Origin of the sequence: Mycolicibacterium arenosum (genome assembly GCF_024320865.1) — a bacterium.
Lineage (GTDB): Bacteria > Actinomycetota > Actinomycetes > Mycobacteriales > Mycobacteriaceae > Mycobacterium > Mycobacterium arenosum.
On sequence record NZ_JANDBD010000014.1, the window covers coordinates 1 to 114,431 of the forward strand.

Here is a 114,431-nt window from a genome sequence, read left to right on the forward strand (position 1 = left end):
CCCAGCCGAAACAGCCGACGTCAGCACACATAAACGCTAAGCCTCGTGCCCCAGATTCAATGAGAAAGACACGCACTTACCCCAGATTCAATGAGAATGCCCCAGAATCAATGAGAACGGACATCCGCTCAGCGCGCTCGCTGACCACGCTCTCGCACAACTCCCACCGGGCCTCAATTCGTCACTGTGACGTTTTGAGGTAACCCGGCTGGACCCTGAAAATCCCTTTCCAACAACCGCTCAGCTATGGCCTGCGCCCGGCCGATCGCCGGCAGGCCCTTCCTCGAGGCTGCGATCCGTCGCGGCATCGTTCGCCCCGCGTTCCGTGGTGTGAGGTCCGGCATCGTCGGCAACCTGGTCGGCCAGTTCCAACCCCGCGCCCGCGTAGACGTTGAAGGCGATGTCGACACCGTGCTCCATGGCCCACTGCACCTCGTCGTCGTATCGGGCGACCGCGGCGACCCGTCCACTGAACCCGGACTCGCGCAGGCATTCCAGGGCCGTGACGTTCGCACCGTGACGCGGCGTGGCCAACACGGCGATGCGGATCGACTCCGAGTGCCGCATCTGGTTCCAGAAATCCAGATCGGTGGCATCTCCTTCGATGACGCGATGGCCCTCGGCGGCGAGACGTTGGATCCGGGGTCCGTCGTAGTCGACACCGACCACGCGAAGCCCGTAGTGATCGGTCAACCGCCGGTATGCGGCGAAGCCGACCCGTCCCATGCCGATCACCACGACCTCGGCGTCGCCGGCGTCCGCGGGGCGTTCCTCCGGGTGCAGCGATCGTTCGTCCTGCTCGGGTAGTCGCGCCGCGATCTTCTCCACCATCAGATGTCCTCGCCCGTTGACGAGCGCCGACACGACGAAGCTCAAGGCCACGGCGATCGACATCTCGACCAGCCAGGCCTCCCCCAGCAGGCCGGCCGACACCCCGACGGAGACGACGATCAAGCCGAATTCGGAGTAGTTCATCAGGCCCAGTCCGGCCAGCAGGGCCGTGCGATACCGCAACCTCATGCGGGACAGGAGCAGGACGTACCAGGCCGCCTTGAACGGCAGTAGCACGACCATCAGCAGGGCAACGCCGATGGTGGGCAGATCCGGCAGCCCGGTCAGGCCGATGGACACGAAGAACCCGACGAGCAGCAGTTCCTTGATGTGAAACAGCGACCGTGCGAGTTCGGAGGAGGCCGGATGCGACGCCAGGAGGACACCCATGATCAGGGCGCCGAGGTCTCCCTTGAGCCCGAGCGCCGTGAACAGGGCGTACCCGGGCACCAGCGCCATCACGATGCCGAACAGCGACTGCATCTCGCCGTGGCCCAGCCGGCTCCACACCCTGCGCAGGACGCGCGTCAGCGGCCACAGGCCCACCAGCGCCAGCGCCCACGGGCTGGGCAGGTGACCACTGGTGGCGGTCAGGAACACCACCGCGATGATGTCCTGCATGACCAGGATGCCGACCGCCACCCGGCCGTAGAGCGCGTGCGTCTCGCCCCGCTCCTCGAGGACCTTGACCACGAACACCGTGCTGGAGAACGAGAGCGCGAAGGCCAGCAGGGCGATGGTCTGCACACTCTGCCCCGCCAGCATGGCCGTTCCGGCCACGGCCGCCAGCCACATCGCGACGCTTCCGAGAACGACGGTGACCACCATGTGCGTCGAGGTGGTCAGCCACACTTCGCGCCGCAGCAGGATGCGAACGTTGAGTTTCAGGCCGATCGCGAACAGCAGCAGCGTCACGCCCAGATCCGCCAACACGTCCAGTTGCGGCACATCCCCCACGTCGAGGGCGTTTATGACGAATCCCGCCGCCAGGAAGCCGACGAGCGGGGGTAGTCGGACGGCCATGGCGAGGCCGCCGAGACCGAAGGTGATGACGAGATATACGGCGACAACTGTCACGCGGTCTCCCCTCCTCGTGAGTGCGGACACGGTCGCAGCCATCGCCGAGATCACCGATGGGCTGTGAAGTCATCTAAGTGTCCCTGTAAGCGCCGGATTTCTCTGCGCAGCGCCTTCAGCCCCACACGCGAACCCGATCTCGCGGCGCCACCCCCACCACTCCCCGTGCGGCTCCGGTTACGTCACCGTGACGCAACGGTTATCGGCGATTCTCCCATTTCCTATGCTGCACAACGGTTCTCGAGAATGACCTTGTCGGCTGTGTGGTCTGCAGTGCTACTGCCGAGCGTGCAACAACGCCCGAACATCGCCGGGTAGGTGACCGAGCGTCTTCGCCATCAGCGCCTCGGGCAGGAGGCGACCCACTGCAGCGGTTGTGGCCGCGGCTGCCTTGGCAACGTCCTGCACCGAGATGCTCGCCTCGTGAGCGAAGCGGGCGGCGTACTCCTCGGCGTTGTATTTCAGGGGCACCGCACTCGGATCCCAGTTCTCGTAGAAAACACCCCTGACCAGGTCGGGCAACTGGGCCGCGAAGTGGGCCGCCGCGTCCACGGTCAGCCGGTCGCGCAGCGTGTGCAGCCACGCTCGCAGCACGCCGTAGGCGAAATCCCTGTCGTCAGTATCGAATTCTCTGGCCACCTCATTGACCCAGAGGTGCGTCGCGTGAAACGCGTGCTCCACTGACGAGACCTTCGATTGTGCAACCATGTCCGCCTCCTCGTATCCGTCGTCATCACACCGCAGCCGCCGGTGTCCGGACAGGGCCAGAGGTCACCATTCGGGTCGGACGACACCGATCAGCCGTCTCGGCGTTATCAACGCTCAGAGCGGGTCAGAGCCCCGCTCGCCGCATTCTTCCTCTCGCCGACCCACCCGACCCAGCACAGGTAGGCGCCCACCAGCGCCGTGATGACCATCCCGACTCGCCACCACCCGCCGGAACCCAGCAACGAGGTCGCCACCGTCAGCGACGACAGCGGGACCGCCAGCAGCATCACGCCTTTCAGCACGGTTAGCCAGCCGAGCACCGACACGACGATCTCCGCCGGGCCGTTCCACTCCTGGTGCAGTGCGGTCACCACCAAGCCGACCAACAGCACCACGGCGCCGGTCACCCAGGTGAATGCCGACGATGCATCGAAGTCCGCGACCAGACGTTCCATGTCCCCGGCGCGCACCAGCGCGGTGACGGTGACGATGACGAGATACGGCCCCATCACTCTTGCCAGCGTTCTCGTCCGCTGTCCGGACCCGAGTGAAGAATTCATCACGTTCCTCCGTCCTCTCGTGCCGCCTGTCACCCGCCGCCGGGGAAGTAACGCAATAGCGCTGCAACACCGTCTCTCGGCGACAGGCCGCTGCGGAGCGTGACCACTGTGGCGTCCACGGCGAGCGCCGCCATCGGCAGCACCTCGTCGGCTCGCCCGACGCCCACAACTGCCTGCACCAGCGCGCCGGCGTGAGGCGCGATCGTCCTCGGGCCCTTTCCCATGACGACCATCGCGTCGTCCAGGTCGACGACGATCAGCGTGTCGACGTTGCCTGCGCGCAGCGCGCCGCACACCGCGAACATGCCCTCCACGGCCAGGCCCGACGCGCTCGCCTGCTCCTCGGTATACCTCTCGATCAAGCGAGTGGTCTCGGTGTGCGCGAAGCGATCGAACTCCGCGTCGAGCAGTTCGGTGATCTCCGCCTCGCGGACCCGATGCCCCTCAGCTCCGCCGTGTAACTGCACGACGCGCTCCGCCGCGCGAACCGGTAGTGCCGCCACCACGTCATGGCGCGGACGCACCGCACCGGCCACGAACACGACCTCGGCGTTCGACCCGTCGATTACCGAGGTCAACCGGTCCGCGACCGCGCGAACGTTCATTCGTACCGCTTCTTCAGCCGTGTGCTGAAGATCGCCGTAGCCGTTCCACCCGGCAGTGGCTGGCTTGTGTACGGGAAACCCCTCCCCCTCCACCGATTCCGAGCGTGCGATGCCGTTCTGATGCGTCGTGAGATCTGCACCCCTCTCGTCGACCGCGGCGAACGTGTACGGGGGCCGTGCCACGCCGATGGTTGTGAGCGGCAGGATGTACGGGTAGTCGGAGACGCGCACCTCGGGGGCGGGCGGCACGTTGGGCACGTGCTCGTCGATCAGCACCCCATCGGCCGTGGCGATCACCACCCGGCCCCGACGGCCCACTGCCGGCGGGTTGTTCAGCATGGCGTTCTCGACCTCGGTGACGAGGTCGTCGTTCGCGCCGAGATCAACGAGTCGCGCGCGCACCGCATGCCAAGTCGTCTCGAATCTGAGGACGGCGTCCGATGAATCCCGTGAGTCGTCCAGGTACACCGAAGCGAAGGGCCCCGTTGCCGACGTCAGCTGGCGAAGGTTCTCGACGTTCATGTGTTCATCGTCGAGCCGAAGCCGCCGCGCCAGCAGGGCCGACCGCACTCGGCGTCAAGGACCTGCGGCCCTGTCTTCACTGCCAGCGGGCGTCCGCGGCGTCGTGGTCGGCATCCGCGACGGCGTGTCGAGCGCCGATGGTGACGTGCTCCCAGTAGCCGGGGCTGAACAGGTGGACGTCGGTGGCGCTCGTCACGGCCAACACGCCGCCGGCGTGGATGTCGTAACTGGCGGTGTCGGGAAACTCGACGTCGTCGTCGTGGTCACGCAGCTGCACCCACAGTGCCATCGCCGATCTCCTCTCGCTCCGCACTCGCGCTCGCAATCCTGCCGACCCGGTGTCCGACGGCAAAAGGGCCGCAGGTCCACAACACCATCGACCAAGTGCCGTAGCGGCGTCACCCGCCCGATTCACGGGCCGACACATCTACTCACGTTGCCACACAATGGTTCTCGAGGATCACCTTGCCGACGGTGGCCTTCGATTCCAGGAGTCGATGAGCGCGCGCCGCCTCCGGCATGGGCACGACGGTGTCGACCACCACCCGAACGGCGCCGGTGTCGAACAGCGGCAGTACGTCGCGCGTCACCCCGGCGATGATGGCCGCCTTCTGGTCGGCCGGCCGCGCCCTCAGCATCGTCGCACTGACACTCGCACGCTTCGACATCAGAAGTCCGATATCGAGCGCGGCCGGCGTCGTGGATCCGCCGATGATCACCAGATGGCCGTCTGCAGAAAGACATTCGACGTTGCGCCCGAGGTAGTCCGCGCCGACCACGTCGAGAATCGCGTCGACCCCGCGGCCGTCGGTCGCCGCCAGAGTGGCGGCCACGAAATCCTCCCCGCGGTAGTTGATCGCCGTGTGTGCGCCCAGTTCCAGGCCCGCCCGCACCTTGGCATCACTGCCCGCGGTGGTGATGACGCGCGCTCCGATCGCCACCGCCCACTGGATGGCGAACGTGCCGATGCCGCCGCCAGCACCGTGGATGAGCACCGTGCGGCCCGACGTGAGACCGGCGATCATCGCGAGATTCGAGTACACCGTCGCCGCCACCTCGGGGACGGCGGCGGCCTCGACCATGGTCAAACCAGCGGGGATCGGCATGACCTGAGCGGCGGGGACCACGACCTCGTCGGCGTACCCGCCGCCGTCGAGCAGTGCACACACCCGATCTCCCGGTGACCACTCCGTCACGCCGGCACCGACGGCGGTGATCGTCCCGCTGCATTCCAGGCCCAGCGGACGGGGCGCCCATGCGGGTACCGGGTAGTGCCCACGCCGTTGCAGGAGATCCGCGTTGTTGACGCCCGCGGCCGCCACGGCGATCACCACCTCGTCGGGGCGGGGCTGCACCGGTTCCACCGCGGCCCAGTGCAGCACCTCCGGTGGGCCGGGACTGTCGAACAGCACCGCCGAGGTCATCGCACCGACGCCGGGACGTGTGCCGCAGCCCAGCGGGCGATGCTCTGCGCGTACAGCGGTGTCTCGACGGCGCAGTGCCGCCCCGACGCCTCCCTCCTGCCGAGCCGCCGCCGCCTCCTCGAACGACTGCCCCTGCGCCGCGATGAAGGCGAGGAAGTCCTCGGTGGGATGCGACGTCACCGTGTTGGTGTAGCGGCACCACTCGCCGTCGAGCTGCTCCATGCGCAGCTCCCAGATGACCTGTGTCGTCGTCCATCCCGCCGGGGTCAGGATGTCCGACAGCGACACCATCCTGCAGTAGTGCGCCTCGGCCACCTCGAAGCGGTACTGCTGCACCACGAGTCCCGTGCCGATCATCTCGACGTTGATCGACATCGGCGTGCCGTCGTCGTCAACGGTGTAGCCGGCCGCCTTGTGGTCCCCCGGCGCACAGCGTTGGTATTCATGTGTCGGAAGGGTTTTCAGCCACTCGGCGATGTCGACGTGATCGAACGACATCTCCAGGTCGGCGGTGACGACCGCGTGTGAGAGAACCAGATCCTTGCGAATTGCCGTAGTCATGCCACCAGGATGTCGGTGCCGGGTCGGCCCGCACCATGCCGCTGCCCCGACTCGAGGGGTAGTGCTATCCCCCGGGGTGAACCCGATCAGGACACGGCGAACCGCATCACGGCCTGCCGGTTGCCCTGCTTGATCTTGCCCATCCGGTTGACGACTTCCAGCTTCCAGCCGGGCCCATCGCGAAAGGCCCGTGCGACGACACACGCGTTGTCCTTACCGAGCAGGCTGGGCCAGATGTCGGCGACCTGGTCGACGCTACCGCCGGTGGCGTCGTAGACCTTGAACGAGACGTTGTTGGCCTTATCGAACGAACTGCCCTTCTTGAAGGCCGCCGCGATGAAGACGATGGCGGTGATGCCCGCGGGAACACGAGCGAAGTCCACCGTCACCGTCTCGTCGTCACCCTCCTTCGCCCCGGTCTGCTCGTCGCCGGAGTGGAGAACCGAGCCGTCGCCGAACGGATCGACGCTGTCCAGTCCCGCGAACCGAACCGGGTCGCCGTCCTGCATCAGGATCGCGATCAGGTCGAGGTCCACGCCGCGCTTGCGGCGCGCAATGCCCGCGAATCCGCCCGACGATCCCGAGGTCGGGTCCCACGACACGCCTATCACCAGGTGGGTGATTCCGTTCAGGTCGGCCGGGTCGTCGCTCTTGTTCAGCGTGATCATGTGCTTCCCGCTCCAATCCGTGTACTGCTCGACACTAACCGAACTCGATAGCTGGTTCCGGGTGTTCGCGGCCGCCGCCGGGCTCGCCGAAGCCGTTGCATAGGCTAAGGACCAGTCGACGAAGGAGCCCCGTGACAGACACCGTGAGGACGCCTGCGCGCTCACGCGTCCTCATCGCGGCCCTCGGCCTCGTCGCCCTCACCGTTGCGGTGCTGCAGACCGCCGTCGTGCCCGTGCTCGGTGTCATCGCCGAGCAGTTGCCGGCGAGCCCGGTTGCGGTCAGCTGGGCGGTGACCGCCAACCTGCTCGCCGCGGTCGCCTCGACACCGCTGCTGGGCCGGCTCGCCGACCTGTACAACAAGAAGCGCATCCTCGTCGTCGTCCTCGGCGTCGTGCTGGCCGGATCGCTGCTCGCGGCGACGACGTCCACGTTGCCGCTGCTGATCGTCGCGCGCGTGATGCAGGGTGTGTCGTACGCGCTCTATCCGATCTGCGTGGCGATCCTGCGCGAGGAGCTGCCCGAAGACCGGGTGGGTGGCGCGTTGGCGATGCTGTCCGGTGCGCTCGGCTTCGGCGGCGGCATGGGGCTCGTCGCGACCGGGCTGCTGATGCACGGGTCGGCCGGCTACCACCGGGTCTTCTGGCTGACGACGATCTTCACCGCTCTCGTCATGATCGTGGCAATGGCCATCATCCCGTCGCGCCCCGCGAACGGCGAGGGCACGGTCGACTGGCTCGGCGCTACCGGTCTCGCCGCAGGGTTGTCCGGTCTGCTGCTGGCGATCACGCAGGGCGGCGTCTGGGGATGGGCGGCCCCTCCGACGATCGCGGTCGCGGTGCTCGGTGTGGTGATCCTCGTCGCGTGGTGGTGGTGGGAACGGCGGCTCGAGCACCCGCTGGTGTCCATCGAGATGCTGACGCGCCGAGCGGTCCTACTGACCAACCTGGCAACGATCTTCGTCGGAACGGGCCTCTACTTCGGGTTCCTCGGAATGACGCAGTTCGTCCAAATGGACCGCGCAACAGCCGGATACGGCTTCAGCGCCTCGGTGCTGTACGCCAGTCTGGTGTTCCTGCTGCCCGGTGCGATCGCCGGTGTCGTCACGGCCACGCTGAGCGGTAGGTTCATCGACCGATTCGGAGCCCGGCCCGTCCTGGTCACCGGTGCGCTGACCGGTGTCGTCGGCTTCCTCGCGCTCGCGGTCGCGCACGACCGGACGTGGCAGGTGATCGTCGCGGGCGTCTGCGTCAACGCCTACATCAGCCTCGCCTACGGTGCGCTGCCCGCGCTGGTGGTCAGCGAGGTCGCGGGCCGCGAGACCGGGGTCGCCACCGGCGTCAACGCGATCGCCCGGACGGTCGGCAGTTCGATCGCCGCGGCGGTCGTCGCCGTGCTGCTGAGCCATGTCTCGTCCCGCACGGGGCTTCCCCCCGAGCACTCGTTCGTCGTCATCTTCGTCGCCGGTGCGGTGACGGCGGCTCTGGCGCTGGCGTTGATCGCGATGTCGCGCAGCACGAAACGGACGGCGACCACCACCGTGGATTCCCTTGCAATGAACCACGAGTGGGGCTGAGTTCGTCAGCCGCCTACGTACTTTGCCAGATGCTCACCGGTCAGCGTCGACGCATCGGCGACGAGATCTGCGGGCGTACCCTCGAACACGATCCTGCCGCCGTCGTGGCCCGCGCCCGGGCCCAGGTCGATGATCCAGTCCGCATGCGCCATCACCGCCTGGTGGTGCTCGATCACGATGACGGACTTACCCGCGTCCACCAGCCGATCGAGCAGCGCCAGCAGCTGTTCGACGTCCGCGAGGTGCAGCCCCGACGTGGGCTCGTCGAGCACGTAGATCTCGGCGGCCCTGTCCCCCATGTGCGTTGCCAGCTTGAGCCGTTGGCGCTCGCCACCCGACAGCGTGGTCAGCGGCTGGCCCAGCGTGATGTAGCCGAGCCCGACGTCGGCCAGTCGCGCGAGGATCTCGTGGGCCTTCGGCGTCTTGGCCTCACCGTCGGCGACGTAATCCAGCGCCTCGGCCACCGGCATCGCGAGTACCTCGCTGATGTCGCGCCCGCCGAGGGTGTACTCGAGTACCGACGCGTCGAAGCGCTTACCCTCGCAGACGTCACACGGGTTGGCGACGCCCGCCATGATCGCGAGGTCCATGTAGATCACACCCGCCCCGTTGCAGTTCGGGCACGCGCCCTCCGAATTGGCGCTGAACAGAGCGGGTTTGACGTCGTTGGCCTTCGCGAACGCCTTGCGAATCGGCTCGAGCAACCCGGTGTAGGTCGCCGGGTTACTGCGGCGCGAGCCGCGGATCGGCGCCTGGTCGACGGCGACCACGCCGTCCCGGCCCGCCACCGAGCCGTGGATCAGCGAACTCTTGCCCGAACCCGCCACTCCTGTCACGACGACCAGCACGCCGAGCGGCAGGTCGACGTCGACGTCCTGCAGGTTGTTCGCCCTCGCTCCGCGAATCTGCAACGTGCCCTGACCTTCTCGGGTCGACTCCTTCAACGCCGCTCGGTCGTCGAGGTGCCGACCGGTCAGCGTGCCGCTCTTTCGCAGCTGCGCCACCGTCCCCTCGAACACCACGTCGCCGCCGGCTGACCCCGCGCCGGGGCCGAGGTCCACCGCGTGATCGGCGATGGCGATCGCCTCCGGCTTGTGCTCGACCACCAGCACGGTGTTGCCCTTGTCCCGCAGCCGCACCAGCAGGTCGTTCATCCGCGCGATGTCGTGCGGGTGCAACCCGATGGTCGGCTCGTCGAACACGTAGGTGACGTCGGTGAGCGCCGAGCCCAGGTGGCGGATCATCTTGACGCGCTGCGCTTCCCCGCCCGACAGCGTGCCCGCGGGCCGATTCAGCGAGAGGTAACCGAGACCGATCTCGACGAAGGAGTCCAGGGTGTGACGCAACGACTCGAGCAGCGGGGCGACCGACACGTCGTCGATCCCCCGCACCCACTCCGCGAGATCGCTGATCTGCATCGCGGAGACGTCGGCGATGCTGACGCCCTTGATCGTCGACGACCGCGCCTCGGCCGACAGCCTGGTGCCGCCGCAATCCGGACAGGTGGTGAACGTGACGGCCCGCTCGACGAACGCGCGGATGTGCGGCTGCATCGCCTCGACGTCCTTGGACAGGAACGACTTCTTGATCTGCGGGATGAGCCCGAGATAGGTCAGGTTGACGCCGTCGACCTTGAGCTTCGTCGCGTCCTTGTACAGCAGTGCGTCGAGTTCCTTCTTGGTGAACTTCGCGATGGGCTTGTCGCAGTCGAAGAAGCCGCAGCCGATGAAGATTCGGCCGTACCAGCCCTCCATGCTGAAACCGGGAATCGTCAGCGCACCCTCGTTGATCGACTTGCCGTCGTCGTACAGCGCGGTCAGATCGATGTCGTTGACGGAGCCACGGCCCTCGCAGCGCGGGCACATGCCGCCGGTCAGGCTGAACTCGCGCCGCTCCTTCACGGTCCGGCCACCGCGCTCGACGGTGACCGCACCCGCACCGCTGATCGACGCGACGTTGAACGAGAACGCCTGCGGGGAACCGATATGCGGCGTGCCGAGCCGGCTGAAGAGGATGCGCAACATAGCCCCGGTGTCCGTGGCGGTGCCGACCGTCGAGCGCGGGTCGGCACCCATCCGCTCCTGGTCCACGATGATCGCGGTCGTCAGCCCGTCGAGCACGTCGACGTCGGGGCGGCCCAGCGTGGGCATGAAGCCCTGCACGAACGCGCTGTACGTCTCGTTGATGAGGCGCTGCGATTCGGCGGCGATGGTGCCGAACACCAGTGAGCTCTTGCCGGATCCGGACACCCCGGTGAAGACCGTCAACCGCCGCTTGGGCAACTCGATGTCGATGTTCTTGAGGTTGTTCTCCCGCGCCCCGGTCACGCGGATCGTGTCGTGACTGTCGGCTGGACGCTGGGCCATCAGGGCAGCTCCTGAATTCTGACGGTGTTGCCCGCCGGGTCGCGAAACGCGCAGTCCCGTGATCCCCAGGGCTGGTCGGTGGGCTCCTGCATGACGTCGGCGCCGCTCGCGACCAGCGTCTCGAAGACGGCGTTCAGATCCGTGGTGGCGAGCATGATGCCGGCGTATGTGCCCTTGGCCATCATCTCGGTAACGGTGCGCCGTTCGTCGTCGGTGACGCCGGGATCCGCCGCGGGTGGAGTCAGCACGATGTTCATGTCGGGCCGCGCGGGAGGCCCGACGGTGATCCAGCGCATGTCGTTGTAGCCGACGTCTTTACGGACCTCGAAGCCGAGACCGTCGCGGTAGAACGCCAGGGACGCCTCGGGGTCGTCGTGCGGTAGGAAGCTGGTGTTGATCGTGATGTCCATGACCGTCGACGCTAGCGGTGACGGTCAGACGGACGCTTCTCGATTCCTGATCGGTCTGGTGATCTGCTTGGCGACGCACGACGGCAGTCCGGCGACCTCGGGTGCCGCGTCCCGCCGGTAGACGCTCGGAGAGACCCCGACCAACTCGGTGAAGCGCGTGCTGAACGTGCCCAGCGACTGGCAGCCCACCGCGAAGCAGACCTCGGTGACGGACAGTTCGCCGAGCCGCAGTAGCGCCATCGCGCGCTCGATCCGGCGCGTCATCAGGTACGAGTACGGGGATTCGCCGTAGGCGGCCTTGAACCGCCTCGACAGGTGGCCCGCCGACATGTTCACGTCGCGGGCGAGGGCATCGACGTTGAGCGGCTGCGCGTATTCGCGGTCCATCCGATCGCGCACTCGACGCAGGAGCGTGAGATCGCGCAGACGCGCGTCGTGCCCCGGTGGATCCACCACCCCGGCATGCTATCGCGGATCGGACCCGGCTCGAGAACGACCGCTCAGCTTTGCCGCAGATGAGCGTCCAACAGGCTGGGCCGCAACAGCTTTCCCGCACTGTTCAGCGGCAGTTCGTCGACGTCGTACCAGTGCGCGGGCACCTTGAAGCCGGCGAGCCGCGCTCGCACGAACGCCGCCAGCTCACCGTGGCCGACGGCTGTGGCGGACGGCACGATGAACGCGGCCAGCGTCTCGCCCAGCCGCTGGTCCGGGACACCCACGACACCGGCCGCCAGCACCCCCGGATGCTCGACGAGGGCGTTCTCCACCTCCAGCGGGTAGACGTTCTCACCGCCGCGCACCACCATGTCGTTGCGCCGTCCCGACAGCGTGAGGTAACCCTCGTCGTCGAGTGCGCCGACGTCCCCGGTGTGCAACCAGCCGTCGTCGGCGTGCACTGACAGGTGCGGCGCCGCGGCGTACACCTCGCCGGTGCCCGTCTCGTCCGGCGAGTCGATGCGCAGCGCGAGACCCGGTGCGGCCCTGCCGACGGTGTGCAGCAGATCCGGCCGACCCGCGGCGGCGCGGCGGTGGTCGTCGGCGCTCAGTGTCGCGATGGGGCTGCCCTCGGTCTGGCCGAAGATGCTGACGAGGTTCACGCCGGGCACCGTGTCGAGTACCCGGCGCAGGGTCTCGGGGCTCATCGGCGCCGCTCCGTAGATCAGCGTGTCGAGCGGCACCGCATCCAAAGCGCCTTCGGCCAAGAGCATTTCGACCATCGTCGGCACCAGCAGGCAGTGCGTGGCGCCCGCGGCGCGCAGTCCGCGCCACCACGACGTGGAGAAGCGAGTGGTCGGGATGACCGGTGCGCCGACGGACAGCGCGGTGAGCACGTTGCCGAGGCCGGCGATGTGGTGCAGCGGCGATCCCGTCGCGTACCGGTGTTCCGGCCCGAGCCCGATCACCTCCGCCGACACCGCGACCCGCGGCTCGAGCACGCTCTCGGGGAACGGCACCCGCTTCGGCTCACCGGTGGTCCCCGACGTGTGCAGGTGGAAGGCTGCGGCGCCACGCCGCGCGGGCAGCCCGGCCGACGAGTACCGCGGCTCGGGCATCGGATGCACGACGGCGCCGCAGAGTTCCGCGGCTGCGGCCGCGGTGTCGTACCACTGCGCTTCGGTCACGATGACGCGCGAGTCGCACGCCGTCACCAGCCGGGCCAGCTCCCCGGACGTCAGCCGAGGTCCCAGCGGTGCGATCGGCCGGTCGGCCGCCGCGCCGCCGAGCAGCAGCGCCAGCGCACTCGCGTTCGTCGTCAGCAGCGCGGGCACCGGACCGCCCGCGGGCACGTCCATCTCCGTCAGCACGTCTGCGGAGTACATCGCCCGGCGCGTCAGCTGACGGCCTGTGACCGGTCCCGACGCGTCGAGAACCGCCAGGTCGTCACGGCGCGCGTGCAGCGCCCACAGGTCGTCGAGCCAGGCCACGAACCAGCACGTTAGCCCGCGTGCCAGGATGAGGTCCATGACGGTGGTTCTCGTACACGGCAATCCGGAGACCGACGCCATCTGGGGGCCGCTGCGCGCGGCACTCGGCCGCGACGACGTCATCGCACTGTCCCCGCCGGGGTTCGGCGCCCCGCTGCCCGACGGCTTCCCCGCCACCTATCCGGCCTACCGCGATTGGCTGATCGGCGAATTGGAGACCATCGAAGGACCCATCGACCTGGTCGGCCACGACTGGGGCGGCATCACCGTCGGCATCGCGATGACGCATAGGCCCGAGCTCGTTCGGAGTTGGGCCACCGACGCCCTGGGCATTCTCGACGCCGACTACACCTGGCACGACATGGCGCAGATCTGGCAAACGCCGGGTGCGGGCGAGGAATTCGTCGACCAGATGATGAGCGGCACAGCGGGAGAGAGAGCCGACCGACTCGCGGCGTTGGGAATCCCGCAGGAGATCGCCGCACCGCTGGCCGCAGCCCAGGACTCCGACATGGCACGGGCCATCCTCACGCTCTACCGCTCAGCCGCCCAACCCGCGATGTCCGAGGCGGGGCGCCACCTGGAGGCCGCCGCCACCCGGCCGGGACTGGCGATCCTGGCTACCGCAGACGATTTCATGGGCTCGGAGTCGATTCGCCGTCGTGCCGCCGATCGCGCCGGTGCGCGCACCGCGGTCCTGGAGGGTAGGGGCCACTGGTGGATGATCGAGGATCCCGAGCGCGCTGCCGGTGTTCTCACCGACTTCTGGGCGTCGTTGTAGTTCACCGCTTTTCGACGAGGTCCGCCGTTGCGGCGTGGCGCCGCTGCACGACGACCCCGGCGACCACGATGAACACCGCCGACGCCAGTGACAGGAAGATCGCCGACTGCTGGTCGGAGTCGAACGCCATCAGCACCAGCACCGCGACGATCGCGACCATCACGACGACGGTGAGATACGGGAACAGCCACATCCGCACGGGTGCCCGCTCCCCCTCCTCGCGCATGCGACGCCCGAGGACGAACTGGCTCGCGGCGATGGCGAGGTACACGAACAGCGCGATCGCGCCACTGGTCGCCAGCAGGTAGCCGAAGATCTTGTCCGGCAATACGTAATTGCCGATGACGGCCAGGAAGCCGACGACCATGGACGCCAACACCGCCACCCACGGCACGCCGTTGCCGGTGAGCTTGCGGACGGCTTGCGGCGCATCCCTCCGCACGCCCAACGAGAACAACATGCGAGACGCGGTGTAGAGGGCCGAGTTCAGACACGACGCGACGGCGGTCAGGATGACGATGTCCATGATGATCTTGGATCCGGGGATGCCGATAGCCTGCAGCGTGGACTGGTAGGAGCCGTCGGAGAGTTGGTTGTAGGGCATCAGCGCGACGATGACGAAGATCGAGCCGAAGTAGAACAGCGAGATGCGCCAGATGACCGAGTTCACCGCCTTGGAGATGCCGCGCTCGGGATCGGGCGACTCGGCGGCCGCGATCGTGACGATCTCGGTACCCATGAACGAGAACATCGTGACGAGCATGCCGGCGATCACGGCGCCGAATCCGTTGGGCATGAAGCCATCCGGTTGCCAGAGACTGTCGATTCCGCTGACCTGGGAATCGGGAATGACACCGAAGATGGCGGCGACGCCGATGCCGATGAACGCGACGATGGCGACGACCTTGATCAGCGCGAACCAGAACTCGAACTCCCCGTAGTTGCCGACGCTGACGAGATTGGTGACGGTCAGCAACAGCGTCACCGCGAGCGCCCAGAACCACTGTGCGCCGCCGACGAGATCGGACAGGATCGCCGCCGCCGCGGTGGCCTCGACCGGAATGACCAGCACCCAGAACCACCAGTACAACCACCCGATCGAGAACCCCGCCCAGTGGCCGAGGGCGCGGTCGGAGTACACCGAGAACGACCCGGTGTCGGGGTTGGCCGTGGCCATCTCGCCGAGCATCCGCATGACGAGCACGACCAGCGTGCCCGCGAGGAAGTACGAGATGAGGACCGCGGGGCCCGCCTCCTTGATGGCGTTCGCGGACCCGACGAACAGGCCGGCGCCGATGACGCCCGCGATCGAGATCATCGTGATGTGACGCGGTTTGAGGCTGGTGCCCAGTTGGGCGCTGCCCGGATCGTGCGTGTCTGAGGTGGTAGCGCTCATCGGGAGAAACCCTTCATCCGAGGAATGCCGGGGGGTTCCCTACGCCTCCGCTCGCCAAACTCCTCGTGAAAGGGCTGTGAATCAGCTGCCTACTTCAGTGGCAGGCCCGTGATCGCGCGCGCCATGACGAGCCGCTGAATCTCGCTGGTGCCCTCGAAGATCGTGAAGATCTTGGCGTCGCGGTGCATGCGCTCCACCGGGTAGTCCCTGGTGTAGCCGTTGCCGCCGAGGATCTGGATGGCCTCGTCGGTGACGTACACGGCCGCTTCGCTGGCGACGAGCTTGGCCATGGAGCCCTCGGCGTTGGTGAACGGCTTGTTGTTGCGCGCCATCCAGCCCGCGCGCCAGACCAGCAGACGGGCGGCGTCGATCCGGGTCTTCATGTCGACGAGTTTGAAGGCGATGGCCTGGAAGTCGCCGATCTTGCGGCCGAATTGCTCACGCTGCTGAGCGTATTCGAGGGCGTACTCGTACGCCGCCCGCGCCACTCCGAGTGCCATCGCGCCCACCGACGGCCGGGTGCGTTCGAAGGTCTTCATCGCCGCCTGGCCCGCCGAGCTCTTGCCCTCGCGCGACCGGGCGAGTCGTTCGTCCAGCTTCTCCTTGCCGCCGAGGACCAGGCCACCGGGAATGCGGACGTCGTCGAGGACCACTTCGGCGGTGTGCGAGGCGCGGATTCCGTGCTTGGAGAACTTCTGGCCCTGCGTGAAACCCTTGGTGCCCGGCGGGATGATGAAGGTGGCCTGTCCGCGTGAACCCAGTTCCGGCGCAACGGATGCCACGACGATGTGGACGTTGGCGATTCCGCCGTTGGTCGCCCACGTCTTGGTGCCGTTGATGACCCACTCGTCGGCGGCCTCGTCGTACTTCGCCTTGGTGATGATCGCCGCGACGTCGGAACCCGCACCGGGCTCCGACGAGCAGAACGACGAGAGCTTCGGATCGTCCACGGTGCCGAACATCTGGGGCAGCCACTCGCCGATCTGCTCGGGGGTGCCGTTGCCCGCCAGCGCCGCGGCGGCCAGGCCCGTGCCGAGAATCGACAGCGCGATACCGGCGTCCCCCCAGAACAGCTCCTCGAAGACCGTGAGCATGCCGAGGCCGGTTGGTTCGGCGGTCTGGGCGGCGAAGAGATCCATCGAGTACAGCCCGATCTTGGCCGCCTCCTGGATGATCGGCCAGGGCGTCTCCTCGCGCTCGTCCCACTCCGCGGCAGCGGGCCGCACGACCCGCTCAGCGAAATCGTGGACCCAGTCGCGGACCTCGATGACGTCGTCGGATAGCTCCAGTGAAAACGTCATGCCGTCTTCGCCTTTCGACGTTGGGGACAACTAGCGCGCGCCGGTGAACGAATGTACACCACGACGATCCCGCGAACACATCGGGCGTCCTTTCGGTTTGACAGATATTTCGGTCGACCGTAGTTTCAAGCTCATGACCGCGTCTCTGCTGCTGGTCGCACTCACGACACTGCTGGCCTGCGTGATCCTCGGCGGCGGCCTCTACGAAGTCGCGGTACTCGATCCCGTCTGGCCCGGTAGGCCCGCGATCGTGCAGCCGCAGCACGGCGGTGTCTCGCGTCGCCGATTCTGGATACCCGTGCACGCGGTGTTCGAGATCGTGCTCATCGTCACGCTCGCGGTCACGTGGGATCAGTCTCAGACGCGGACGGCGCTGCTGGTGGCCCTGGTCAGCCACGCCGCCATGCGGGTGTGGTCCCTGGTCGACGTCATCCCCGCCGCCGTCCGCTTCGAGAAGACCGACCCCGCCACCATCGATCGTGCGGAGGCCGTTCGATGGACCCGGCGCAGCCTGTTCCGGCTGCCGCTCGACGTCATCACGTGTGCGGGCGCGCTCACGGCGCTGGCGTTGGTCGCGTGAGCACGCAGCGAACCCGCAGTCGGCTCATCGCCGACCTGCGACGTGTGGGCCGCGAGCACAGCGACGCGACGGTGCTCTTCCACTCCGCACTGGCCGCGGCGGTGGGGCTGCACCCCACCGACTACAAGGCGCTGGGCGTCGTGGATCGGCTCGGCCCGATGAGCGCCGGGGAGCTCGCCAGGCACACCGGGCTGGCTCCGGCTTCGGTGACCAACCTCGTCGACCGGCTGGAGGCCAGGGGGTTCCTGCGCCGCGAAGCCGACCCGAAGGACCGCCGCCGGGTGCTCCTGCGCGCGGATGTCAGCCAGCTGACGGGCAACGAGTTCTTCGCGTCGTGGCAGCGCGCGACGACGCGGATGTGGGAGCGTTACTCCGACACCGAACTCGCCGTCATCCTCGACTTCCTCGGCGACACCGCGGAGCGTCTGCGCGCACGGACCGACGCGATCGCCGGAAGCGGGATGGCCGACGCGAAGACCGACGCCGCGAGACAGGACAGCCGACATGCCGGACATGCCGACTGAGCAGGTCTCGACGCCGCGCTCGTCGGCCGGCCGCATCGCGACCCGCTACGTCATCGCGCTGACCGGCGCCCAACTGCTCACCGCGGCCGAGGTGGCCGCGGTGGTCATCTCGTTGAGCAGCCAGTCGTTCGGTGAGACCCGCAAACTGCTGACCGGCAGCAACCTCGCCGTCCTCGTCGTGTTGATCGTCGCGTCGATGGCCGTGACCGTGGCGGCTGCGCTGTGGAACATCAGGCCGTCGCTGCGCTGGTTCGTCACCGGCGCGGAGCCCGACGAGGCGCAGCGCCGCAACGCCGTCAACATGGTCCGTCGGGAAACCGCGATCCTCCTGGCCACCTGGGCCGTCAGTGGCGGTGTGCTGGTCGTGCTGAACCCCGACGCCGGGTGGGCGTCGACCGCGCTGCTGGTGTTCGGCGTGTTGTTCGGCGCCTCGTCGAGCGTGAGCACCAGCCTGCTGTTCTCCCAGCGGATCTTCCGGCCGATCGTCGCCGCGGCCAACAAGGACTTCACGGCTCGCGTCACCGCCCCCGGCGTGATCCCTCGGCTGGTGCTGATGTGGGTGGTCAACTCCGCGCTGCCGAGCATCTCCGTCGCGCTGCTCATCGTGTGCCACGCCTACGGCTGGCTGATCCCCACGACGGCGTCCATCGTCATTCCGGTGGTCGTGATGACGCTGGTGTCCGTGGCACTCGGATTGCGCGCCCTCATCCTGGTGTCCCGCTCGATCTCCGATCCGATCGGCGACGTCGTCGAGGCGATGGCCGCGGTCGAACGGGGCGACCTCGGGCGCGCCGTCGACGTGTACGAGCAGTCCGAGATCGGGCGGCTGCAGCACGGGTTCAATCGCATGGTCGCCGGGTTGGCCGAGCGCGACCGGTTGCACGACCTCTTCGGCCGCCACGTGGGTCCCGACGTCGTCCGTCAGGCGATCGAGGGCGGCGAGACGCTGGAGGGCGGCGAACGAGACGTCGCCGTCCTGTTCATCGACCTCGCCGCGTCGACTGAGCTGGCCGTGAACCGGCCGCCGCAGGAGGTCGCCGACCTGCTCAACGCGTTCTTCCGCATCGTGGTGGCGGCCGTCGACGACCGCGGTGGATCCATCAACAAGTTCCAGGGCGACGCCGCGCTCGCGGTGTTCGGCGCGCCGCTGCGATCCGATGGCGCCGCGACCGCCGCCCTGCAGACCGCCCGGACGCTGAGCGAGAACATGCGCGGGCTTCCGGCGGTCGACTTCGGTATCGGGGTGTCGGCAGGCCCGGTGTTCGCGGGCAACATCGGCGCCGAGAAGCGCTACGAGTACACCGTCATCGGCGACCCGGTGAACGAGGCGGCGCGGCTGGCCGACGCGGCGAAAGCCGTGCCCTGCCGCACCGTGGCATCCGGGGCCGCGATCGATCGCGCTGAGATCGGCGAGCAGCGGCGCTGGATCGCCCGAGGGTCGACGGTTCTGCGCGGTCGCTCGGAACCCACCCGAATCTCGGTGCCGCGCGGCCAGAATGGCGTGCATGACTGACGCTCCCGAGGTCGTACCGTTCCGCATCGACGTGCCCGACGAGGTTCTGACCGACCTGCGTGATCGGCTGGCCCGCACCCGGTGGCCGGAGGCGGAGTGCGTGCCACCTGAGCGGGCGGACGGTGAGCTCGACTGGGACCAGGGCATCCCACTGGCCTACACGCGCGAACTCGCCGCGTACTGGGCCGAGGATTACGACTGGCGCAGGTGCGAAGCCGCCCTCAACCGGTTCGATCAGTTCACCACCGACATCGACGGCCTGGACGTTCATTTCATCCACCAGCGCTCACCGCACGCGAACGCCATGCCGCTCGTCATCACGCACGGGTGGCCCGGCTCGATCGTCGAGTTCGCCAAGATCATCGACCCGCTGACGAATCCGACCGCCCACGGCGGAACCGCCGACCAGGCCTTCCACGTCGTCTGCCCGTCGTTGCCGGGATACGGCTTCTCGGGGAAGCCGGCCACCCGCGGGTGGGACGTCGGGCGCATCGCCGACGCCTGGGAGACGCTGATGCTGCGGCTCGGATACGACCGCTACGGCGCCCAGGGCGGTGATTGGGGCGGTGCGGTCACCGCGGAGATCGGCCGCCGGGTCGGGCACTGCGCCGCGATCCACACCAACTTCCCCATCGGCTCCCCCACCGAGGAGGCCAAGCGCAATCCGACCGACGAGGACAAGGCGGCGTTCGCGGGACTGAACTACTACCGACAGTGGGACAACGGCTACTTCAAGCAGCAGGCCACCCGGCCGCAGACCGTGGGTTACGGGCTGGTCGACTCGCCGGTGGCGCAGCTCGCGTGGATCGTCGAGAAGTTCCAATCCTGGACCGACTGCGACGGCCATCCCGAGAACGCCCTCACCCGCGACGAGATCCTCGACAACGTCACGCTGTACTGGGTGACGGGAACCGGGGCGTCGTCGGCGCGGCTGTATTGGGAGAGCACGGCCGCCTTCGGTTCTTCCGGCGGGCAGGAGCGCAGCGACCGGGGAAGCGGCTCAGCGCGCATCGAATTGCCCACGGGCGTAGCGTCTTTCCCGAAGGAGATCGGCCCCACCCCGCGGTCGTGGTGCGAAGCCGGCTACAACATCACGCACTGGACCACGATGCCGCGCGGCGGCCACTTCGCCGCGTTCGAGCAGCCGGAGTTGTTCGTCGACGACGTCAGAACGTTCTTCGCAACGGTCCGCTAGTCGTCCTCGTGCTCCTCGGTTTCGCTGGAGCCGACCTTCCCGCTCCTGGCCCGCAGGATGAACGCCGCGATCGCCAGCACCAGCACGACACCACCGAGCACGCCGATCTCCACGATCGCCCGCGAGAACTCCGGGCCCTTCTCCAGCAGCTTGGCCGCTTCGACCGACAGGACCACGATCTCCTTGATGCCCGCCAGGATGCCGACGATGAGGAACGGCTCGGCGACGATCTCGTGCGAGCGCAGACAGGCCCGCACGGCGTAGAGCAGTTCGACGAAGATGAAGAGAAGCAGGAGTCCGTCGAGAACCTCGAGCATGATCGTCGACGTCGGCGTGTTGCGCAGCCGAAGCATGGTGTTGACCTGCGATACCAGGATCGCCGCCGACCCGGCGGTCAGCACCACGGCGATGGCCCAGTAAATCGCGTCCTCGACCCAGCCGATCACCCGGTCGGCGAGCCGCTGCCGCTCGACCTCCTCGCTGTCCGGCTGTTCCTTGGCCACGTCAGGGCCTCAACGGTTCGGCAACGCACCTGATCACCGCGGTAGGGGTGATCGCGGCTCCGCTCCGGGTGGGCGTCGAGGGAAGCATCGGCGCTCCTTTCGTCGGCGTTAGTTACCCTGCCGTATCCGGGGCCAAACGCGACGCTGAGGCCGGATCCGCCCGCGGAATCTGTACCCCAGCAACATTCACAATGAGGAAATCCATTGTTGATTACGACTTTCGTTGCGGAAACGGTTGCGAAGGTACGAAAGATCGGCGAAGGTTTACTCCACACGGGGGGTTGCTGAAGGAGGTCCTCACTCTGGCCGGAACAGATACCACCGCCGTTAGCTTTTCGAAGGCCGAGGATGACGCCGCCCGCGGCGACGCCCGCCCCGTCATCGAGATCGATCACGTCACCAAGCGGTTCGACGACTACGTCGCCGTCGCGGACGCCGACTTCACCATCGGCGCCGGCGAGTTCTTCTCGATGCTCGGCCCGTCCGGCTGTGGCAAGACCACCACTCTGCGCATGATCGCGGGTTTCGAAACCCCGACGTCCGGGGCGATCCGCCTCGAGGGCGTCGACGTGTCGAAGACTCCCCCGCACAAGCGCAACGTCAACACCGTGTTCCAGCACTACGCCCTGTTCCCGCACATGAACGTGTGGGACAACGTCGCGTACGGGCCGCGGAGCATGAAGAAGGAGAAGGCGGAGGTCAAACGCCGGGTCGACGAGATCCTGGAGATCGTCCGGCTCACCGACTTCGCCAAGCGCAAGCCCGCGCAGTTGTCGGGCGGTCAGCAGCAGCGCGTCGCACTGGCGCGCGCGCTGGTGAACTACCCCAGTGCCCTGCTGCTGGACGAGCCGCTCGGCGCCCTCGACCTCAAACTGCGGCATGCGATGCAGTTCGAGCTCAAGCGCATTCAGCGCGAGGTCGGCATCACGTTCATCTACGTGACGCACGACCAGGAGGAGGCGCTCACGATGAGTGACCGCATCGCGGTTATGAACGCCGGCAACGTTGAGCAGATCGGCGGCCCCACCGAGATCTACGACGCCCCGGCGACCGTGTTCGTCGCCAACTTCATCGGCCAGGCCAACCTCTGGCCCGGTCGGCAGAACGGCGTCCACGACGGTTTCGCGGACGTGTCGGTGCTCGGCACGACCGTGCGGGCTCGACCGGGACAGACCGCGATCGAGACCGGCGGGCACGCGACCGTGATGGTCCGCCCGGAACGCGTGCGCGTATCCGTCGATCCGTTCACCGACGACTGCGTGTCCGTCGCGGGCACCGTCAAGGACCTGACCTTCCAGGGGCCGGTGGTGCGTCTGTCGGTCGCCGCGCCCGACGACTCGGTTGTGATCGCCCACGTCGGGGCCGAGCACAAACTGCCCGGACTGCGGCCCGGCGACCCCGTACACGTCGGCTGGGATCCCGAGGCGGGGCTGGTGCTGCCCGCCGCCGACATCCCCACCACAGAGGATCTCGAGGAGATGCTCGACGACTCGTAGGTCTCCGTTCCCACCGCATCGCCGTTTCTCCATCTCCTCCGGCAACACTCACGAAAGGCGTTACCGACATGGCCCCGCAGAATGATCCCGTCGACCCTCGACTGTTCGCCCGGCTGGCGAGCAACCGCACCAGCCGCAGGCGGTTCATCGGAGGTAGCGCCGCTGCCGCCGCCGCAGCCGTCTTCGGATCCGGCTTCCTCGCGGCGTGTTCGAAGGACGAGTCCTCCACCACCGCCGCGCCGACTCAGAACGAGAGCCTGCTGCGGGTGTCGAACTGGCCGCTGTACATGGCCGACGGCTTCGTCGCCGCGTTCCAGACCGCCTCGGGCCTGACCGTGGACTACAAGGAGGACTACAACGACAACGAGCAGTGGTTCGCCAAGGTCAAGGAGCCGCTGTCGCGCAAGCAGGACATCGGTGCCGACCTGGTGGTGCCCACCGAGTTCATGGCGGCCCGCATCAAGGGTCTGAACTGGCTCAACGAGATCAGCGAGGAGGGCGTGCCCAACCGTGCCAACCTGCGCCCGGACCTGATGGACTCGAAGGTCGATCCCGGCCGCAAGTACACCGCGCCCTACATGACCGGCATGGTCGGCCTCGCCTACAACAAGGCGGCCACCGGCCGGGACATCAGGGGGATCGACGATCTGTGGGATCCCGCGTTCAAGGGCCGGGTCAGCCTGTTCTCCGACTCGCAGGACGGCCTCGGCATGATCATGCAGTCACAGGGCAACTCCATCGAGGAGCCGACCACCGAGGGCGTCAAGAAGGCCGTCGATCTGGTCCGCGAGCAGAAGGAGAAGGGGCAGATCCGCCGCTTCACCGGCAACGACTACGCCGACGACCTCGCGGCAGGCAACATCGCGATCGCGCAGGCGTACTCCGGAGACGTCGTGCAGTTGCAGGCCGACAACCCCGACCTGCAGTTCATCGTGCCGGAGTCCGGCGGTGACTGGTTCATCGACACGATGACGATTCCGTACACCAGCCAGAACCAGAAGGGCGCCGAGGAGTGGATCAACTACATCTACGACCGCGCCAACTACGCGAAGCTGGTGGCCTTCGTCCAGTACGTTCCGGTGCTGTCGGACATGACTGACGAGATCGCCAAGATCGACCCCGCGGTGGCGAGCAACCCGTTGATCAACCCGCCTGCCGACATGCAGAAGAACCTGAAGTCGTGGGCGGCGCTCACCGACGAGCAGACGCAGGAGTTCAACACGCTGTACGCAGCCGTCACCGGCGGCTGACGGCATGGCGGGAGTCGCGGCGAGCGGTAGGCAGCGCAGCAAGATCGCGCCCTACCTGATGGTGCTGCCCGCGTTGGTGTACCTCGGCATCTTCTTCGTCGTGCCGTTCATCTCGCTGGCCCGCACGTCACTGTCCTCCTCGGGCGGGTCGGTGTACCTGCCGACACTGGAGTTCGATTGGAACTTCGGCAATTTCGGCCATGCGTTCACGACGTACCAGGACCAGATCTTCCGGTCCTTCACGTACGCGGCGGTCGCGACGGTGGTGTGCATCCTGCTGGCGTACCCGCTGGCATACGTCATCGCGTTCAAGGCGGGCAGGTACAAGAACCTGATCCTGGGTCTGGTCATCCTGCCGTTCTTCGTGACCTTCCTGATCCGCACGCTGGCGTGGAAGACGATCCTGGCCGACGAGGGCTGGGTGGTGCAGTTGCTCGGCACGTTGGGGCTGCTACCCGAGGAGGGTCGGCTGCTGTCGACCGGCTGGGCGGTCATCGGCGGGCTCATCTACAACTGGATCATCTTCATGATCCTGCCGCTGTACGTCAGCCTGGAGAAGATCGATCCGCGGCTGCTGGAGGCGTCGAAGGACCTGTACTCCTCGGCGCCAAGGAGTTTCGGCAAGGTGATCCTGCCGCTGTCGATGCCCGGCGTGCTGGCGGGCAGCATGCTGGTGTTCATCCCGTCGGTCGGCGACTTCATCAACGCCGACTACCTGGGCAGCACCCAGACCACGATGATAGGCAACGTCATTCAGAAACAGTTCCTGGTGGTGAAGGACTATCCGGCTGCCGCCGCGCTGAGTTTCCTGCTGATGGCGCTGATCCTGGTGGGCGTGCTGCTCTACACGAGGGCGCTGGGGACGGAGGATCTGGTATGACGATCGCCGACCACATCGCGGACGCGAACAAGGCCGTCGGCAGCACCGCGCCCAAACGGTCGTTCGCGCAGCGGATCAACCTGGGCGACAACCTGTTACGCGCCGTGGCGATCCTGGTGCTGCTGTACCTGTTCCTGCCGATCTTCGTGATCATCCTGTTCTCGTTCAACAAGCCCGCAGGCAAGTTCAACTACACGTGGCAGGGCTTCACGCTGGACAACTGGGCGGATCCCTTCAAGTACCCGGCATTGACCGACGCGCTGAAGTTGAGCCTCAACGTGGCCGCGGTGTCGACGGCGATCGCCGTGGTGCTCGGCACGCTCGTCGCCATCGCCCTCGTCCGGCAACGGTTCCGGGGCGACCGCGCGATCGACACGTTCCTGATCCTGCCGCTCACCGCGCCGGAGGTCGTGCTCGGCGCGTCGCTGCTGACGCTGTTCCTGGACCTGGGTTGGGCGGCCGGCTACACCACGATCCTGATCGCGCACATCGCGTTCGAGGTGAGCTTCATCGCGATGACGGTGCGCGCGCGGGTGCGCGGTTTCGACTGGACGCTGGAGGACGCGTCGATGGATCTCGGCGCCAGCCCGACGCGCACGTTCTTCAAGGTGACGCTGCCGCTCATCGTGCCCGGCATCATCGCGGCGGCGATGCTGTCGTTCGCGCTGTCGCTCGACGATTTCATCATCACCTACTTCGTCAGCGGCTCGACGGTGACGTATCCGCTGTACGTCAACGCGGCGGTGAAAGCCGCGGTGCCACCGCAGATCAACGTGCTCGCGACGGCGATTCTGGCAATCAGCCTGCTGCTGCTCGCGATCGGAACCCTGTATCGGCGCAAGCGACTCGACGCCTAGCGTCCCCCGGCGACCATCAGCTCAGGGTCGCCCTCACCGAGACGCCTCCCCCGGCGTCTCGGGTGGCGACGGCGTGCGCGGCGCGGTCGGCCCCGTCGAGCCCGACGAACACCAGCGGCGCCCCGTCACCGAGGAAGTTGCGCCACCAGTTCTTCCTGTCCGGCATCCCCACCCTGACGACGATGACGTCGCCCGAGCGCCGGTACCCCACCGGCAGCTCGAACGTCTTGCCCGACTTGCGTCCCTCGTAGCGGATGACGACCAAGCTGCGCCGAACCAGGCCGCCCAGGAGCGGCGCGTCCATCAGTGCGACGAACACCCGATTGACGACGCGTACGACCGGTGAATCGGAGAATGCCTTAGCCATTCGACCGAGCGTATCCCTCAGGTGACGGCTCCGGCGGGAACGGGTGGCGACGTGCGGGCGCCGGTGCGGGCCGCCCCGATGCCCGCCGCGACGACGAGCGCGATGCCGACGAGCGCGGGAGCACCGGGCACCTGGTGCAGCACGACGAACCCGACGAGCATCGCGAAGGCCGGCTCGAGCGCCATCAACGTGCCGAAGGCCGCGGTGGTGAGCCTGCGCAGGGCGAGCATCTCGAGGGTGAACGGGATGACGGGCAGCAGCAACGCGAGTCCGATGCCGATCAACAGGATCTCCGGAGTGACCCTCGGCAACACCGCCGGGCCGACGACCAGCGTTGAGAAGACCGCTGCGGTGCCCATCGACACCGCGAGACCGTTGATGCCCTCGACCGAATCCCCGACCCGTTGAGTCAGCAGGATGTATGCGCCCCAGCAGCAGGCGGCGGCCAGCGCGAAACCGATGCCGACGACGTCGACGGTGCCCGCCCACGGCTCAGTCAGCAGCAGCACGCCCACTCCCGCGACGCCCGGCCAGACGAACCGGTGGCGACCACGCCCGAGGAGCACGGCAACGCCGAGCGGGCCGAGGAACTCGATCGCGCTCGCCGTGCCCAGCGGGATGCGCGCGATCGACGCCATGAACAGCAGCGTGACGCCCGCCGTGACGACACCGAGCAGCATGCTGGTCAGGAACGTCGACCGGGTGAACGCCGACGGCCGCGGCCGCACGATGATCACCAGCAGCACGCCCGCCCAGGCCAGGCGCAGCCACGCCGCGCCTTCGACACCGATGTACTCGACGAGGCCCAGCGACAACGCCAGCCCGACCTGGACGCTGAGCATCGACCCGGTCGCCATCAGGGCACCGGCCCGTGCGCCGGTGAGCCCTGCCCGGTTCGTTGTCATGCACCGATTGAACGGCAGCGGAACCGTTCGCGTCCACGTGATTTATGTGGACATACCATTCAGGAAACGTGGACGGTTACGGAGCAACCGACTCGTAGCCGCAGATCGCCTCGACCTTGTCGGCGGACGCACTGCTCGGGTCGAACTCGTAGCCGAGCCACTCCTTGGCGAGGCGGCGCGCCAACTCGAGGCCGATCACGCGCTGCCCGAAGCACAGCACCTGTGCGTTGTTCGACAGCACCGACCGCTCGACCGAGAAGCCGTCATGCGCGGTGACGGCCCGGATTCCAGGCACCTTGTTCGCACTGATCGCGACGCCGAGTCCGGTACCGCACACCAGAAGCGCGCGGTCGGCCTTGCCCTCTGCGACGAGCCGTGCCGCGGCCACCGCGACGTGCGGGTACGCGGTGTGCTCGTCCGAGCCCACCCCGACGTCGGTCACCTCCGACACCCTGGGATCGGCCAGCAGGTCGCCTTTCAGCGCCTCCTTGTACTCGAGACCGGCATCGTCGCAACCGACGACGATGCGCAACGTTCGTTCACTCACTTCTGATCTCCCTTGGCGCTCAGCGCGAAACTCTCGGCAATGGTGTGCGCGCACATCGCCAGCGATGTGGCGCCGGCGTCGGGGGTTCCGACACTGCGTTCGGCGAGTGGTCTGGCCCGGCCCACCTTGGGCCGCATGTCCGCGGTCGCCTTCGCCGCGTCCGTGGCGACGTCCGCCGCGGCCGCCCACGCGCTCTGCCACGCCTCGCCGTCGGCAACCCGGCGCTCCAGGTCCTCGACAAACGGCAGTAGCGCGTCGAGCATCGTCTTGTCGCCCGGCGCCGCACCGCCCAGTGTGATCAGCGCGTCGTAGCCGTCACGGACCCCCGCGGCGACCGTCACACCGTCGGGCTTACCCGTGTCGCCGAGCCGGGCACCGATCGCGGAAAGCATTGCACCCCAGAGCACTCCGGAGGTTCCGCCGGCCTTCGCCGCCCACTCCTTTCCAGCGGCAGCCAGCACCGAGCCCTGACCCGCGCCCGCCTCGGCGGCCGCCGAGGCCGCGACGCGCGCCGCCGACGAACCCTTCACCATGCCGCGGCCGTGGTCGCCGTCGCCTGCCACCGCGTCGATTCGGCCCAGTTCGTCTTCGGCCTCGGCGAGCATCGCCGCCAGGGCCTCGATCGCCCGTGCCACTCGCTGGCCGCCCGCGCGACCGTCCTCGTCGGATAGTGCGGCGAGATCCACTGTGGGAGCGGCGGCCTCAGCCGCGGCGTCGGTGCGCACCGCCCCCCGGTCGTCCGCTGCAGCCGTGCCCTTCTTGTAGGCGGGGGTGTCCGCCGGGGCGGTCCAGTACTTCTCGAGTTCCTCGTCGAGCCACATCACGGTCAACGAGCAGCCGGCCATGTCGAGGCTGGTCACCAACTCGCCCACCTCGGGTTCGACGAGTTCGAAACCGCGGTCGCGCAGCAGTTTCGCCACCGTGCCCCACACGACGAACAACTCCTCGTACTTGGTTCGGCCCAGACCGTTGAGGATCACGGCGATGCGCTGTGAATCCGAGCCCGAGTAGTCACCGAGGACCCCGTCGACGAGGGTGTGGGCCAGCTGCTCGGCGGTCGGCAGGTCCTCGTCGGACACCCCCGGCTCGCCGTGAATGCCGAGGCCGAGTCCCATCTTCCCGTCGGGCACGGTGAACAGCGGATGGTCGGCACCGGGCAGCGTGCACCCGTCGAACGCCACTCCGAGCGTCCGCGTCGCGGCGTTCGAGGCCTGCGCCACCCGCACGACGCCCGCCAGATCCAGGCCGTCCTCGGCGGCGGCGCTGGCGCACTTGAAGACGGTGAAATCCCCTGCGATGCCGCGACGTTTCGCCTCGTCACCCTTGGGCGCACTGGCGACGTCGTCGGTCACCGCGAAGTACTCGGCCTCGATCCCCTCGCTGCGCAGTTGCGTGACGGCGAGGTTGAAGTTCATCACGTCGCCGGCGTAGTTGCCGGTGGTCAGCAGCACGCCCGCGTCACCGTGTGCGGCGCGCGCGACCGACGCGGCCTCCTCCGCGGACGGAGACGTGAAGATGTTGCCCACCACCGCCCCGTCGGCGAATCCGACGCCGACGGTGCCGCAGAACGCCGGGTAGTGACCCGACCCGCCCCCGATGACGACGGCCACCTTGCCGGGTCTCGTCCTGTGCGCCCTGACGACGCCGCCGGGCACCCCGGCGACGTATCGGGCGTTCGCGTCGAGGAACCCGACGAGCATGTCCTCGGTGAACCGCGCCGGGTCGTTGAACAGCTTCGTCATCGCAACCTCTCACCGGTGTCCACGTCGAACAGGTATACCCGCTCGGGCGGCGCCGTGACCACTGCCTTCTGCTCCGGTTCGTAGCTCTCGGTCGCCGGCGTCTGGACGATGACGCCCTCCTCCATGCCCGCGACGGTGCTGGTGGCCAGACCGAACTCGAGCAGGTGCTCGAAATATGCCACGGTGACCGAGATTCCGGTGCTTGCAGGGTCACCGAGCGCACAGTCCTGCGGCCGGACTCCGACGGTCACCGTGGTCCCGTCCGGCACCGACGTCGCGGTCGTCTCGAGGTATCCCTGTCCCGATCCGATCTCGACGCGGGTCTTTCCGTCCGCGACCTTCGCAACGCCGCGGATCACGTTGATCTGCGGCTCGCCGACGAACTGCGCCACGAACAGGTTCGCAGGATCGTCGAACACCTCGTCGGGTGTTCCGAACTGCTGCACCACCCCCGCGTCCATCACCGCGAGGCGGTCGGCCAGTGACAGCGCCTCGACCTGATCGTGGGTGACGACGATCGTCGTGTAGCCGAATTCCCGCTGCAGCACCTTGAGTTCGCGTCGCACCCGCTGGCGCGCCGAGGCGTCGAGGTGGCTGAGCGGCTCGTCGAGCAACAGCACCGGCGGGTTGCGCACCAGCGCACGGGCCAATGCCACGCGCTGCTTCTGGCCGCTCGACAGGCCGGCCGGGCGCAGCTCGAGCAGATCGTCCATCTCGAGGCGCCTGCTGATCGCCGACACCATCTCGTCGGCGCCCTTGACCTTGCGCGCCTTCAACCCGTACGCCAGGTTCTCGCGCACGGACAGCGGCGGGTACAGCGCGTAGCTCTCGAACCCGACGCCGATGCCGCGCTTGGATGCGGGCAGTTGCGACACCTCGCGATCGCCGATCCTGATCGACCCGCTGGTGACGGTCTCGAGGCCCGCGATCATGCGCAGCGTGGTGGTCTTGCCGCAGCCCGACGGACCGAGCAGAGCGATGAGCTCACCGGGCGCGATGTCGAGGTTGATCCCCTTGACGGCCTGAAAGCTCTCCCGGCCCCGCGCCGTGTAGGTCTTCACCAGTTCACTGAGCGTGAGGCTCTGCGCCGTCGCGGTTTTCGGCTCCAGCGTCGCGGTCATCGGGCTGCCTCCAGATCTCGTTGCTGTGCGAGTCTCGGGGTGTCCCCCTCGCCCGCGGCGAACACGTGAACGTCGGCATCCGCGACGGTCATCGCGACTGCCGCACCCTCGTCGACTCCCTCCCGGCCGGATGCCAGGACGATGAACTGCTCGTCACCGATCCCGACGGTCAGTTCGACGTTGCGGCCCAACCGCTCGGCCAGCTGCACCGTTCCGCGCAGCGGGCCCGCCGGATCCACGTGAAGATCGCACGGCCGCAGCCCGACGCGGACCCGGTCGCCGGTGGCGACCTCGACACCGGCCGGCACCGGGACGTCGAACGAGCCGTCTCCCAACGTGATCCGCCCACCGTCGACGACTCCGTCGAGGATGTTGATCTCCGGCTGTCCCAGCGCCTTCGCGACGAACGTGTCGGCGGGCGTGCGCCAGATCTCGTCGGGTGTGCCGATCTGCACGAGGGCACCTTCGCGCATGACCGCGATGCGATCACCGAGCGCGAGCGCCTCCTGATAGTCGTGCGTGACGTAGATCGTCGTGGTGTTCGACATCGACCCGAGTTGCTTGAGCTCCGCACGCATCGCCGCGCGCAGCTTCGCGTCGAGGTGGCTCAGCGGCTCGTCGAGCAGGTAGATGTCGGCGGGCCGAACGAGCACGCGGCCGAGGGCCACGCGTTGCCGCTGACCGTTGGACAGCTCGCGGGGAAAGCGCTTGAGCAGGTGGTTGATTCCCAGCGTCGTGGTCACCTGCTTGATGCGTTCGGTCTGCTGCTCCTCGGTGTACTTGCCGGTGCGCCCCGATTTGAGCGGCGACGCGAGGTTCTCGCTGACCGTCTTCTGCGGGTAGAGCGCGTAGCTCTCGAACGCCATCGCGACGTTGCGGTGGTATGGCTCCACCGCGGTGACGTCGGTGCCGCCGATCGTCACGGAGCCGCCGTCGATGTCGACGAGGCCGGCGACCGCCTTGAGCGTCGTCGTCTTGCCCGCGCCGCTCGGCCCGAGGATGACGAAGAACTCTCCGTCGGCGATGTCGACCGACAGGTCGCGCACCGCCTGAATCTTGCCGTAGGACTTTGAAACTCCCGTGAGTCCGACTGTAGCCATCAGGCCTTCACCGCCCCGAACGACAGGCCACGCACCAGGTATCGCTGGATCGTGAGCGCGAGTATGAGTGGCGGCAGGGCCGCGATGAGCGCCGCCGCCGCCGTGAGGTTGTAGTACGCCTGGCCGCCGCCGCCGAGGAACTTCGTGATCGCGACGGTGACCGTGCCCGCGTTGCTGTCCGCGAGGATCAGCGGAAACACGTAGTTGTTCCAGGCGAAGATGAAGGCCAGCAGCGCCGCAGCCGCGATGCCCGGTCGCACGATCGGGAGCGCCACCATGAGGAAGGCGCGCTTGCGCGTGTACCCGTCGAGCAGAGCCGCCTGCTCGAGGTCCTCCGGCAGATCCTCGAAGTACGACCGCAGGATCCACACCACCAGCGGCATGGTGACCAACTGCAGGACCCAGATCATGCCGACCTTGGTGTCGAACAGTCCGATCTGGTTGTAGATGACGAACAGCGGCACGATGACCATCAGTTCGGGGGCGAACCGGAACGACAGCATCTGGAACATCAGGTCATTGCTGCCCTTGTACTTCCAGCGGCCCGCCGCATAGGCGGCGGGGATGCCGATGACCAGGGACACGATCACTGCGCCGCCGCAGTTGAGCAGGCTGGTGAGCATCGCCGACTTGAAGTCGACGCTGGTCATCTGGGTGCCCTTGTCTGACAGCACCGTTGCGAAGTTCGACCAGCTCGGGCTGAACGAGAAGTACGTGGTGGTCTGTTCCTCGGCGTTCTTCAGGGCCAGCATCAGCATCCAGAAGATCGGGAACAGCGAGAAGATGAACCAGATCACGATGCCGACGTCGGCGGTGACCGATCCGATCGACAGGCGCTTCTGGCCGGGCAGGAGTTCGTCTCTGGTGAACAGTGCCATGTCTAGGACTCCGCTCCGGCAGCACGGCGCTGCGCCTTTCCGAGCACGCTGACGAGATAGCGCGCGGTGATGAACACGATGATCCAGAGCAGCAGCATGTAGGTACTGCCGCGGGAGTAGTCGAGGTTGATGATCGAGTCCTCGAACGCACCGATCTGCAGGGTCCTCGTCGCGACGCCCGGGCCACCCGCCGTCAGCACGTAGATGTGATCGAAGACCTTGAGGTTGTCCATGAACCGGAAGATGACCGCCACCAGGATGTACGGCCACAGCATTGGCAGCATCAGCTTGCGGAACATGTACATTCCGGAGGCGCCGTCCACTTGAGACGCCTCGAAGGGCTCCTTGGGCAGCGAGCGGATCCCCGCCAGCACCAGGATCGCCACGAACGGTGTGAAGATCCAGACGTCCACCAGGATCACCGAGAACAGGGCGTTGCCCGCCGACAGCCAGTCGAACGTGTTCCCCAGCCCCAGAACGTGATTGAGGATGCCGAACTGCGGGTTGAACATCAGCTTCCAGATGACGCCCGCGATCACCGGCGCGATCATCAGCGGCAGGATCAGCACCTTCTCGAAGAGCTTGCCGATGATCGACGACCGGTTCAGCAGCAGCGCGAGCCCGACGCCGAGCAACGTCTCGACGCCGGTGGCGGCCAGCGCGAAGATCAGGGTGACGGTGACGCTCTTCCAGAACACCTGGTCGCCGAGCACCGAGGTGAAGTTGTCGAACCACACGAAGTGCGGGTCCGGGTTGACCGCCGCGTAGTTGAGGAACGCGTAGTAGGCGCCCACCGCGAAGGGGTAGAGGATGCCGATGACGATCACCACGGCGGGGATCGACAGCAGGTAGGGCCGCAGCTTGCGCCGCCACGGCGGCACCTGCGGCAGGTTGCGACGGGACGCCGCCGACGGCTGCTCCGGCGACGTCGCCGGCGCTTTGGGAGTCTGAGTTGTCATGTGCGCCAGAGCTCCTAGAGGTTGACCTTGGACGTGTTGGTCTTCGCGAGGCTGCGCAGCCGGCTGGCCGCGTCCTCACCGCCGTAGATGTCCTGCAGCGCCACGGCCCAGTTCTGGGTCGTGTCGAAGAACTTCTTCTGCGGCGTGAACTGGATCTTCGACTCGCCGATGACGGTCTCGAACGTTTCCAGATAGCCGAACTGGTCGGCGGCGACGCGCTTGAACGTGGTGTCGAACACCGACTTCCGCACCGGGTCGGCGTAGGTGCCGCCCTCGACGGCCTTGTTCATCGAATCCTTTCCGGTGGCCCACTGCATGAACAGCCACGCGGGCAGCTTGTTGCGGGAGTTGGCGCTCATCGCCCAACTCCACGTCCACAGGTTGGTCTTGTAGTTGCCGTCGGGCCCCGCGGGTCCCGGGTACCAGGCGATGTTGCCCGCTTCCTTGCTGGCACCCGGCTTGTTCTTCGGGTACGTCGCACTGTCGGCGTCGAACACCATCATGGCCTTGCCGTCGCCGAGATCGCCTGTGGCGTTGGGGTAGTCGTAGGTGGTCCACGACGTCGGTCCGGCGTCGTGCTGCAGCTGGATCCACTTCTTCGTGAAGTCGATGGCCTCGTCGCTGTCCATTTCGGCGATCAGTTCGGACCCGTTGAACGTGTAGTCGACCGCGCCCTGGCGGGTGTACTGGGTCATGAAGCCGGGGTGGATCGTCGCCCACGACTTCGAGCCGCGGGTCGACAGACCGTACCGGTTCTCCGAGCGGTCGGTGAGGTCGACTGCGAGCTGGATGAAGTCGTCGAGGTTGTCGGGCAGCTTGGTGATGCCCTTCTCGTCGAAGATCCGCTTGTTGTAGGCCACGACGTTGTTCTCGAACCCCCACGGAATGGCCCACTGACCTCCTGTGCCAAGGGGGTTGCCGAGCGTGAAGTCCCATCGAGTCGAGGTGCGCAGGCCTTCGAAGATGTCGTCGAAGTCGTACTCCGCGCTGGTCGCCGACGTGTTCTGCAACCAGGGTCCCAGGTCCTCGATCCAGCCGGGCGGCCCGTACTGCCAGATGAAGTAGGCGCCCAGCATGAACGCGTCGTGCTTACCGGAACCGCCCGCCAACTCGGTGTTGAGCTTGGTGAAGTAATCCGCTTCGGGAACCAGGTCGACGTTGACGGTGATCCCGGTGAGCTCGGTGAACTCCTTGAGCAGCGGCTGATACGACAGCTGATAGGGGTGCGGCGTCTGCAGGATGTTGATGGTGGACCCCGCGGCCTTGCGCCAGTCGAAGCCGCCGGTGACCGCGTCGGCCCCGTTGGGCTGACTGGCCGTGCCACCGACGCCGCAGGCGCTCAGAATCGGCACGCTGGCCGCGGCTGCTCCGGCAAGGCCCATGGCGGCCAACATGTTCCGCCGGGAAAGCTGGCGCGGCGCTGCGACTCTTCGGTTCATGTGTGCGTCCTTCGCTCAGGCGGGGATCAGGGAGACTTTGACCGATTCCTTGCCGCTGGCGACGAGATCGAGTCCCTGCTGGAACTCCGTCAGCGGCAACTGATGGGTGCAGATGTCGTCCATGGGCAACACGCCGGACTCGATCATCTTGATGGCGGCGGGCCAGCAGTACGGGCCCAGATGCGCTCCGAGCACGTCCAGTTCCTTGTCGTCGCTGATGATGCTCCAATCGACGGTGACGTCGCTGCCGAAGACGCCGTACTCCACGTACCGGCCGAGCTTGCGCAGGAGGTTGAGCCCCTGCGGGACGGCGGCCGTGTGCCCGGTGCCCTCCAGGTAGACGTCGGCGCCGTACCCCTCGGTGAGGTCCTTGACGATCTTCTCCGCGTCCTGCTCGGCGATGTTGATCGTGAGGTCGGCGCCGCACCGCCCCGCGAGCTCGAGCTTCTCGGGCGCCATGTCCAGGGCGATGACGCGCATCGGGTTCTTGGACTTCGCCCCGGCGATCATGCCGAGACCGATGGGCCCGCATCCGGCGACGACGACGGTGTCCTCGAAGGTGATCTGGGCGCGCTCGACGGCGTGCAGCGAGCACGACAGCGGTTCGGCGAACGCGGCGTGCTGCGGCGCGATGTCGCCGGACACCTTGTGCACCAGCGCTTCCACCGGATAGACCATGTAGCTCGCCATGGCTCCGGGGGTGCGGCGCTTGAAGCCGTACAGATCGTGCGGCTGGCACATGTGGTACTGGCCGCGCTTGCAGAACCGGCACTCCCAACAGGGCACGATCTGTTCCGAGACGACGCGATCACCGAGCGCGATCCCCCAGCGCTTCGCGGCCTCGTCGTCGAGTTCCACGACGCGCCCGGCGAATTCGTGACCGGGGATCACCATGGTCTCGGCCCACGCGGGCCGGTTCTCGTCGCCCCAGAACTTCGCGGCACCGTGGTAGCACTTCAGGTCGCTCGCGCAGATGCCGACGGCCTCGACCTTGATCAGCGCTTCGCCCGGTTTGCGCTGCGGGACCGCGACCTCTTCGAGCCGGTAGTCGTTGGGGCCGTGACAGACGACTGCCTGCATCTTCTCGGGGATCCGGTCACTCATCTCAGAACTCTCCATTGCACTGTCCGCATGTGTGGTCGCGCTCACACTATCGACGGGCTGCACATTTGTCCAGAACCGATGTTCAGCAAAATTCTTTCCAGAACAGATGCTCAGTGACATACTTCGGCTATGCCTGCCGACGCCCACTCCGTCGACGGTGAAAGCAGCCACTTCCCGCCATCGCTCCTGTATGCAGCGGCCCGGCTGTACTACGAGGACGACGCGACGCAGGCCGAGGTCGCCGAGAAACTGGGCACCAGCAGGGCCACGGTCAGCCGCCTTCTCGCGGAGGCCAAGCGGCAGGGCATCGTCCGCATCGAGGTCGTCCCGCCCGCAGAGGCGAGGTCGGGCGACCTGGCCGACCGACTGGCCCGCGTGCTCGGACTCGAGTCGGTGCACCTGTCGGCGGCGCTGCCCGCACCGGGACCCGGCCGCAGCATCGTCGACGTCATGGGACGCGCGCTCGCACCCGCCGTGGGCCGTGCGCTCGCCGAGGCCGGCCTGCTGCCGGGCGACGTGCTACTGGTGTCCTCGGGCCGCACGGTCTACGAGGTGGCCCAGCACGATCTCACGCCGCTGCCCGGCGTCATCGTCGCCCCCACCGTCGGCGGAAACGACCAGCCCGAAGAGTGGTATCAGACCAACGAGATCACCAGGCTCGTCGCGAATCGTATTGGCGGACGGGCGAATTACCTGTTCGCACCGGCACTGCCGGGGCCCGAGCTCTACCAGTCGCTGCTCAACGATCCGAGCATTCAGCGGGTGCTGCACCACTGGCCCGCGGCGAGGTGCGCGCTGATGGGGGTCGGCGCTCCCCCGCTGTCACGTTCGGACATCCCGCAGTTCGTCCCGACCGGGTCGACCTCGCTGCGCGCCGCCGTCGGCGACGTGTGCTCGCGGTTCTACGACCGGGCGGGCGACCAGGTCGAGTTCGAGGGCAGCGAACGCCTGATCGCACTGGAACTCGAGGCGCTGCGGCACATTCCGGTGACGATCGCGGTAGCCGTCGGCAGGGACAAGGTCGACTCCATCACCGCGGGCGCCCGCGGTGGCTACTTCAAGCAGCTCGTCACCGACGCGGCCACCGGCCAGGCGCTGATCGATGCCGTCGCAGGCGAATCCGATTGACAACGAAGGGATCTCCGTGACCACGATGGCAGAGCCCCGGTACGCCGGGGTGCTCCGACTGGACGGCAAGCGCACACTGGTCACCGGAGCCACGAAGGGAATCGGGGCCGACATCGCTCGGGCGTTCGCATCGGCGGGCGCCAAGCTGGTGCTCAGCGGCCGCGACGAGGCCGAACTCGAGACCGCCCGACGTTCGCTCACGGCCGACTACGGGGCCGAGGTTGCCACCGTGGCCGTGGATCTCGCGCGCAGCGACGGACCCGACCGACTGGCCGGGCAGGCCGGCGACGCATTCGGCGGACTGGACGTGCTGGTCAACAACGCGGGCATCTCGCACACGCAGCCGGTGGTCGACACCGACCACACCCGGTTCGACGAGACGATCGCGGTCAACCTGCGGGCCCCCGCATTACTGGCCGCGGCGGTCGGACGGGCGATGGTGGCGGACGGCGTCGGCGGGTCGATCATCAACGTCGCCTCGGCGGCGGCGCTCGCCCCGTTGGCGGAGCACTACGCCTACTGCGCGTCGAAGGCCGCGCTGGTGATGGCGACGAAGGTGCTCGCGCTCGAACTAGGGCCGCACGGCATCCGAGCCAACTCGGTGTGCCCCACCGTGGTTCTCACCGAGATGGGCCAGCGGGTGTGGGGCGAGGAGGAGAAGTCCGCTCCGATGCTCGCGCGGATTCCGCTGGGCCGCTTCGCCGTTCCGCACGAGGTGTCCGATGCGGTGGTGTGGCTGGCGTCGGACGCGTCCAGCATGGTCAACGGCGTCGAGATCCCCATCGACGGCGGCTACACGATGGGCTGATCGGTCAATCCGGGCCGCCACCAGCCAACCGGTGCACCTGTTCCACCGTGGCCGGATACAGCTCGCGCCAGGTGCCGTAGAGATCCTCGTAGCGGGCCCGGTTTGCGGGATCGGGAACGATCTCGCGTTCGATTCTCGCCCAATCGGTTTCGGGTGGCACCAGGCCGACACCTATCGCCGCCAGCAGGGCGTCGCCGTAACTCGCTCCGATCGCCTGCTCGGGCACCAGCTGCACGCGGCCGGTGATGTCGCTGACCGCCTGCGCCCAGACCGGGCTGCGCAGTCCGCCGCCGACGGCCACCGTGCGCTTGGCGGTGTGTGCGTCGTCGAAGCGCTCGAGGATCTGCCGGATTCCGAACGAGATCCCCTCATACGCGGCACGAAACAGGTGCCCGCGACCGTGCCGCAGCGACAGCCCCACCAGCACTCCCCTGGCCTGCGGATCGAATACGGGCGTGCGTTCGCCCTGAAGGTACGGCAGCATCAGCAGACCCTCGCAGCCGGGCGGAACGGCAGCCGCCTCCGCCATCAGCTCGTCGAAAGGCGCACCGCCGGTGACGTTCTGCAGCCAGCCGATCAGACTGCCCGCCGTCGACGTGCCCGCGGCCAGTGCAAGGCTGCCGCGCTCGACGCCCGCCGTGGTCCACAGCGTCGGGTCGGAGTGGTAGTCGTCGATGACCTGGACGAGGAACATCGTCGACCCGTACATCAACATCTGATCGCCGGGGTTGCGCACCCCCACTGAGAACGCCTCCGAATAGGCGTCGACCGTCCCCGCCACCACCGGCGTTCCCGCCGGTATCCCGGTCTCCCGCGCCGCCTGCGCGTGCACGGTACCGACGACCTCGCCGGGCCACACCAATCGCGGTAGCGGCAGATGCCGACAGATCCGGCGGGCCCACTCGTCGTTCCACTCGAAATCCCTGGTGGCGTACATCGGATCGCACTGGCTGGCGGTGTGGTGATCCATCACGTACTCGCCGGTGAGCTTGGCCGCGATGTAGGAGTTCGACCCGTACCACCCCGCGGCGCGTTCGAACACGTCCGGCTCCTGCCGGTACACCCACTCCAGCTTGGGGCCGACGGCCTGGCTGGACAGCAGTGTGCCGGCTCGATCGAGAATGGCCTGCTCGCCGAATTCGACAGTGAGCAAATCGATTTCGGCCGTCGCCCTGGTGTCCACGCCGTAGAGGATGGCCGGCCGCAACGGCCGCAGATCGGCGTCGCACAGCACCAGACACGGCCCGACGCCGCTCACGCACATCGCGTTGACGACGCCGCCCGAGGGCACCTGAGCCACCAGCCGGGTGCCGATCTCACAGATCTCGCGCCACCACAGCGCCTCAGCGTCGACCTCGGCCCACCCCGGCTTCGGCAGGTCCATGGTGTGCGCGACCGTCTCGCTGGCGAGCACCGTTCCAGCGGCGTCGACCAGGACGCCCTTCGTGCTCCCGGTTCCGATGTCGATGCCGAGCAGCAGATCCATGCAAGTGACCCTACGTGTCGAGAATCTTCTTCAACCCCGCACCGCGCTCGGGGAACGGATCGTTGGCGAAGTCGATCTGCGCAGCGGGGTTGCTCACCGCGGTGACGAGGCCGGAACCGAACGCTCCCGCGCTGTCGTACAGCGTGGCGGTGCCGACGCTGACTCCGTCGGCCACCATGTGCGAATCGGCTTCGACGCCCACCCAGTCGTCGACCGGCAAGCGGGACAGTGCCACGGTCAGATCTCCGTTGATGTACCCCACCCCCGCCGTGCCGAGGTTGGTCACCAGACTGGTGCCCTCGGCAGCCATCGCCGCGTTGACGAACCCCGAGTTCGGCTGGCCGACGACGACGGTCACGCCACGGGTCACGCTGCGCTTGCGCGCCGCGTTCTGGTGGTCGACGATCGCGCGCGACCACCCGACACCGTCGCTGCCCACGTAGATGTACTCGTCGCCGTCGAGCTCGTCCGGCAGCGAGAAGTCCCGCACGCCAAGCCATTCCTCCCCGCGTGGCGGCTGCCCCCGCCGATACTGCACCAGCGTCGCGCGGACCACCGGAACACCGTCCTGCAGGAGTTCGCATTCGCTGGTGCGCACCCGGCGGCCGTCGCGCACCAATCGCGTCGTCGCCGTGGTCGGCACCGCGCGCGCCGCTTTGAACAGATCGACGGTCAGGCGCGCGGGCTGGAAGCCGGCCACCCCGTACTCGCCCTCGAGAACACCGGCCGCCAGGCCGACGAGCGCCGGACCGTTCAGATGGTCCTCGCCCCAGTGACTCTGCGCTGTCGGGCCGGGCAGGTACTCGCCCGAGTCGCTGCGGGTGAAGTGTCCCAGCGGTGCGGTCATCGGCGAATAGTCGCATATGGCCGAAAATTAGCCGACATCACCTTCGGAGATCGCGGACAATCGGGCGGTGGACACCCGACGCCTCCAGTTGCTGCTCGCGCTCTCCCGGCTGGGGTCCATGCGAGCGGTCGCGGAGGCCTTCCACCTCACCACGTCGACAGTGTCGCAACAGCTCGCCGCCCTCGCCAAGGAGGCGGGTACGCAATTGATCGAGCCGGAGGGCCGGCGGGTTCGGCTCACACCGGCCGGCCGCCGACTAGCCGATCACGCTGTCACCATCCTCGCGGCGGTCGACGCCGCGCGCCTCGATCTCGATCCCGACGCCGAGCCGAGCGGGACGTTGCGCGTCGGCGGCTTCGCCACCGGAATACGTGTGTCACTGCTGCCGATCCTCGCCGACCTCGCCACTCGGCACCCGGCGGTCGACGTCATGATCAGCGAGTACGAGCCCATCGAGGCGTTCGAACTGCTGGCCGACGACGACCTCGACCTCGCGCTGACCTATGACTACAACCTGGCGCCCGCCGCCCCGGGGCCCGTCCTCGAGACGGTGCCGCTCTGGCAGATCCCCTGGGGCCTCGGCGTTCCCACGTCGTGCGCCGACGGACCGGCGCGCGTCGCCGACTACGCGCATGACACGTGGATCGTCAACTCGCGCAACACGGCGGACGAGGACGCCGTGCGCACGCTGGCCGCCCAAGCCGGCTTCATCCCGACCATCAAGCACGAGATCGACAGCCTCGACCTGGTCGAGGACCTCATCGCCGACGGGTACGGCGTCGGATTGCTCCCGATCGCGCGGCCGACCCGCGCGGGCGTCAAGGTGGTGCCGCTGAGTGGGCCCGAGGTGATCCTCACCGCCTACGCGGTGACTCGAGTCGGGCGCGCCACGTGGTCGCCGCTGCGCGTCGTCCTCGAACGGCTCAGCCCGGCGGGCGCGCTTCCTCTGGCGCGCTGGCCGCGACCGGACGTGGCCGCGACGTAGGTCGACCCGGCGTCACTGCCCGCGCGTCAAACCCTGCACGGCCTGGTACTGCTCGACGACCTGCGGCGTCGGATCCGCGGTGTACGACGCGGTGACGCCGAACGTCCAGTCCGGCGGCGCGTCCGCGCCGGACAACGCCCACGCCGCCTGTCTGGCCGCCCCGAACGCGACGTACTCGGCCGGGGTCGGCACGTGCACCGGCGCCCCGAGCACCGCCGGGCCGATTCGGCGCACCGCCTCCGAGCGTGCGCCACCCCCGACCAGGATCACCCGCGATACCGCGACACCGTGGTCGGTGATCCGGTCCATGCAGTAGGCCATCGAGCACAGCAATCCCTCGACTGCCGCGCGAGCAACATTGGCGGGCTTCAGATTTCGCGTCGTGACGCCGTGCAGCGCACCGGTCGCCTCCGGCAGGTTCGGCGATCGCTCGCCGTCGAAGTAGGGCACCCAGGTCAAGCCCTGCGCACCGGCCTCGGCGGACAGCGCCAGCCGGTCGAACTCGTCGAAGTCGACGCCGAGCATGCCCGCGACCGCGGCCAGCACCGGCGCTCCGTTCAGGGTGCAGACCAGCGGCAGCTGTCGGCCCGTCGCGTCGGCGAAGCCCGCCACCAGTCCGGACGCGTCGCGTGGCGCGACGTCGGTGACCGCGCTGACGACGCCGGAGGTGCCGAGCGACACGACGCAGTCGCCGCTGCCGGCGCCCAAGCCGAGCGCAGCGCCCGCGTTATCCCCCGTCCCGGCCCCGAGCACGGTCCCGGACGGCGTTCGGCCCGCCGACTCCGCGGGTCCCAGCACCCGCGGCAGGGTGGGTGTCCTACCCCGCATCGCGAGTTCGAGGAGGTCCTGGTGGTAATCGCCGGTCGCCGCCGCGAAGTAGCCGGTGCCGCTGGCGTCGCTGCGGTCGGTGCACAGATCGGCGATGTCGGTCGAACCGGACAGCCGCCACGTCAGCCAGTCGTGCGGCAGACACACGGCGGCGGTCGCGTCGGCGTGCTGCGGCTCCGCGTCGGCGAGCCACCTCAATTTGGTCGCGGTGATCGACGCCACCGGCACGACCCCGATGCGCTGCGCCCACGCCTCCGGCCCGCCGAGCTCGTCGATGAGCTGCTCAGCCGCTGCGGCCGACCGGGTGTCGTTCCACAGCAGGGCCTTTCGCACGACCTCACCCGACGAATCCAGGCACACCATGCCGTGCTGTTGCGCCCCCACCGCGGCGGCGGCGACGTCGTCGAGTCCACCCGCCGCGCCGATCGCTATTTCGAGCGCCGCCCACCACTCCCTCGGGTCGACCTCGGTTCCACCGGGGTGCGGTGCCGAACCCGACCGAACGGTCTCGCCGGTGTCGGAGTCGCACACGATGACCTTGCACGACTGCGTGGATGAATCGATGCCCGCGACGAGCGTCACGCCGACCTCCTGATGTCTGTCGTGGCCAGCCTAATCCGATGAGTAACGCGCGCGGGAGATCGCACCGCTGCGGCTGCTGAGCCGCCCACGGTCGAGGACATCCGGCAGCCCCGGTGATCTAGATTGTTTTGGCTGCTGTGCACCGGGGAATACGCGCGCCATGCTGATTCGTCGTGTCGCACGCCCCATGCTCGCTACTACGTTCATCGCCCGCGGTGTCGACTCGTTGCGCAGTCCCAAGACCGCTGCCGATGCCGCCCGGCCGACCCTCGAGGGGCTGAGCAACCTGCCCGATCCGGTGAGTTCCTACGTGCCGTCCGACGCGGACACCGTCGCCAAGGCCACCGCCGCCGTGCAGATCGGCGCGGGCCTGTTGCTGGCCACGGGCAAGCTCCCCCGCTTCGCGTCGGCCGCGCTCGCCGTCAGCGTCGTACCGGGCAGCCTTGGCGCGCACGCGTTCTGGAACGAGAACGACCCCGAGCGCAAGGCCACCGAGCGGAAGGCGTTCTTCGCCGACATCAGCCTGATCGGCGGCCTGATCATCGCGTCGGTGGACACCGAGGGTAAGCCGTCGCTCGGCTGGCGCGGCCGCCGCGCGGCCCGCAAGGTCTCCGAGAGGGTCTCCGGCGCACTGCCCAGCGGATCGAACACCGCACTGATCGACTCCGAGCTGGTCGACCGCATCGGCGACGGCCTGCAGAGCGGCCTGCACGTCGGTGCTGAGCGCGGGCGCGAGTTGGCGCACGTCGCCCTCGAGCGCGGCAGCGAATTCGCCGAGCTCGCCCGCGAACGCGCGCCCGAGCTGGCCGACCTGGCCCGCGAGCGCAGCGCCGAACTCGCCGAGGTGGCGCAGAAGCGCGGCTCCAAGCTGGTGGACGTCGCCCGCGACCGGGCGCCGGAGATCGCCAGCGCCGCGCGTGACCGCAGCGTCGAACTCGCGGACGTGGCACAGAAGCGGGGCTCGTATCTGGTGGACGTCGCCCGCGACCGCAGTGCGGAACTCGCCGAGCTCGCGTCGGATCGCAGCAGCGAGCTGGCCAACGCCACCCGCGCGGAGGCCAAGCGCGCGCGCAAGGAAGTGAAGCGCGCTCGCAAGGAGCTCAAGCAGCGCACCGGCTAGGTCGCTAGATTGGCGCCATGACCAACGGCGCAGCTCAGCCCGGCGGGCTTCTGAAGAGGTTCCTCGCTCGGCTCATTGACGGCATCCTGGTGTCGATCATCGGGTCGATCGGCATCGTCGCGATCTTCTCGCCGCGATACCTCTCGGACATCCTCGTCACCGGCCTCTTCACCGGTGTGCTGATGTTCGTGTACTTCCTGGCGTTCGAGGCGGGGGTCGGTTGGACGCCCGGCAAGAAGCTGCTCGGGCTCGAGGTCCGCGGCCCCGGCGGCGCGGCCAAACCCGATGTGAAACAGGCGGCGATCCGCAATGCCTGGACGCTGTTCCCGATCATCCCGTTCGTGGGCGGGCTGGCCGCGTTCATCGCGATCGTCGTGATCGCCGTGACCGTCAGCAGCAGCCCGACCAAGCAGGGCAAGCACGACGAGCTCGCCGGCGGGACCGAGGTCGTCGACCGCTAGTCAGCTCGACAAGAGATTGAAGTTCATCGTCAGCCCCTCGACGTCGGTGACCTCCACGGTGCGGCGCGCCCGCACCCCGCCAGCGTCCACATCGCAGTAGGCGCGAGCTCCGGTGACCCCGTCGAGCCCGGATTCACAGGCCACGGCGCCGGTGTCGCGACCCGCCAACCGCCGCACGGCCTGCTCGAGTTGTGCCTGGGACAGTGCGGGCGTCAGCTCGTAGTCCACGGTGCCGCCGTCGACCGCCAGGACGGTGACGACTGGCTGAAAACTGTTGGTGGCGCTGATCACGACGTCACACCGAGTGCTGCGGCCCACTTCACCGATGAGATCTTCCGGGCACGTCACCGACTGCGGCGCTTCCCCCGCCTCGGCGAGCCGCGCCGCGATGTCGTTCTGCAGTGCAGCCCGACCGACCTCCGGCGCGTCGCCATCCGACGCGCACGCCGCGAGGCTCGCGGTCACCAGCAACGTCGCGAGCCATACCGTTCTCGAGCTCGGGGCCATCTCGGCGTGACCATAACAAGATCACCGGCGACGTACTGATTTACTGCGGTAGTGAGCAGATCGCCTAAGACGGCCCGCCGCCTCTTCGACCGATTCGAACCCGTCCACGCGCTGACCTACTTCGCGGCGGAGTCGTTGCGGGGCTTCGAGGACGCCGGGTTCCGCGGCTTCTGGATGGGTTACTTCGCGGGGCGGGCGGCGCCACTGGGTCGCGTTCCCGCCGAGGTCGTGACCGCCGTCTTCTACAACTTCTCCGCTTCCCACGTGGGTCGCGCACTCCCCGACGCGTGGGACTTCGCCTCCCCCGCCGACGCGCTGCGGGTCCGCACAGCGGCGGCGACCGCGGCCCTGCGGCGCTGCGGCGTCACCGACGATGAGGCGACGGTGACGGCCGCGACGCTGCTCGAGCGGGCGGCGCGCACCGCGCCGGTCGAGGGCAGGCCGTTGTTCGCGGCCAACCTCGCCCTGCCGTGGCCTGAGGACCCCGTCGCGCGGCTGTGGCACGCGACCACGCTGCTGCGCGAGCACCGCGGCGACGGACACGTCGCGCTGCTGGTCGCCGCGGGCATTACCGGGCGGCGGTGCAACGTGCTGCACAGCGTGGCCGACCGCGTGCCGCGCGAGTTCATCGCGCGCAGCAGGCAGTACGACGACGCCGAATGGCAGGCCTGCGTCGAGGCGCTCGCCGAGCGTGGCGTCCTCGACTCCACCGGCGCGCTGACCGACACCGGGCGGCGAGTCAAACAGGAACTGGAGGACGACACCGATCGCCTGGCGCTCGACGCCTTCGATTCGCTCGACGATGACGATCTCGAGACGCTGTTCCGCACTCTGACGCCGTTGACCCGGAAGGTGATTGCGGCGGGGGACATTCCGGCCGCCACGCCGATGGGGTTACAGCGCGACGACCTCGAGGACGACGACGCCCACGTGCGCTGAGCGCTAGGAGCCGTTGCGGTTCCACTCCATCCAGCCCACGCCGGTGCGACCGTCGTCGGTTCTCACCAGACCCCATGCCCGCGGAAACCGGCTCACCCGGCCGTCGGTGGCGCGCAGCAGCACCGGGGCGTGGCCGCGGACCTCGAACGTCGCGACGAGGTCACCACCGTCCAGCGCCAGTTCGGTGTCGATCGGCAGGTCGTCGGCGCCGAACGTCTCCCTCGCGGTAACAGCCTGCAGTTCGTGGAGCGGCTCGCCTGCGCGCTGCCGGTAGCCGGCGGCCATCGGCGGCGCACCGGGGATGCGCAGGTCCACGCCGTGGATGTGGGTGCCGTCGTCGAGGTGCAGCGCGCTCCACACCCACTCCATGCTCCACCAGTCGCGGGCCGCCCAGGAGTGGTCCCGCTGCCCGGCGACTGCGCTGAAGGTGTGCGACTCGCCCCCGACCGTCACCGTTCCGGACACCTCGCACGGAATCTCGTACCGCGTCGACAGCCGGTACTGGTACGGGGTGCCGACCGTCGTCCACGTCAAATCCATCGTCACAGCGACCGGCCTGCCGTCGGCTTCGGAGAGCAGGTCGGCGGGGTGGTCATACGCGACGCCGTTGCCGCGCAACATAACCCGATACTTCTGGAGTGGTTCGACCGCCTCGAGCGAGAGGTCGACGCCGTCGCCCGAGACGTGCTCGTGCGACGTCGGCACGGGGGCGTTCCAGTCGAGGACGGCGACGGTCGGCATCCCCGGCCCGCACAGCAGCGCGTTGATCCACGCGTGCCCCTCGTTGGGGATCACCCCGAGCCGGATCCAGCCGCCGATATCCTGTGCCGGATCGACGAAGTCGAAATACCAGCTCTCACTCCACAACTGCTCGTCGCCGGGTGAGTGCGCCCCCTCGTCGGAGGCGTCCGGGACCAGCGGCTCGGGTGCCGTGGCCGCGGGCAGCACGTCGAGCGCGCCGGTGTCCAGCACGTGCTGGGCGTGGCGTTCCATCATCGCCATGAACATCTCGTCGCCGCGCTCGGTGCGCTCGACGAGCATCGGCGACACGATCGCCATCAGGACGCCGAAGAAGCTCTGCCGCCGGACGCCCTCCCGGACCTGCGCAATGGACACCGCCCCGCCGGTCGCGTCGTGGTACGCCGCCAGCAGCGCGTCGTACTGCTCGCGGCGCTGCGCGACGGGCAGCGCACAGCCGATGAAGTACGCGACGTCGGTGAAGGCCGGACCCCACGTCACGGTCTGCCAGTCGACAACGGTGAGAGGCCGGTCCGCGCCCGCTGTGCCGAAGAGCATGTTGTCGAGCCGGAAGTCGCCGTGCACCAGGCCGCGCGGCCGGTCGGCGGCGGCCTCCTCGGCCATGTACGCGTCGAACGACTCGACGAAACGCTCGCACACGGCCCGGTGCTCGGGGGCGACCTGATCGCGGTAGCGGTCGATGTAGCCGGCGTAGAGGGCGCTGACCAGACTCTGGTTCACCGGCGTCTCGCGGTTCAGCCACTCGGATGCGGCGAGCGTCGGATCGCCGAGCAGCGGCCCGTGCACCCGGCCCAGCTGGGTGAGCGCCAGCATCGCCTGTTCCGTTGTGGCTCCGCGGATCTCGTCACCCGCGACCGCGGGTGCGGCATCGTCGATCAGCAGGTCGAACACCCCGGTCGCGGGATCGTAGGCCGCGTGATGGCAGGGCGCGACGGGCCCGTTCAACGCCGGCGCGATGTCGGTGTAGAACCGCACCTCGCGCTCGTAGAGGCCCATCGCGAGACCGGTCTGCCTACTGCTCGGGTCAGCCGCGGCGACCTTGAGCACCACCGACGCGGGACCGGTGCCGCCGTCGGCGTAGGTCAGCGCGACGCGATAGCACTCGCTCATCTGGCCGGTGCCGATCCGCTCGTAGGCGAAGTCGGTGACCGTTCCCGCGCCGAGGGCACTGGTCAACCACTCGGCGGTGAGGTCGGCGGGGCGTTCGATGAGGGTGTCGATCGGATGCACGGCATCAACGTAAGGCACGGCCGCGCCGTCTCACGGCGTTTTGCGGCAATGAGTTGACGGGTGTCAACTACGGTGCGTGGCAGCCGCTGGGCGGCGACGCCGGCACGTCGAGGGCGGGGTTGCGATCGAAGAATCCGAACGGCTTCAGCCAGAACGACACGATGTCGACGGGCATGATGGGCCAGTCCTCGGGCCGGGTGATGTGATGTATGCCGAAGACGTACCACAGCACCACGTCGGTGTTGTCGATGGACCGGTTCGCCTTCGTCCACTCGCCGAGGCCGGTGTCGGCGGCCGACTGGTTGACGAATTCGCCTGCGGGCCAACGCTCGTCGGGATGGTTGGGCGTCACCCACAGCGTGTGTCCGATGACGTTGGCGCGCTGCATGACCGGCGACGCGGGATCGAACATCGGCGGCAGCGCACCCGTCGGCACCAGTTTGTACGACGGGTGGGTGCCGATGCCGTTCACGACGTTGGTGTTCATCACCTTCCAGGCGCGCTGGGTGGCGAAGTCGACGTCCTGCTTGCCCTCGTCCTCGGTCCGCAGCGGTACGTTGCGCACGACCACCGACAGCCCGTGCGGATTCTCCGGGCCGATGGGTTCGGCGTACGACTCGGACATGAACACCGTGTTGTCCGGCCCGTCGACGTCGAGATCGAGGCGGGCCACCAGGAAGTGCTGATGGAACGGCGCATACGTGCGCTCGTCGACGAGCGTGCCGTTGGGATTCGGCGCGCCCGGCGCCAGCGGCGTCGTCACCATGATCCCGGTGGCCCGCACCTCGCACTCGATGTTGCCGTCCTGGTGCAGTCGCCAGTAGACGAGGTACTCGTAGTTCGCGACGGTGACGTGAAACGACAGCGTGAGGCGGCGCATCCGCCGCACCTCGGCACCCTCGTGATGGTCGACGTGCTTCCACAGCACGGCGTTGTCCTCTTCGTGGATGCAGATCGCGTTGGTGATGGTGTACGGCTCACCATTGCTGTCGTGCAGCACCGCGTCCAGGTAGCGGATCTCCCCGAGACAGTCGCAGCCCAGTTCCAGGGACGTGGTCATGAACCCCAGGCCCCACTCCCCGATGTCGAAGGCGGTGCGCCGGTAGTGATCCGGCGACGGGTCGCGGTACGGCACCACCATCTCGGCGAAGGACAGCCGGTGCGCGATCGACCGGGTCCGATCACCGTCCCGGTAGGCCACGGTGTGCAGCGTCATGCCCTCGCGGTAGTTGAACCCGATCCGCAACGACCAGTTCTGCCATTCGAGCAGGTTTCCGTCGAGCGTGAACGACGGCCCGTCGGGCTGGCTGATGTGCAGCGGTTTCAGCGGGTCCCGCTGCTGCGCGGCTCGGATGCGCTCGGGAACGTGCCGCGGTGCGTACTCGCCCATCACCGCGGGCGGATCGATGTGCTGGCCGTCCTCGACTGCCAGCACCTCCATCGCGTTGACGTCGATCACGCAGTGCAGCCCGCTGACCAGATGCGCGTACGGGTTCATCCCCGGCCCGTCCTTGAGCCAGGTGTCCGACCAGCCGAGGCGCCGGTCGCGGTACTCGTCCGGTGCGACCGCGTCGCCGTAGGTCCAGGTGTCGAAGAACACCAGGTCGATGTCGGTGATGCCCCGCTTGGCGAGCGCCGCGATGAGCTCGGGGTGGGTGCGCAGCAGCTGATCGCACTCGAGGAACTCATCCACCGTGAAGTTGGCCTGCACCCCCGGCACGTGCTCGAAGGACTCCACCCGGTCGTCGCTCAGCGAGACCACGCTCCTGTACGTGGCGTTCGTCGAGCGGTTCAGGCAGATGGCCGTCGCGCGCCGGGCGGGTGTCGGCCCGCCCCCGGCGAACTCGGCGAGTTCCGCCTTCGTCGGCTCGGTCAGCTCGATCGACGCGATCCGCCACCCCCGCCCGGGCGCGGCGGGTCCGGCGGCCTGCACCTCGTGCTCGCGCCGCAGGATTGCGGAAACAGCGGCGAACTCGGCTTCTGACAACGGATCCAATGGGTGTGTCACGCGAGTACGCAACCACATCGGCGCTGACCGCGCAGCAGGATGCGAATATCGCAGCGGCCGGCCTACTGCGCCGCGAGCGTGAACCCCTCCCAGGCCCGGCGCCGGTCGGCATCGGGGTCGTATTCGAGGCGGCTATGCCGGTCGAACACCATGACGGGACGGTCGGCGGGTGTGTACGCGGGCCAGCCGTCGCCGGGCACTCCGGACCGGCTGAACGCACGCCAGCGGTTCTGCACGTCGTTGCTGACCCGGCGAGCCGACCGACGGTCGGCCGCCGCGGTCATCAGGGCGCCGAAGCGCGTCCGGTACACGTCGAACACCGCGAAGAGTTCGGTGGCGTGGGTGGCGCCAAGACCCGACCACTTGAACGTGCGCGGCGCGTAGTCGTAGCGGTACATGTACGTCGGCGCGTGACCGCTGTGCGCCTCGGCGATCTGCCACGCCGCGGTGCCGAAGGCGAAGTCACCGCCCAGCCGGACGCAGGCACTCTGGCTCGGATAGCCGGGATACGCGCCGGTGATCCGGTCGCGGACCTCGACGTCCGACTCCGAAAGCAGCACCTCGATCGCCGGTTCCGTCATGGGCAGCAACTGCAGGAACCGCGTGAACAGCCTGCCCTCTTCGGCGTTCGTCCCGACGATCAGCGGCACCCGGTGGGCGCTGCCGTCGCGCATCGCCACCACGGGGTCGGTCGGCAGGTACTCGGTGTCGAAGGTGGGGCCCACGGCGAAGGCGCCGCGCATCTCCGTCGGCGGATTCATCAGCAGTTGGTCCAGCGCGTCGACGAGTTGCGCCGGACGCGCCGCCAGCACCGCCGCCGCACCGTCGCCGGCGTTGCTTCCCAGCGCCTCCACGAAATCGACGGCGAACTCCGCTGCAACACTGGGCGGGCCCGCCATCCCGCTCGCGGGACTCTCCGAAATCGCCTGATGGAACAGGCCTTCGGCGGCCGGAACCGCCATCAGCGTCGCCACCGCGTGCGCGCCCGCGCTCTCGCCGAAGATGGTCACGTTGTCCGGGTCGCCGCCGAACACGCCGATGTTGTCGCGTACCCACTGCAGCGCGAGCACCAGGTCACGCAGGAACAGGTTGTCGTCGATCGGGTGGTCGGGCGTCGACAGCGACGACAGGTCCAGGCATCCGAGCGCGCCGAGACGGTAGTTCACCGACACGTACACACACCCGCGCCTGGCGAGCGCGGCTCCGTCGTAGATCGGAGTCGCCGAGCTGCCCAGGATGTATCCACCGCCGTGGATGAAGAACATCACGGGCAGCGGACCCGGCGCGGCGGTCTCGGGGGCGACGACGTTGAGCGTCAGGCAGTCCTCGCTCATCGGTTGGAATTTGCCGGGCCCGACCAGCGTGTACTTGCGCTGCTGCGGGGCGCAGTAGGTGTAGCCGTGGCAGTACCGAACGCCCGGCCACGGCTGAACCGGCTGCGGCGCGCGGTAGCGCAGCGGGCCGACCGGCGGCTGTGCGAACGGCACGGATCGCCACCGGTGGACACCGTCACGGGTGAACCCCTCGATGGTCCCGCTGTCCACGGTCACTCGAATGGTGCGTTCGTGCATGAATCAGACGGTAGCGAAGATCCACGCAGCACACGCGGTCGACCGGCCCTGCGGCGTTGCCGATAGCCTGACCGCCATGCGGATGCGACGGCTCCTGATCTGGTCCGCGGCCGCGTCCGTGCTGCTCGCGGGGTGTGCGAACGGCGGTGACGACGGGTCCGGAACCTCGCGTCAGGCGGTCCCGACGCCGTCGACCTCACGCACCGCGCCGACTGTGACCTCCACGACACCGACTCCCGTGCGACCCCCCGCAGCCGGAGCGCCGATGCAGGACGTCGTCCGCTGGGTGGAGGCGGGCATCCCCGCCGACCCCGCCGGTTTCCACACCGTCACCCGTGCCGGCGTCGCCACCGAACTGGGCGACGCCGTCGCCTTCGTCACCGCGGGCGCGTCGCTCCCCACGGCCAACTGCGTCACCAACCGCTACCGCGACGGTGCGCTGGCCTGCCTGGTCGATCTCACCAGTCCCCCGCCCCGGCCCGACGGTGTCGAGGGCATGTGGAAGGGCAACTGGGTCGACTTCACCGGAATGACGCTGGAAGTCGGCTCCGCACACGGCGATCCGGGTCCGTTCGGCGACGGCTCGGGTGCTGAACTGGCGCAGGGGTCGAGTCTCGCGTTCGGCGATTACCGGTGCCGGGCCGACGCCGACGGTCTGCTGTGCGTGAACTACGCCCACCAGTCCGGCGTGCGACTGTCCGCTGCGGGCGTGCAACCGTTCGGGTGTCTGCAGAAGGCCACCGCCCCGGCGGGCATCGGCGAACAGTACGGCTGCTGAGTCACGCCGCGGCGGATCTGGCCCGCTCGCGAGCCCGCGTCGGGTACGACTGCGTCATCCCGATCGCCCCGACGATCACGACGACGGGCACGACGTAGTTCGTCCAGTCCCTGGTATCCGGGACCTGCGCGGCGAGGTACCCCAGCACCGCGATGAGGGCGAACACCAGGGCCCACATCAGGGTCAGCACGCGATTGGTCTGCCGGAACGCGGGCTTCTCCCAGTCCTGCAGCGGCGTTGAGCGCGCGTACTGCTCGGTGAACGGCGTGAAGAACAGCGAACCCAACGCCATCACCGACAACACGCCGCTGGACAGCGAGGTCGCGTAAGTGTCCATCCAGTCCCGATCGGCGGCCCCGACGAGCAGAGCGACCGCCGTCACCCCCACGAAGAACAGGATCGTGACGATGTCGAGCAGACGCGGGCCGCCGAAGCCCACCGACATCCCGAGGATGATCGCGGACAGCACCGCGCACAGCGCTCCGAACAACCACGTACTGGGCCCGTCGGCCACCACCCAGTAGATGATCCACGGCGCGAAGCCCATGAAGGGGCTGCGCTCGAACCAGTCGTCCACACCCAGAGGCTAGGCCACACCCTTGTGCTTCAACAGCGGCAGCACGCCCTCGGCGAACCAGTACGCCTCCTCCAGATGCGGGTACCCCGACAGGATGAACTCGTCGAATCCCAGCGAGTGGTACTCGATGATCAGGTTCGCCACTTCCTCGTGACTGCCGACGAGGGCGGTGCCCGCCCCGCCGCGCACCAGCCCGACACCCGCCCACAGGTTCGGATGGATCTCGAGCTTGTCGACCCGACCACCGTGTAGCGCGGTCATCCGACGCTGGCCCTCGGACTCCGACTTCGCGTGCAGTGCAGTCTGTTCGGCGATGTGCTCCGCCGAGAGTCCTGCCAGTAGCTCGTCGGCGACGGCCCACGCGGCCTCCGAGGTGTCGCGGCTGATCGTGTGCAGCCGGACGCCGAAGCGCATCTGCCTGCCGCGAGCGTGCGCGAGTTCCCGCACCGCGGCGATCTTCGCCGCGGCGGCCTGCGGCGGCTCGCCCCACGTCAGGTACACGTCGACGTGCTCCGCGGCGATGGGCAGCGCAGCGGGCGACGAACCGCCGAAGTAGATCTGCGGCAACGGGTCCGGCGGCGCGGACACTCGCGCGTCCCTCACGGTGTAGTGCGCGCCGGAGAAATCGAGCGACTCCTGTCGCCACAGCGAGTTCACGATGTGCAGGAACTCGCCCGTGCGCGCATACCTCTCGTCGTGCCCCAGCCAATCGCCGAAGCGACGCTGCTCGAGATCATCGCCGCCGCTGACGATGTTGAGCAGTACCCGCCCCTCGGAGAACCGCTGCAACGTGGCCGCCTGTTGCGCCGCGAGTGTGGGCGGCACCAATCCGGGCCGGAACGCCACCAGGAACTTCAGCCGCTCGGTGTCGGCCAGCAGTGCCGACGCGGTCAACCACGCGTCCTCGCACCAGGTTCCCGTTGGAGTGAGCACCCCCTCGTAGCCCAGTCGGTCCGCGGCTCGCGCGACCTCGGCGAGGTAGCGCCGGGTCGGAGGCCGGTAACCGGGTGGCACGACCTGCTGGGACGACGCGTGCGACGACCCGACGATGGAGCGGCTGTCACCGCTGGTGGGGAGGAACCAGAAGAACTTCGCAGCGGGAGTGGACATGTCGCTTTCAGTTGTTGACCAGGAGGGGACGCAGGGCCTCGTTGTAGCGCGTGTCCACCCAGTTGGCGAAGTCGGGTGCCGTCGAGATCTGGCCGGATTCGGCGAACAGGTCGGCGATTTGCTGCTCGGATGCGATGACCTCGTCGTCGAGTTCCGTCGGCAGCCGCAGGCTGCGGGACTGGGAGACGCGCGCGACCTCAGCGTCGAGACCCACGGCTTCTGCGTAGCCGGCGGCCCACTCCTCGGGATGGTCCTGCGCCCAGTGCGCGGCTTTCTCGAACCGGATGAGAAAGTCCTGTAACGCGCTGTTGCGCTTGGCATCCGCCAACGTCTGGTCGGACGCGACGCCGAACCAGAAGCCGTTGGTGACGTCCTTGGCCTGACCGATACTGCGCACCGGGAACTGCTGAGCGGCCTGCGCCGTGTACGGATCCCAGATTGCCCAGGCGTCGACGGCCTGCTGCTGGAACGCCGACAGCGCGTCGGCGGGCTGCAGGAACACCAGCTCGACATCGGCGGGCGTGAGGCCCGCGTTCTTCAGCTGCGCGAGAATGTGCCCGTGCGCCGAACTGCCCTTGCCGACGGCGATCCGCTTGCCCTTCAGATCGGCGATCGTCGTGACGGGTGAATCGTCGAACACCAGCACCTGATCGCCGACACCGCCGCCGTCGTAGGCCGACACCACCTTCACCTTGGCGTTGGACGCGGCGCCGAAGATAGGCGGGGTGTTGCCCGTGATGGCGAAGTCGATCTTGCCCGCGGTGGCGGCCTCGACCTGCGGCGGGCCGGACGTGAACGTCGAGAACACCACCTTGTACGGCAGGTTGTCGAGCGCGTGGGCGGCGCGCAGCAGCGACTCGGTGCCACCCTTCTGGTCACCGATCTGCAGCGTGACGTCGGACAGCTCGGTCAGCGGCACCGTTTCGGGTGCGGCCGTCGCGGCGGAGTTCTGCTCACGGGAGACACAGCCGACAACCAGCGTCAGCAGGGCGAGAAGAGCTGCGATACGCAGTGCGACAGCGTTTTTCGATGTGGACATGGTGATCCCCTCAGAGTTGCACGCCGAGCCGGTCCAGCAGCTCCGCACGATAGCGTTCGGTGTTGGCCGACGGGTCCGACGGCGACCGCCGAACATCGTCGATGTTCAGCGTGTGGATGACGCGTCCCCCCTCGAGAACCAGCACCCGGTCGGCGAGCGCGACGGCCTCATCGACGTCGTGGGTGACGAGCAGCACCCCGAAGCCGTGTTCGCGCCACAGGTCCAGCAGCAGTGCGCGCATGGTCAGCCGAGTCAACGCGTCGAGTGCACCGAACGGTTCGTCGAGCAGAAGGAGTTCCGGCTCAGCGACGAGCGCGCGTGCCAGCGAGACCCGTTGGGCCTGGCCGCCGGACAGCGTGAGCGGCCAGGCGGCGGCCCAGTCGGCGAGACCGACGTCGGTCAGGGCCCTGCGCGCACGGACGATCATCTCGGCTTTCGGCAACCGGCTGCGCGTCAAACCGTATGCGACGTTGGTGACGACGTCGCGCCACGGGAACAGACGCGGCTCCTGGAACGCCAACGCGGGGGCGCCCGACACGACGCGCTCGCCCGAGTGGTCGGTGGACAGCCCGGCGAACACCCGCAGCACGGTCGACTTGCCCGAACCGCTGCGGCCGATGAGCGCGACGATCTCACCCTTGCCGACGCGGACGTTCACGTCGTCGAGTACGTGCTGATCGCCGTACCACTTGTGCACATCGACCAGTTCACCGGCAGCGGAGCCCACCTTGGCCTCGGCAGTCGTTGCTGTCATTCGCGATACCTCAATGCTCGGCGCTCCAAGGCGCGGACGATCGCGTCGGTACCGATGCCCAGCAGCGCGTACACGACGAGACCGAAGATGATGATGTCGATGCGCAGGAAGTCGCGCGCGTTGTTGATCAGGTAGCCGATACCGCTGTCGGCGTTGATCTGTTCGGCCACGATGAGGGTGAGCCACGCGATCGCCAGCGATTGGCGAAGCCCGACGAGCACCTGCGGGGCCGCACTGGGCACGATGATGGTGCGGAACCGCTGCCAGAACGAGAACCCCAGCACCTGAGCCGTTTCGAACAGCTTCGGATCCACCTGGCGGATGGCGGAGAACGTGTTGAGGTAGAGCGGGAAGCTGACGCCGAGTGCGACGAGCAGCACCTTGGGCAGCTCGCCGATGCCGAACCACAGTATGAACAACGGGATGAGGCCGAGGTGCGGCAGCGCGCGCACCATCTGCATCGGTGGATCGACGGTCGCCTCGAACCACTTGGACAACCCCACAGCGGTCCCGAGGGCAACGCCGAGGAATCCGCCGAGGAGCAGTCCCTGGACCACCCGCACGCCGGAAACCCCGAGTGCGTCGAAGAGTTCGCCGTTCTCGATGAGCTCGATACCCGCCTCGAGGATGAGCGACGGTGCGGGCAGGACGTCCTGCGGAATGAGACCCAGTGCGCTTCCGACCTGCCACAGCACCAGCAGGGCGATCGGCGAGGCGAGTCGAATCAGAGCCCACTTGCGCTGTCGCAGAGGAACTTTCGTGTTAGGTGCGGTGACAGTGGCGACGGGGGCATCGACGGGAGTGGACACGATCATGCGACCGTAGCCGCGAGTTCGGCGCCCCGGAAGGATTCGATTCGGGCTGAGAGAAAAGCAGCGACCCCGCCGGGCGGGCCGAGGTGAGTCGGCTCCGGCCCGGCGGGGCCGCTGGTCAGACGGGTTCGACGCGGTCAGGCGAACCGGGTGTTTCCGCGGACGATGTTGGCCGTCACCTCGCGGCCGTTGATCTGCGACGTCAGGGTGCCGTTGTTCGACAACTTCACCGCCTGGTTGGCCTGCTGCAGGATGCGCTTGTTGCGCACCTGTGCCTGGAACTGTGCGGTGTTCAGCTGCTGCAGTTCGGCCTGCTCGAAATCGCGACCGGTGATACCGCCGTTGAACTGCACGCCGGTCACCGAGCCGTCGGGCCGCACGATCCACGACGCCCGTGCGCCGTCGAGATCCGCGGTGTACATGCCGGCGGGCGCCGACACGGGAGCGGCGGTGAAATCGTATGTGACACCGTTCATCGTCAGATCACCGGCGACATCGGTGCCGTTGAACGACGCGTTGAGCGTGTCGCGGAACTTGTTCTCGATGTCGATGGCGCCGTCGGCCTGATTACCGAAGAACCAGGCCTCGTCGTCCACGCCGTTGCACGCGTACGCGGTGATCTCGTCACCGTCGATCGAGATGCCGATCGTCATCGGCTTGCCGTCCTTCTCCATGTCGGCCATGAATCGGGCCGACTGAGGAAAGGGCGTGAGGCTCGGGGTGGCGGGAGCAGACCCAGCCGACGACTGTGTCGACGAGGCCTCCGTTGACGTGCCGCTCGAGCAGGCGGAGAGGGCGCCCAGCGCGAACATCGCGATGAGTCCCACGAACAGGGTGCGGAACAGTTTTCTCATGTGGCCAAGCATGGATCGAACGGGGTATCCGCGCATGAAGATTCCGTGGAGATTGCATGGAGAACACACGGGACGCCGGTCAGACGGGATCAGCCCGCGAGGAACTCCGTCAACTCCTCGCGGAACGTCTGCCACGCCGGTTCGCTCTCGGTGAGCAGGTGGTTGTTGCTCGCGAGCGCCACCAGCCGCGAATTCGGGATGAGCGCGGCCAGTTCCTCACCGTTGCGCATCGGCTGCCGATGGTCGTCACGCGAGTGCATGATGAGCGTCGGACACGCGACCTCGCGGGCCATCTCGCTGACGTCGATGCGGCCGAACTCCGCGAGGAACCGAACCGCGTTGTCGGGCGAGGTCGTTCGCCGCTGCAACTGGTCGAACGCATCCCAGTCCGCGCGCGTGCCGTCCGGCTGGAACTGTGCGGCGAACACCTGACGGAACGCCGGATCGTCACGACCCCAGCCGACTCTCGCGAGATCCAGATCCAGTGCGGCCGCGCGCTCCTCCTCGTCGCTGACGGCACGGGCCAGCCGACCCTTGGCGTAGCCGCTGCACAGGATGAGTTTGGTGACCTGCTCGGGATGACGTGCCGCGTAGGCCACGGCAACCGCGCTGCCCTGCGATACGCCCAGCAGCGGGAAGCGCTCGAGACCGAGCGCGTCGACAACGGACTCGAGGTCGCTGACCCACGCCTCGAAACTGAAATCGGCTGCATCCCAATCGGATAGACCGCATCCCCGTTCGTCGTAACGGATGAAGGTGTGCTCCGCGGCCAGGTCGCGCACCCAGTGCCGCCACACCGGGCTCTCGATGTCGTAGCCCAGATGAGTCATCCAGTTCGCCGCCCGGACCAGCGGCGGGCCGTCGCCCGCGACGGCGTACGCGAGCCGGACCCCGTCGGCGGCCCGGCAGAACGCGATGTGCTGCCGTGGCGGCGGGACCGTTTCGGCCACGGGGGGCGCCGCGGCGGCTTCCGCCACGATGGCGCCCACGAACTGGTAGCCCCTGCCGCGCACGGTCCGGATGAAGCGCTGCGACTCGCCGTCGTCACCGAGAGCACGACGCGCCGCCTTGATGCGGCTGGTGAGCGCGGCCTCGCCGACGAACCGGCCGCCCCACACGGTGTCGAACAGCTCCTCCTTGCTGACGAAGCGGTCGTGGTTGCTGACGAGCTGCGTCATGACGTCGAACACCTGCGGCTCGACCTTGACCACCTCGTCACCGCGACGCAGTTCGTAGCGGGCGGTGTCCAGCACGAATTCGTCGAACCGCCACACCTGGCCCGCTGTCACCGGGCAATCGTAGCTGTGAAACGCCTGCCAGCCGGTTCGGTCACCGCCAGCCGTCGGCGGCCTTCGCGGCCTTGAGCAAGGTCTCGCACAGGCCGCGCAGTTCGGACTGGTCCGCACCCTCGTCGACGGCGGTGGCGACGTCCTCGGCGGCGCACCTCACCTCGAACACCCGATCGGACAGCTCGGCGGCCTCGGCCGCGGTCAGCACCACCGAATCGGGCGCCAGCGACGTGCCCTTGACCAGCGCACGCTGCTCGTAGGCGCGCTGGCGGCAGGACTGCCTGCAGTACTGACGGCGTCGACCCACCCCGGCATCGGGCACCTCGCGGCCACACCAACGGCAGGGCTGGGCTCGGCTGCGTCTGCCGACACCGATCGTCACGGGTCCCGACTGTAGACGGCCCCGCACGACATCGGAGTTATCATGGGGGGTCGAGTCGGGAACTTCGCGCACACCCGCTGCGTTGATTCCCCGGACCAATGCGTGAAGAGGAGAGTGGACGATGGCTGATCGCGTTCTGAGGGGTAGTCGGCTCGGTGCCGTGAGCTACGAGACCGACCGTAACCACGATCTCGCGCCACGCCAGGTCGCCCGCTACCGCACCGACAACGGTGAGGAGTTCGAGGTGCCCTTCGCCGACGACGCGGAGATCCCCGGCACCTGGCCCTGCCGCAACGGCATGGAGGGCACGCTGATCGACGGCGACGTCCCCGAGCCCAAGAAGACCAAGCCGCCGCGCACCCACTGGGACATGCTGCTGGAGCGTCGCTCCGTCGAGGAACTCGACGAGTTGCTCAAGGAGCGCATGGACATCATCAAGACGCGCAGGCGCGGCTAACTAGCGCGCGACGCCGCGGGCGCGATCGAGGCGCCCGCGGATTCCCCAGGCCGCGACGTTGACGATGGCTTCGCGGATGTTCGACCCGCTCATCTTCGACTTCCCCAACTCGCGTTCGGTGAACGTGATGGGCACCTCGACGACCGAGAAACCGGCGCTGACCGTGCGCCAGCTCATCTCGATCTGGAAGCAGTAGCCCTTCGAGTCGACCGTGGCCAGCTCGATCTTCTCGAGCACCTCACGGCGGTAGGCGCGGTAACCGGCGGTGATGTCGTCGATCTTCACCCCGAGCATCACCCGCGCGTAGCCGTTGGCGGTCTTCGACAGGATCTTCCGGCGCCGCGGCCAGTTGCGCACCGTGCCACCGTCGATGTACCGCGAACCGATCGAGAGATCGGCACCGCGGTCCACGGCGTCGAGCAGGCGGTACAGCTCCTCGGGGGCGTGACTGCCGTCGGCGTCCATCTCGACCAGCACGGTGTAACCGCGGCCCAGGCCCCACGCGAAACCGGCCAGGTAGGCCGCGCCCAGACCGGCCTTGCTGGTCCGGTGCATGACGTGCACGCGGTCCGGATCGGCGAGCGCCAGCTCGTCGGCGAGCTCGCCGGTGCCGTCGGGACTGCCATCGTCGACGACCAGCACGTGGACGTCGGGCTGGGCGACCTGCACCCGGCCCAGGATCAGCGGCAGGTTCTCGCGCTCGTTGTAGGTCGGGATGATCACCAACGTGCGCTGACTAGGGCGGTCGCCGGCCTCGCTCATGGCGCTCCTTCGTCGTCGAGGGCAACATCGGCGGCCGACTTCCGGCGCCGTGAGAACAACCCATTGTGCAGCATGGCCGTGACCACAGCCGCCACACCGATCATGACCAGCAGTCCCTGGACGAGCGGACCCCAGCGGGTAGCCGGTGTCAGATCCGATTTGAGCCGGATCTGGGTGTCCAGATAACCCGACTCGAAGAAGCCCGTCCTGCCCAGTTCGCGGCCGTCCGGGGCGACGACGGCGCTGATGCCCACCGTGCCCGCCACCACGACGTACCGGTCGTGCTCGACGGCTCGCAGCTTGCCGAACGCCAGCTGCTGCGCGCTCATGGCCGCGTCGAAGGTGGCGTTGTTCGCGGGCACCGTCAGGAACTGCGCGCCGTTCAGCACGCTTTCGCGAGCGGCGCGGTCGAAGATGACCTCCCAGCAGGTGGTGACCCCGACGGTCATGCCGTTGGCGTGCACGACGCCGTCCCCGTCGCCGGGCACGAAGTAGCCCGCGCGGTCGGCGTAGGACGACAGCAGCTTGAAGAAGGGCCGCCACGGCAGGTACTCGCCGAAGGGTTGCACGATCTTCTTGTCGTGGCGCTCACCCGGCCCCTCGACGGGGTCCCAGACGATCGCGGTGTTCGTCGCCGCCGGGGTGTCCCGGCTGTATCCGGGGGCCGCCACCACCGCGCCGACGAGGATGGGGGCGCGGATCGCCTCCGCGGCGGACGAGATCTGCTCCGCGGCGTCGGCGTTCGCGATCGGATCGATATCCGAGGAGTTCTCCGGCCACACCACGAACGCCGGCTGCGGGGCGCGACCCGCACGGACATCTGACGCGAGTCGCTTGGTCTCACGGACGTGGTTGTCGAGTACCGCGCGGCGCTGGGCGTTGAACTCCAGCCCGAGCCTCGGCACGTTGCCCTGAACAGCGGCCACCGTCACCGGCGGATCCTCCCCCGCGCCTGCGCCGGACTTGCGCAGGTGCGGGCTCGCGACCGCCACGCTCAGCAGCACCAGCACGATGCAGAGGCCGGGGATCAGGACGACCACCGGACCATCGGGTGACACGTGCGAGTCCGACCTCCAGCGGCGCGCGGCCTCGATCGCGAGAGCGGCCAGACTGAAGCCCACCGCGACGGTGGCGAAGCTCACGAGCGGCGCACTCCCCCACTGCGCCAGCGCCAGCAGCGGTCCGTTCGTCTGACTGAAGGCGATGACGCCCCAGGGGAATCCGCCGAACGGGACGACCGACTTGAGCCACTCGGTGAGCACCCAGAGCGCGGCGAACCACACGGGCCACCCCGGCAGCTGCCGCACCACCACCGCGAGGTAGCCGAACAGCGCGGGGAACAACGCCTCCACGAGGGCGAGCGCCAACCACGGGATCGCACCCACCAGACCGCTGATCCAGGGCAGCAGCGGGACGTAGAAAGCCAGGCCGAACAGCAGGCCGTACCCGAACCCGCCCGCGCGCGTCGTGTCCTCGCGAGTCAGGGCCCAGGCGAGCAGCCCCATCGCCGGGAACATCAGGTACCACCAGCCGAAGGGCGGAAAGCTCAGGCACGCCAGCAGACCGCCCGCGATGACCGCCGAGAGCCGCAACAGCCGCGGCACCAGGATCCGGCCCGCACTCGCCAGCACCGCGTCCTTCAGACTCGGCAGCTTCGTCGTCGGATCAGCCATGGAGCACGACGCCCCGGTGCACGGTGCGGACGCAGGTCGGCAGCGGATCATCGGGGTGCAGCCGCGGCACTGCGGGGACGCGTGAGCCCGGCTCGGTCGACCACCGCTGAACGCCGTCGGCGGGGGCGGCGATCTCGAGACCCTCCGCACCACCCGGCACGTCCCACACCGCGTACGAGGCGGGTGCGCCGGGCACCAGCGTGCCCGTGACGCCGTCGCGGACGCCGCCCGCCCGCCACGCGCCGCGGGTGGCCGCCGCGAACGCGGCGCGCGCCGAGAGTGCGCTGCCCGGCGTCTGATGCCGGATGGCGGCACGCACGCTCTCCCACGGGTTCATGCTGGTGACGGGCGCGTCGGAGCCCAGGGCGAGTGGCACGCCTGAGGATGCTAACAGCGCGAACCGATTGAGCCCGCGAGCCCGGTCGACGCCCAGCCTGCCGGCGTACATCCCGTGCTCGCCGCCCCACAGCGCGTCGAAGTTCGGCTGGATGCTCGCGAGCACGCCCGCCGCCGCCAGGCGGTCCGCGTCATCGGGCGTCACCATCTCGAGGTGCTCGAGGCGGTGTCCGCAGCGCGCCACCGCGGCAGCACCGAAGCGCGCCACGACCCGATCCAGCGCGGCGACCACCGCGCTCGTCGCGGCGTCGCCGATCACGTGGAAGCCCGCCGTGACCCCGGCCTCGGTGCAGGCCGCCAGATGCGCTTCGATCGCGTCGGTGTCCAAATAGGCGTTCCCGCAGCCACTCCCGTCGGCGTAGGGCTCGTGTAGCCACGCGGTGTGCGAGCCCAGTGCGCCGTCGACGAACAGGTCACCGGCCAAACCGCGCGCCCCGGTCTCGGCCATCAGGTCCTCGGCCCGGCGCACGGAGTCGACCGCCTCACCCCAGTAGCCGACGACGTCGACCCCGTGCCGCAGGGCGCGCACCGCCTGCCAGTCGTCGAGTCCGCCGATGTCCGGGCCCGCGCATTCGTGCACCGCGACGATCCCCATCCGAGCGGCCAGGTCGAGCGCCGCGTGTCGGGCGTCATCGCGTTGGCGATCCGTCAGCAGACCGCGGGCGACCGCGCGGACGCGGTGGTGCGCGTCGGCCGTCAGGGGCGCCTCGGCGGCGTAGCCCGCCGCGCCGGTCAGGCCGTCGGTCAGCGCCCGCAGGGCGCTGGTGGCCACCGCGGAGTGCACGTCGATGCGGGCCAGGTAGGCCGGCCGCGCCCCCAGCACCGCGTCGAGGTCGGCGGTGCTGGGCGCTACCGCCTCCGGCCAACCGGACTCGTCCCAGCCGTGCGCCCAGACGGGGCCGTCGGGATGCGCCAGTCCGTACTCGGCGACCAGCGTCAGCAGGTGCTCACGTGATGTCGCGGCCCGCAGGTCCAACCCGGTGGCAGCCAGCCCGGTGGACGTGAGATGGACGTGCGCGTCGACGAAAGCCGGTGCGACGAAGGCACCTTCGAGGTCGACCACCGTCGCGTCCGGATACAGCGCGCGGGCCACGTCGTCGCTGCCGAGCCACGCCACCGCGGCGTCGGGCCCGTCGCTCACCGCCATGGCGGTGGCCCCCGGCATGGCCGGACTGTGGATCAGTCCGTTGACGAGGAGAGTCGTCACCTCAGGCGGGCGGACGCGGCAATTGGGGCGCATCGACGACGATCACGTCGTCGGTGACGTCGATGACCTCACCCTCGATGTAGTCGCCGCGCGGCCCACGGGGACCGGGTGCGGTGACGACCAGCGGCATGCGAGCCAGCCCTCGGGCGGCGAGCGCCGCCACCGCCGGTCGGGCGACGGCCCTGGTGGGCGGCGTCAGGAGCAGCAGCCCGAGGGCCGACGAGACGAGGCCGGGCACCACCGTGAGGACCGTGCCCAGGGCGATGAGCACGCTGTCGGTGGCCGCGCCCTGCGGTTCGGCCAGTCCGGACCGCAAACGGCCCAGCTGCCGCGTCATCTGCGAACCGGCCAGCGCTATACCCAGCGCGAACGTGCCGAGGAGCAGCAACACCGTCCAGCCGAACCCGATGGCGTAGACGAGACCGATCACCACCAGGAGTTCGACGAGGACGTAGAGCCCGAACAGCCGCTTGAACATGTCGTGTCAACGTCCGGCGACGCGCTCGGGTTCCTATTCGGGCGCGCCGACGGGGCGCACCTCGATGGCGGCGTGCACCTTGTCGACGCCGCCGCGGATCTTCGCCTGCGGGATCCACCACCAGGCGTGCCACCAGTAGCGCCTGGTCACCATGTCGAACACCCGCCGGGTCTCGGACTTCGGCAGGTTGCGGGCCACGGCCTCGACCGGCTCACCCTTGATCTTGCCGAGCACGCCGCACTTCTGGATGGTCACCCGTGGAGTGTTATTGATGCGCTTGGTCTTCCACGAGCCGTCATCGGTGCTGATCAGCAGCCTGCCCTCGTGCGGCACGCCCCACACCGGGGTCGGCTTGGGCCGACCGTCCTTGGTGAAGGTGGTGAGCAGCAGGTACTTCTCCTCGTAGACGTCCTCGAACTCAGGCATCAGCCGCCGCTCGCAGTTCGATGGTCACGTTCTTCTCCATGCCGCCGCGCAGTTTGGAGAAGAAGTTGAAGATCTTGCCCACCAGGCCGTAGCGCTTGCCGAGGGCGTCGTAGGTCGCGGCGTTGGCCGACTTGTCCAGGATCGCGGCGGTGGCCTCGACGGCCTCGCCCTTCGGCTTCCCGCCGCGATCGCACTCGGCGATGGTCACCCGCGGGGTGTTGCGGATGCGCTTGACCTTCCAGGACTGCTCCTGGGTGATGGCGATCAGCCGGTCGCCGTCGGGCACGGCCCAGATCGCGGTCGGCTTCGGCCGACCGTCCTTGGTGAAGGTGGTCAGCAGGATGTACTGGGATCCCGCGACGTCGTTGAAAGTGACAGTCATGGCGCCCAACCTATCGGGCCTCAGCCCTCCAAGTCGCCCTCGGTCTCCAGCAGCACCTGCTTCAACCCGTTGAGCGTCGAGGGCTCCGGCTGGTCCCACATGCCGCGGCCGGCGGCCTCGAGCAGCCGTTCGGCCATGCCGTGCAGCGCCCAGGGGTTCGACTCCTGCATGAACTTGCGGTTCTCCGCGTCGAGCACGTACTCGTCCGCCAGCCGCTCGTACATCCAGTCGGCCATCACGCCCGCGGTGGCGTCGTAGCCGAACAGGTAGTCGACGGTCGCGGCCATTTCGAACGCGCCCTTGTAACCGTGCCGCCGCATCGCGTTGATCCACCGCGGGTTGACCACCCGCGCCCGGAACACCCTGGTGGTCTCCTCGGACAGCGTCCTGGTGCGCACCGCCTCCGGCCGGGTGTTGTCGCCGATGTAGGCGGCGGGATCCTTACCCGTCAGCGCGCGCACCGTCGCGATCATGCCGCCGTGGTACTGGAAGTAGTCGTCGGAATCGGCGATGTCGTGCTCTCGGGTGTCGGTGTTCTTGGCGGCCACCGCGATTCGACGGTAGGCGCGGTTCATGTCGTCGGTCGCCGCCGCGCCGTCCAGCCCGCGGCCGTAGGCGAAACCGCCCCACGCCGTGTACACCTGCGCCAGATCGGCGTCGTCGCGCCAATTGCGACTGTCCATCAACTGGAGCAGTCCTGCGCCGTAGGTGCCCGGCTTGGAACCGAAGATCCGCGTGGTCGCGCGGCGGGTGTCACCGTGCTCGGCCAGATCGACCTGGCTGTGGGCGCGGACGTAGTTGGCGTCGACCGGCTCGTCGAGTCCGGCGACCAGTTGCACCGCGTCGTCGAGCATCGTCACCACGTGTGGGAACGCGTCCCGGAAGAACCCCGAGATGCGTACGGTCACATCGATCCTGGGGCGACCCAGCTCCCCGAGCGTCATGGCCTCGAGGTTGACGACGCGCCGCGACGCGTCATCCCACACCGGCCGAACGCCAAGCAGCGCGAGTACTTCGGCGATGTCGTCACCCGAGGTGCGCATCGCCGAGGTACCCCACACCGACAGGCCCACCGACTGCGGCCACTGGCCGTGGTCTGCGCGGTACCGCTCGAGCAGCGAATCGGCAAGCGCAACACCGGTTTCCCACGCCAGCCGCGACGGCACCGCCTTCGGGTCGACCGAGTAGAAGTTCCGGCCCGTCGGCAGCACGTTGACCAGGCCGCGCAGCGGGGATCCCGAGGGCCCGGCCTCGATGAATCCGCCAGCCAGGGCGCGCAGCACCTGGGACAGTTCGGCGTCGGTGCCGCGCAGTCGCGGCACCACCTCGGTGGCGGCGAAGCGCAGGATCCGGCGCAGCTGGTCGTCATCGGTGATGGAGTCGACCGCCGCTGCGTCCCAACCGGATTCGCGCAGCGCGGTCACCAGCGCACGCGCCTGCTCCTCGGCGGCGTCGACGGCACCGCGGGCGTCCTTACCGTCCTCCGCCAGCCCGAGCGCCTGCCGCAACCCCGGCACCGACTGCTCGCCGCCGAACAGCTGGCGCGCCCGCAGCACCGCGAGCACCAGGTCCAGCTCGACGTCACCCTCGGGTGCGGACCCGAGGATGTGCAGACCGTCACGGATCTGAACGTCCTTGATCTCGCACAGCCAGCCGTCGACGTGCAGCAGCATGTCGTCGAACACGTCCTCGTCCGGCCGATCCTCAAGGCCCAGATCGTGATCCATCTTCGCCGCTCGCATCAGCGTCCAGATCTGCTGGCGGATCGCGGGCAGCTTGCCGGGATCCAGCGTCGACACCGTGGAGTGCTCGTCGAGCAGCTGTTCGAGCCGGGCGATGTCGCCGTACGTCTCGGCGCGCGCCATCGGCGGGATGAGATGGTCGACCAGCACGGCGTGCGCGCGCCGCTTGGCTTGCGTGCCCTCGCCGGGATCGTTGACCAGGAACGGGTAGATCAGCGGCAGATCGCCGAGCGCGGCGTCGGTACCGCAGTCGGCGGACATCCCGAGCGTCTTGCCCGGCAGCCATTCGAGGTTGCCGTGCTTTCCCAGGTGGATGACGGCGTCCGCGTGGAAACCGTCCGGGAACGCGTCGTCCAGCCACCGGTAGGCGGCCAGGTAGTGGTGGCTGGGCGGCAGATCCGGATCGTGGTAGATCGCGACGGGGTTCTCCCCGAACCCGCGCGGCGGCTGCACCATGATCACGATGTTGCCGGATCGCATTGCGGCGATGACGATCTCGCCGCCCGGGTCCCGGCTGCGGTCGACGAACAGCTCACCGGGGGGCGGACCCCAGTGCTCGACGACGGCGCTCGACAGGCTCTCGGGCAGCGTCGCGAACCACGCCCGGTAGGCAGAAGCGGACACCCGGATCGGATTGCCCGCCAGCTGCGCCTCGCTGAGCCAGTCCGGGTCCTGGCCACCGCGTTCGATCAGCGCGTGCACCAGGGCGTCGCCGTCCTCCGCGTCGACGCCGGGAACGTCGCCGATGACGTAGCCGGCGTCGCGCATCGCACGCAGCAGGGCGACGGCGCTCGCGGGGGTGTCGAGGCCGACGGCGTTGCCGATCCGCGCGTGCTTGGTCGGGTACGCCGAGAACACCAGCGCAACCCGCTTCTCGGCGGCGGGCACGTGGCGCAGCCGGGCGTGCCGAACGGCCAACCCGGCGACGCGAGCGCACCGCTCCGGGTCCGGCACGTAGGAGACCAGCCCCTCGTCGTCGATCTCCTTGAACGAGAAGGGGACCGTGATGATGCGCCCGTCGAACTCGGGCACCGCGACCTGGGTGGCGACGTCGAGTGGGCTGAGGCCGTCGTCGTTTCCGCTCCACGCCGCGCGGGCCGACGTGAGACACAGGCCCTGCAGAATCGGCACGTCGAGCGCGGCGAGGTGCGCGACGTTCCACTGGTCGTCGGTGCCCCCCGCCCCGACCGTCGCGGGGACGGCGCCGCCCGCCGCGAGCACCGTCGTCACCAGGGCGTCGGCGGTGCCGAGAAGCTCGAGGAGTTCGGGTTCCGGGGTGCGCAGCGAGGCGCAGTAGACGGCCATCGGACGCCCGCCCGCGGCGTGGATGGCGTGGCACAGCGCTCCGACGTACTCGGTGTTGCCCGCCAGATGTTGCGCACGGTAGAAGAGCACGGCGATGGTCGGGCCGTCGGCGGTCACGGTGCCGCCCGCCGGACACTCGAGCACGCCCCAGGTCGGCGTCGCCACCGGCGGCGCGAACCCCTCACCGGTCATCAGCAGCGTGTCGGACAGGAACGCGTGCAGTTGGCGGAGGTTCTCGATGCCGCCCTGCGCCAGGTAGACGTGCGCCTCGAGGGCGACGCCCGCGGGCACGGTCGAATGGCTCATCAGGTCGGCGTCGGGCGCCTGCTCGCCGCTGATCACCACGACGGGCAGCCCCGATGCGACGACCTCGTCGACGCCCTCCTCCCAGGCGCGGTACCCGCCGAGGATGCGGACCACCACGGCCTGCACGCCGTCGAGCAGTTCGGCGAGTTCGCCGTCGATGAGCCGCGACGGGTTGGCCCACCGGAACCGCGCGCCGCTGGACCGGGCGGCGATCAGATCGGTGTCGGAGGTCGACAGCAGCAGGATCGAAGGAGCGCTCGGGGTTTCCTCGGTGTCGGCCACGCACCATTCGTACCGCACGTCACCTCGGCCGGGACGGTTAGCCTGACTGACGTGACCATGACGGTGATCGCGGGCACACCGCATCCCGCGTTGCGGGACGTGGTCCTGCGGTACGAGGGCTTCGAGGATCGCCGCGGCGATCCGGTCACGTTCCGTGAGCTGCCGTGCAGCTTCGTGCCGATCATCATCGACCTCGACGCCGGGTGGACGATCACCTACGGCGGTGCACCGCCGATGCGGGTCGGCTCCTTCGTGGCCGGCGTGACCGACTCGGTCGTGGTCGTGGGGCACAGCGGGTCGGCGCGGTGCGTGCAGATCGACCTGACTCCGCTGGGCGCGCGCCGACTGCTCGGCGTGCCGATGAGCGAGCTGGCCAACGTCACGGTGCCCGTCGACGCGGTGCTCGGCGATTTCGGGAGCCGACTGGTGCAACGCGTCGGAGATGCCGCCACCTGGGCTGACAGGTTCGCGATTCTGGATCGCGCGCTGCGCGCCCGGCTGGCGGGCGCCGCGGCTGTCGACAGCGGGGTGGTCTGGTCGCTGCGCCGGATCGCGGCGGCCGGCGGCAACGTCGCCATCGGGGAACTCGCGGGTGAGCTGGGCTGGAGTCACCGCACGCTGATCGCGCGATACCGGGACGCCGTCGGGCTGCCGCCCAAGACGGTCGCTCGCATCGTCCGGTTCGAATCCCTCACCGCGAGGGTGACGCGGGATCCCGGTGCCGACTGGACGGCCACGGCCCTGGCGTGCGGGTACTTCGATCAGGCGCATCTCGCACGGGAGGTGCGCGAGTTCGCAGGCGTCACGCCGACCGTCCTGCGCGCGGAGTTGGTCAATTCCGTCCAAGACGCCGCATCGGCGCCGTCCTAGCGTCACGGTCATGACCGAGACGTTCAACGGCGCCTTCTCGACGGTGCCCTACTCAGATCCGCGCGCGGGCATCGCCTGGCTGGTCAGCGCCTTCGGCGCGACCGCCACGCTGGTGGTGCCCGAGGACCCCGACCAGCCGCTGATTCACGCCGAGGTTCGGGTGGGTAGCGGCGTGGTCATCATCGACGACGCGAACCGCAGCCCGGAGCGCCCGTGGGCGCTGGCCGGGCCGGTTTCGGTGTACGTGGTGGTCGACGATCCCGACGCGATGCACGATCGCGCTGTCGCAGCAGGAGCCGAGATCGTCCTGGAACTGTCCTACAAGGACTACGGCTCAAGGGACTTCATGACCCGGGATCCACACGGCAACCTGTGGTGTTTCGGTACCTACGTTCCCGGTGGGGACGGCTGACTGGTCAGCGACCGCCGTCCCAGCGGTTGGCCCACGACTGCGGGTAGGGCAGTCCCAGGGCCACGATCATCAGAACCACGATCGCGGCGAACACGATGAGTCCGATCATTTTTCGTTCCTCTCCTATGCGCCTCCGCAGACCCCGTTGTCATTCGCGGACGGCGACTGCCAAGAAACGTAATACCGGCGGTACCGGATAAGCGGCTTTCGTGTGGCACGGAACACAGCACACGAAAACGTGACCGATGTCACACCTGAGAGGCGCGCACCTCGAAGTCACGGGGATCGGGCGTGGCGAGTAGTTCGGCGTGGCGTTCCGGCACCCATGGGAAGAGTTCTGGCAGGCCGTCCTTCCCCAGGTACCAACTCGAGCAACCCGATACCCAGATCGTCTGCGGCATAGCGGCTTTCATGTCCTCGTTGTAGCTCTTGGTCGCGGTCTCGGTGGGCTCGGCCTCGACGACCTCCCCTTCGGCAATGCGCCGGATCCACCACAGCGCGTAGTCGGCCTGGTCCTCGGCGATCGGCACCAGCGATTGGTTGCCCACCGGCGAGTGCGGGCCCATCAGCATGAACATGTTCGGGAAACCCGGCACCGCGACCGAGCGATACGCCACCGGCCCGTCGGCCCAGACCTCGTCGAGACGCAGGCCGGCGCGGCCGATCACGTTCATCGGCCGCACGTAGGCCCGCGCGTCGAAGCCGGTCGCCAGCACCAGCACGTCGAGCTCGTGCAGCGCGCCGTCGGCGGTTCGGACACCCCGCGGTTCGACGTGCTCGATCAACTCGGTGACCACGTCGACGCCCGGCTTCTGCACCGACTGGAAGTAGTGCCCCGCGAAGATCATCCGCTTGCACATCGGCAGGTCCTTCGGCGTCAGCTTGCGCCGTAGTTCGCGGTCGCGGACCGACAACCGCAGGTTCCATCGGCACAGTGCGCTGAACAGCCTCCGCTGGAAGCCGGGTTGAATCGGGCCGCGACCGAAACCGAATCGGACGAACCAACCCCAGAACCAGTAGCCCGGCGACGTCAGCGCCGGCCACCGCCGCATGAGCGCGCGTGCGGGCCGCGAGTAGGACATGTTCGGCCACGGACACACCCACTGCGGGGTCCGCTGGAAGACGCTCAGTCCCCTCACCCGCCCGCCGAGGGCCGCGGTGATCTGCACACCGGTGGACCCGGTGCCGATCACCCCGATGCGCTTATCCGGCAGCGGTATCGAGTGGTCCCACTGGGACGAGTGGAACACCGGCCCCTCGAACGCGTCGAGCCCGGTGATGCTCGGAAGGCGCGGCACCCGCAGAATGCCCGTCGCGGTGACGAGCACGTCGAACGCCTGCTCACCGTCGGCGGTCGTGAGATACCACCGCCCCTCGCGGTACTCCGCGCACGTGACATCGGTGCCGAACCGGATGAAGCGGCGCAGGCCTCGCTCGTCGGCCACCCGGCGCAGGTAGGTCAGGATCTCGGGGCCCGGCGGATTGAGGCGCGTCCACTCCGGGTTCGGATGGAACGAGTACGTGTAGTAGCGCGACGGAATGTCGCACGTCAGTCCCGGATAGGTGTTGTCCCGCCAGGTACCGCCGATGTCGTCGGCCTTCTCGAACACGGTGAAATCCGCGATGCCTGCGTCGAGCAGCTTGCTGGCCATGCAGAGGCCCGACATACCTGCACCGATGATCGCCACGGTCGGCGTGCGCTGAGACGTCACGTGCCGCCCCTTTCAAATCTCGCCCATCTGAATAATGGACTCCGGGGCGCGGTTCTGCGGAAATTACGCAATGGTCAATCCCTCTCCCGCCCCCGACTGGCCCCACGTCGTCAAACTCGGCGCTCACATCGGCGCCCGGATCGACAACGTTCGGCTCGGCGGCCATCTCGACGCGGGTGTCGTCGACGCGATCAACGCGGCGCTGCTGACGCACAAGGTGCTCTTCTTCCGCAGTCAGCACCACCTCGACGACGAGGGCCAGTACGCGTTCGCGAAGCTGCTCGGTACGCCGACGCTGGCCCATCCCACGGTGCTGTCGCGAGGGACCGACGTGCTGCCCATCGACTCGCGCTACGACAAGGCCAACTCGTGGCACACCGATGTGACGTTCGTCGACCGGATCCCCAAGGCGTCGCTGCTCCGGGCGATCACCCTGCCCGAGTACGGCGGCACCACCACGTGGGCGTCCACCGAGGCGGCCTACGACCAGCTGCCCGAGCCGCTGCGACTGCTCGCCGAGAACCTGCGCGCGCTGCACACCAACGACTACGACTACATCCGCGACTACGACGACGCCGACGGCGACGTCGACCTCAAGCAGAACGAGTACCGCAGCGAGTTCGTCTCCGAGCACTACGAGACCGAACACCCCGTCGTTCGCGTGCATCCCGAAACCGGCCGCAAGGTGCTCCTGCTCGGCCACTTCGTCCGGAAGTTCGTCGGCCTCGGGACGGTCGAGTCGGCGACGCTACTGCAGCTGCTGCAAGCCCGAATCACCAAATTGGAGAACACCATCCGCTGGAACTGGGCCCCCGGCGACGTCGCCATCTGGGACAACCGGGCCACCCAGCACTACGCGGTGTCCGACTACGACGACCAGTACCGCAGGCTCAGTCGCGTCACGCTCGCCGGCGACATCCCCGTCGACGTCCACGGGCTCCCCAGCCGTGTCGTCGCGGGCGATGCGTCGCACTACTCCGACGTCGTCACGCCCAGACGATTGACGGTCGTGCCGTAGCGGGTCCCCGCTGCCCGCTACGGCACGCCGCCTCCGGGTCCTCCCCCAAGTCCCGGATCCCCGGTAGAACCGGTATGACACGACCGTATTCGGGTGTCGACGGGACATCGCGCGTAGCGCACTACTCGAATCCCGCACCGGACTACTCATATGCTCGGGAGGACATGACGAGGATCCGTGACGACGACGCCTGCCCCGGTGCGCTGCAGGTGCACCAGGCGGCCGACGGGGCGCTGGCCCGGATCCGGCTGCCCGGCGGGATGATCACCCCGGAGCAACTGACCGCGCTGGCTCGGGTCGCCACTGAGTTCGGCTCTTCGGCAATGGAACTCACCTCCCGTGGCAACATCCAGCTGCGGGCGCTGACGCAGCCCGAGGAGGTCGCCGCCGCCGTCGCCGCTGCGGGCCTGCTGCCGTCGGTGACCCACGAGCGCGTGCGCAACGTCGTCGCGTCGCCGCTGTCGGGTCGTCGGGGCGGCCTGGGCGACGTGCGGCCGCTGGTCACCGCGCTCGACGAGGCCATCCGGGCCGATGCCGCCCTCGCGGACCTGCCGGGGCGCTTCTGGTTCAGCCTCGACGACGGCAGCGGTGACGTATCGGGACTCGAGGCCGACGTCGGCGTCCACCTAATGGGCTCCGACCACGCCGCGCTGCTGGTCGCCGGGGTCGACACCGGGGTGCGCGTGGCGGTCGCCGACGCCGTCGCCACCCTCGTCGCGGTGGCGACGGAGTTCCTGACGCTGCGCGGGTCCGCCTGGCGCGCCGCTGAACTCGCCGAGCCGGCCCGCCTCATCCGGGGGCTCGAACCCGTGGCGGAGCCGGGGGCCACGTGGTCCCCCGTCACGCGGCCGCCGGTCGGGTGGATCGAGCAGGCCGACGGCAGGATCGCGCTCGGCGCCGCCGTTCCGCTCGGAGTACTGCAGGCCCGAGTCGCGGAGTTCCTCGCCGCGCCCGCCACGCCGCTGGTCGTGACGCCGTGGCGATCGGTGCTGCTGTGCGACCTGGACGAGGGTGTCGCGGACACCGCGTTGCGCGTGCTGGCGCCACTCGGGCTGGTCTTCGACGAGAACTCGCCGTGGCTCGACGTCAGCGCGTGCACCGGAAGCCCCGGCTGCGCCAGTTCGATCGCCGACGTACGCCACGACGCCGCGCAGGCGGCGCGCCAGCCCACCGACACCCACCTACACTTCGTCGGATGCGAACGCGCGTGCGGCAGCCCGCCGGTGGGCGATGTCATGGTGGCGACCGCTGACGGCTACGAGCGCAGGCGAACGTAGGGTGAGCGCGTGCTCGACTACACCCGCGACGCGGCCGAGATCTACCGGCAGTCGTTCGCGACGATTCGCGACGAAGCGAATCTGACCCGCTTCCCCGCCGACGTCGCGCGCGTGGTCGTGCGGCTCATCCACACGTGCGGCCAGGTCGACGTCGCGGACCACGTCGCCTACACCGACGACGTCGTGTCCCGTGCGCACGCGGCGCTGGCCGGCGGCGCTCCGGTGCTGTGCGACTCGTCGATGGTGGCCGCGGGCATCACCCGCTCCCGGCTCCCCGCGGACAACCAGGTGGTGTCGCTGGTCGCCGATCCGGGCGCGGCCGACCTCGCCGCGACGCTCGGCAGCACCCGCTCGGCGGCCGGGGTGGATCTGTGGGCCGAGCGCCTCGGCGGCGCCGTGCTCGCGATCGGCAACGCGCCGACCGCGCTCTTCCGGCTTCTCGAACTCCTCGACGAGGGTGCGCCGACTCCCGCCGCCGTGCTCGGCGGCCCCGTCGGGTTCGTCGGTTCCGCACAGTCCAAGGACGAGCTCATCGCGCGCCCGCGCGGCATGTCCTACCTGGTGGTCACCGGCAGGCGCGGCGGCAGCGCGATGGCGGCCGCGGCGGTCAACGCGATCGCGAGTGAACGGGAGTGACGGGCACGCTCTGGGGCGTGGGCCTGGGCCCCGGCGACCCCGAACTCGTCACCGTGAAAGCCGCGCGTGTCATCGGCGAGGCCGACGTCGTGGCGTATCACAGCGCGCGCCACGGCCGCAGCATCGCGCGCGGCATCGCCGAGCCCTATCTGCGCGAGGGACAGCTCGAAGAGCATCTCGTCTACCCGGTGACGACCGAGACCAGCGAGCACCCCGGCGGATACGCGGGCGCCATGGAGGACTTCTACCGCGAATCCGCCGACCGCATCGCCGCGCACCTCGAGGCGGGCCGCGACGTGGCCCTGCTGGCCGAGGGCGACCCGCTCTTCTACAGCTCCTACATGCACATGCACACCCGGCTCACCACGCGATTCCACGCGGTGATCGTGCCGGGCGTGACCTCGGTGAGCGCGGCGTCCGCGGCGACCGGCACCCCGCTGGTCCAGGGCGACGAGGTGCTGACCATCCTGCCGGGCACCCTGCCCCCCGACGAGTTGCGCCGACGCCTCGCCGACACCGACGCCGCCGTTGTGATGAAGCTCGGCCGGTCCTACCCCGCTGTGCGCGAAGCGCTTTCGGCGGCGGGCCGACTGGACGAGGCCTACTACGTCGAGCGCGCCAGCACCGAGCGTCAGCGGGTCCTCCCCGCGGCGGACGCCGACGCCGACTCGGTGCCGTACTTCGCGATCGCGATGCTGCCCGGCATGACGGCGAAGCCGGCTCCGGTGGGCAGCGTCGCCGTCGTGGGGCTGGGGCCCGGTGACGTCGACTGGATGACACCGCAGAGCAGGCGCGAGCTGGCCGCGGCGACCGACCTGATCGGCTACGGGCCGTATCTCGACCGGGTCGGCAGCAGGGCGGGCCAGACCCGGCACCCGAGCGACAACACCGACGAACCGGAACGCGCCAAGCTGGCGTGCACGCTGGCCCGGCAGGGTCGCGCCGTCGCCGTGGTGTCATCGGGCGATCCGGGGGTGTTCGCCATGGCGACCGCCGTCCTCGAGGAGGCCGCCGACTGGCCCGACGTCGACGTGCGCGTGATCCCCGCGATGACGGCCGCCCAGGCCGTGGCGAGCCGGGTCGGCGCGCCGCTCGGCCACGACTACGCGGTCGTCTCACTGTCGGACCGGCTCAAGCCGTGGGACGTCATCGCGGCACGGCTCGCCGCCGCCGCGGCAGCCGATCTGGTGCTGGCGATCTACAACCCGGCCAGTCGGTCGCGGACCTGGCAGGTGGCGGCCATGCGCGACCTGCTGCTCGAGCATCGCGATCCCGCGACGCCCGTCGTGATCGGCCGCGACGTGTCCGGCCCGCGCGAGGTCGTGAAGGTGGTCCGGCTCGCGGAACTGGACCCCGAGGACGTCGACATGCGGTGCCTGCTCATCGTCGGGTCGTCACAGACGCAGTGGGAGGCGAGGCCGTCGGGCGATCGGGTCTACACACTGCGGCGCTACCCCGGCAGCTGACTCGCGTCGAGAATCGTTGACAGCTGTCAGACCGCCCGTTAGTGTCCGGCCGTGTCGATCCCACGCAGTCCCACTGACATCACCGCCGAGTGGCTGAGCGGCGCACTGCGGACGGACGTCGCAGCTGTGACGTCACAGCCGATCGGCACCGGGCAGACCGGGGCCACCTACCGGCTGGCGGTCGACTACGCGGGCGACACCGACCTGCCGACGTCCTTCGCGGTGAAGCTGCCGTCACAGGACGACACGGTGCGCGAACGCGTGGCGCTCGGCTACCGCTCCGAGCACGCGTTCTACACCCACATCGCCGACGTGGTGAAAGTACCGATCCCGCACAGCTTCTACTGCGACATCTCCGATGACGGCGGCGACATCGTGCTGCTGCTCGCGGACATGGCGCCCGCCGTGCAGGGCGACCAGATCGCCGGCTGCACGGCGGTCGAGGCGGAGCTGGCCGCCCGCGCGATCGCCGGGCTGCACGCGCCCACGTGGTGCGATCCCAAGTGGACCGACTTCCCCGGTCTGGCGATGTCGATGCCGGATGCCGCAGCCGCCAAGGGGCTCGGCGACGTCGCCGTGATGGCCACCCAGATCACGCTCGACCGCCTCGGCGCGGAGATGGCCGAGGAGAATCGGCACACGGCGACCGAGGCGATGGCGTTGACGACGCCGTGGCTGCTGGCCGAGCCGAACCGGTTCTCGCTCATGCACGGCGACTACCGGCTCGACAACCTGCTGTTCACCCCGGACCGATCCAGCATCACCGTCGTCGACTGGCAGACACTCGGCGCGGGCCTCCCCACGCGCGACCTGGCCTACTTCACCGCGACGAGCCTGCTACCCGAGCAGCGCGCCGAACTCGACGAGCAGCTGGTCGCCGCCTACCACGACGAGCTGCTGAATTACGGCGTCACCGACTACGACCTCGACACCTGCTGGCGCGACTACCGCCTCGGCCTGCTGCAGGCCCCGCTGATCACCACGCTGGGCTGCGCGTTCGCCAGCAACACCGAGCGCGGTGACGAGATGATGCGCGTCATGCTCGAGCGCGGCTGCCAGGCGATCCGCGACCTCGGCAGCCTGGACCTCATCCGCGCGCTCTGACCCACTCGACGGCGTCGTCGACGGTCGTCACGGTGTCGACACCGTCGGGAAGGGCGGGCCGGTCGACCATGACGACCGCCACGCCGAGGGCCTCCGCGGCGTCCAGCTTGGCGCGGGTCATGTCGCCGCCGCTGTTCTTGGTCACCAGCGCGTCAATGTCGTGGTCGCGCAGCAGTCGCAGCTCGTCGTCGTAGCGGTAGGGCCCGCGCGACAGCACCAGCTGGTGGCGGGGCGGCAGCGTGTGCCCGTCCGGCGCGGTGACGGCCCTGATCAGGAACCACGCGTTCGACGCGCTGAACGCCGCGGTGCCGGACCGACCCGTCGTGAGGAACACACGGGAGAACGCCTGCGCGGCAACGACATCGGCCGCCTGCGCATCGGAGCCCACGACGATCGCCCTACCGTGCGGCCACGCCGGTCGCGCCAGAACCACGCTCGGCACCCCGAGCCGGCGGCAGGCGGAGGCGGCGTGTGCCGTGATGGTCGCGGCGAACGGGTGCGTCGCGTCGACGACGGCGTCGACGCGATGCTCGCTCAGATACGCCGCCAACCCGTCGACGCCGCCGAAGCCGCCGACGCGCACCTCGCCCACCGGCAGCGCCGGGTCGGGGACCCGACCGGCCAGGGAGCTGACGACGTCGACGTCGGGGTGGAGGTGAGCCGCCAGCGCCCGGCCCTCGGCCGTCCCGCCGAGCAGGAGTACTCGCACTAGTGCCTGCTTCCGCGTCGCCTGCCCGACGAGTAGAGGTAGCTGTCGGTGAAACCCTCGGCCGCCAGCACGTCACCGACCACGATCACCGCGGTCTTGGTCACTCCCTCGGCTCGCATCCGGTCGGCGAGCTCGGCCAGCGTGCACCTGATCACGATCTGCTCCGGCCAGCTGGCGAAAGCCACTACCGCACAGGCGGTTTCGGAGGTGTAACCGCCGGCCAGCAGCTCCGGCACCAGCGCATCCACCTGCGCGGCCGCCAGGTGGAGCACCAGCGTGGCACCGGGCGCCGAGAGCGATCTGAGATCCTCACCGTCCGGCATCGCGGTCGACAGCGTCGCCACCCTGGTCAGCGTCACGGTCTGCGACACCCCCGGCACGGTCAGCTCACGACCCAGAGCCGCGGCGGCCGCTGCGAAAGCCGGCACGCCGGGCACGATCTCGTAGTCGACTCCGAGTTCGTCGAGCCTGCGGCACTGCTCGGCCAGCGCGCTGTAGATCGACGGGTCGCCCGAGTGCAGGCGGGCGACGTCGAGTCCCGCCGCATGCGCTTCGGCGAGTTCGGTGATGATCTGCTCGAGCGTCAGCGGACCGGTGTCGACGATCTTCGCCCCCGGCGGGCACCACTCAAGCAGATCGGTCGGCATGATCGACCCGGCGTACAGGCAGACGGCGCAGCGCTGCAGAAGCCGCTGCCCGCGGACCGTGATGAGATCGGCGGCACCGGGTCCCGCGCCGATGAAGTACACCGTCACCGTCTGGTCACCACCCACTGCGTCACCGGCATCGCGGCCCGCCACCCGGTGAAACCCCCGACCGGCTCACCACGATAGTGCTGGAACCGTCTCAGCTCCCCGCCATGCCTCGAATACCATTGTGCGAGAACGGCTTCCGATTCAACCGTGACGGCGTTCGCCACAAGCCTGCCGCCGGCGGGCAGCCGGTCCCAGCACGCCTCGAGCAGCCCCGGCTGGCTGACCCCGCCACCGACGAAGATCACCGCGGGCGGGGGCGTCGTGGCGAAGGTCGCAGGCGCGTCGAACCCCACCTCGACCGGCACCCCGAACGCCGCGGCGTTCCGCGTGATCCGCGTCCGGCGTTCGGCGTCGCGCTCGAAGGCGACGGCGCGAGCGCCCGGTGTGCTGCGGCACCACTCGATCGCCACGCTGCCCGACCCCGCCCCGACATCCCACAGCAGCTCGCCGGGCCGCGGTGCCAACGCCGCCAGCGTGACCGCGCGCATCGCCTGCTTGGTCAGCTGCCCGTCGTGGGCGAACACGTCGTCGGGCAGGGTCGCACCCTGCCGCTCGTCGGGCAGGTAGCGCACCGCCATCACGTTGAGCGCGTCGACGTCGCCGGGTGGGCGCGACGCCCACTCCCGCGCGATCGCCGAGCGGCGCAGTTCACGCGGTCCACCGAGCTGTTCGAGCACGGTCACTTCGGAATCCCCACGGTCCGTGTCGGTCAGCAGCCTGGCCAGCGCCGCCGGGCTGGTGCCGTCGCGCGACAGCACCACGGCCTGCCCCCCGCGCCGCACCGCGGTGTGCGGCGGCGCGGTGACCAGGCTGATGATCTCCGTGTCCTGGACCGCCCAGCCGACCCGCGAGCACGCCAGCGTCACCGACGACACGTGCGGCAGGACGGTGACGGCGTCGACGCCGTGCAGGCGGATCAGCGAGTTCCCCACCCCGTGCAGCAGCGGATCACCGCTGGCGACCACGTGCACGTCGCCGTCGGCGCCGTCGAGCAGCGTGCGCAGCGCGGGCAGCATCGGCGTCGGCCACGCGCGCCGCACCCCGGTGATTTCGGAGTCGAGTAGATCGAGCTGACGCTGCGAGCCGTAAACGACGGTAGCTCTTGCCAATTCCCTGCGCGACGCCGGCGCCAGCCCGGCCATGCCGTCGGCGCCGATGCCCACCACGACGATCATCGGGAGAGCCTCCGCCAGACGAACCGCGGCGTCAGCCGGAACGCCAGCACCAGTACCGCGAGCGAGCGCGGCACCCACACCGACGTGCGGCCGGCGCGCAACGCCGTCGCGGCCGCGTCGGCCACCTGGCCGGGCGTGCTGGACAGCGGCGCGGGCGTCATGCCCTCGGTCATCCGGCCGATCACGAAGCCTGGCCGCACCAGCAGCACCTGCACCCCGGTGCCGTCGAGCGCATCGGTCAGCCCCGACACGAAGCCGTCGAGTCCCGCTTTCGCCGACCCGTAGACGTAGTTGGCGCGCCGCACCCGTGCGCCCGCGATCGACGAGAACGCGACGATGGCACCGCGGCCCCGCGCCCGCATGCCCGCGGCCAGCACCGTGAGCAGGCTGACCTGCGCCGTGAAGTCGGTGTGCACGATCGCAGCCGCGTGCGCGGAGTCCCGCTCGGCGCGGGCCTGGTCGCCGAGGATCCCGAAGGCGAGCACCGCGACGCCGATCGGCCCGAAATCCGCCTCGATCGACTCGACGAGGCCGACGTGTGCCGCGGCGTCGTCGGCGTCGAACTCCCGCACGTGCACCGCCGCCGCTCCGGCCGCGGTGACGGCGGCGGTCTCATCCGCGAGTCGATCGGCGCCGCGCGCCGCCAGTACGACGGTCGCGCCGGGCGCCAACCGAGTCACCAGTTCGACGCCGATCTCGCTGCGGCCGCCGAATATCACCACCGGCCCCGTGTCAGTCACGGCCACAGCTTATGACCTGCGCTAGTTTGGACCCCGATGGCGAAGACAACCCGGCTGACGACCGACGCGCTGGCGTTCCTGACCGAACGGCATCTCGCCATGCTGACGACCTTGCGCGCCGACAACTCCCCGCACGTCGTCGCCGTGGGTTTCACCTTCGATCCCACCACCCACCTGGCCAGGGTCATCACCACCGGCGGCTCGCAGAAGGCCGTCAACGCCAGCGAGCGCGGCGTCGCGGTGCTCAGCCAGGTCGACGGCGCACGGTGGCTTTCACTGGAGGGCAAGGCGACGGTCAGCAACGACGCCGACGCGGTCCGCGACGCGGAACTGCGCTACGCGCAGCGCTACCGCACCCCACGCATCAATCCGCGCCGCGTCGTCATCGAGGTGCGCATCGAGCGGGTACTCGGCTCCTCGGAACTGCTCGACCACTCCGACAAGGACCCCTACGACCAGTTCAAGAGCCTCGTCGCGGGCGTGGTCAAGCGCAAGCAGCGGGCGGGCGACGCGACCGAGACGTGGCGGTCCGACGACGGCGGCGTCGTCACCGGCTGGCGCATCGAGCAGTACGAGTCCTACCGCAACGGTGAGCACAACGGGCCCGGCGACTGGTACGACGACTGGCTGGACGCCGAGTACGTGCTGGGCACCGACGCCAGGATCTACGACTATCAGTCGTGGATGCGCGAGAGCGACCACGCGGCGAAGACCGCGGGCCAGACCCTCACCGAGCTCACCGCCGCGGATCTGATCGGCAGCGACAACGCTCCGTACAGCGAGTGGTCGAAGAAGGTCAGCCAGCTGCTGCCCGCCCGCTGACGGTCAGCCGACCGGCACGACGACGAGTTCGTGCGGACGGTTGTTGACCGCCTCCGCGCCGTCCGGGGTCACCACGACGATGTCCTCGATCCGCGCGCCCCAGCGGCCCTGGAAGTAGATGCCCGGTTCGACGCTGAACGCCATTCCCACCTCCAGCGGCAGGGCGTTGCCCGCCACGATGTAGGGCTCCTCGTGCACGGACAGCCCGATGCCGTGCCCCGTGCGATGCACGAAGACGTCCGCGAGGCCCTCGGCGGCCAGCACGTCACGGGCGACGGCGTCGACCTGTTCGGCGGTGATGCCGGGGCGGACCGCGTCCACGGCGGCCCGCTGCGCCCGCTGCAGCACCGAGTACTGCTGTGCGACTTCGGGTTCGGGATCACCGATGCTGTAGGTCCTGGTGGAGTCCGAGTTGTAGCCGGGCTCGTACGGGCCGCCGATGTCGACGACCACGACGTCGCCGACGGCGAGTTCGCGGTCGGAGCACTCGTGGTGGGGGTCCGCGCCGTTGGGTCCGGAACCGACGATGATGAACGCCACCTCGGAGTGCCCCTCGTCGACGATCGCGCGGGCGATGTCGGCGGCGACGTCGGCCTCGGTGCGTCCCGGCACCAGGAACTCGGGCACCCTGGCATGGACCCGGTCGATCGCCGCGCCCGCCTTGCGCAGCGCGTCGATCTCCGCGGCGTCCTTGATCATCCGCAGTCGGCGCAGCACATCGGTGGCCAGGATCGGGACGGCGCCCAGGACGTCGGCGAGTGGCAGCAGGTGCAGCGCGGGCATCGAGTCCGTGACCGCGGTGTGAATCGGAGGCCCGGCTGCAACAGTGAAAGCGTCGGCAACCAGTCGGTACGGATCGTCGCCGTCGACCCAATCCCGTACGGCCAGACCGAGTTCGGGGACCGCGGACTCCTTCAGCGACGCCAGTTCGAGCCGCGGCACGACCACCGTCGGCGCCCCCGAAGCGGGCAGGACCAGCGCGGTCAGCCGTTCGAAGGTCTGCGCGCGCGACCCCAGCAGGTAGCGCAGGTCGTAACCGGGCGTGATCACCAGACCGGCGAGACCCGCCCGACCCGCAGCCTGCTGCGCGGCGCGGAGGCGACCCGCGTACACGTCGGAATCGAATCGGCCCTTCGAGGCTGAAGTCACAGCGGAACTCACCGCCCTAGGCTAACGGCATGTCACCAGACACCGCTGCGTCCGCCGGCCCCGTCGTCCTGCTCGACGGTGCGAGCATGTGGTTCCGGTCGTTCTTCGGCCTGCCGTCCTCCATCAAGGCGCCCGACGGCAGGCAGGTCAACGCGGTCCGCGGCTTTCTGGACGCCGTCGCCACGGTGATCACCCGCGAGCGGCCGTCACGACTCGTGGTGTGCCGCGACGACGACTGGCGGCCGCAGTGGCGGGTGGACCTCATCCCGTCCTACAAGGCGCACCGCGTCGAGGAGGAGAACCCCGGCCCCGAACCGGACGTCGAGGAGGTCCCCGACGAACTCACCCCGCAGGTCGACATGATCATGGAGTTGCTCGACGCGTTCGGCATCCCGACCGCGGGCGCACCCGAATGCGAGGCCGACGACGTGTTGGGCACGCTGGCGACCCGCGAGGAGCGCGACGCCGTGGTCGTGGTCAGCGGCGACCGCGATCTGCTGCAACTGGTGCGCGACGACCCGGTGTCCGTCCGGGTGCTCTACCTGGGCAAGGGGCTGGCCAAGGCGATCAAGTGGGGTCCCGAGGAGGTCGCCGAGACCTACGGCGTCCCGGTCGACCGCGCGGGACCCGCGTACGTCGAGTTGGCGCTGCTGCGCGGGGATCCGTCGGACGGCCTGCCGGGGGTTCCCGGCATCGGGGAGAAGAGCGCCGCGACGCTGCTCGCGCAGCACGGGTCGCTCGAGGCGATCATGGCGGCGGCAGGGGACCCCGGCGCGTCGATGTCGAAGTCCTGGCGCGCGAAACTGCTTGCCGCCCATGAGTACATCGACGCTGCCGCACCGGTGGTGCGGGTCAAGACCGATGCGGAGATCGACTGGTCGACGCCGTCGGACGAGCTTCCGCTCGCAGCGAAGCACCCGCGCAGGGTCGCCGAACTGGCGGGCGAATACGGCGTGACGTCGTCGTTACAGCGCCTTGAGAAAGCTCTGCAGGCGCTCTCCTCGAATCCTTAGCGGGGGCGGCCGACCTCGTAGGTGCCGTCGTCGTTCTGGAACGTCACGGTGACCTCGCGCTTGGTGCCGTCGATGTCGACGTCGCAGGTGAACGTGCCGCCCTTCTCGACCGGCGGGTTCTTGCCGCCGTTGCAGGTGACGTTCTCGACGTTCTTGGCGCCGTAGCCGTTCTCCTCATCGCTGAGGATCTGCTGCACACCGGTGTTCGCGGCGTTGACGTCGAGTTCGGTGGACACGGCGAAACCCGGCCACACGAACGCGAGAACGGCCAGCACGATGACGATCAGGGCGAGCACGCCGCCGCCGATGCCGAGGAGCAGGCCCGTCGACTTCTTCTTCGGCGCCCCATCGGATCCGGGGGTTGCGTACGGCGAGTACTGCTGGCCCTCGGCACCCGGCTGCGGGTACTGGCCGTACTGCTGCGGCTGGCCGTACTGACCGCCCTGCGGGGCGTACTGGCCCGGCTGCTGCCCGTACTGAGTCGGCTGCCCATAGGACGCGGGACCGTAGGCGGTAGGTGACTGGCCGTACTGGTCGGCGGCCGGATAGCCCTGCGCGGGCGGGTAGCTGGCAGCCGGCTGCTGGTAGCCCTGGTACTGCTGCGGGTCGTACGCCGGCTGCTGTCCCCACCCCGGAGCGACGGCCGTGGGGTCCGCCGGCTGCTGCTGCCATGCGGCGGGATCACTCGGCGGCTGCGACCCCTGCCACTGCTGCGTCGGATCGGATCCCTGCGGTCCGCTCATCGTCTCTCCCTCGGTGATTGCGAAGCGTTGGCCACACACTACCCTGCATCAACAGCCACGACGCCTCGCCGAATGTCATCGATCGCGCGTTTCGCGGTCGCCCGCAACGCGGGTGTCGGAGCCGCGTTACGCACCTGATCCAGCAGGTCCAGCACCTGCCGGCACCATCTGACGAAATCGCCGGCCGAGAGCGGGGATCCGCTGTTCGTCACGTCCGACGCATCCAGCGCCGACGCCAGATCGCCGGTCGTCGCCCAGCGGTGTATCGCGGTCACGAAGCCGGGGTCCGGCTCGCGGCTGGCCGACACCCGGTGCTGACGTTCGTCGGCGTGGATGTCCGACCAGAGCCGCTGAGTCCGGACCAGCGCGGTGCGCAGGCGTGCCGTCGGAATCTCGACACCCGCGAGGGTGCTCGGCGTGTCTCCGCGCGCCTCGAACAGCACCGAGGACAGCACCGCCGCCAACTCCGCCGCCTCGAGACCGTCCCACGCCCCGTCCCGCAGGCACTCCGCGACCAGCAGGTCGCTTTCGCTGTAGATGCGGGCGAGCAGCCTGCCGTGTTCGGTGACCCGCGGCTCGCCGTCGCGCACGTCGATGAACCCCCGGCCGGTCAGAAGTTTGACGATCCGGTCGAACGTGCGGGCCAGCGAGTTGGTGGCGGCCGCGATCTTCTTCTGCAGCTCCTCGTTGTCGCGTTCGATGCGCAGATACCGCTCCGCGACGCGGACCAGCGCGTCCCGATCGGGCGCCCGGTGCGCGGGATGCGCGCGCATCTCATCGCGCAGCGCGGCGAGTTCCGGATCGATGTCGGGTTCACGGGGTGCGCTGCGCCCACCCCTCGCCGACGGCACGTCGAGTGCGGCGGCGGCCGAACGCAGCGCCGACGCGACGTCGCGTCGCACCCTGGGCTGACGGTGCTCGACGCGATTGGGAAGCGACATCGCGCCCAGCCGCGCCGACGGGCCGGTGTAGTCGGCGGACGAGATGCGGCCCGCCCACTTGTGTTCGGTGAGGACGAGGGGGCGCGGGTCCTCGGAGTCGTTGGCCGCTTCGAGTACCACGGCGAGGCCCACTCGCCTGCCGTGGCCGATGGTGATGATGTCGCCGCGGCGCAGCGCGGTCAGCGCGTCGTTCACCCCCTTGCGGCGCTCGAGACGCGAGGCTCGGGACTGCGCGCGTTCCCGCGCCGAGATGGCCGCGCGCAGCCTGGCGTACGCCAGAATGCCGGTGTCGTCGCCCATTTCGGCGGCGAGCTCGTCGAGCATCCGCTTGCCGCGTTCGACTCCCCGCACCAGGCCGACGACCGACCGGTCGGCCTGATACTGCGCGAACGACCGCTCCAGCAGCTGGCGGGCCTGCTCGGGACCCATCTGCTGAACCAGGTTGATCGTCATGTTGTACGACGGACTGAACGAACTGCGCAGCGGGAACGTGCGGGTCGACGCGAGTCCGGCGACGTCGCCGGGCTCCGTGGACGCGTCGCTGGGATGCCACAGCACCACCGCGTGACCCTCGACGTCGATGCCTCGGCGGCCGGCGCGACCGGTGAGCTGGGTGTACTCCCCCGGTGTCAGCGGCGCGTGTTGCTCGCCGTTGAACTTCACCAGCCGCTCCAACACAACCGTGCGGGCGGGCATGTTGATCCCCAGAGCCAGTGTCTCGGTGGCGAATACGGCCTTGACCAGTCCCGCGGTGAACAGCTCCTCGACGGTGTGCCGGAACACCGGCAGCAGGCCGGCGTGGTGCGCCGCCAGGCCGCGCAGCAGGCCCTCGCGCCATTCGTGGTAGTCGAGCACGATCAGGTCCGCCTCGGCGAGATCGGCACAGCGCCGGTCGATCACCTCGGCGATCCGCGCTCGTTCGGCCTCCGTGGTGAGCCGCAGCGACGACCGCAGACACTGCTTGACCGCCGCGTCGCACCCGGCCCTGGAGAACACGAACGTGATCGCCGGCAGCAGGCCCTGCTCCTTCAGCAGGGCGATGACATCCGGCCGGGCCGGCGGCCGGTACAGCGCGGGGCGGCCCGAGCGGCCGGACCTGCCGCGCCCCCTCGGCTCCCAGTCCGCCATCCGGTCGGCTTCCCGCCGATGGGAGATGTGCCGCAGCAGTTCGGGATCGACGCGCGCGGACCCCGCGGAGAACGTGGTGCTGCGGGCGCCTTCGAACAGGTCGAAGAGCCGCTTGCCGACCATCATGTGCTGCCACAGCGGTACCGGCCGGTGCTCGTCGACCACGACGGTGGTGTCGCCGCGCACCGTCTGGATCCAGCCGCCGAACTCCTCGGCGTTGCTGACGGTCGCCGAGAGGCTGACCAACCGCACCTCCTCGGGGAGGTGCAGGATCACCTCCTCCCACACCGCGCCGCGCATCCGGTCGGCGAGAAAGTGCACCTCGTCCATCACAACGTGCGAAAGCCCTTGCAGAGCAGGCGAATCTGCGTACAGCATGTTGCGGAGCACCTCGGTGGTCATCACGACCACCGGCGCATCGCCGTTGATCGACTGGTCACCGGTGAGCAGCCCGATGCGGTCGGCGCCGTACCGCGCCACGAGGTCGTTGTGCTTCTGGTTGCTCAGCGCCTTGATCGGGGTGGTGTAGAAGCACTTCCGGCCCGCGGCGAGTGCCAGGTGCACGGCGAACTCACCGACCACGGTCTTGCCCGCGCCCGTGGGCGCGCACACCAGCACTCCGTGTCCCTGCTCGAGCGCCCCGCATGCGCGGCGTTGGAACTCGTCGAGGGCGAAGGGCAGGTCGGCGGTGAACCCGGCCAGTGCCGATTCCGGCTGTTCCACCTCAGGTGGCTTGGTCATCGATGCCCAGGGACGACGGCGCCGGTACCGCGCTGGGCGACTCGATGGGTTCGGCGGCGCCGACGGGTTCTGCGGTTCCAATGGGCGAGGCCTCGTCGTCGTCGACCGCTGTCAGGGCCTCGCGCTTGGCCTTGCGCTTGTCGTGGATGCGCGCGATCTGAATCGCGAACTCCAGCAGCAGACTCAACGCGAGTGCGAGGGACAGCATCGAGAACGGGTCCGAACCCGGCGTCGCGAACGCCGCGAAGACGAACAGCGCGAAGATCAGCCCACGCCGCCAGGCCTTCAACTTCTCGTAGGGCAGCATGCCGACCATGTTCAGCATGATGATCAGCAGCGGGAACTCGAAGCTGATGCCGAACACCAGCAGCAGATTGATCAGGAAGCCGAAGTACTGGTCGCCGCTGAGCGCCGTCACCTGGACGTCGCTGCCGACGGTCAGCAGGAAACCGAGCGCGGTGGAGAGCACCACGTAGGCCAGGATCGAGCCCGTGATGAACAGCACCGCCCCGACGCCGACGAACACCGACGCGAACCGTCGTTCCTTCTTGTAGAGCCCCGGCGTGATGAACGCCCACAGTTGATACAGCCACACCGGGCACGCCAGCACGACGCCGGCGGTGAGCGCCACCTTGAGGCGGAGCATGAACTGGTCGAACGGTCCCGTCGCGAGCAGTCGGCACTGCCCGTCGGGGGCGATGTCGGCGCGCGCCGACGCCGGCAGGGAACAGTAGGGGGCGCGCAGCCAGTCGCCGAGGCTGGGCATGCCGAACACGCCGTGGCTGTACCAGAGGAATCCGAGGATCGTGGTGAGCACGATCGCGGCCACCGCGACGAGCAACCGGTTGCGCAGTTCGTGCAGGTGGTCGACCAGCGACATGGTGCCGTCGGGGTTGACGCGCGCACGACGGCGACGCGGGTCGAGCCTGGTGAGTATCCGTGGGGTGTGCACGCGCGTGTCCAACGACAGAGTTCAGCTACGCGACGTCACGCCGCGGCTCGGAGTCGGCGAACGTCAGGCCGAGCGGGTATCGGGGGCCGGCTCGGCGGCCGGCGTCGGCGTCACGGGCTCCGCGCGCTCCGATGCGATCGGCGTCGGGGTCGGGGTAGCGTCGTCCGCCTTGCCGTCCGACTGCATCTCCTTGATCTCCGACTTGAAGATGCGCATCGACTTCCCGAGCGAACGTGCCGCGTCGGGGAGCTTCTTGGCGCCGAAGAGCAGAATGAACGCCGCGATGACGATCAACCAGTGCCAGGGTTGTAGACCACCCAATTCAGGTCACCTCCAGAGTCTCCGACAGTCTACCCGCCGCTGGGTTCGTAGGCGGCGAGCGCCTTGGCGGCCGAATCGCGCACCCGGTCGGCCAGGGACTTCGGGTCGAGCACGGTGACGGTGGAGCCGAAGCCGAGCACGAAACGCGCCATCCACTCGTCCGAGGCGTACGTCATGGTCGCCTCGCAGGTGCCGTCGGCGAGCTCGCGCACCACCCGCAGCGGGTAGTAGTCGAACATCCAGCCCTCCGACGGCGCGATGAGAAGCGTCGCGGACGGCAGCGACGGGTCGGCGTCGAACAGCGAGGTGTCGGTCTCGGCCTGCACCGCGGGTTCGGGCGGCGCGGCGGGTTCGTCGAGCAGCCGCGCGTCGACGATGCGGTCGAGCCGGAACAGCCGGACGTCCTCGGCCGTCCTGCACCACGCCTCGAGATAGGTGCGGTCGGCCACCAGGACGATGCGGATCGGGTCGACCACACGGGTCGACAGCGTGTCCCTCGACGCCGAGTAGTAGTCGATCTCGAGGGCGCGACGGTCCCGCACCGCAGCCCGCACGGACGAGGCGTGGCCCGACACCGGCTCGGGATCGGCCGCTGCGACCGAGCCCGCGACCTCGCCAGCGGCCGACTCGATCTTGGCGATGGCGCTGCGCGCCGCCTCGGGGTCCAGCATGCCGGGCACGTCAAGCAGCGCACGCAGGGCGACGAGGACACCGGTCGCCTCGGGCGAGGTGAGCCGCAGCGGATGGTCCATCCCCGCGGTGAACGTGACCTCGACCGTGTCGCCTTCGAAGTCGAAGTCGATGAGGTCACCGGGCCCGTAGCCGGGCAACCCGCACAGCCACAACTGCTCCAGGTCGACGTGCAACTGCTTCTCGGTGACGCCCAGCGCGGCAGCGGCCTCGGCACGGGTGATTCTGGGGTTGGCCTGGAAGTACGGCACCATGTTCAGCAGCCGGACCAGCCGGGTCGACACGTTACTCATGCGCGATCCGCTCCGCTTCTCGCTGGCCGCTCATGCGGTACCGCCCCCGCGTGCGTCCGCAGTCGGTCGATCACGTCCGCGCGCAACGACTCCGGCTCCAGCACCACGGCGTCGGCGCCGAGGCTGGCGACCTCCCGAGCCAGCCGGGCCGCCATGCCGACCTCGAGTGTCAGTTCGTCGCCCGCGCGGTCGCCGAGCATCCTCGGCGCGGTCGCGATGGCCTGTCGGCGCAGCGCGGTCGCCCGGCCCTCGGCCACCCACACCAGCGCCTGCGGTCCCGGCGGCCATTCGGCGACGGCCCTGTGCACGATGTCCCGCAGGTTGACGTCGGCGGGCGGGGTGACCGCGCCGCGTGGGCCCACGGCTTTGACGTCGGTCCCGATCCGGGACAACCGGAAGGTCCGGACGTCGTCGCGGTCGCGGTCGTGGCCCACCAGATACCAGCGACCGCGGTAGGTCACGACACCCCACGGCTCGACGGTGCGTTCGGTGTAGGCCGCGGTGCGCGTGGGCCGGTGCGGGAACGTCACGGCCTGGCCGGCGTCGATCGCCGCCAGCACCACGCCGAGCACCTCTTCGGAACCGCGGATCCCCGGCAGCGACGCCGTCGTGATCGCGACGCCCGCATCCGGCGCATCGACGTCGGCGCCCGCCGCACGCAGCTTCAGCAATGCGCTGTGCGTCGCGGTCGTCATCTCGGGCGACTCCCACAGCTGGGTGGCCACGGCCACGGCGGCGGCCTCCTCGGCGGTCAGCTCGACGGGCGGCAGCGCGTAGGCGTCGCGGTTGATCCGGTAGCCCTCGACAGTGTCGAACGACGACGCCTTCCCCGTCTCCAGCGGGATCCCGAGGTCGCGCAGTTCGTTCTTGTCCCGCTCGAACATGCGGGAGAACGCGTCGTCGGTGGCGCTTTCGGAGTAACCGGCGACGTTCTTGCGAATGTGCTCGGCGGTCAGATAGCCGCGCGTGGACAGCAGCGCGATGACGAGGTTCATCAACCGTTCGACTTTGGAGATCCCCACTGCCTAAGCCTATTCGACCGGGGTCCCGACTCCGGTCACATGGAGGCGATGAGTCGCTTGACCCGCTCGTCGACCGACCGGAACGGGTCCTTGCAGAGAACGGTGCGCTGCGCCTGGTCGTTGAGCTTGAGGTGCACCCAGTCGACGGTGAAATCGCGGCCCGCTGCCTGCGCGGCGCTGATGAACTCACCGCGCAGCTTCGCGCGGGTGGTCTGCGGCGGCTCGTTGACCGCGGCCTCGATGTCCTCGTCGGTGGTGATGCGGGCGGCCAAACCCTTGCGCTGCAACAGGTCGAAGACGCCGCGGCCGCGCTTGATGTCGTGGTACGCGAGGTCCAGCTGCGCGATCTTCGGATCGGCCAGCTCCATGTTGTAGCGGTCCTGGTAGCGCTGGAACAGCCTGCGCTTGATCACCCAGTCGATCTCGGTGTCGACCTTGGCGAAGTCCTGGCTCTCCACGGCGTCGAGCTGCCTGCCCCACAGGTCGACGACCTGTTCGATCTGGGCGTTGGGCTCACGCGTCTGCAGATGCTCGACGGCGCGGCTGTAGTACTCGCGCTGGATGTCGAGCGCGCTGGCCTGCCTGCCACCCGCGAGCCGCACCGGCCGCCGGCCCGTCAGGTCGTGGCTGACCTCGCGGATCGCCCGAATCGGGTTGTCCAACGAGAAGTCCCGGAAGGGCACGCCGGCTTCGATCATCTCGAGCACCAGCGCGGCAGTGCCCACCTTGAGCATGGTGGTGGACTCGCACATGTTCGAGTCGCCGACGATGACGTGCAAGCGGCGGTACTTCTCCGCGTCCGCGTGCGGCTCGTCGCGGGTGTTGATGATCGGCCTGCTGCGCGTCGTGGCGCTCGAGACGCCCTCCCAGATGTGCTCGGCGCGTTGCGACAGGCAGAACGCGGCGGCCTTGGGGGTCTGCAGCACCTTGCCCGCACCGCAGATCAGCTGGCGCGTGACGAGGAACGGGAGCAGGACGTCGGAGATCCGGGAGAACTCGCCGGCCCGCACGATGAGGTAGTTCTCGTGGCAGCCGTACGAGTTGCCCGCCGAGTCGGTGTTGTTCTTGAACAGGTAGATGTCGCCGCCGATGCCCTCGTCCGCGAGTCGCTGCTCGGCGTCGATCAGCAGGTCCTCCAGCACTCGCTCACCGGCGCGGTCGTGCGTGACGAGCTGCACCAGGCTGTCGCACTCCGCGGTGGCGTACTCGGGGTGGCTGCCGACGTCGAGGTAGAGGCGGGCGCCGTTGCGCAGGAACACGTTGGAGCTGCGGCCCCACGAGACGACGCGCCGGAACAGGTAGCGGGCGACTTCGTCCGGGCTGAGCCTGCGATGTCCGTGAAAAGTGCACGTCACACCGAATTCGGTCTCGATGCCCATGATTCGCCGTTGCACGTAGCCGAGCTTACGGGTTTGACTCCCGGTAAGTGGCGGGGCGGGCGTGACAGTGCGATGGCGTTTCGTCAGCTCGTCGCCTCGACTCGGAATTCAACGACGCTTTTCGGGAGTTCACGCCGTCGGATTCCGGCTGACGAAACCCTCACCTCGCGCTGTGGATGAATTCGACGCGCGCCGTCGGAGAACCGCCATCATGCGGCATGACCGAAATGTCGATCGCACCCGATGCGTTGCGCGCCGACGCGGCGTGGGTTCGCGGGTTCGCCGAGCACGTCGTGGAAATTGATTGGCCCGCAGTCGAACTCGCGGGTTCCGAGGTGGCCGTCGCGATCGCCGAGGCGCGGCCGGGTCTCGCCGAGCTCGCGTCCGGACTGCGAGCGTGGGCGGACGCTGCGACGGTGTCGGCGACGGAGTTGGAGTCGGCGGACCGTCGCGGCCGCGCCGGCCTGCCACCGCGGTGAGCCGCCCGACCGTCGCACAGGCCGCGGCGTGGCGCGTCGCCGATCTACGGCTGGCGGCCGACCGATGGGAGGCCGACGCTCGAGCCGTGCACGCCCGTGCCGAGGCAGCGCGATCCGTGCCGATCGCAGCCTGGACCGGACAGGCCGCCGATGCCGCCCGCCGCCGGATGGACGCGCTCCGCGGGAACGCCGACGACATCGCGACGGCGCTGGTGCTGGCCGCCGCGGCAGCTCGCGACGCCGCGGACCAGCTCGGTGCCGCACAGGACGGGGTCACTGCGCTCGTCGAGACCGCCCGCTCGGAGGGTTACTCCGTCGACGACGGTGGCGGTGTGCACTCGGCCGCACCCCCAACCGAGCTGCTCACGCTGCTCGCCGGCGGCGATCCCGACGTCGCGCGCGATCTGCAGCGCGCCAGGGCGGCCGAGCTCACCCGGCAGCTCGCCGCCGCGCTCGAGCGCCTCGGCGTCGCCGACGCCGACGCCGCGCGCGACGTCGACGAGGCGTTCGCCGCGGGGCTCCCGGCCACCGCGCCGGCTCCGACCAGTCCGGCAGCGGCAGCCGCGCCCACCGGTGAGGACTGGGACGTCCGCGTCGCGGAGAACCGGCTTCGCGTCGCGCGCGAGGTGCTCGACGTGGCGGCCGGCACGCCGCGAGCCGACCTCTACCGGGCGCTGCTGGCCGAGATCGACGATCCATCGGGCAGCGGCGCCCGCATCGACCGCCAGATCCTGGACTTCGACCCGGCGCGGAATGTGCTCGTCGAGCTCAACGGGGACCTTCGCCGCGCCGACCACGTGGCCGTGCTGGTGCCGGGCATGAACACCACGCTGGACGGTTCCGCGGCGACCACCGGCACCGCACGCTCCTTCGTCACCGCGTCGGGCGGCGACGTCGCCGCGATCACCTACCTGGGCGGGCCGTTCCCTCAGTCGGACGTCCTTCCGCTCGCGGTGCTCGAGGCGTCGGATCCGCGGTATGCACTCGCGATGGCTCCGCGGCTGGCCGCGTTCAGTCACGACCTCGACCGAGTGGTCGACGGCACCGGGCGCCCGGTCGACGTCACGTACATCGGCCACTCCTACGGCGGCGCGATCCTGGGCACCGCGGAGGTCGTGGGACTCACCGCGGATCGGACGCTGTACGTCGCCGCGGCGGGAGCGGGTGTCGGCGTCGACGAGCCGTCCGACTGGCACAACGGCAACCCGTCGGTGTCGCGATACTCGCTGACCGCGCCCGGCGATCCGATCGCACTCGTGCAGCAGCTCGCGGTGCACGGCGTCGATCCCGACGAGATGCCGGGTGTGCAGCGGCTCGAGGCGGGCCGCTACGACGACGGCCGACCCGTCGAAGGCCTCGCCGCCCACTCCGACGTGCTCGCCGTTCCGACGTCGGATGCGTGGCGCACGGTGCTCGCGGTGATCAGCGGTGCCCGTTAGCGTTACGGCGGAAGCAGGGTGAGGTTGCGGATCCGGCGCTGCACGGCGGCGATCTCGCGCAGCCCGTCGTTGAGCAGACTGCGATTCAGTGGCGACAACTCCGACATGGTGATGACGTCACCCGGTGTGTGTCCAGCGGCCAGTTGTTCGACCTGATGGGCCATGCGCAAGCGCTGCACCATCGCGAACACGTCGCACAGCGTTGTCGCGTCCGACTCGGTGATCGCGCCGGCACCCGCGGCGGCGCCGAGACGCACGGGGGTGGTGGCCGACGCGACACCTGCGACCAGCCCGCCCCAGCGCGCGAGGTTGACCAACGGCGTCACCGCGTGGTTCTTCAGGTCGAACGTCCCACCGCGGCGCGACAGCACGTCGCGCAACGACCTCGCGCGGACGCGGTCGGACAACGCGTTGAGCAACTGCAGGCGGAGCGCGTTGGGGTGGTCCAGCCGCATGCGGCGATAAGCCGCGGGCACGCTGTTGAGGTCCTCTGCGCCCCAGACCACCCTGCCGTCGATCATCAGCGACGACAGGATCAGCCCGCGGTCGCGCAGGGGGTCGTCGAGCCATCCGTCGGCGGCCGCCGCCCACTGCGACCGCGAACGCGCGAACCTGGGCGACGACGCCACCGCCCCGTTGCTGTCCGACGGCAGGCCGCAGGCGTCCAGGATCGCGTGGGTGCGGGCCGCCACCGCCCGCAACTCGGCACCCTGCGAGTCGATGTCGTCGCGCCACGACAGCGCACTGTCCACATCCGATGACGGCATCGCCTCCCGCCGCGCGACGCTGCCCAGTGACAGCCACGCGAACGCATCACCCGACGAGCGCTCCCGCGAGGAGGCATCGAAATCAGCACGGTGTCCGGCCTCAACCAGGGCTACCGACAACGCCTTTCGCACCAGACTGTCGATAACCACGGACACGATCGCACTCGTCGCCGAAGCCTTCGTCCCGTTGCGGAACAGCTCGGCCGCTAGCGTCCGCACCCCGGACCCGACGCGCTGCACTTCCGCGGCGTCGGCGGCCACGCCGATCGCCCTGCGCAGCAGGAAACTCCGTCGCGCCGAGGCCGCCAGCAGGTCGGCGTCCTCGAGCACGCCGACCACGTCGCCGCGCGCCGTGAGGACCGGCATGTGCCGCAACCCGCATTCGAGCATGTCCATCAGCACGGCTTCGGCGGTCATGTCGACCGTCACGCTGCGCGCGGGCGCGCTCATCACCGCCGAGATCGGCACGTCGACGGACAGTCCCGCGGCGACCACCCGCGTCCGCAGGTCCCGATCGGTGAAGATGCCGATTCCGCCGTCCGGCAACCGGATCAGCGCGTAGGACACGTGCCTGTCGGTCATGGCGACCACCGCGTCGCGGACGGATGTGTCGGGATCCACCACCAGGACGTCACCGCGAACGAGGTCGGCGACCGGCGCCGCATCGGCGACCGGCGCGGTCGCCGCGCGATCCGACCCCGCCGCCGGGAACGCCGTCGACGCCAGGTACGCCAGCCCGGCGGGCTTCGCGAACTGGGCGCGCACTGCCGCGTCGGGCAACCGAATGAGGCTGCTGGGCACTGTCGTTCGAGCGACGAAGTCCATTCCGCCGCCGGTGAGCAGCGGTGTGTAACCGAACAGGCCGCCGGGCTCCACCGTGTCGAGCGGCGTCCCGTCCCCCGCCTGCAGGTCGACGCGGCCGTCTCGGACCATCCACACGTCGTCGGGCATCGGCTTGGTGTAGTCGGCGACGGTGGCCCCCGCGGCGAAGTCCACTACGGCGGCAGCCGCCGCCAACTCGCCGAGTTCGTCGTCCGACATGCCCTGAAAGGGCGTGTACCCGCTCAGGAACGTCGCGAGATCCGCGGGTGCGTCAGGTGTTCCGGATGAGGTCAGCGCACTTCTCCGCCATCGTCATCACGGTGATGTTGGGGTTGACCGCGGGCAGCTTCGGCATCGCCGAGGCGTCGACCACCCGCAACCGCGACACCCCCTTGACCCGCAGTTCGGGGTCGAGCACCGCCATCGGATCAGCGGCCGCACCCATCCGCGCGGTCGCCGCGGGGTGGTACACGGTGTTGTGGCACTGATGGATGTAGTCCAGCAGCTCGTCGTCGGTGACGGCGTCGGGGCCCGGCGCGAGTTCGCGGGCGATCCACGGCGTCAGCGGCGCCTGCTCGGCGATCGTGCGGGCAAGCCGGACGCCGGTCAGCATGATGCGCTCGTCGTAACCCTCGGGGTCGGTGAAGTAGCGCGGGTCGACCTTGGGCCGATCGCGGAAATCGCGGCTGCGCAGCGTGACGGTGCCCCGTGAGCGACCCTGAGTCACGTTGGGCGTCAAGCAGAATCCGTTGTCCGTCGTGGGATAGCCGCGGCGCAGCGTGTTCATGTCGAACGGCACGCTGCCGTAGTGCATCATCAGATCCGGTTGGGCGCTGCCCTCGTCCACCGTGGTGAACAGCCCGATCTCCCACCACTGCGTGGACGTCGTGACCATCGGCTGCGCGGCGTCCCAGAACACCAGGCCCTCGACGTGGTCGTCGAGGTTGGACCCCACCCCCGGCGAGTCGACGCGGACGGGGATGCCGAACTCGCGTAGCTGCTCGGCGGGGCCGATTCCCGAGAGCAGCAACAACTTCGGCGTGTCGATCGCACCCGCGGTGATGATCACCTCGCGCCGCGCCGACACCGTGTCGTAGCCGGTGAGGTCGGGTCGCTGGTAGCGCACGCCGGTGGCACTAGGGCGAGCGAAGCGACGGGGGGAATCATCGTTCGTCTCGTCGAACAGGATCTCCGACACCCAGCAGTTCGTCCGCACCTCGAGGTTCGATCGCGACCCCAGAATCGGGTGCAGGAACGCGTGCGAGCTGGAGTTCCTGGTGCCGTCCTCCTCGGCGTTGATCTGGAACCAGCCGGCCCCTTTGTGCACGGTCTCACCGCGGTTGAAGGCCACCGTCGGCAGGCCCACCTTCGCGGCGGCTTCCAGCACCGCCGCCCCGCACGGATCGTCGGGTGGCACGTCACGCAGGCCCACGGTCTCGGTGAGACGTCGCACCAGCGGCAGGATCTCGTCCGAACCCCACCCCGTGGCGCCCATCTCGACCCACTCGTCGAGACACTCGGCGGGCGGATGGAACGCGATGCAGGAGTTGTGCGACGAACACCCGCCGAGCACCTTGGCGCGCGCGTGGCGCATGAAGGAGTTACCGCGCTCCTGGGGTTCCACCGGGTAGTCCCAGTCGTAACCGGAGTCCAGCAGGTGCATCCACTCCGCCAGCACCAGGATGGCGTCGTCACCCACGTCCGACGGGCCGGCCTCCACCAGACAGACCGTGACGTCCGGGTTCTCGGAGAGTCGTGCCGCCAGAACGCATCCGGCGGTGCCACCGCCCGCGATGACGTAGTCGAAGGTATCCGCCTCAGGCATCCGGGCGCGCCTCCACGGGAGCTTCGGCGGCGTGCGACTTCAGCGTGCCGATGTGGTTGCGCCCCTTGGCGAAGTACCAGAGCAGGCCCGTGCCGAGGATGATGCCGATGTAGAGGAAGGCGCCCCACTGGTAGTACCAGCCCTCGCCGTACACGGCCGTCCGCGGCCACGCGAGGTTGATCGCCATCCCGACACCCCAGACCACCGCGACGATGTTGACCGCCATCCCCCACTTGCCCATCGTGAAGTAGCCGCCCTCCTTGAGGTCCTTCGGCGGCCACTCGCCGCGCAGTCGCTTCTTCAGCAGCGGCCCCGTCACCATCAGGTAGGCCAGGTAGATCATGATGATCGCGATCGACGTCAGCACCGTGAAGATCTGAATGTTGGCGATGTTGATGACCAGGATGATCACCGCGATGATCCCGATGGTGATCGCCGGGACGATCGGCGTCTGCGTCTTCGGATGCACAGTCGCCAACCGCTCGCCGAACGGCAGCGCGTTGTCCCGCGCCATCGCGAACGTGAGCCGGATCGCCGCGGTGTGCACCGCGAGTGTGCACACCGTCACGGCGATCACGATGCAGACCAGGAAGACCGTGCCGAGCGGGCCCCACATCACCTGTTCGACGATGTACTGCAGGCCACCGGTGCTCTCACCGAGGGCGGGATCCTCGAGGTTCGGGGCCGCCATCACGGCGAAAACCAGGATGCCGCCGCCGATGACGAACGACGCCAGAATCGCGCGGAAGATGGCCTTGGGAGCGGTGCGCCGCGGCTCGACGGTCTCCTCCCCCAGTGAACTGGCGGTATCGAAGCCGTACATCACGTACCCGGACGCGAGTGACGCGATCAGGAACGCGGCGAGCCACCCTCCGCTCTCTCCGGCGCCGTACCCGTTGGTCGAGAAGAAGACGTCCGGCCCGCGTTCGACGTTCACCGCGAGCAGGATGACGATCAGCACGGCGGCGATGAGTTCGATGAAGACTCCCGCGCTGTTGATCATGGACATCAACTTGACGCCCAGGGCGTTGATCAACGTGGTGAACGCGATCAGGATGGTGCCGAGTAGCACGGCGTTGGCGGCGTAGTCGTACTCGCCTGTTCCGTCGCCGATGATCTGGAAGCCGCTCCACAGCCGGGGCAGGTTGAGCTGATAGGCAAGCGCCACCGCGGATATCGTCACGATCGACGCGGTGAGCATCAGCCAGCCGGACATCCAGCCGACGATCCTGCTGCCGAGTTTCTTGCTCCAGTTGTAGACCGATCCCGCGACGGGGTATTTCGCGGCCAGTTCCATGAAGCACAGCGCTACGGCCATCTGCCCGACGAACACGATCGGCCACGACCACAGGTAGGCCGGTCCCGCGGTGCCGAAGCCGAAGTAGAACAGCTGGAACGTGCCGGTGAGGATCGAGATGTAGCTGACCCCGGCCGCGAAGCTGGCGAACTTGCCGATACTTCGGTCCAGCGACTCCTTGTAGCCGAAGTCCTCCATGCCGCTATCGGCATGCTTACTCCCTGTCGCTCCGCTCGCCCCGCTCGGATCCTTGACCACCATGGGAACTCCTTCTACGGCCGCTAGCCCGTGAACCAGCCAGCCGGCTTCGGTGCTGTGTTGTGCCAGATGTGCTTGATCTCCTGATACTCCGCGAGCCCGGTGGGACCGAGTTCGCGACCGTTGCCCGACTTGCCGAAGCCGCCCCACTCCGCCGCGGCGGTGTAGTAGCCGAAATCGTTGAGCCAGACCGTCCCGTGCCGCAGTGCACGTACGACGCGTTCACCGCGGGCCGGATCGGATGTCCGAACTCCCGCGGCGAGACCGTATTCCGTGTCGTTACCGAGAGCGATCGCCTCAGCCTCGTCGGTGAACCTCTCCACTGTCAGTATCGGGCCGAACGTCTCCTCCTGCACGATGCGCATGGTTCGGTCGCACCGGTCGAAGATCGTGGGAAGGTAGAAGCTCCCCTTGGCCAGCGCCGGATCGTCGGGTCGAGCCCCTCCCGTGACGAGCACCGCGCCCTCTGAAAGGCCCAGCTGCACATAGGCTTCCACTTTGGCGCGGTGCTGCTCGGACACCAGCGGGCCGGTTTCGCTCGCCGGATCCATGCCATCACCCATCCGGATCTTCTCGGCTCGCGCCGCGACCGCGGCGACGAAGTCGTCGGCGATCGACTCCTCGACGATCAGCCGCGTGCCCGCCGAGCACACCTGCCCGGAGTGCAGGAACACCCCGGTCAGGACCTGATCCACGGAGGATTCCCACTCGGCGTCGGCGAAGACGATGTGCGGGTTCTTGCCGCCCAGCTCGACGGCCGCCTTGGTGACGTGCTCGGCCGCGACCGCCGAGATGCGCTTGCCGGTGGCGAGACCTCCGGTGAACGAGATGAAGTCGACGTCGTCGGTGTCGGTCAGCGCGTCACCGAGCGTCGCTCCGCTGCCCTGGACCAGGTTCACCACGCCGGGCGGCACCCCCGCTTCCTCGAGCAGGTGCGTGAACGCGATCGTGGACAGCGGCGTCACCTCACTGGGCTTGGCGACCATCGTGCACCCGGCGCCGAGTGCGGGGGCGACCTTCCACGACATCTGCAGCAGCGGGTAGTTCCACGGCGCGATCAGCACGCAGACGCCGATCGGTTCCCGCACGATGCGACTGATCACCGCGGGGTCACCGACGTCGACGAGCCGATCCGAGGAGACGCCGACCAACTCGGCGTAGTACCGGAACACCGAGGTGACGTCGTCGATGTCGATCCGACTCTCCGCCAACGTCTTTCCGGTGTCCCGCGTCTCCAGGCCGGCCAGCGCCTCCTTGTCGCGCTGTAGCAGGTCGGCGATGCGGTCGAGGAGCGCGGCCCGCTCGGCTACCGGCGTCGCTCGCCACGCGCCGTCGTCGAACGCCGTCCTGGCCGCCGCCACCGCGTCGCGGGCGTCGTCGGGAGTGGCCTCGTCGACGACGGCGGCGATGCTGCCGTCGGCGGGGTTCGCGATGTCCCTGGTGCCACCGTCGGACGCGCGGCGCCACACCCCTCCGATGTAGAGGTCGGGCTCGCCATCCATGGACACACCTTCCGTCTGGACCAGACGGCACACTACCCGCGTGTGATCGAGATCGGATGGTGAACCGAGGCGATTGTCACCCGATAGAGTCGGGTGCAACTACACCGGAACGGGGATTGTCATGGGCTTCAATCCGAAGGACGCGATCGAGTCCGTCAAGGACATCGCGACCAACGCCGTGGAGCGCTCCGCCGACATCGTCGAGAGCGCCGGCCACATCATCAAGGGCGACGTCTCGGGTGGCGTCGAGGGGATCGTGGCGAGTTCGATGGACATCGCCACCCACTCGGTGGAGAAGGTCAAGGAGATCGCCACCGGACGCGGTGGCGACGACGACCTCGAGGCCTGAGCCGACTACTCCGAGGGCTCCGCGTCCGGGGACTCCGCGTCGCTCGGCGCGTCGTTCGACGGCAGCAGCGCGTCCAGGGCGGAACCGGTGATCCGCCGGAACGCGCGGCGCGGCCGGTTCGCGTCCAGCACCGCGACCTCGAGGGTCTCCGGTCCCAGGGTCCGCGCCTCGGTGCCGTTGCCACCCGCCTGCAGCGCGTTCACGGCGATCCGGGCGGCCTCGCTGAGGCTGGCGTTCTCGGTGAACGACTCGTTGAGCGCCGTCGAAATGGGTTCCGTGGTGCCGCCCATGACGACGAAGTGCGGTTCGTCGGCGATCGACCCGTCGTAGGTGATCCGGTACAGCTCCGGCGATTTGGTCTCGCCGTAGTGCGCCACCTCCGCAACGCACAGCTCGACTTCGTACGGCTTGGCCTGCTCGGTGAAGATGGTGCCGAGCGTCTGAGCGTAGACGTTGGCCAGCTGCCGGCCGGTGACGTCTCGGCGGTCGTAGGCGTAGCCGCGGGTGTCCGCGAACTGGATGCCCCCGCGGCGCAGGTTGTCGAACTCGTTGAAGCGCCCAACGGCCGCGAAGCCGACCCGGTCGTAGAGCTCGCTGACCTTCTGCAGTGAGCGCGAGGGGTTCTCCGCGACGAAGAGGACGCCGCCGGAGTACGCGAGCGCGATCACGCTGCGCCCCCTGGCGATACCCTTGCGCGCGAGCTCCGAGCGCTCCCGCATCGCCTGCTCGGGCGAGATGAAATACGGGAAGCTCACAGCTCACCCTTCCCGTCATCGGGGCCGAAAGTATCGGCACGCGAACGGTTTTCGATGACCTCGCGGGCGATGCCGGCCACGCGGTCCGCGCTGACCTCGAGCGCCCCCTCGGCTTCGATGAGCACCGCGGTCGGATAGATGCCGCGCACCAGATCCGGGCCGCCCGTCGCGGAGTCGTCGTCGGCCGCGTCGTACAGCGCCTCGACGGCCACCCGCAGCGCGGAGTCGGCGTCCGTCACGCGTGAATACAGCTTCTTCATCGACGATTTGGCGAACACCGAGCCGGAACCCACCGACTGGTAGCCCTCCTCCTCGACGTTCCAGCCGCCGGCGGCGTCGAACGAGACGATGCGTCCGGCGCCGAGGAGATCCGGGTCGTCGAGGTCGTAGCCGACGAGAAGTGGCAGCGCGACGAAGCCCTGAAGAGCGGCTCCGAGGTTCCCGCGCACCATGATCGACAGGCGATTCACCTTGCCCGCGAACGTCAGTGCGACGCCCTCGAGCTTCTCGTAGTGCTCGAGTTCCACCGCGTAGAGGCGGGCGAACTCGACCGCGATCGCGGCCGTTCCCGCGATGCCCGTCGCGGTGTAGTCGTCGGCGATGTGGATCTTCTGCACGTCGCGGCCGGCGATCACGTTGCCCTGGGTGGAGCGCCGATCGCCCGCGATCAGCACGCCGCCGGGAAACTTCAGCGCGACGATCGTCGTGCCGTGCGGAAGCGCATTGGACACCGGCAACTCGCCCGACGTCGTCGGCAGCAGGTGGGGTGCCTGCCTGCGCAGGTAATCAGTGAAGGACGACGATTCCGGAAGAGAGTGGGACGTGAAAGGCGGAGCCAGGTGATCGCGCCAGGTCACTGGCCGCCCTTTTGGACGTACGCCCGCACGAAGTCCTCGGCGTTCTCCTCGAGGACGTCGTCGATCTCGTCGAGCAGATCGTCCGTTTCCTCGGTCAGCTTCTCGCGACGCTCCTGGCCCGCGGCCGTGCTGCCGGTGAGGTCGTCGTCATCGCCTCCGCCACCGCCACGCTTGGTCTGCTCCTGGGCCATCGCTTGCCTCCTACTTCAATCAGCGGACTCACAGTTTCCACCGTTACTCCACACTACCGTTCAGTGCCCGGATTTCTCTCCGATGGCGGATCAGGTGGTGAGTTGCGCTACCAGTTCAGCCGCACTGTCCACCGAGTCGAGCAGCGCTCCCACGTGGGCCTTGCTGCCACGCAGCGGTTCCAGAGTGGGAATGCGCACCAGCGAGTCGCCGCCGAGGTCGAAGATGACCGAGTCCCAACTGGCCGCCGCGATGTCGGCGCCGAACCGGCGCAGGCACTCACCGCGGAAGTACGCCCTGGTGTCGGTCGGCGGGTTGTCGACCGCGTCGATCACCTGCTGCTCGGTCACCAGTCGCTTCATCGACCCGCGGGCCACCAGCCGGTTGTACAGGCCCTTGTCCAGCCGGACGTCCGAGTACTGCAGGTCGACGAGATGCAACCGCGGCGCCGACCAGGCGAGGTTCTCGCGCTGCCGGAAGCCCTCCAGCAGGCGTAGCTTGGCGGGCCAGTCGAGGATCTCGGCGCACTCCATGGGGTCGCGCTCCAGCAGGTCGAGCACCTCGGCCCACGTCTCGACGACGTGCGACGCCCGCGGATCGGGATCGCGGCTGTCGACGAGCTTGGCCACTCGGTCGAGGTAAATGCGTTGCAGCGCAAGCGCGGTCAGCTCGCGGCCGTCGGCGAGCGCGACCGTCGCCCGTAGCGACGGGTCCCGGCTGACGACGTGCACGGCGTGCACAGGGCGGGCCAGCGCCAGGTCGGAGAGATCGAACCCCTCTTCGATGAGATCCAGCACCAGCGCCGTGGTGCCGACCTTGAGATAGGTCGACGTCTCGGCCAGGTTGGCGTCGCCGATGATGACGTGCAGACGGCGGTACTTGTCCGCGTCCGCGTGCGGCTCGTCGCGGGTGTTGATGATGCCGCGCTTGAGCGTCGTCTCGAGGCCCACCTCGACCTCGATGTAGTCGGCCCGCTGGGTGAGCTGGAATCCGGGTTCGTCGCCCGACGGCCCGATGCCCACCCGGCCCGAGCCGGTGACGATCTGCCGGGACACCATGAACGGCGTCAGCCCGGCGATGATCGCCGAGAACGGGGTCTGCCGCGAACAGAGGTAGTTCTCGTGCGTGCCGTACGAGGCGCCCTTACCGTCGACGTTGTTCTTGTAGAGCTGCAGCTTGGCGGCCCCCGGAACGCTCGCGACGTGGCGTGCCGCGGCCTCCATGACGCGCTCGCCGGCCTTGTCCCAGATCACGGCGTCCATCGGATCGGTGACCTCGGGCGCCGAGTACTCCGGATGCGCGTGATCGACGTAGAGCCGCGCACCGTTCGTCAGGATCATGTTCGCCGCGCCGACCTCGTCGGCGTCGACGATCGGTGGGGGGCCCGAGGCCCTGCTGAGGTCGAAACCGCGCGCATCGCGCAGCGGCGATTCCACCTCGTAATCCCACCGCGTGCGCTTAGCGCGCTGGATCCCCGCCGCCGCCGCGTAGGCCAGCACGGCCTGCGTCGACGTCAGGATCGGATTCGCGGTCGGATCGGACGGCGAGGAGATGCCGTACTCGACCTCGGTTCCGATGATCCTCTGCATGGGCCAAGCCTAGCCAAGCTGGGGATTGCCGCTGCGGGCCGGTCGCCGAGTGGCGTTGCTCACAGCGCGGGGGACAACTCAGCGAACTCACAGCGTCGGTCTGACACCTTCGGATCCTGCTGGGTCAACGACGAGACAGCAGTGCGGCGTTTGTGTTTCGGCCGACACCGACCGGAGACCCGGCCGTTGTCCAGCACGTGCCTCGCGTCTCAGCCAATAACGCACACACACGAAGAGGGTCGATGAAGGTACTTGTCCGGACGCTGACCGCACTCCTGGTCGCCGTGACCGCACTCACCGTGACGACTGCACCGGCGCGCGCCGGCCTCGACAACGAGCTCAGCCTCGTCGACGAGCAGGGCCGCACGCTCACCGTTCAGCAGTGGGACACGTTCCTCAACGGAGTCTTCCCGCTGGACCGCAACCGGCTGACGCGGGAGTGGTTCCACTCGGGACGCGCTGCCTACATCGTCACCGGCGAGAAGGCCGACGACTTCGAGGGCTCGCTGGAACTCGGCTACCAGATCGGCTTCCCGTGGTCGCTCGGCGTGGGCATCAACTTCAGCTACACCACCCCGAACATCCTGCTCGACGCCGCGGACATCACCACACCGCCGTTCGGTCTCAACTCGGTCATCACCCCGAACCTGTTCCCCGGCGTGTCGATCAGCGCGGATCTGGGCAACGGTCCGGGCATCCAGGAGGTCGCGACGTTCTCCGTGGACGTGGCGGGCCCCACCGGTGAGGTGGCGGTGTCGAACGCGCACGGCACCGTGACCGGCGCGGCGGGCGGGGTGCTGCTGCGCCCCTTCGCGCGGCTCATCGCCGCGACCGGGGACAGCGTGACCACCTACGGCGAGCCCTGGAACATGAACTGACGCGTCAACTCCCAGCGCCCTCGCGAAGTGATGAGACAATGCTGGCGAGATGAAGGTCCTGGTGGTTGAAGACGAGCAGCTGTTGTCGTCGACTCTGGCAGTCGGGCTGCGCGCCGAGGGATGCGTCGTGGTCGAAGCCGACAACGGCGTCGACGGTCTGTGGCAGGCGTGCGAGAACGAGTTCGACGTCGTCGTCCTCGACATCATGCTGCCGGGGCTGAGCGGTTACGAGGTACTGCGCCGCATGCGCTCGCGTGACGTGTGGACTCCCGTGCTCATGCTGACGGCCAAGGACGGCGAGTACGACCAGGCCGACGCATTCGACCTCGGCGCCGACGACTACCTCACCAAGCCGTTCTCGTTCATCGTGCTGGTGGCCCGCCTGCGCGCGCTCATGCGGCGTGCCGCGCCGCACCGGGCGCCGGTGCTCAAAGCCGGGTCGCTGTCGCTGGACCCGTCGCGGCGCGTCGTACAGCGGGGCAAGACGACGATCGCGCTGACGCCCCGCGAGTACGGTCTGCTCGAGTTCCTGATGCGCAACAAGGACAAGGTCGTCACCAAGACCGAGATCCTGCAGAACGTGTGGGACGCCCACTACGAGGGTGCCGACAACGTCGTCGAGGTCTACATCGGATACGTGCGACGCAAGATCGACATCCCGTTCGGCACCAGCACCATCGAGACCGTTCGCGGCGTCGGCTACCGACTCGACTCCGGGAGCTTCGCCGATGACGCCCCGTCGGCTCGCTCGCCCCGGAAGGGCAACTGAACCCGCACCACGGTTCCGCTGCCGCCGGACGGGTCCTCGACCGTCACCGAACCGCCGTGCGCCGCGGCGATCTCGCGCACGATCGCGAGACCGAGACCGGTTCCGCCCGCGCTGCGCGAGCGGTCGGCGTCGAGCCGGACGAAACGGTCGAACACCCGCTCGCGATCCGCTGGCGCGATGCCGGGACCGTCGTCGGCGACGGTCACCACCACGACGTCACCGGCCCGGCGCACCGCCACGTCGACGCGTGAAACCGCATGGCGCGCAGCGTTGTCGAGGAGGTTGCGCAGCACCCGCGTCAACGCCGGAGCGTCCCCCGACAGGCGCGCGGGCCGAATGTCGGCGCGCACCTCGATTCCCGTCTCCCGGCGCAGTCGGTCGACCTCCGCGGCGGCCAGATCGTCCACGTCGACGTCGTCGAGTCGGACGCCGAGTTTGCGCTCGTCGGCCCTGGCCAGGAGCAGCAGGTCGTCGATGAGCGCCTTCATGCGCTGCGCCTCCGGAATCAGCGTGCCCGCAGCCAGTTCCGCGTTCAACAACTCGGGGTGCGCGGAGGCGACCTCCAACGCCGAGATGATCGTGGTGAGTGGACTGCGCAACTCGTGTGAGGCGTCGCCGACGAAGCGCTGCTGCGCGGCGTGGCCTGCCTCGATCCGCGCCAGCATCTCGTTCATCGTGATCGCGAGCGCGCTGATCTCGTCGTTGCGGTCGGGTACCGGGACGCGCTCCGTCAGGTCGGACGTGGTGATGTCGGCGACCCTGGTGCGGATCTCGTCGACGGATTTCAACGACCGCCGCACCAACAGGTATGTGGCGGTGGCCGATACGGCGACCACCACCGGTGCCGCCAACGCCAGGGCCAGGATGACCGCGCGGATGGTTGAGGCGATGGCCGCGCTGCCCTCCCCCACCAGCACCGTGTAGTGATCTCCACCCGGCCCGTCGACCGACTGGGCGCTGATCCGGATCCGGCCGAACGGGGTGGTCTGCTCGGGCATCCCGATCTGCGACCCCTCGCCGAGGGCGCTCACCGGGATCAGCGGCGCATCGGGCGCGGATGCGGAATCCCGCACCACGACACCGCTCTCGGTGACCACCTGAACGGCGACGATTCGCTCGTCGGTGTCGAACAACCGATCCTCGACACCCGCCGGTCCCGAAGACCTGAGCTGAGCGGCGATCTCGGACACCCTGCCGGCCGCGGCGGAGTCGATTCCCGAGAGCATCGTGCGGTACAGCGACGCGGCCAGGCCGGCGCCCGCCACGCCGAGCGCGAGGAACACGACGGTCGCGACGACGAACGCCGAGCGCGCCGATATCCCCCAACTCCTCGACACGAATTTTCTCGCCATGGCGGCTTCCAGTCCACCACACTGACTCCCTGTGCCGTCAGTTACCGACATTCAGCAGGTGCACGAGTGGTTCCTGCAGCGCGGCCTGCCCCTGGTTCTCACCCGGCGGGTTCGATCGCGTCACCTCGTCGAGCGCTCCGCTCCGACGGTCAGCGGTGTCGGCGCGCTGACGGCGGTGACGATGCTGCTGGCCGAAGTGACCGGCGACGCACCGGACTACGGGTACGCGCTTCGCCTCGGCGTCATCACGGCCGTGCTCATCGCGGCACCGTTCGCGCTGTACCTGTTCCACCGCATGGACAGCACCCGCGGCGTGCTGGGCCGACGGACCTCGGCCCTGCTGGTGATGGCGATCTTCGTCGTGGCGATGCCGGTGACCGTGAACGGCTGGAGTATCGCGGCGGCCACGGAGGCGCCGGTCTTCATGCTCATCACGCTGGTGGCGATCTGGTTGACCTATCTGGGGTTCGGCTCGATCGCCTCCTGGGCGTTCCGGTTCGCGTGGGTGCAGTTCGGCGCGCTCGGAACGTTGATGAGCCGGGCGCTGCCGCTGCCGATGGTCACCGTGGTGGTCTACTTCACCGGCGAGCTGTGGCAGCTCGCGGCCCGGATGAGCCGTCGAAGGCTCTGGGAGATCATCGGTTTCCTCGCCCTGGTGGCGCTGATCTTCGTGGTCACCACGATCCGCGACGAGGTGCGGATGCTGCGCGAGGACCGCGCCGAGCAGACGGACACGGCCACGCTGCTGGCGGGCACACCGCTGGCCGTGCCCACCGATCGACCCGTTCCCAAGACCGCGCTGTCACGTGCGGAGCGCATCAACGTCGTTGCGGTGATGGTGGTTTCGCAGGCGATCCAGGTGGTCTTCTTCACCGCAGGCGTGTTCGCGTTCTTCCTGGCTCTGGGGGTCATCGCGGTACCCGATGACGTCGCGGTGCTGTGGTCCGCGGAGCAGGCGTGTGCGGTCGGTCAACCGCCCTGCGACGGAACGTGGTTCGGCATCAACCTGCCGATCCCGCAGACGGTCGTGCACATGTCGCTGTTCGTCGCGGTGCTGTGCGGGCTGTACTTCACGGCGAGCACCAGCACCGACCCGCTCTATCGGCAGCGGTTCTTCGAGCCGCTGATCGCCGATGTCGCCGTCAGCCTGGCGGGTCGCGACGCCTACCTCGCGATGGAGACCTCTCGCTGAGAGCAAAGTTCCATCACGATTGCGCTGCGAAGACTTCGTCCGGGACCTAAGATTCCGATGCTGCGCATCACCGGCGAACGTCCTGTGAGTGGAACCACCTGCGCAACGGGTCGACAAGGGAGGATCCCCATGGGTAGGACCACGAAACTGCTGCTGCCGCTCGCCGCCGCCGCGTGCGCTGTCGGCCTGGCCACCGCGGCCCCGGCGAGCGCCGACGAGCAAAGCTACTTCGAGGCGCTGACCGACTACGGGTACGGCGACACGTCCCAGGACACCGCGCTGGAGCTCGGATACTCGGTCTGCGAGGACGTCCAGAACGGTGTGCCGCAGGCCACCACCCTGCAGGCGATCTACGACACGACCAACGAGAACGTCAACGAGGACGACGCCGTGTTCATCTACAAGGCCTCGATCATCCACCTCTGCTGACTCAGACGCCGAACGGCCCCACACCCGAAGGTGCGGGGCCGTTCGGGGTGTCCGCTAGAGGTACTGGCCGAGGTTCGACTCGGTGTCGATGGCCCTGCTGGCACTCGACGACTTACCGGTGACGAGCGTGCGGATGTAGACGATCCGCTCGCCCTTCTTGCCCGAGATCCTGGCCCAGTCATCGGGATTGGTCGTGTTGGGCAGGTCCTCGTTCTCGGCGAACTCGTCGACGATCGAGTCCAGTAGGTGCTGAATGCGCAGACCGTGGGAGTTGGTCTCCAGCACCGACTTGATCGCGTACTTCTTGGCCCGGTCGACGACGTTCTGAATCATCGCACCCGAGTTGAAGTCCTTGAAGTACATGACCTCCTTGTCCCCGTTGGCGTAGGTCACCTCGAGGAACCGGTTGTCGTCGATTTCGGCGTACATGCGGTCGACGATCTTCTCGATCATCGTCTTGATGGTCAGCCCGCGGTCGCCGACGAACTCGCCGAGGTCGTCGGCGTGGATCGGCAGGTCCTCGGTCAGGTACTTGCTGAAGATGTCCTGTGCCGCTTCGGCGTCCGGCCGCTCGATCTTGATCTTGACGTCCAGGCGGCCGGGCCGCAGGATCGCCGGGTCGATCATGTCCTCGCGGTTGGAGGCGCCGATCACGATGACGTTCTCCAGACCCTCGACGCCGTCGATCTCCGAAAGCAGCTGCGGCACAACGGTGGTCTCGACGTCCGAGCTGACGCCGGTGCCGCGGGTGCGGAAGATCGAGTCCATCTCGTCGAAGAAGACGATGACGGGCGTGCCCTCCGACGCCTTCTCCCGAGCGCGCTGGAAGATCAACCGGATGTGCCGCTCGGTCTCGCCGACGAACTTGTTGAGCAGCTCGGGACCCTTGATGTTGAGGAAGTACGACTTCGCCTCACGGGAGTCCTCGCCACGCAGTTCGGCCATCTTCTTGGCCAGCGAGTTCGCGACGGCCTTCGCGATGAGAGTCTTGCCGCACCCCGGCGGGCCGTACAGCAGCACACCCTTGGGCGGACGCAGCGAGTACTCCCGGTAGAGATCCTTGTGCAGGAACGGCAGCTCCACGGCGTCGCGGATCTGCTCGATCTGCCGCGTCAGGCCGCCGATGTCGTGGTAGGAGACGTCCGGCACCTCTTCGAGCACCAGGTCCTCGACCTCGGCCTTGGGGATGCGCTCGAACGCGTAGCCGGCCTTGGTGTCGACGAGCAGCGAGTCACCGGGTCGCAGCTTGCGCGGCTTGTCGTCGTCGTCGAGCGCGCCGAGCACCTCGGGTTCCAGGAACTCGGCTGCGACGAGTGGCTCGGCGAGCCACACGATGCGCTCCTCGTCGGCGTGGCCCACCACGAGCGCGCGATGCCCGTCGGAGAGGATCTCGCGCAGCGTGCTGATCTCCCCGACCGCTTCGAAGGACCCGGCCTCGACCACCGTCAGCGCCTCGTTCAGCCGGACCGTCTGGCCCTGCTTGAGTTCGGACACCTCGATGTTCGGCGAGCACGTCAGCCGCATCTTGCGGCCGGATGTGAACACGTCGACGGTGTCGTCCTCGTGGGCCGCCAGCAGCACGCCGTAGCCGCTGGGCGGCTGGCCCAGCCGGTCGACCTCCTCGCGGAGAGCGAGCAACTGCTGGCGCGCCTCCTTGAGGGTGTCCATCAGCTTGGCGTTGCGTGATGCGAGCGAATCGATTCTGGCCTCGAGCTGGTGCACGTCCCGTGCACTGCGCAGGCCACTGTCGGGTCCGACCGCCTGTTCCAGTTGCTCGCGAAGCCGGGCGGCTTCGCGGCGAAGTTCCTCCAGCTCCGCAGCGTCATTGCTGGACGCGGGAGAGCTGGGCTCTGGGTAGGCTCCCGAACGCTCCGACTCACTCATACTGCGCTCCCTCCCCGCACCGAAAGTTGGTGCAGTAACAACTTCAAAGCTACCGGCGATTCAGCCTTTGTGTGCGGTGTAGGAATTTCGACACACCACCGACACTTGTTAACCTTTGACGCAAGCCGGCCCCTTACCCGGGCCCTAGAAAGGACCACAGTGACCCTGAAAACCCTCGTCACCGGCTTCGTGACCGCAGCCGCCGGCGCTGCCGTGGTAGCCGCAGCAGCGGGTGGTATGACGTCGATCGCTTCGGGCGCGCCCTCGCAGGCACCCGCGGTTCAGCCCGTCGTGTGGGACATCCCGATGCCCCAGGCGCCCGCGCCGGACCTGCAGTCCCCGCTCGTGCAGACGCTCACCGGGCTCGCCGGTCCCGGCTCGTACACGGGCGCCAAGGCCAGCTACATCCAGGGCGGGCTGGGCCGCATCGAGTCGCGGCTGGCCGACAGCAAGTACCGGGACGCCCAGGCCAAGGGCTACTTCCCGCTGGCGTTCGCCGTCGACAACATCGACCAGAACGGCCCCGTCGCCACGGCCTTCGTCACCGCGACCTCGCCGACCGGTGCATCCGCGTCGCAGGCTGTCACGTTCGTCACGGGCCCGAGCCCGACCGGCTGGCAGATCTCGAAGGACTCCGCGATGGCGTTGCTCTCCTCGGTCGCGTAACCGTCGAGGAGCCGTGCGCACCGTCGCAGCTCTGAGCGCCGTCACCATCGCGATGGTGACGGCGTTCGGCGTTTCCGGCTGCGGATCGGATCAGCCGCCCGCGCCGACGCCGTCCGACCTGATCCACGCGATGACGCCGTCGACGTCGGCTCCCGCTGCGGCGCCGCTGCCGCCGCCGGAGGCGCTCACCGGGGTGCTCGCCCGGTTGGCCGACACGTCGATCCCCCCTGAGCAGAAGCTGGCACTGGTGCAGTACGCGACGCCCGACGACCAGGCTCCGCTCGGCAACTTCGGGCAGGCGCTGGCCGACGGCGGGTTCCGGGATCCGACCATCGAGGCCACGGACCTGACCTGGTCGGCAACCCCCGGCAACGTCGAGGCGACGGTCCGGATCGCGCCCGCCGCGGACCCGGCGAGGACGTTCACGTTCCCGATGGAGTTCAGCCCGCTGCGCGACGGCTGGCAGCTGACCCGCACGACGGCCGATCAGCTGCTCGTCCTGGGGTCGGCGCCGCCGCCCACTCCCCCCGGCTGAGTTACAGCGAGCGCTTGCGGCGCACCGGGGTCGGCGTCACCGTGCCGGGCGCGAGACGTCTGGCACTGATGAGGAACGCGGTGTGGCCCCGCATGGAGTGCTGCGGGCGCACCGCGAGGCCGACGACGTCCCACCCCCGCTGGAGGGTCTCCCAGGAGCGCGGCTCGGTCCAGCACTGCTGCTCCCGCAGGGCCTCCACGGTCTTGGACAGCTGGGTGACGGTGGCGACGTAGACGATCAGCACGCCGCCGGGCACGAGCGCGTTGCCGACGGCCTCGAGCACCTCCCACGGCGCCAGCATGTCGAGCACCGCACGGTCGACCTGCGGCCCGTCGTACGCCGCGACGTCGGCGACGCGCAGGTTCCAGTTGGGCGGGTGCTCGCCGAAGAACGCGGTCACGTTGCGTTCCGCGGTCGGCGCGTGATCGTCGCGGATCTCGTAGGACGTGACGGTGCCGGTCGGTCCGACGGCGCGCAGCAGTGAGCACGTCAGCGCTCCGCTGCCGGCACCGGCTTCCAGCACGTTGGCGCCGGGGAAGATGTCGCCCTCGTGGACGATCTGGGCGGCGTCCTTCGGGTAGATGACCTGGGCGCCTCGCGGCATGGACAGCACGTAGTCGATCAGCAGCGGCCGCAGCACCAGGAACGCGTCGCCGTTGGTGGACTTGACCACGCAGCCCTCGGGCTGGCCGATCACGGAGTCGTGCGCGATCGCGCCGCGATGGGTGTGGAACTCGTCACCTGCACCGAGCACCATCGTGTAGTGGCGCCCCTTGGGATCGGTGAGCTGCACGCGATCGCCGACGACGAACGGACCGGTTACTCGCACGGACGTCAGCATGGCAGCAGACGCGCCGCCGCGGGTGCGCGGGGTTGTCGGCCCGCAACCTTAGGCTCGGTGTCATGACGCAGCAGACGGTCGACGCCCCGAGGCGTCCGGCGCTGTCGCCGTCCCGCGCCAGCGACTTCAAGCAGTGCCCGCTGCTCTACCGGTTCCGCGCCATCGATCGCCTGCCCGAACCGTCGTCCACCGCGCAGGTGCGCGGTTCGCTCGTCCACGGCGCGCTGGAACTGCTGTACGCGCTGCCCGCGCCGAGCCGCGTGCCCGATGCCGCCGCCGCCCTGGTCGAGCCGGCCTGGCAGGGCATCGTCGACGAGCGTCCCGAGTTGGTGGCCGAATTCGAGCCGCAGACGCGCATCGAACTGCTCGAGCAGGCGCGCACGCTGCTGTCGGGCTACTACCGGTTGGAGGACCCGACCCGGTTCGACCCGGAGTCGTGCGAGCAGCGCGTCGAGGTCGAGTTGTCCGATGGCACGCTGCTGCGCGGTTTCGTCGATCGCATCGACGTCGCGCCCACCGGCGAGTTGCGCGTCGTGGACTACAAGACCGGCAAGGCGCCCCCGGAGGCGCGCGCCCTCGCCGAGGCCAAGGCCATGTTCCAGATGAAGTTCTACGCGGTCGCGTTGCTTCGATCGCGCGGGGTGCTCCCGACCCGGCTGCGCCTGCTGTACCTCGCCGATGGTCAGGTGCTGGACTACACGCCCGAACTCGAGGAGCTGCACCGCTTCGAGAAGACCTTGATGGCGATCTGGCGGGCAATCCAGAACGCCGGAGCCACAGGTGATTTCCGCCCCAACCCGTCTCGGATGTGCGATTGGTGCGCGCATCACCGGCACTGTCCTGTGTTCGGAGGTACCCCGCCGCCCTACCCGGGGTGGCCCGCCACCGCGGAGCCCGCGGCGTGATCGACTGCCTCTACCGTCGGTTGCCCTCCGACGGCGACTTCCAGGTGTTCGAGTCGACCGACGGCACGCGGAGCAACTGGGATCCCGAGATCCAGCACGGGTCGCCGCCGCTGGCGCTGATGACCAAGCTGATCGAGGAACACGCGGCGGGCTCCGCGCTGCGCGTCGGCAGGCTCACCCTCGACATCCTCGGCGCGATCCCCGTCGTACCGCTGCGGGTGCGCGCCTGGACGCTGCGGCCCGGCGCCCGGATCGCGATGATGTGCGCCGAGATGCTGCCGGTCGGCGCGGAGCGGCCGGTCGCGCGGGTGACCGCGTGGCTGCTGGCCACCAGCGACACCTCCGACGTGGCGACGGACCGGCATCCGCCGCTCGGCAAGGGCGATCCGGTGGCCAACCCGCACGCGTGGCTGGGTGCGCCGGGCTACCTGGAAACGGTGACGTGGCACAGGCAGGAGACGCCACCGGGCGCGGCCGCCGAGGTGTGGATGAGCCCACTGGTACCACTCGTCGACGCCGAGCCGGTGACGGAGACACAGCGCCTGGCGATGGTCGTCGACTCGGCCAACGGTGTCGGCGCCTCGCTGAACCCGAACGAGTTCCTCTTCATGAACACCGACACGACCGTGCACCTGCACCGAGTGCCCTCGGGTGACGAGTTCGCGCTGCGTGCGCGGGCGTCGATCGGGCCGGACGGCGTCGGCGTCACCACCGCCGACCTCTTCGACCACCGGGGCTTCGTCGGCACGTCGGCCCAGACGCTGCTGGTCCTGCGGCGGTGACCGCGAAGAGCGCGGCGCTCTCCCAGTTCGAGCTGGTCTGGGCGCTCGCCGAGCTGCACTTCGACGCGCTGGACGAGGACGACTTCCTCTGGGCCCCAGCGGAACTCACCTGGACCGTGCATCGGGACGAGGACGGCGCGTGGCGCCCCGACTGGGCGGACACCGAACCCGTTCCGATCCCGGTGCCTACCGTGGGCTGGCTCACCTGGCAGGTCCTGTGGTGGTGGGCGACGGCGCTCGACGACCTCACCCGCGTCCCGCACCGCAGGCGCGAGGATGTGACGTGGCCGGGCACGGGCGCCGACGCGATCGCTGCGATCCGCGCGCTGGCGGTCGACTGGCGCGACGGGCTCACCGATCTGGCCGACTCCGACTGGGAGCGGCCCTCGGCGTTCCCGTGGCCCGCCGACGCCGGGAGGACGATCGCGGATTCGGCGCTGTGGGTGAACGTGGAACTCACCAAGAACGTGGCGGAGATCGGCCAGTTGAGGCTACTACGCGCCGCGCGCTGACTATCCGCTTGCATCTATATAGACAAAACGTAATATACGGGTGTGGACGTTTTCGAAGCCGTCGCCGAACCCAGCCGGCGCACCCTGCTCGACGCGCTGCGCACCGGTGAACGCACCGCGGGCGAACTGGTCGCCACCCTGCCCGGACTCACCCAACCCACCGTGTCCCGCCACCTGCGCGTGCTCCGCGAGGTCGGACTCGTCGAGGTGCGCGTCGACGCGCAGCGCCGCATCTACGCGCTGCGCGCCGACGGCCTCGTCGAGATGGACTCCTGGCTCACCGCGTACCGGCACTTCTGGGCCGATCGCCTGGACGCCCTCGAGGAGCACTTGACGGCGACGCTGGGCGAGGGGAATCGGTCGTGACCGATCGCGACGGACGAGTGGTCGTCGACGGCGATCGCGCGGTGCTGCACTTCGAACGACGGCTGCCCCACCCGGTCGAGCAGGTGTGGGCGGCGATCACGGATCCGGATCAGCGTGGAAAGTGGATGGGCCGCACCGTCATCGACGCGCGCGTCGGCGGGACCATCGAGACCGTCGCGTCCGGC

At 68.9% G+C, this 114,431-nt stretch carries 110 protein-coding genes and 1 pseudogene (1 of these 111 running past the window's edge); 41 read left to right on the forward strand and 70 right to left on the reverse strand.

All coding sequences use genetic code 11. The features are described from left to right. Positions 1-240: 240 nt before the first annotated feature. The 7 genes from NM203_RS27740 to NM203_RS27770 all read right to left on the reverse strand — a co-directional run bounded on the left by NM203_RS27740 (position 241) and on the right by NM203_RS27770 (position 6,956). On the reverse strand, positions 241-1,908 hold the full coding sequence (locus NM203_RS27740; RefSeq protein WP_255063829.1) for a cation:proton antiporter domain-containing protein: 1,668 nt from the start codon (positions 1,906-1,908) through the stop codon (positions 241-243). Positions 1,909-2,184: 276 nt separating this feature from the next. Beyond that, positions 2,185-2,616, reverse strand: coding sequence for a DUF2267 domain-containing protein (locus tag NM203_RS27745; RefSeq protein ID WP_255063830.1), 432 nt, complete (start codon positions 2,614-2,616; stop codon positions 2,185-2,187). A 107-nt stretch (positions 2,617-2,723) separates the two neighbouring features. Next, positions 2,724-3,176, reverse strand: a complete 453-nt coding sequence (locus tag NM203_RS27750; RefSeq protein WP_255063831.1) for a hypothetical protein — start codon at positions 3,174-3,176, stop codon at positions 2,724-2,726. Between the two features lie 29 nt (positions 3,177-3,205). Further along, positions 3,206-4,303 (reverse strand): Rv2629 family ribosome hibernation factor, encoded by a 1,098-nt coding sequence (locus tag NM203_RS27755; RefSeq protein WP_255063832.1) that lies wholly within the window; start codon positions 4,301-4,303, stop codon positions 3,206-3,208. Positions 4,304-4,379: 76 nt separating this feature from the next. Next, positions 4,380-4,592 carry a hypothetical protein gene (locus NM203_RS27760; RefSeq protein ID WP_255063833.1) on the reverse strand — a complete coding sequence of 71 codons (213 nt, stop codon included), beginning with the start codon at positions 4,590-4,592 and terminating at the stop codon, positions 4,380-4,382. Between the two features lie 142 nt (positions 4,593-4,734). Next, positions 4,735-5,727, reverse strand: a complete 993-nt coding sequence (locus tag NM203_RS33235; protein ID WP_303625343.1) for an NAD(P)H-quinone oxidoreductase — start codon at positions 5,725-5,727, stop codon at positions 4,735-4,737. Positions 5,728-6,374: 647 nt separating this feature from the next. Further along, positions 6,375-6,956: a TerD family protein gene (locus tag NM203_RS27770; protein ID WP_255063835.1), complete on the reverse strand. Its 582-nt coding sequence runs from the start codon at positions 6,954-6,956 to the stop codon at positions 6,375-6,377. 131 nt (positions 6,957-7,087) lie between these two features. On the opposite strand from NM203_RS27770, the gene NM203_RS27775 reads away from it, so the two are divergent. Then, entirely contained in the window at positions 7,088-8,530 is a 1,443-nt protein-coding gene (locus tag NM203_RS27775; RefSeq protein WP_255063836.1) for an MFS transporter, read from the forward strand. Between the two features lie 5 nt (positions 8,531-8,535). Here NM203_RS27775 and NM203_RS27780 read toward each other — a convergent pair whose 3' ends face one another. The 4 genes from NM203_RS27780 to NM203_RS27795 all read right to left on the reverse strand — a co-directional run bounded on the left by NM203_RS27780 (position 8,536) and on the right by NM203_RS27795 (position 13,231). Continuing rightward, a complete protein-coding gene (locus tag NM203_RS27780; protein WP_255063837.1) occupies positions 8,536-10,896 on the reverse strand; it encodes an ATP-binding cassette domain-containing protein in 2,361 nt (786 codons plus the stop codon). Next, complete coding sequence (locus tag NM203_RS27785; protein ID WP_255063838.1) at positions 10,896-11,306, reverse strand: VOC family protein; 411 nt, start codon at positions 11,304-11,306, stop codon at positions 10,896-10,898. Before NM203_RS27785 ends, NM203_RS27780 begins: the two co-directional genes overlap by 1 nt. Before the next feature lie 24 nt (positions 11,307-11,330). Beyond that, positions 11,331-11,693, reverse strand: coding sequence for a helix-turn-helix transcriptional regulator (locus tag NM203_RS27790; protein ID WP_255064033.1), 363 nt, complete (start codon positions 11,691-11,693; stop codon positions 11,331-11,333). 113 nt (positions 11,694-11,806) lie between these two features. Then, on the reverse strand, positions 11,807-13,231 hold the full coding sequence (locus tag NM203_RS27795; protein WP_255063839.1) for a class I adenylate-forming enzyme family protein: 1,425 nt from the start codon (positions 13,229-13,231) through the stop codon (positions 11,807-11,809). A gap of 37 nt (positions 13,232-13,268) precedes the next feature. Between NM203_RS27795 and NM203_RS27800 the strand changes: the two genes are divergently transcribed. Then, positions 13,269-14,012 (forward strand): alpha/beta fold hydrolase, encoded by a 744-nt coding sequence (locus tag NM203_RS27800; protein ID WP_255063840.1) that lies wholly within the window; start codon positions 13,269-13,271, stop codon positions 14,010-14,012. Between the two features lies 1 nt (position 14,013). On the opposite strand, the gene NM203_RS27805 is transcribed toward NM203_RS27800, so the two are convergent. Both NM203_RS27805 and NM203_RS27810 read right to left on the reverse strand, forming a co-directional pair. Continuing rightward, complete coding sequence (locus NM203_RS27805; protein ID WP_255063841.1) at positions 14,014-15,408, reverse strand: amino acid permease; 1,395 nt, start codon at positions 15,406-15,408, stop codon at positions 14,014-14,016. Between the two features lie 89 nt (positions 15,409-15,497). Further along, positions 15,498-16,709, reverse strand: a complete 1,212-nt coding sequence (locus tag NM203_RS27810; protein WP_255063842.1) for an acyl-CoA dehydrogenase family protein — start codon at positions 16,707-16,709, stop codon at positions 15,498-15,500. A gap of 133 nt (positions 16,710-16,842) precedes the next feature. On the opposite strand from NM203_RS27810, the gene NM203_RS27815 reads away from it, so the two are divergent. Genes NM203_RS27815 through NM203_RS27830 form a run of 4 tightly spaced genes read left to right on the forward strand, consistent with a single transcriptional unit; the run spans position 16,843 to position 20,521 of the window. Beyond that, positions 16,843-17,289 (forward strand): hypothetical protein, encoded by a 447-nt coding sequence (locus NM203_RS27815; protein ID WP_255063843.1) that lies wholly within the window; start codon positions 16,843-16,845, stop codon positions 17,287-17,289. Next, positions 17,286-17,813 carry a MarR family winged helix-turn-helix transcriptional regulator gene (locus tag NM203_RS27820; RefSeq protein ID WP_255063844.1) on the forward strand — a complete coding sequence of 176 codons (528 nt, stop codon included), beginning with the start codon at positions 17,286-17,288 and terminating at the stop codon, positions 17,811-17,813. The genes NM203_RS27815 and NM203_RS27820 overlap by 4 nt, the downstream gene beginning before the upstream one ends. Further along, complete coding sequence (locus tag NM203_RS27825; protein WP_408633431.1) at positions 17,803-19,326, forward strand: adenylate/guanylate cyclase domain-containing protein; 1,524 nt, start codon at positions 17,803-17,805, stop codon at positions 19,324-19,326. Before NM203_RS27820 ends, NM203_RS27825 begins: the two co-directional genes overlap by 11 nt. Then, positions 19,319-20,521, forward strand: coding sequence for an epoxide hydrolase family protein (locus NM203_RS27830; RefSeq protein WP_255063846.1), 1,203 nt, complete (start codon positions 19,319-19,321; stop codon positions 20,519-20,521). Before NM203_RS27825 ends, NM203_RS27830 begins: the two co-directional genes overlap by 8 nt. On the opposite strand, the gene NM203_RS27835 is transcribed toward NM203_RS27830, so the two are convergent. Next, positions 20,518-21,024: a phosphate-starvation-inducible PsiE family protein gene (locus NM203_RS27835; protein ID WP_255063847.1), complete on the reverse strand. Its 507-nt coding sequence runs from the start codon at positions 21,022-21,024 to the stop codon at positions 20,518-20,520. The genes NM203_RS27830 and NM203_RS27835 overlap by 4 nt on opposite strands. Positions 21,025-21,494: 470 nt before the next feature. Between NM203_RS27835 and NM203_RS27840 the strand changes: the two genes are divergently transcribed. From NM203_RS27840 to NM203_RS27855, 4 genes are all read left to right on the forward strand, one after another. Continuing rightward, positions 21,495-22,520: an ABC transporter ATP-binding protein gene (locus NM203_RS27840; RefSeq protein ID WP_408633432.1), complete on the forward strand. Its 1,026-nt coding sequence runs from the start codon at positions 21,495-21,497 to the stop codon at positions 22,518-22,520. A gap of 68 nt (positions 22,521-22,588) precedes the next feature. Next, the gene (locus tag NM203_RS27845) at positions 22,589-23,770 is read left to right on the forward strand and encodes a polyamine ABC transporter substrate-binding protein (RefSeq protein WP_255063848.1); all 1,182 of its coding nucleotides are present in this window, start codon (positions 22,589-22,591) and stop codon (positions 23,768-23,770) included. Between the two features lie 4 nt (positions 23,771-23,774). Further along, the gene (locus NM203_RS27850; protein WP_255063849.1) at positions 23,775-24,650 is read left to right on the forward strand and encodes an ABC transporter permease; all 876 of its coding nucleotides are present in this window, start codon (positions 23,775-23,777) and stop codon (positions 24,648-24,650) included. After that, the gene (locus NM203_RS27855) at positions 24,647-25,507 is read left to right on the forward strand and encodes an ABC transporter permease (protein WP_255063850.1); all 861 of its coding nucleotides are present in this window, start codon (positions 24,647-24,649) and stop codon (positions 25,505-25,507) included. Before NM203_RS27850 ends, NM203_RS27855 begins: the two co-directional genes overlap by 4 nt. Positions 25,508-25,523: 16 nt before the next feature. Here NM203_RS27855 and NM203_RS27860 read toward each other — a convergent pair whose 3' ends face one another. From NM203_RS27860 to eltD, 10 genes are all read right to left on the reverse strand, one after another. Further along, positions 25,524-25,874, reverse strand: a complete 351-nt coding sequence (locus NM203_RS27860; RefSeq protein WP_255063851.1) for a hypothetical protein — start codon at positions 25,872-25,874, stop codon at positions 25,524-25,526. A gap of 17 nt (positions 25,875-25,891) precedes the next feature. After that, complete coding sequence (locus NM203_RS27865) at positions 25,892-26,779, reverse strand: EamA family transporter (protein ID WP_255063852.1); 888 nt, start codon at positions 26,777-26,779, stop codon at positions 25,892-25,894. Positions 26,780-26,855: 76 nt separating this feature from the next. Then, the gene (locus tag NM203_RS27870) at positions 26,856-27,326 is read right to left on the reverse strand and encodes a ribose-5-phosphate isomerase (RefSeq protein WP_308212858.1); all 471 of its coding nucleotides are present in this window, start codon (positions 27,324-27,326) and stop codon (positions 26,856-26,858) included. After that, complete coding sequence (derK, locus tag NM203_RS27875; protein ID WP_255063853.1) at positions 27,323-29,068, reverse strand: D-erythrulose 4-kinase; 1,746 nt, start codon at positions 29,066-29,068, stop codon at positions 27,323-27,325. Before derK ends, NM203_RS27870 begins: the two co-directional genes overlap by 4 nt. Next, complete coding sequence (locus NM203_RS27880; RefSeq protein ID WP_255063854.1) at positions 29,065-30,189, reverse strand: ABC transporter ATP-binding protein; 1,125 nt, start codon at positions 30,187-30,189, stop codon at positions 29,065-29,067. The genes derK and NM203_RS27880 overlap by 4 nt, the downstream gene beginning before the upstream one ends. Next, positions 30,186-31,289 carry an ABC transporter ATP-binding protein gene (locus NM203_RS27885; RefSeq protein WP_255063855.1) on the reverse strand — a complete coding sequence of 368 codons (1,104 nt, stop codon included), beginning with the start codon at positions 31,287-31,289 and terminating at the stop codon, positions 30,186-30,188. The genes NM203_RS27880 and NM203_RS27885 overlap by 4 nt, the downstream gene beginning before the upstream one ends. Beyond that, positions 31,289-32,167: a carbohydrate ABC transporter permease gene (locus NM203_RS27890; RefSeq protein WP_255063856.1), complete on the reverse strand. Its 879-nt coding sequence runs from the start codon at positions 32,165-32,167 to the stop codon at positions 31,289-31,291. Before NM203_RS27890 ends, NM203_RS27885 begins: the two co-directional genes overlap by 1 nt. A 2-nt stretch (positions 32,168-32,169) precedes the next feature. Then, positions 32,170-33,126 (reverse strand): carbohydrate ABC transporter permease, encoded by a 957-nt coding sequence (locus NM203_RS27895; protein WP_255063857.1) that lies wholly within the window; start codon positions 33,124-33,126, stop codon positions 32,170-32,172. A gap of 14 nt (positions 33,127-33,140) precedes the next feature. Then, positions 33,141-34,565, reverse strand: coding sequence for an extracellular solute-binding protein (locus NM203_RS27900; RefSeq protein ID WP_255063858.1), 1,425 nt, complete (start codon positions 34,563-34,565; stop codon positions 33,141-33,143). A 15-nt stretch (positions 34,566-34,580) separates the two neighbouring features. Then, positions 34,581-35,669 carry an erythritol/L-threitol dehyrogenase gene (gene eltD, locus NM203_RS27905; protein ID WP_255063859.1) on the reverse strand — a complete coding sequence of 363 codons (1,089 nt, stop codon included), beginning with the start codon at positions 35,667-35,669 and terminating at the stop codon, positions 34,581-34,583. Positions 35,670-35,798: 129 nt separating this feature from the next. Between eltD and NM203_RS27910 the strand changes: the two genes are divergently transcribed. Next, on the forward strand, positions 35,799-36,797 hold the full coding sequence (locus NM203_RS27910; protein ID WP_255063860.1) for a sugar-binding transcriptional regulator: 999 nt from the start codon (positions 35,799-35,801) through the stop codon (positions 36,795-36,797). Between the two features lie 25 nt (positions 36,798-36,822). After that, positions 36,823-37,605, forward strand: coding sequence for an SDR family NAD(P)-dependent oxidoreductase (locus NM203_RS27915; protein ID WP_255064037.1), 783 nt, complete (start codon positions 36,823-36,825; stop codon positions 37,603-37,605). A gap of 4 nt (positions 37,606-37,609) precedes the next feature. Here the strand turns inward: NM203_RS27915 and NM203_RS27920 are convergent, their stop codons facing one another. Both NM203_RS27920 and NM203_RS27925 read right to left on the reverse strand, forming a co-directional pair. Beyond that, complete coding sequence (locus tag NM203_RS27920) at positions 37,610-39,091, reverse strand: FGGY-family carbohydrate kinase (RefSeq protein WP_255063861.1); 1,482 nt, start codon at positions 39,089-39,091, stop codon at positions 37,610-37,612. A gap of 10 nt (positions 39,092-39,101) precedes the next feature. Beyond that, on the reverse strand, positions 39,102-39,938 hold the full coding sequence (locus NM203_RS27925; RefSeq protein WP_255063862.1) for an acyl-CoA thioesterase domain-containing protein: 837 nt from the start codon (positions 39,936-39,938) through the stop codon (positions 39,102-39,104). Positions 39,939-40,005: 67 nt separating this feature from the next. Here NM203_RS27925 and NM203_RS27930 point away from each other — a divergent pair, with 67 nt between their 5' ends. Then, positions 40,006-40,923: a LysR family transcriptional regulator gene (locus NM203_RS27930; protein WP_255063863.1), complete on the forward strand. Its 918-nt coding sequence runs from the start codon at positions 40,006-40,008 to the stop codon at positions 40,921-40,923. Between the two features lie 12 nt (positions 40,924-40,935). On the opposite strand, the gene xylB is transcribed toward NM203_RS27930, so the two are convergent. Beyond that, positions 40,936-42,333 (reverse strand): xylulokinase, encoded by a 1,398-nt coding sequence (gene xylB / locus NM203_RS27935; protein ID WP_255063864.1) that lies wholly within the window; start codon positions 42,331-42,333, stop codon positions 40,936-40,938. Positions 42,334-42,493: 160 nt separating this feature from the next. Between xylB and NM203_RS27940 the strand changes: the two genes are divergently transcribed. Continuing rightward, complete coding sequence (locus NM203_RS27940; RefSeq protein ID WP_255063865.1) at positions 42,494-43,453, forward strand: DoxX family membrane protein; 960 nt, start codon at positions 42,494-42,496, stop codon at positions 43,451-43,453. 17 nt (positions 43,454-43,470) lie between these two features. Next, positions 43,471-43,914 carry an RDD family protein gene (locus NM203_RS27945; RefSeq protein ID WP_255063866.1) on the forward strand — a complete coding sequence of 148 codons (444 nt, stop codon included), beginning with the start codon at positions 43,471-43,473 and terminating at the stop codon, positions 43,912-43,914. Here NM203_RS27945 and NM203_RS27950 read toward each other — a convergent pair whose 3' ends face one another. Continuing rightward, positions 43,915-44,421: a DUF4333 domain-containing protein gene (locus tag NM203_RS27950; RefSeq protein WP_255063867.1), complete on the reverse strand. Its 507-nt coding sequence runs from the start codon at positions 44,419-44,421 to the stop codon at positions 43,915-43,917. 51 nt (positions 44,422-44,472) lie between these two features. On the opposite strand from NM203_RS27950, the gene NM203_RS27955 reads away from it, so the two are divergent. Further along, positions 44,473-45,360: an SCO6745 family protein gene (locus NM203_RS27955; RefSeq protein ID WP_255063868.1), complete on the forward strand. Its 888-nt coding sequence runs from the start codon at positions 44,473-44,475 to the stop codon at positions 45,358-45,360. A gap of 3 nt (positions 45,361-45,363) precedes the next feature. Here NM203_RS27955 and NM203_RS27960 read toward each other — a convergent pair whose 3' ends face one another. The 3 genes from NM203_RS27960 to NM203_RS27970 all read right to left on the reverse strand — a co-directional run bounded on the left by NM203_RS27960 (position 45,364) and on the right by NM203_RS27970 (position 50,928). Then, positions 45,364-47,349 carry a DUF7064 domain-containing protein gene (locus NM203_RS27960; RefSeq protein ID WP_255063869.1) on the reverse strand — a complete coding sequence of 662 codons (1,986 nt, stop codon included), beginning with the start codon at positions 47,347-47,349 and terminating at the stop codon, positions 45,364-45,366. Between the two features lie 67 nt (positions 47,350-47,416). After that, complete coding sequence (locus tag NM203_RS27965) at positions 47,417-49,375, reverse strand: primary-amine oxidase (protein WP_255063870.1); 1,959 nt, start codon at positions 49,373-49,375, stop codon at positions 47,417-47,419. Between the two features lie 44 nt (positions 49,376-49,419). After that, on the reverse strand, positions 49,420-50,928 hold the full coding sequence (locus NM203_RS27970; protein ID WP_255063871.1) for a carboxylesterase/lipase family protein: 1,509 nt from the start codon (positions 50,926-50,928) through the stop codon (positions 49,420-49,422). Between the two features lie 76 nt (positions 50,929-51,004). Between NM203_RS27970 and NM203_RS27975 the strand changes: the two genes are divergently transcribed. Continuing rightward, positions 51,005-51,706, forward strand: a complete 702-nt coding sequence (locus NM203_RS27975; RefSeq protein WP_255064038.1) for a hypothetical protein — start codon at positions 51,005-51,007, stop codon at positions 51,704-51,706. Between the two features lies 1 nt (position 51,707). Here the strand turns inward: NM203_RS27975 and NM203_RS27980 are convergent, their stop codons facing one another. The 8 genes from NM203_RS27980 to NM203_RS28015 all read right to left on the reverse strand — a co-directional run bounded on the left by NM203_RS27980 (position 51,708) and on the right by NM203_RS28015 (position 58,523). Then, positions 51,708-52,283: a hypothetical protein gene (locus NM203_RS27980; protein ID WP_255063872.1), complete on the reverse strand. Its 576-nt coding sequence runs from the start codon at positions 52,281-52,283 to the stop codon at positions 51,708-51,710. A gap of 9 nt (positions 52,284-52,292) precedes the next feature. After that, complete coding sequence (locus NM203_RS27985; protein WP_255063873.1) at positions 52,293-53,393, reverse strand: LLM class flavin-dependent oxidoreductase; 1,101 nt, start codon at positions 53,391-53,393, stop codon at positions 52,293-52,295. A gap of 7 nt (positions 53,394-53,400) precedes the next feature. Beyond that, positions 53,401-54,432: an ABC transporter substrate-binding protein gene (locus NM203_RS27990; RefSeq protein WP_255063874.1), complete on the reverse strand. Its 1,032-nt coding sequence runs from the start codon at positions 54,430-54,432 to the stop codon at positions 53,401-53,403. A 10-nt stretch (positions 54,433-54,442) separates the two neighbouring features. Continuing rightward, positions 54,443-55,186 (reverse strand): ABC transporter ATP-binding protein, encoded by a 744-nt coding sequence (locus NM203_RS27995; RefSeq protein WP_255063875.1) that lies wholly within the window; start codon positions 55,184-55,186, stop codon positions 54,443-54,445. After that, on the reverse strand, positions 55,183-56,001 hold the full coding sequence (locus NM203_RS28000) for an ABC transporter permease (protein ID WP_255063876.1): 819 nt from the start codon (positions 55,999-56,001) through the stop codon (positions 55,183-55,185). The genes NM203_RS27995 and NM203_RS28000 overlap by 4 nt, the downstream gene beginning before the upstream one ends. 134 nt (positions 56,002-56,135) lie before the next feature. Continuing rightward, positions 56,136-56,852, reverse strand: a complete 717-nt coding sequence (locus tag NM203_RS28005) for a hypothetical protein (protein ID WP_255063877.1) — start codon at positions 56,850-56,852, stop codon at positions 56,136-56,138. Between the two features lie 89 nt (positions 56,853-56,941). Next, positions 56,942-58,141, reverse strand: a complete 1,200-nt coding sequence (locus NM203_RS28010) for an alpha/beta hydrolase (RefSeq protein ID WP_255063878.1) — start codon at positions 58,139-58,141, stop codon at positions 56,942-56,944. 40 nt (positions 58,142-58,181) lie between these two features. Beyond that, positions 58,182-58,523 carry a hypothetical protein gene (locus NM203_RS28015; protein WP_255063879.1) on the reverse strand — a complete coding sequence of 114 codons (342 nt, stop codon included), beginning with the start codon at positions 58,521-58,523 and terminating at the stop codon, positions 58,182-58,184. 121 nt (positions 58,524-58,644) lie between these two features. On the opposite strand from NM203_RS28015, the gene NM203_RS28020 reads away from it, so the two are divergent. After that, entirely contained in the window at positions 58,645-58,980 is a 336-nt protein-coding gene (locus NM203_RS28020) for an RNA polymerase-binding protein RbpA (RefSeq protein WP_255063880.1), read from the forward strand. Here NM203_RS28020 and NM203_RS28025 read toward each other — a convergent pair whose 3' ends face one another. The 7 genes from NM203_RS28025 to cobN are packed head-to-tail and all read right to left on the reverse strand — an operon-like array spanning position 58,981 to position 67,939. After that, on the reverse strand, positions 58,981-59,742 hold the full coding sequence (locus NM203_RS28025) for a polyprenol monophosphomannose synthase (RefSeq protein WP_255063881.1): 762 nt from the start codon (positions 59,740-59,742) through the stop codon (positions 58,981-58,983). Further along, positions 59,739-61,415, reverse strand: coding sequence for an apolipoprotein N-acyltransferase (gene lnt, locus NM203_RS28030; RefSeq protein WP_255063882.1), 1,677 nt, complete (start codon positions 61,413-61,415; stop codon positions 59,739-59,741). Before lnt ends, NM203_RS28025 begins: the two co-directional genes overlap by 4 nt. Then, on the reverse strand, positions 61,408-63,018 hold the full coding sequence (locus tag NM203_RS28035) for an amidohydrolase (RefSeq protein ID WP_255063883.1): 1,611 nt from the start codon (positions 63,016-63,018) through the stop codon (positions 61,408-61,410). Before NM203_RS28035 ends, lnt begins: the two co-directional genes overlap by 8 nt. Before the next feature lies 1 nt (position 63,019). Continuing rightward, the gene (locus NM203_RS28040) at positions 63,020-63,496 is read right to left on the reverse strand and encodes an FxsA family protein (RefSeq protein ID WP_255063884.1); all 477 of its coding nucleotides are present in this window, start codon (positions 63,494-63,496) and stop codon (positions 63,020-63,022) included. 33 nt (positions 63,497-63,529) lie between these two features. Continuing rightward, positions 63,530-63,922: a PPOX class F420-dependent oxidoreductase gene (locus NM203_RS28045; protein WP_255063885.1), complete on the reverse strand. Its 393-nt coding sequence runs from the start codon at positions 63,920-63,922 to the stop codon at positions 63,530-63,532. Beyond that, positions 63,915-64,304, reverse strand: a complete 390-nt coding sequence (locus NM203_RS28050; protein WP_255063886.1) for a PPOX class F420-dependent oxidoreductase — start codon at positions 64,302-64,304, stop codon at positions 63,915-63,917. The genes NM203_RS28045 and NM203_RS28050 overlap by 8 nt, the downstream gene beginning before the upstream one ends. Before the next feature lie 20 nt (positions 64,305-64,324). Beyond that, positions 64,325-67,939, reverse strand: coding sequence for a cobaltochelatase subunit CobN (cobN, locus tag NM203_RS28055; RefSeq protein ID WP_255063887.1), 3,615 nt, complete (start codon positions 67,937-67,939; stop codon positions 64,325-64,327). Positions 67,940-67,996: 57 nt separating this feature from the next. Between cobN and NM203_RS28060 the strand changes: the two genes are divergently transcribed. Together NM203_RS28060 and NM203_RS28065 are read left to right on the forward strand one after the other, a co-directional pair. Beyond that, positions 67,997-68,809: a helix-turn-helix domain-containing protein gene (locus NM203_RS28060; RefSeq protein ID WP_255064040.1), complete on the forward strand. Its 813-nt coding sequence runs from the start codon at positions 67,997-67,999 to the stop codon at positions 68,807-68,809. A gap of 10 nt (positions 68,810-68,819) precedes the next feature. Next, positions 68,820-69,221: a VOC family protein gene (locus NM203_RS28065; RefSeq protein WP_255063888.1), complete on the forward strand. Its 402-nt coding sequence runs from the start codon at positions 68,820-68,822 to the stop codon at positions 69,219-69,221. A 248-nt stretch (positions 69,222-69,469) separates the two neighbouring features. On the opposite strand, the gene NM203_RS28070 is transcribed toward NM203_RS28065, so the two are convergent. After that, on the reverse strand, positions 69,470-70,933 hold the full coding sequence (locus NM203_RS28070; RefSeq protein WP_255063889.1) for a flavin-containing monooxygenase: 1,464 nt from the start codon (positions 70,931-70,933) through the stop codon (positions 69,470-69,472). Positions 70,934-71,003: 70 nt separating this feature from the next. On the opposite strand from NM203_RS28070, the gene NM203_RS28075 reads away from it, so the two are divergent. From NM203_RS28075 to NM203_RS28095, 5 genes are all read left to right on the forward strand, one after another. Then, positions 71,004-71,951, forward strand: coding sequence for a TauD/TfdA dioxygenase family protein (locus NM203_RS28075; protein ID WP_255063890.1), 948 nt, complete (start codon positions 71,004-71,006; stop codon positions 71,949-71,951). 164 nt (positions 71,952-72,115) lie between these two features. After that, positions 72,116-73,228 (forward strand): precorrin-3B synthase, encoded by a 1,113-nt coding sequence (gene cobG, locus NM203_RS28080; RefSeq protein WP_255063891.1) that lies wholly within the window; start codon positions 72,116-72,118, stop codon positions 73,226-73,228. A 9-nt stretch (positions 73,229-73,237) separates the two neighbouring features. Then, positions 73,238-73,864 (forward strand): precorrin-8X methylmutase, encoded by a 627-nt coding sequence (locus NM203_RS28085; RefSeq protein WP_255063892.1) that lies wholly within the window; start codon positions 73,238-73,240, stop codon positions 73,862-73,864. Further along, positions 73,861-75,330 carry a precorrin-2 C(20)-methyltransferase gene (locus NM203_RS28090; RefSeq protein ID WP_255063893.1) on the forward strand — a complete coding sequence of 490 codons (1,470 nt, stop codon included), beginning with the start codon at positions 73,861-73,863 and terminating at the stop codon, positions 75,328-75,330. Before NM203_RS28085 ends, NM203_RS28090 begins: the two co-directional genes overlap by 4 nt. A gap of 51 nt (positions 75,331-75,381) precedes the next feature. Further along, positions 75,382-76,434 (forward strand): phosphotransferase family protein, encoded by a 1,053-nt coding sequence (locus NM203_RS28095; RefSeq protein ID WP_255063894.1) that lies wholly within the window; start codon positions 75,382-75,384, stop codon positions 76,432-76,434. Here NM203_RS28095 and NM203_RS28100 read toward each other — a convergent pair. From NM203_RS28100 to NM203_RS28115, 4 genes are read right to left on the reverse strand one after another with little or no spacing between them, the layout of a single operon-like run. Next, positions 76,418-77,143, reverse strand: a complete 726-nt coding sequence (locus tag NM203_RS28100; protein ID WP_255063895.1) for a cobalt-precorrin-6A reductase — start codon at positions 77,141-77,143, stop codon at positions 76,418-76,420. The two genes, NM203_RS28095 and NM203_RS28100, sit on opposite strands and share 17 nt — an antisense overlap. Then, complete coding sequence (gene cobM / locus NM203_RS28105; protein WP_255064042.1) at positions 77,143-77,898, reverse strand: precorrin-4 C(11)-methyltransferase; 756 nt, start codon at positions 77,896-77,898, stop codon at positions 77,143-77,145. The genes NM203_RS28100 and cobM overlap by 1 nt, the downstream gene beginning before the upstream one ends. Beyond that, complete coding sequence (gene cbiE / locus NM203_RS28110) at positions 77,895-79,073, reverse strand: precorrin-6y C5,15-methyltransferase (decarboxylating) subunit CbiE (RefSeq protein ID WP_255063896.1); 1,179 nt, start codon at positions 79,071-79,073, stop codon at positions 77,895-77,897. The genes cobM and cbiE overlap by 4 nt, the downstream gene beginning before the upstream one ends. Then, positions 79,070-79,819: an SDR family NAD(P)-dependent oxidoreductase gene (locus NM203_RS28115; protein ID WP_255063897.1), complete on the reverse strand. Its 750-nt coding sequence runs from the start codon at positions 79,817-79,819 to the stop codon at positions 79,070-79,072. Before NM203_RS28115 ends, cbiE begins: the two co-directional genes overlap by 4 nt. Before the next feature lie 30 nt (positions 79,820-79,849). Here NM203_RS28115 and NM203_RS28120 point away from each other — a divergent pair. Further along, positions 79,850-80,251 (forward strand): annotated as a pseudogene (locus tag NM203_RS28120) (PPOX class F420-dependent oxidoreductase); the annotation flags it as partial. Positions 80,252-80,638: 387 nt separating this feature from the next. Here the strand turns inward: NM203_RS28120 and NM203_RS28125 are convergent. Beyond that, entirely contained in the window at positions 80,639-81,796 is a 1,158-nt protein-coding gene (locus NM203_RS28125; RefSeq protein WP_255063898.1) for a M24 family metallopeptidase, read from the reverse strand. A gap of 17 nt (positions 81,797-81,813) precedes the next feature. Between NM203_RS28125 and NM203_RS28130 the strand changes: the two genes are divergently transcribed. Next, positions 81,814-82,797 (forward strand): 5'-3' exonuclease, encoded by a 984-nt coding sequence (locus NM203_RS28130; RefSeq protein WP_255063899.1) that lies wholly within the window; start codon positions 81,814-81,816, stop codon positions 82,795-82,797. Here NM203_RS28130 and NM203_RS28135 read toward each other — a convergent pair. The 7 genes from NM203_RS28135 to pafA form a co-directional block, all read right to left on the reverse strand. Beyond that, the gene (locus NM203_RS28135) at positions 82,794-83,540 is read right to left on the reverse strand and encodes a DUF4333 domain-containing protein (RefSeq protein ID WP_255063900.1); all 747 of its coding nucleotides are present in this window, start codon (positions 83,538-83,540) and stop codon (positions 82,794-82,796) included. The two genes, NM203_RS28130 and NM203_RS28135, sit on opposite strands and share 4 nt — an antisense overlap. A 38-nt stretch (positions 83,541-83,578) precedes the next feature. Next, positions 83,579-86,350 carry a DEAD/DEAH box helicase gene (locus NM203_RS28140; protein ID WP_255063901.1) on the reverse strand — a complete coding sequence of 924 codons (2,772 nt, stop codon included), beginning with the start codon at positions 86,348-86,350 and terminating at the stop codon, positions 83,579-83,581. Continuing rightward, a complete protein-coding gene (gene tatC, locus NM203_RS28145; RefSeq protein WP_255063902.1) occupies positions 86,334-87,302 on the reverse strand; it encodes a twin-arginine translocase subunit TatC in 969 nt (322 codons plus the stop codon). The genes NM203_RS28140 and tatC overlap by 17 nt, the downstream gene beginning before the upstream one ends. Before the next feature lie 63 nt (positions 87,303-87,365). After that, positions 87,366-87,623, reverse strand: a complete 258-nt coding sequence (gene tatA / locus NM203_RS28150) for a Sec-independent protein translocase subunit TatA (RefSeq protein WP_255063903.1) — start codon at positions 87,621-87,623, stop codon at positions 87,366-87,368. Positions 87,624-87,652: 29 nt separating this feature from the next. After that, the gene (locus NM203_RS28155; protein WP_255063904.1) at positions 87,653-88,606 is read right to left on the reverse strand and encodes a helix-turn-helix transcriptional regulator; all 954 of its coding nucleotides are present in this window, start codon (positions 88,604-88,606) and stop codon (positions 87,653-87,655) included. Further along, a complete protein-coding gene (locus tag NM203_RS28160; protein ID WP_255063905.1) occupies positions 88,603-89,628 on the reverse strand; it encodes a helix-turn-helix transcriptional regulator in 1,026 nt (341 codons plus the stop codon). Before NM203_RS28160 ends, NM203_RS28155 begins: the two co-directional genes overlap by 4 nt. Before the next feature lie 35 nt (positions 89,629-89,663). Further along, the gene (gene pafA, locus NM203_RS28165) at positions 89,664-91,022 is read right to left on the reverse strand and encodes a Pup--protein ligase (protein ID WP_255063906.1); all 1,359 of its coding nucleotides are present in this window, start codon (positions 91,020-91,022) and stop codon (positions 89,664-89,666) included. Positions 91,023-91,225: 203 nt separating this feature from the next. Between pafA and NM203_RS28170 the strand changes: the two genes are divergently transcribed. Both NM203_RS28170 and NM203_RS28175 read left to right on the forward strand, forming a co-directional pair. Further along, positions 91,226-91,486: a DUF7162 family protein gene (locus NM203_RS28170; protein ID WP_255063907.1), complete on the forward strand. Its 261-nt coding sequence runs from the start codon at positions 91,226-91,228 to the stop codon at positions 91,484-91,486. Beyond that, positions 91,483-92,925, forward strand: coding sequence for an alpha/beta hydrolase (locus NM203_RS28175; RefSeq protein ID WP_255063908.1), 1,443 nt, complete (start codon positions 91,483-91,485; stop codon positions 92,923-92,925). The genes NM203_RS28170 and NM203_RS28175 overlap by 4 nt, the downstream gene beginning before the upstream one ends. A 2-nt stretch (positions 92,926-92,927) precedes the next feature. Here the strand turns inward: NM203_RS28175 and NM203_RS28180 are convergent, their stop codons facing one another. Genes NM203_RS28180 through NM203_RS28195 form a run of 4 tightly spaced genes read right to left on the reverse strand, consistent with a single transcriptional unit; the run spans position 92,928 to position 99,396 of the window. Further along, positions 92,928-94,733 (reverse strand): putative nucleotidyltransferase substrate binding domain-containing protein, encoded by a 1,806-nt coding sequence (locus tag NM203_RS28180; protein ID WP_255063909.1) that lies wholly within the window; start codon positions 94,731-94,733, stop codon positions 92,928-92,930. 52 nt (positions 94,734-94,785) lie between these two features. Then, complete coding sequence (locus tag NM203_RS28185) at positions 94,786-96,339, reverse strand: GMC family oxidoreductase (RefSeq protein WP_255063910.1); 1,554 nt, start codon at positions 96,337-96,339, stop codon at positions 94,786-94,788. Beyond that, positions 96,332-97,897: an APC family permease gene (locus NM203_RS28190; protein ID WP_255063911.1), complete on the reverse strand. Its 1,566-nt coding sequence runs from the start codon at positions 97,895-97,897 to the stop codon at positions 96,332-96,334. Before NM203_RS28190 ends, NM203_RS28185 begins: the two co-directional genes overlap by 8 nt. 20 nt (positions 97,898-97,917) lie before the next feature. Then, entirely contained in the window at positions 97,918-99,396 is a 1,479-nt protein-coding gene (locus tag NM203_RS28195) for an aldehyde dehydrogenase family protein (RefSeq protein WP_255063912.1), read from the reverse strand. 121 nt (positions 99,397-99,517) lie between these two features. On the opposite strand from NM203_RS28195, the gene NM203_RS28200 reads away from it, so the two are divergent. Next, a complete protein-coding gene (locus NM203_RS28200; protein WP_255063913.1) occupies positions 99,518-99,745 on the forward strand; it encodes an Rv1893 family protein in 228 nt (75 codons plus the stop codon). A 5-nt stretch (positions 99,746-99,750) separates the two neighbouring features. On the opposite strand, the gene prcA is transcribed toward NM203_RS28200, so the two are convergent. The 4 genes from prcA to dop all read right to left on the reverse strand — a co-directional run bounded on the left by prcA (position 99,751) and on the right by dop (position 103,135). Continuing rightward, complete coding sequence (prcA, locus tag NM203_RS28205; RefSeq protein WP_255063914.1) at positions 99,751-100,500, reverse strand: proteasome subunit alpha; 750 nt, start codon at positions 100,498-100,500, stop codon at positions 99,751-99,753. After that, a complete protein-coding gene (gene prcB / locus NM203_RS28210; RefSeq protein ID WP_255063915.1) occupies positions 100,497-101,357 on the reverse strand; it encodes a proteasome subunit beta in 861 nt (286 codons plus the stop codon). The genes prcA and prcB overlap by 4 nt, the downstream gene beginning before the upstream one ends. Then, the gene (locus NM203_RS28215; RefSeq protein WP_068917438.1) at positions 101,354-101,548 is read right to left on the reverse strand and encodes a ubiquitin-like protein Pup; all 195 of its coding nucleotides are present in this window, start codon (positions 101,546-101,548) and stop codon (positions 101,354-101,356) included. Before NM203_RS28215 ends, prcB begins: the two co-directional genes overlap by 4 nt. 90 nt (positions 101,549-101,638) lie before the next feature. Further along, positions 101,639-103,135: a depupylase/deamidase Dop gene (gene dop, locus NM203_RS28220; protein WP_255063916.1), complete on the reverse strand. Its 1,497-nt coding sequence runs from the start codon at positions 103,133-103,135 to the stop codon at positions 101,639-101,641. A 242-nt stretch (positions 103,136-103,377) separates the two neighbouring features. On the opposite strand from dop, the gene NM203_RS28225 reads away from it, so the two are divergent. Beyond that, positions 103,378-104,013, forward strand: a complete 636-nt coding sequence (locus NM203_RS28225) for a porin MspA (protein ID WP_255063917.1) — start codon at positions 103,378-103,380, stop codon at positions 104,011-104,013. 49 nt (positions 104,014-104,062) lie between these two features. After that, positions 104,063-104,782 (forward strand): response regulator transcription factor, encoded by a 720-nt coding sequence (locus NM203_RS28230; RefSeq protein ID WP_255063918.1) that lies wholly within the window; start codon positions 104,063-104,065, stop codon positions 104,780-104,782. On the opposite strand, the gene NM203_RS28235 is transcribed toward NM203_RS28230, so the two are convergent. Beyond that, complete coding sequence (locus NM203_RS28235) at positions 104,713-106,134, reverse strand: ATP-binding protein (RefSeq protein WP_255063919.1); 1,422 nt, start codon at positions 106,132-106,134, stop codon at positions 104,713-104,715. The two genes, NM203_RS28230 and NM203_RS28235, sit on opposite strands and share 70 nt — an antisense overlap. Before the next feature lie 31 nt (positions 106,135-106,165). Here NM203_RS28235 and NM203_RS28240 point away from each other — a divergent pair, with 31 nt between their 5' ends. Further along, positions 106,166-107,326, forward strand: coding sequence for a hypothetical protein (locus tag NM203_RS28240; protein WP_255063920.1), 1,161 nt, complete (start codon positions 106,166-106,168; stop codon positions 107,324-107,326). A 129-nt stretch (positions 107,327-107,455) separates the two neighbouring features. After that, the gene (locus NM203_RS28245) at positions 107,456-107,755 is read left to right on the forward strand and encodes a DUF732 domain-containing protein (RefSeq protein WP_255063921.1); all 300 of its coding nucleotides are present in this window, start codon (positions 107,456-107,458) and stop codon (positions 107,753-107,755) included. Positions 107,756-107,809: 54 nt separating this feature from the next. Here the strand turns inward: NM203_RS28245 and arc are convergent, their stop codons facing one another. After that, positions 107,810-109,639, reverse strand: a complete 1,830-nt coding sequence (gene arc / locus NM203_RS28250; protein ID WP_255063922.1) for a proteasome ATPase — start codon at positions 109,637-109,639, stop codon at positions 107,810-107,812. 159 nt (positions 109,640-109,798) lie between these two features. Here arc and NM203_RS28255 point away from each other — a divergent pair, with 159 nt between their 5' ends. Both NM203_RS28255 and NM203_RS28260 read left to right on the forward strand, forming a co-directional pair. Further along, entirely contained in the window at positions 109,799-110,305 is a 507-nt protein-coding gene (locus NM203_RS28255) for an MTB12 family secreted protein (protein ID WP_255063923.1), read from the forward strand. A gap of 13 nt (positions 110,306-110,318) precedes the next feature. Further along, the gene (locus NM203_RS28260) at positions 110,319-110,840 is read left to right on the forward strand and encodes a lipoprotein LppK (protein ID WP_255063924.1); all 522 of its coding nucleotides are present in this window, start codon (positions 110,319-110,321) and stop codon (positions 110,838-110,840) included. A gap of 1 nt (position 110,841) precedes the next feature. Here the strand turns inward: NM203_RS28260 and NM203_RS28265 are convergent, their stop codons facing one another. Further along, on the reverse strand, positions 110,842-111,669 hold the full coding sequence (locus NM203_RS28265) for a tRNA (adenine-N1)-methyltransferase (RefSeq protein WP_255063925.1): 828 nt from the start codon (positions 111,667-111,669) through the stop codon (positions 110,842-110,844). 74 nt (positions 111,670-111,743) lie between these two features. Between NM203_RS28265 and NM203_RS28270 the strand changes: the two genes are divergently transcribed. The 5 genes in view from NM203_RS28270 to NM203_RS28290 are tightly spaced (at most 42 nt apart) and all read left to right on the forward strand, a layout consistent with a single transcriptional unit that may run on beyond the window. Further along, a complete protein-coding gene (locus tag NM203_RS28270) occupies positions 111,744-112,586 on the forward strand; it encodes a RecB family exonuclease (RefSeq protein ID WP_255063926.1) in 843 nt (280 codons plus the stop codon). After that, complete coding sequence (locus NM203_RS28275) at positions 112,583-113,368, forward strand: thioesterase family protein (protein WP_255063927.1); 786 nt, start codon at positions 112,583-112,585, stop codon at positions 113,366-113,368. Before NM203_RS28270 ends, NM203_RS28275 begins: the two co-directional genes overlap by 4 nt. Next, a complete protein-coding gene (locus tag NM203_RS28280) occupies positions 113,365-113,880 on the forward strand; it encodes a DinB family protein (RefSeq protein WP_255063928.1) in 516 nt (171 codons plus the stop codon). Before NM203_RS28275 ends, NM203_RS28280 begins: the two co-directional genes overlap by 4 nt. 42 nt (positions 113,881-113,922) lie before the next feature. Then, positions 113,923-114,246: an ArsR/SmtB family transcription factor gene (locus tag NM203_RS28285; protein ID WP_255063929.1), complete on the forward strand. Its 324-nt coding sequence runs from the start codon at positions 113,923-113,925 to the stop codon at positions 114,244-114,246. Next, a protein-coding gene (locus NM203_RS28290) for an SRPBCC family protein (RefSeq protein ID WP_255063930.1) crosses the window boundary here: on the forward strand, positions 114,243-114,431 show its start. The gene runs 321 nt beyond the window's last position; only the first 189 of its 510 coding nucleotides appear in the window; the start codon lies at positions 114,243-114,245; its stop codon lies beyond the right edge, outside the window. The genes NM203_RS28285 and NM203_RS28290 overlap by 4 nt, the downstream gene beginning before the upstream one ends.

Coding starts and splice junctions, on each gene's coding strand:
- NM203_RS27995 (WP_255063875.1), bottom strand. CDS start 55,186: ATGACAGCAACGACTGCCGAGGCCAAGGTGGGCTCCGCTGCCGGTGAA.
- NM203_RS27925 (WP_255063862.1), bottom strand. CDS start 39,938: ATGACCGCACCGCTGGGACACTTCACCCGCAGCGACTCGGGCGAGTAC.
- NM203_RS28140 (WP_255063901.1), bottom strand. CDS start 86,350: ATGACCAAGCCACCTGAGGTGGAACAGCCGGAATCGGCACTGGCCGGG.
- eltD (WP_255063859.1), bottom strand. CDS start 35,669: ATGAGTGACCGGATCCCCGAGAAGATGCAGGCAGTCGTCTGTCACGGC.
- NM203_RS28005 (WP_255063877.1), bottom strand. CDS start 56,852: ATGAGAAAACTGTTCCGCACCCTGTTCGTGGGACTCATCGCGATGTTC.
- NM203_RS27950 (WP_255063867.1), bottom strand. CDS start 44,421: ATGGCCCCGAGCTCGAGAACGGTATGGCTCGCGACGTTGCTGGTGACC.
- NM203_RS28025 (WP_255063881.1), bottom strand. CDS start 59,742: ATGAGCGAGGCCGGCGACCGCCCTAGTCAGCGCACGTTGGTGATCATC.
- NM203_RS28215 (WP_068917438.1), bottom strand. CDS start 101,548: ATGGCCCAGGAGCAGACCAAGCGTGGCGGTGGCGGAGGCGATGACGAC.
- NM203_RS27970 (WP_255063871.1), bottom strand. CDS start 50,928: ATGCACGAACGCACCATTCGAGTGACCGTGGACAGCGGGACCATCGAG.
- NM203_RS27745 (WP_255063830.1), bottom strand. CDS start 2,616: ATGGTTGCACAATCGAAGGTCTCGTCAGTGGAGCACGCGTTTCACGCG.
- NM203_RS27815 (WP_255063843.1), top strand. CDS start 16,843: ATGACCGCGTCTCTGCTGCTGGTCGCACTCACGACACTGCTGGCCTGC.
- NM203_RS27785 (WP_255063838.1), bottom strand. CDS start 11,306: ATGGACATCACGATCAACACCAGCTTCCTACCGCACGACGACCCCGAG.
- NM203_RS28020 (WP_255063880.1), top strand. CDS start 58,645: ATGGCTGATCGCGTTCTGAGGGGTAGTCGGCTCGGTGCCGTGAGCTAC.
- NM203_RS27895 (WP_255063857.1), bottom strand. CDS start 33,126: ATGACAACTCAGACTCCCAAAGCGCCGGCGACGTCGCCGGAGCAGCCG.
- NM203_RS27810 (WP_255063842.1), bottom strand. CDS start 16,709: ATGACGTTTTCACTGGAGCTATCCGACGACGTCATCGAGGTCCGCGAC.
- NM203_RS27860 (WP_255063851.1), bottom strand. CDS start 25,874: ATGGCTAAGGCATTCTCCGATTCACCGGTCGTACGCGTCGTCAATCGG.
- arc (WP_255063922.1), bottom strand. CDS start 109,639: ATGAGTGAGTCGGAGCGTTCGGGAGCCTACCCAGAGCCCAGCTCTCCC.
- NM203_RS27850 (WP_255063849.1), top strand. CDS start 23,775: ATGGCGGGAGTCGCGGCGAGCGGTAGGCAGCGCAGCAAGATCGCGCCC.
- NM203_RS27825 (WP_408633431.1), top strand. CDS start 17,803: ATGCCGACTGAGCAGGTCTCGACGCCGCGCTCGTCGGCCGGCCGCATC.
- NM203_RS27770 (WP_255063835.1), bottom strand. CDS start 6,956: ATGATCACGCTGAACAAGAGCGACGACCCGGCCGACCTGAACGGAATC.
- NM203_RS27945 (WP_255063866.1), top strand. CDS start 43,471: ATGACCAACGGCGCAGCTCAGCCCGGCGGGCTTCTGAAGAGGTTCCTC.
- cbiE (WP_255063896.1), bottom strand. CDS start 79,073: ATGATCGTCGTGGTGGGCATCGGCGCCGACGGCATGGCCGGGCTGGCG.
- NM203_RS28235 (WP_255063919.1), bottom strand. CDS start 106,134: ATGGCGAGAAAATTCGTGTCGAGGAGTTGGGGGATATCGGCGCGCTCG.
- NM203_RS27845 (WP_255063848.1), top strand. CDS start 22,589: ATGGCCCCGCAGAATGATCCCGTCGACCCTCGACTGTTCGCCCGGCTG.
- NM203_RS28200 (WP_255063913.1), top strand. CDS start 99,518: ATGGGCTTCAATCCGAAGGACGCGATCGAGTCCGTCAAGGACATCGCG.
- NM203_RS28045 (WP_255063885.1), bottom strand. CDS start 63,922: ATGCCTGAGTTCGAGGACGTCTACGAGGAGAAGTACCTGCTGCTCACC.
- NM203_RS27990 (WP_255063874.1), bottom strand. CDS start 54,432: ATGTCCACATCGAAAAACGCTGTCGCACTGCGTATCGCAGCTCTTCTC.
- NM203_RS27865 (WP_255063852.1), bottom strand. CDS start 26,779: ATGACAACGAACCGGGCAGGGCTCACCGGCGCACGGGCCGGTGCCCTG.
- NM203_RS27900 (WP_255063858.1), bottom strand. CDS start 34,565: ATGAACCGAAGAGTCGCAGCGCCGCGCCAGCTTTCCCGGCGGAACATG.
- NM203_RS28225 (WP_255063917.1), top strand. CDS start 103,378: ATGAAGGTACTTGTCCGGACGCTGACCGCACTCCTGGTCGCCGTGACC.
- dop (WP_255063916.1), bottom strand. CDS start 103,135: ATGCAGAGGATCATCGGAACCGAGGTCGAGTACGGCATCTCCTCGCCG.
- NM203_RS28195 (WP_255063912.1), bottom strand. CDS start 99,396: ATGGATGGCGAGCCCGACCTCTACATCGGAGGGGTGTGGCGCCGCGCG.
- NM203_RS27760 (WP_255063833.1), bottom strand. CDS start 4,592: ATGGCACTGTGGGTGCAGCTGCGTGACCACGACGACGACGTCGAGTTT.
- NM203_RS28190 (WP_255063911.1), bottom strand. CDS start 97,897: ATGGTGGTCAAGGATCCGAGCGGGGCGAGCGGAGCGACAGGGAGTAAG.
- NM203_RS27755 (WP_255063832.1), bottom strand. CDS start 4,303: ATGAACGTCGAGAACCTTCGCCAGCTGACGTCGGCAACGGGGCCCTTC.
- NM203_RS27920 (WP_255063861.1), bottom strand. CDS start 39,091: ATGGATCTGCTGCTCGGCATCGACATCGGAACCGGGAGCACGAAGGGC.
- NM203_RS28130 (WP_255063899.1), top strand. CDS start 81,814: ATGTCACCAGACACCGCTGCGTCCGCCGGCCCCGTCGTCCTGCTCGAC.
- derK (WP_255063853.1), bottom strand. CDS start 29,068: ATGACGAAGCTGTTCAACGACCCGGCGCGGTTCACCGAGGACATGCTC.
- NM203_RS27965 (WP_255063870.1), bottom strand. CDS start 49,375: ATGTGGTTGCGTACTCGCGTGACACACCCATTGGATCCGTTGTCAGAA.
- NM203_RS27940 (WP_255063865.1), top strand. CDS start 42,494: ATGCTGATTCGTCGTGTCGCACGCCCCATGCTCGCTACTACGTTCATC.
- NM203_RS27840 (WP_408633432.1), top strand. CDS start 21,495: ATGCTCGGCCCGTCCGGCTGTGGCAAGACCACCACTCTGCGCATGATC.
- NM203_RS28075 (WP_255063890.1), top strand. CDS start 71,004: ATGGTCAATCCCTCTCCCGCCCCCGACTGGCCCCACGTCGTCAAACTC.
- NM203_RS28245 (WP_255063921.1), top strand. CDS start 107,456: ATGGGTAGGACCACGAAACTGCTGCTGCCGCTCGCCGCCGCCGCGTGC.
- NM203_RS27880 (WP_255063854.1), bottom strand. CDS start 30,189: ATGACCGCGACGCTGGAGCCGAAAACCGCGACGGCGCAGAGCCTCACG.
- NM203_RS27750 (WP_255063831.1), bottom strand. CDS start 3,176: ATGAATTCTTCACTCGGGTCCGGACAGCGGACGAGAACGCTGGCAAGA.
- NM203_RS27890 (WP_255063856.1), bottom strand. CDS start 32,167: ATGGCACTGTTCACCAGAGACGAACTCCTGCCCGGCCAGAAGCGCCTG.
- NM203_RS28065 (WP_255063888.1), top strand. CDS start 68,820: ATGACCGAGACGTTCAACGGCGCCTTCTCGACGGTGCCCTACTCAGAT.
- NM203_RS27910 (WP_255063860.1), top strand. CDS start 35,799: ATGCCTGCCGACGCCCACTCCGTCGACGGTGAAAGCAGCCACTTCCCG.
- NM203_RS27975 (WP_255064038.1), top strand. CDS start 51,005: ATGCGGATGCGACGGCTCCTGATCTGGTCCGCGGCCGCGTCCGTGCTG.
- NM203_RS28185 (WP_255063910.1), bottom strand. CDS start 96,339: ATGCCTGAGGCGGATACCTTCGACTACGTCATCGCGGGCGGTGGCACC.
- NM203_RS27805 (WP_255063841.1), bottom strand. CDS start 15,408: ATGAGCGCTACCACCTCAGACACGCACGATCCGGGCAGCGCCCAACTG.
- NM203_RS28180 (WP_255063909.1), bottom strand. CDS start 94,733: ATGTCGGACGACGAACTCGGCGAGTTGGCGGCGGCTGCCGCCGTAGTG.
- NM203_RS28270 (WP_255063926.1), top strand. CDS start 111,744: ATGACGCAGCAGACGGTCGACGCCCCGAGGCGTCCGGCGCTGTCGCCG.
- NM203_RS28155 (WP_255063904.1), bottom strand. CDS start 88,606: ATGAGTAACGTGTCGACCCGGCTGGTCCGGCTGCTGAACATGGTGCCG.
- NM203_RS27855 (WP_255063850.1), top strand. CDS start 24,647: ATGACGATCGCCGACCACATCGCGGACGCGAACAAGGCCGTCGGCAGC.
- NM203_RS27790 (WP_255064033.1), bottom strand. CDS start 11,693: ATGGACCGCGAATACGCGCAGCCGCTCAACGTCGATGCCCTCGCCCGC.
- NM203_RS28060 (WP_255064040.1), top strand. CDS start 67,997: ATGACGGTGATCGCGGGCACACCGCATCCCGCGTTGCGGGACGTGGTC.
- NM203_RS28040 (WP_255063884.1), bottom strand. CDS start 63,496: ATGTTCAAGCGGCTGTTCGGGCTCTACGTCCTCGTCGAACTCCTGGTG.
- NM203_RS27830 (WP_255063846.1), top strand. CDS start 19,319: ATGACTGACGCTCCCGAGGTCGTACCGTTCCGCATCGACGTGCCCGAC.
- NM203_RS27885 (WP_255063855.1), bottom strand. CDS start 31,289: ATGGCTACAGTCGGACTCACGGGAGTTTCAAAGTCCTACGGCAAGATT.
- NM203_RS27780 (WP_255063837.1), bottom strand. CDS start 10,896: ATGGCCCAGCGTCCAGCCGACAGTCACGACACGATCCGCGTGACCGGG.
- NM203_RS28000 (WP_255063876.1), bottom strand. CDS start 56,001: ATGATCGTGTCCACTCCCGTCGATGCCCCCGTCGCCACTGTCACCGCA.
- NM203_RS28050 (WP_255063886.1), bottom strand. CDS start 64,304: ATGACTGTCACTTTCAACGACGTCGCGGGATCCCAGTACATCCTGCTG.
- NM203_RS28170 (WP_255063907.1), top strand. CDS start 91,226: ATGACCGAAATGTCGATCGCACCCGATGCGTTGCGCGCCGACGCGGCG.
- NM203_RS27985 (WP_255063873.1), bottom strand. CDS start 53,393: ATGTCCACTCCCGCTGCGAAGTTCTTCTGGTTCCTCCCCACCAGCGGT.
- NM203_RS27915 (WP_255064037.1), top strand. CDS start 36,823: ATGGCAGAGCCCCGGTACGCCGGGGTGCTCCGACTGGACGGCAAGCGC.
- cobG (WP_255063891.1), top strand. CDS start 72,116: ATGACGAGGATCCGTGACGACGACGCCTGCCCCGGTGCGCTGCAGGTG.
- NM203_RS27800 (WP_255063840.1), top strand. CDS start 13,269: ATGACGGTGGTTCTCGTACACGGCAATCCGGAGACCGACGCCATCTGG.
- lnt (WP_255063882.1), bottom strand. CDS start 61,415: ATGGCTGATCCGACGACGAAGCTGCCGAGTCTGAAGGACGCGGTGCTG.
- NM203_RS28135 (WP_255063900.1), bottom strand. CDS start 83,540: ATGAGCGGACCGCAGGGATCCGATCCGACGCAGCAGTGGCAGGGGTCG.
- NM203_RS28230 (WP_255063918.1), top strand. CDS start 104,063: ATGAAGGTCCTGGTGGTTGAAGACGAGCAGCTGTTGTCGTCGACTCTG.
- NM203_RS33235 (WP_303625343.1), bottom strand. CDS start 5,727: ATGACCTCGGCGGTGCTGTTCGACAGTCCCGGCCCACCGGAGGTGCTG.